95 protein-coding genes and 10 pseudogenes (1 of these 105 running past the window's edge) are annotated in these 115,343 nt (G+C 45.9%); 51 read left to right on the top strand and 54 right to left on the bottom strand.

Going from position 1 to position 115,343, the window contains the following annotated elements; all coding sequences use genetic code 11:
• Positions 1–781 carry the 3' portion of a DUF819 family protein gene (locus tag SO_RS17830; RefSeq protein ID WP_011073592.1) on the top strand. 467 nt of this gene lie to the left of the window's left edge, so the window shows 781 of its 1,248 coding nt (coding positions 468–1,248); its start codon lies off the left edge, out of view; it ends in the stop codon at positions 779–781.
• Between the two features lie 63 nt (positions 782–844).
• The gene (kdsA, locus tag SO_RS17825; protein WP_011073591.1) at positions 845–1,693 is read left to right on the top strand and encodes a 3-deoxy-8-phosphooctulonate synthase; all 849 of its coding nucleotides are present in this window, start codon (positions 845–847) and stop codon (positions 1,691–1,693) included.
• Between the two features lie 259 nt (positions 1,694–1,952).
• Here the strand turns inward: kdsA and SO_RS17820 are convergent.
• From SO_RS17820 to SO_RS17805, 4 genes and pseudogenes are all read right to left on the bottom strand, one after another.
• Positions 1,953–2,219: pseudogene (locus SO_RS17820) on the bottom strand (FAD-binding protein); the annotation flags it as partial.
• A 29-nt stretch (positions 2,220–2,248) separates the two neighbouring features.
• Positions 2,249–2,401, bottom strand: a pseudogene (locus tag SO_RS17815) (IS256 family transposase); the annotation flags it as partial.
• A 33-nt stretch (positions 2,402–2,434) separates the two neighbouring features.
• Positions 2,435–3,637 (bottom strand): IS256-like element ISSod4 family transposase, encoded by a 1,203-nt coding sequence (locus SO_RS17810; RefSeq protein ID WP_005054087.1) that lies wholly within the window; start codon positions 3,635–3,637, stop codon positions 2,435–2,437.
• Positions 3,638–3,651: 14 nt separating this feature from the next.
• A pseudogene (locus SO_RS17805) lies at positions 3,652–4,755 on the bottom strand (IS256 family transposase); the annotation flags it as partial.
• Positions 4,756–5,033: 278 nt separating this feature from the next.
• On the opposite strand from SO_RS17805, the gene SO_RS23570 reads away from it, so the two are divergent.
• The 3 genes from SO_RS23570 (at position 5,034) to SO_RS17790 (ending at position 8,037) form a co-directional block, all read left to right on the top strand.
• The gene (locus tag SO_RS23570) at positions 5,034–5,363 is read left to right on the top strand and encodes a DUF819 family protein (RefSeq protein WP_367303095.1); all 330 of its coding nucleotides are present in this window, start codon (positions 5,034–5,036) and stop codon (positions 5,361–5,363) included.
• Between the two features lie 165 nt (positions 5,364–5,528).
• Positions 5,529–6,401, top strand: a complete 873-nt coding sequence (locus tag SO_RS17795) for a DMT family transporter (RefSeq protein WP_011073590.1) — start codon at positions 5,529–5,531, stop codon at positions 6,399–6,401.
• 88 nt (positions 6,402–6,489) lie between these two features.
• Entirely contained in the window at positions 6,490–8,037 is a 1,548-nt protein-coding gene (locus SO_RS17790) for an EAL domain-containing protein (RefSeq protein WP_011073589.1), read from the top strand.
• 56 nt (positions 8,038–8,093) lie between these two features.
• Here SO_RS17790 and SO_RS23565 read toward each other — a convergent pair.
• A pseudogene (locus tag SO_RS23565) lies at positions 8,094–8,534 on the bottom strand (ammonium transporter).
• Positions 8,535–8,600: 66 nt separating this feature from the next.
• On the opposite strand from SO_RS23565, the gene SO_RS23605 reads away from it, so the two are divergent.
• Entirely contained in the window at positions 8,601–8,876 is a 276-nt protein-coding gene (locus SO_RS23605) for a hypothetical protein (RefSeq protein WP_436976879.1), read from the top strand.
• Here SO_RS23605 and SO_RS23555 read toward each other — a convergent pair.
• The 5 genes and pseudogenes from SO_RS23555 to SO_RS17770 form a co-directional block, all read right to left on the bottom strand.
• Positions 8,793–9,019: pseudogene (locus SO_RS23555) on the bottom strand (hypothetical protein). The gene SO_RS23605 and the pseudogene SO_RS23555 overlap by 84 nt on opposite strands.
• Positions 8,970–9,266 carry a hypothetical protein gene (locus tag SO_RS23550; protein WP_367303093.1) on the bottom strand — a complete coding sequence of 99 codons (297 nt, stop codon included), beginning with the start codon at positions 9,264–9,266 and terminating at the stop codon, positions 8,970–8,972. The pseudogene SO_RS23555 and the gene SO_RS23550 overlap by 50 nt, the downstream one beginning before the upstream one ends.
• A gap of 139 nt (positions 9,267–9,405) precedes the next feature.
• Complete coding sequence (locus SO_RS17780; protein WP_011073588.1) at positions 9,406–9,744, bottom strand: P-II family nitrogen regulator; 339 nt, start codon at positions 9,742–9,744, stop codon at positions 9,406–9,408.
• Between the two features lie 294 nt (positions 9,745–10,038).
• Positions 10,039–11,022: a ketopantoate reductase family protein gene (locus SO_RS17775; protein WP_011073587.1), complete on the bottom strand. Its 984-nt coding sequence runs from the start codon at positions 11,020–11,022 to the stop codon at positions 10,039–10,041.
• Positions 11,022–11,384 (bottom strand): VanZ family protein, encoded by a 363-nt coding sequence (locus SO_RS17770; RefSeq protein ID WP_011073586.1) that lies wholly within the window; start codon positions 11,382–11,384, stop codon positions 11,022–11,024. Before SO_RS17770 ends, SO_RS17775 begins: the two co-directional genes overlap by 1 nt.
• A gap of 162 nt (positions 11,385–11,546) precedes the next feature.
• Between SO_RS17770 and SO_RS17765 the strand changes: the two genes are divergently transcribed.
• Positions 11,547–12,032 carry a YajQ family cyclic di-GMP-binding protein gene (locus SO_RS17765; RefSeq protein ID WP_011073585.1) on the top strand — a complete coding sequence of 162 codons (486 nt, stop codon included), beginning with the start codon at positions 11,547–11,549 and terminating at the stop codon, positions 12,030–12,032.
• Between the two features lie 106 nt (positions 12,033–12,138).
• Here SO_RS17765 and SO_RS17760 read toward each other — a convergent pair whose 3' ends face one another.
• The 4 genes from SO_RS17760 to SO_RS17745 form a co-directional block, all read right to left on the bottom strand.
• Positions 12,139–13,524 carry an AmpG family muropeptide MFS transporter gene (locus tag SO_RS17760; RefSeq protein WP_011073584.1) on the bottom strand — a complete coding sequence of 462 codons (1,386 nt, stop codon included), beginning with the start codon at positions 13,522–13,524 and terminating at the stop codon, positions 12,139–12,141.
• Positions 13,525–13,680: 156 nt separating this feature from the next.
• Positions 13,681–14,001, bottom strand: a complete 321-nt coding sequence (locus SO_RS17755; protein WP_011073583.1) for a hypothetical protein — start codon at positions 13,999–14,001, stop codon at positions 13,681–13,683.
• Positions 14,002–14,067: 66 nt separating this feature from the next.
• Positions 14,068–14,655 (bottom strand): peptidylprolyl isomerase, encoded by a 588-nt coding sequence (locus SO_RS17750; protein WP_011073582.1) that lies wholly within the window; start codon positions 14,653–14,655, stop codon positions 14,068–14,070.
• A 33-nt stretch (positions 14,656–14,688) separates the two neighbouring features.
• Positions 14,689–15,255, bottom strand: a complete 567-nt coding sequence (locus SO_RS17745; protein WP_011073581.1) for a YajG family lipoprotein — start codon at positions 15,253–15,255, stop codon at positions 14,689–14,691.
• Between the two features lie 136 nt (positions 15,256–15,391).
• On the opposite strand from SO_RS17745, the gene SO_RS17740 reads away from it, so the two are divergent.
• The 8 genes from SO_RS17740 to SO_RS17705 all read left to right on the top strand — a co-directional run bounded on the left by SO_RS17740 (position 15,392) and on the right by SO_RS17705 (position 23,004).
• Positions 15,392–15,955, top strand: coding sequence for a porin family protein (locus SO_RS17740; RefSeq protein WP_011073580.1), 564 nt, complete (start codon positions 15,392–15,394; stop codon positions 15,953–15,955).
• 242 nt (positions 15,956–16,197) lie between these two features.
• Positions 16,198–17,229, top strand: coding sequence for a DUF2804 domain-containing protein (locus SO_RS17735; RefSeq protein ID WP_011073579.1), 1,032 nt, complete (start codon positions 16,198–16,200; stop codon positions 17,227–17,229).
• Between the two features lie 54 nt (positions 17,230–17,283).
• Entirely contained in the window at positions 17,284–18,147 is an 864-nt protein-coding gene (locus SO_RS17730; protein ID WP_011073578.1) for a sterol desaturase family protein, read from the top strand.
• 311 nt (positions 18,148–18,458) lie between these two features.
• Entirely contained in the window at positions 18,459–19,856 is a 1,398-nt protein-coding gene (gene mpl, locus SO_RS17725) for a UDP-N-acetylmuramate:L-alanyl-gamma-D-glutamyl-meso-diaminopimelate ligase (RefSeq protein WP_011073577.1), read from the top strand.
• Between the two features lies 1 nt (position 19,857).
• Entirely contained in the window at positions 19,858–20,517 is a 660-nt protein-coding gene (locus tag SO_RS17720) for a flavin prenyltransferase UbiX (RefSeq protein ID WP_011073576.1), read from the top strand.
• A gap of 7 nt (positions 20,518–20,524) precedes the next feature.
• Positions 20,525–21,055: a hypoxanthine phosphoribosyltransferase gene (gene hpt / locus SO_RS17715; protein WP_011073575.1), complete on the top strand. Its 531-nt coding sequence runs from the start codon at positions 20,525–20,527 to the stop codon at positions 21,053–21,055.
• A 243-nt stretch (positions 21,056–21,298) separates the two neighbouring features.
• Entirely contained in the window at positions 21,299–22,237 is a 939-nt protein-coding gene (locus SO_RS17710; RefSeq protein ID WP_011073574.1) for an ABC transporter ATP-binding protein, read from the top strand.
• On the top strand, positions 22,234–23,004 hold the full coding sequence (locus SO_RS17705) for an ABC transporter permease (RefSeq protein WP_011073573.1): 771 nt from the start codon (positions 22,234–22,236) through the stop codon (positions 23,002–23,004). Before SO_RS17710 ends, SO_RS17705 begins: the two co-directional genes overlap by 4 nt.
• Positions 23,005–23,108: 104 nt before the next feature.
• On the opposite strand, the gene SO_RS17700 is transcribed toward SO_RS17705, so the two are convergent.
• The 3 genes from SO_RS17700 to rluA form a co-directional block, all read right to left on the bottom strand.
• Entirely contained in the window at positions 23,109–26,756 is a 3,648-nt protein-coding gene (locus SO_RS17700; protein ID WP_011073572.1) for a S8 family serine peptidase, read from the bottom strand.
• A 207-nt stretch (positions 26,757–26,963) separates the two neighbouring features.
• Positions 26,964–27,425 (bottom strand): transcriptional regulator AsnC, encoded by a 462-nt coding sequence (asnC, locus tag SO_RS17695; protein ID WP_011073571.1) that lies wholly within the window; start codon positions 27,423–27,425, stop codon positions 26,964–26,966.
• A gap of 95 nt (positions 27,426–27,520) precedes the next feature.
• Positions 27,521–28,198: a bifunctional tRNA pseudouridine(32) synthase/23S rRNA pseudouridine(746) synthase RluA gene (gene rluA, locus SO_RS17690; RefSeq protein ID WP_011073570.1), complete on the bottom strand. Its 678-nt coding sequence runs from the start codon at positions 28,196–28,198 to the stop codon at positions 27,521–27,523.
• 187 nt (positions 28,199–28,385) lie between these two features.
• Here rluA and SO_RS17685 point away from each other — a divergent pair, with 187 nt between their 5' ends.
• The 3 genes from SO_RS17685 (at position 28,386) to SO_RS17675 (ending at position 31,596) form a co-directional block, all read left to right on the top strand.
• Positions 28,386–30,302 (top strand): peptidase U32 family protein, encoded by a 1,917-nt coding sequence (locus SO_RS17685; RefSeq protein WP_011073569.1) that lies wholly within the window; start codon positions 28,386–28,388, stop codon positions 30,300–30,302.
• A 141-nt stretch (positions 30,303–30,443) separates the two neighbouring features.
• Positions 30,444–30,818, top strand: a complete 375-nt coding sequence (locus tag SO_RS17680) for a PH domain-containing protein (RefSeq protein WP_011073568.1) — start codon at positions 30,444–30,446, stop codon at positions 30,816–30,818.
• A 25-nt stretch (positions 30,819–30,843) separates the two neighbouring features.
• Complete coding sequence (locus SO_RS17675) at positions 30,844–31,596, top strand: CPBP family intramembrane glutamic endopeptidase (protein WP_011073567.1); 753 nt, start codon at positions 30,844–30,846, stop codon at positions 31,594–31,596.
• Positions 31,597–31,602: 6 nt separating this feature from the next.
• Here the strand turns inward: SO_RS17675 and SO_RS17670 are convergent, their stop codons facing one another.
• Positions 31,603–33,882, bottom strand: coding sequence for a toxin-antitoxin system YwqK family antitoxin (locus tag SO_RS17670; RefSeq protein WP_011073566.1), 2,280 nt, complete (start codon positions 33,880–33,882; stop codon positions 31,603–31,605).
• A 147-nt stretch (positions 33,883–34,029) separates the two neighbouring features.
• Here SO_RS17670 and SO_RS17665 point away from each other — a divergent pair, with 147 nt between their 5' ends.
• Positions 34,030–34,350, top strand: a complete 321-nt coding sequence (locus SO_RS17665; RefSeq protein ID WP_011073565.1) for a cupin domain-containing protein — start codon at positions 34,030–34,032, stop codon at positions 34,348–34,350.
• A 3-nt stretch (positions 34,351–34,353) separates the two neighbouring features.
• Here the strand turns inward: SO_RS17665 and SO_RS17660 are convergent, their stop codons facing one another.
• The 4 genes from SO_RS17660 to SO_RS17645 all read right to left on the bottom strand — a co-directional run bounded on the left by SO_RS17660 (position 34,354) and on the right by SO_RS17645 (position 38,776).
• Positions 34,354–35,526: an AAA family ATPase gene (locus SO_RS17660; protein ID WP_011073564.1), complete on the bottom strand. Its 1,173-nt coding sequence runs from the start codon at positions 35,524–35,526 to the stop codon at positions 34,354–34,356.
• Between the two features lie 84 nt (positions 35,527–35,610).
• Positions 35,611–36,801 (bottom strand): dipeptidase, encoded by a 1,191-nt coding sequence (locus tag SO_RS17655; protein WP_011073563.1) that lies wholly within the window; start codon positions 36,799–36,801, stop codon positions 35,611–35,613.
• A gap of 109 nt (positions 36,802–36,910) precedes the next feature.
• Positions 36,911–37,354: a SufE family protein gene (locus tag SO_RS17650; protein ID WP_011073562.1), complete on the bottom strand. Its 444-nt coding sequence runs from the start codon at positions 37,352–37,354 to the stop codon at positions 36,911–36,913.
• Positions 37,355–37,405: 51 nt separating this feature from the next.
• The gene (locus SO_RS17645) at positions 37,406–38,776 is read right to left on the bottom strand and encodes a cysteine desulfurase (RefSeq protein ID WP_011073561.1); all 1,371 of its coding nucleotides are present in this window, start codon (positions 38,774–38,776) and stop codon (positions 37,406–37,408) included.
• Between the two features lie 848 nt (positions 38,777–39,624).
• Here SO_RS17645 and SO_RS17640 point away from each other — a divergent pair.
• Together SO_RS17640 and SO_RS17635 are read left to right on the top strand one after the other, a co-directional pair.
• Entirely contained in the window at positions 39,625–40,311 is a 687-nt protein-coding gene (locus SO_RS17640; protein WP_011073560.1) for a DUF6088 family protein, read from the top strand.
• A 2-nt stretch (positions 40,312–40,313) separates the two neighbouring features.
• Positions 40,314–41,369, top strand: a complete 1,056-nt coding sequence (locus SO_RS17635; RefSeq protein ID WP_011073559.1) for a nucleotidyl transferase AbiEii/AbiGii toxin family protein — start codon at positions 40,314–40,316, stop codon at positions 41,367–41,369.
• A gap of 626 nt (positions 41,370–41,995) precedes the next feature.
• Here SO_RS17635 and SO_RS17630 read toward each other — a convergent pair.
• Positions 41,996–43,603 carry a DEAD/DEAH box helicase gene (locus SO_RS17630; RefSeq protein ID WP_011073558.1) on the bottom strand — a complete coding sequence of 536 codons (1,608 nt, stop codon included), beginning with the start codon at positions 43,601–43,603 and terminating at the stop codon, positions 41,996–41,998.
• A gap of 407 nt (positions 43,604–44,010) precedes the next feature.
• Here SO_RS17630 and SO_RS17625 point away from each other — a divergent pair, with 407 nt between their 5' ends.
• Positions 44,011–45,060, top strand: a complete 1,050-nt coding sequence (locus SO_RS17625; protein ID WP_011073557.1) for a DUF3626 domain-containing protein — start codon at positions 44,011–44,013, stop codon at positions 45,058–45,060.
• An 83-nt stretch (positions 45,061–45,143) separates the two neighbouring features.
• Here SO_RS17625 and SO_RS17620 read toward each other — a convergent pair whose 3' ends face one another.
• Entirely contained in the window at positions 45,144–45,662 is a 519-nt protein-coding gene (locus SO_RS17620; RefSeq protein ID WP_011073556.1) for a type II secretion system protein, read from the bottom strand.
• 391 nt (positions 45,663–46,053) lie between these two features.
• Here SO_RS17620 and cydD point away from each other — a divergent pair, with 391 nt between their 5' ends.
• From cydD to cyaB, 3 genes are read left to right on the top strand one after another with little or no spacing between them, the layout of a single operon-like run.
• The gene (cydD, locus tag SO_RS17615) at positions 46,054–47,994 is read left to right on the top strand and encodes a heme ABC transporter permease/ATP-binding protein CydD (protein WP_011073555.1); all 1,941 of its coding nucleotides are present in this window, start codon (positions 46,054–46,056) and stop codon (positions 47,992–47,994) included.
• Positions 47,991–49,742 carry a heme ABC transporter ATP-binding protein/permease CydC gene (gene cydC, locus SO_RS17610; protein WP_011073554.1) on the top strand — a complete coding sequence of 584 codons (1,752 nt, stop codon included), beginning with the start codon at positions 47,991–47,993 and terminating at the stop codon, positions 49,740–49,742. Before cydD ends, cydC begins: the two co-directional genes overlap by 4 nt.
• Before the next feature lie 27 nt (positions 49,743–49,769).
• On the top strand, positions 49,770–50,354 hold the full coding sequence (cyaB, locus tag SO_RS17605) for a class IV adenylate cyclase (protein WP_011073553.1): 585 nt from the start codon (positions 49,770–49,772) through the stop codon (positions 50,352–50,354).
• Positions 50,355–50,420: 66 nt separating this feature from the next.
• Here the strand turns inward: cyaB and SO_RS17600 are convergent, their stop codons facing one another.
• From SO_RS17600 to SO_RS17570, 7 genes are all read right to left on the bottom strand, one after another.
• Entirely contained in the window at positions 50,421–50,600 is a 180-nt protein-coding gene (locus SO_RS17600) for a helix-turn-helix domain-containing protein (protein ID WP_011073552.1), read from the bottom strand.
• A 90-nt stretch (positions 50,601–50,690) separates the two neighbouring features.
• Positions 50,691–51,425, bottom strand: coding sequence for a DUF599 domain-containing protein (locus tag SO_RS17595; protein ID WP_011073551.1), 735 nt, complete (start codon positions 51,423–51,425; stop codon positions 50,691–50,693).
• 754 nt (positions 51,426–52,179) lie between these two features.
• Positions 52,180–52,941, bottom strand: a complete 762-nt coding sequence (locus SO_RS17590) for a DUF2971 domain-containing protein (RefSeq protein ID WP_011073550.1) — start codon at positions 52,939–52,941, stop codon at positions 52,180–52,182.
• 647 nt (positions 52,942–53,588) lie between these two features.
• A complete protein-coding gene (gene putA, locus SO_RS17585; RefSeq protein WP_193378418.1) occupies positions 53,589–56,783 on the bottom strand; it encodes a bifunctional proline dehydrogenase/L-glutamate gamma-semialdehyde dehydrogenase PutA in 3,195 nt (1,064 codons plus the stop codon).
• Between the two features lie 257 nt (positions 56,784–57,040).
• Entirely contained in the window at positions 57,041–57,589 is a 549-nt protein-coding gene (locus tag SO_RS17580; protein ID WP_164925911.1) for a TIGR04211 family SH3 domain-containing protein, read from the bottom strand.
• A 196-nt stretch (positions 57,590–57,785) separates the two neighbouring features.
• Complete coding sequence (locus tag SO_RS17575; protein ID WP_011073547.1) at positions 57,786–59,075, bottom strand: inorganic phosphate transporter; 1,290 nt, start codon at positions 59,073–59,075, stop codon at positions 57,786–57,788.
• A gap of 25 nt (positions 59,076–59,100) precedes the next feature.
• Entirely contained in the window at positions 59,101–59,781 is a 681-nt protein-coding gene (locus SO_RS17570; RefSeq protein ID WP_011073546.1) for a TIGR00153 family protein, read from the bottom strand.
• Positions 59,782–60,012: 231 nt separating this feature from the next.
• Here SO_RS17570 and SO_RS17565 point away from each other — a divergent pair, with 231 nt between their 5' ends.
• Positions 60,013–61,524 carry a CYTH domain-containing protein gene (locus SO_RS17565; protein ID WP_011073545.1) on the top strand — a complete coding sequence of 504 codons (1,512 nt, stop codon included), beginning with the start codon at positions 60,013–60,015 and terminating at the stop codon, positions 61,522–61,524.
• 37 nt (positions 61,525–61,561) lie between these two features.
• Here SO_RS17565 and SO_RS17560 read toward each other — a convergent pair whose 3' ends face one another.
• The 8 genes from SO_RS17560 to SO_RS17525 all read right to left on the bottom strand — a co-directional run bounded on the left by SO_RS17560 (position 61,562) and on the right by SO_RS17525 (position 68,598).
• Positions 61,562–62,386: an ion transporter gene (locus tag SO_RS17560; protein WP_011073544.1), complete on the bottom strand. Its 825-nt coding sequence runs from the start codon at positions 62,384–62,386 to the stop codon at positions 61,562–61,564.
• A gap of 147 nt (positions 62,387–62,533) precedes the next feature.
• Entirely contained in the window at positions 62,534–62,863 is a 330-nt protein-coding gene (locus SO_RS17555) for a hypothetical protein (RefSeq protein ID WP_011073543.1), read from the bottom strand.
• A 107-nt stretch (positions 62,864–62,970) separates the two neighbouring features.
• Positions 62,971–63,624 carry a hypothetical protein gene (locus tag SO_RS17550; RefSeq protein WP_011073542.1) on the bottom strand — a complete coding sequence of 218 codons (654 nt, stop codon included), beginning with the start codon at positions 63,622–63,624 and terminating at the stop codon, positions 62,971–62,973.
• Between the two features lie 147 nt (positions 63,625–63,771).
• Positions 63,772–64,461 (bottom strand): PspA/IM30 family protein, encoded by a 690-nt coding sequence (locus SO_RS17545; RefSeq protein WP_011073541.1) that lies wholly within the window; start codon positions 64,459–64,461, stop codon positions 63,772–63,774.
• 11 nt (positions 64,462–64,472) lie between these two features.
• Complete coding sequence (locus SO_RS17540) at positions 64,473–64,886, bottom strand: YjfI family protein (protein WP_007645549.1); 414 nt, start codon at positions 64,884–64,886, stop codon at positions 64,473–64,475.
• 78 nt (positions 64,887–64,964) lie between these two features.
• Complete coding sequence (locus SO_RS17535; protein ID WP_011073540.1) at positions 64,965–66,689, bottom strand: polyamine aminopropyltransferase; 1,725 nt, start codon at positions 66,687–66,689, stop codon at positions 64,965–64,967.
• Positions 66,690–66,693: 4 nt separating this feature from the next.
• Positions 66,694–67,593, bottom strand: coding sequence for a DUF350 domain-containing protein (locus SO_RS17530; protein ID WP_011073539.1), 900 nt, complete (start codon positions 67,591–67,593; stop codon positions 66,694–66,696).
• Positions 67,594–67,608: 15 nt separating this feature from the next.
• Complete coding sequence (locus SO_RS17525) at positions 67,609–68,598, bottom strand: hypothetical protein (RefSeq protein WP_011073538.1); 990 nt, start codon at positions 68,596–68,598, stop codon at positions 67,609–67,611.
• Between the two features lie 255 nt (positions 68,599–68,853).
• Here SO_RS17525 and glnE point away from each other — a divergent pair, with 255 nt between their 5' ends.
• A complete protein-coding gene (gene glnE / locus SO_RS17520; protein ID WP_011073537.1) occupies positions 68,854–71,718 on the top strand; it encodes a bifunctional [glutamate--ammonia ligase]-adenylyl-L-tyrosine phosphorylase/[glutamate--ammonia-ligase] adenylyltransferase in 2,865 nt (954 codons plus the stop codon).
• A gap of 60 nt (positions 71,719–71,778) precedes the next feature.
• Entirely contained in the window at positions 71,779–72,753 is a 975-nt protein-coding gene (locus SO_RS17515) for a GGDEF domain-containing protein (RefSeq protein ID WP_011073536.1), read from the top strand.
• Between the two features lie 44 nt (positions 72,754–72,797).
• On the opposite strand, the gene SO_RS17510 is transcribed toward SO_RS17515, so the two are convergent.
• Positions 72,798–73,757 (bottom strand): sodium-dependent bicarbonate transport family permease, encoded by a 960-nt coding sequence (locus SO_RS17510; RefSeq protein WP_011073535.1) that lies wholly within the window; start codon positions 73,755–73,757, stop codon positions 72,798–72,800.
• A 124-nt stretch (positions 73,758–73,881) separates the two neighbouring features.
• On the opposite strand from SO_RS17510, the gene SO_RS17505 reads away from it, so the two are divergent.
• The gene (locus tag SO_RS17505; protein ID WP_011073534.1) at positions 73,882–74,874 is read left to right on the top strand and encodes a LysR family transcriptional regulator; all 993 of its coding nucleotides are present in this window, start codon (positions 73,882–73,884) and stop codon (positions 74,872–74,874) included.
• Between the two features lie 138 nt (positions 74,875–75,012).
• Here SO_RS17505 and zapE read toward each other — a convergent pair whose 3' ends face one another.
• Complete coding sequence (gene zapE / locus SO_RS17500; RefSeq protein ID WP_164925763.1) at positions 75,013–76,215, bottom strand: cell division protein ZapE; 1,203 nt, start codon at positions 76,213–76,215, stop codon at positions 75,013–75,015.
• A gap of 152 nt (positions 76,216–76,367) precedes the next feature.
• On the opposite strand from zapE, the gene SO_RS17495 reads away from it, so the two are divergent.
• Positions 76,368–76,544 carry a hypothetical protein gene (locus SO_RS17495; RefSeq protein WP_164925762.1) on the top strand — a complete coding sequence of 59 codons (177 nt, stop codon included), beginning with the start codon at positions 76,368–76,370 and terminating at the stop codon, positions 76,542–76,544.
• A gap of 5 nt (positions 76,545–76,549) precedes the next feature.
• Here the strand turns inward: SO_RS17495 and SO_RS17490 are convergent.
• Positions 76,550–77,146: pseudogene (locus tag SO_RS17490) on the bottom strand (M16 family metallopeptidase); the annotation flags it as partial.
• A 41-nt stretch (positions 77,147–77,187) separates the two neighbouring features.
• Between SO_RS17490 and SO_RS17485 the strand changes: the two are divergent.
• The 3 genes and pseudogenes from SO_RS17485 to SO_RS17475 form a co-directional block, all read left to right on the top strand.
• Positions 77,188–77,910: pseudogene (locus SO_RS17485) on the top strand (IS1595-like element ISSod11 family transposase); the annotation flags it as partial.
• Between the two features lie 50 nt (positions 77,911–77,960).
• On the top strand, positions 77,961–79,163 hold the full coding sequence (locus tag SO_RS17480; protein WP_011070721.1) for an IS256-like element ISSod4 family transposase: 1,203 nt from the start codon (positions 77,961–77,963) through the stop codon (positions 79,161–79,163).
• A gap of 33 nt (positions 79,164–79,196) precedes the next feature.
• A pseudogene (locus tag SO_RS17475) lies at positions 79,197–79,445 on the top strand (transposase); the annotation flags it as partial.
• Here the strand turns inward: SO_RS17475 and SO_RS17470 are convergent.
• Positions 79,379–80,422 carry a hypothetical protein gene (locus SO_RS17470; RefSeq protein ID WP_164925760.1) on the bottom strand — a complete coding sequence of 348 codons (1,044 nt, stop codon included), beginning with the start codon at positions 80,420–80,422 and terminating at the stop codon, positions 79,379–79,381. The pseudogene SO_RS17475 and the gene SO_RS17470 sit on opposite strands and share 67 nt — an antisense overlap.
• Positions 80,419–81,834, bottom strand: a complete 1,416-nt coding sequence (locus SO_RS17465; protein ID WP_011073532.1) for a M16 family metallopeptidase — start codon at positions 81,832–81,834, stop codon at positions 80,419–80,421. Before SO_RS17465 ends, SO_RS17470 begins: the two co-directional genes overlap by 4 nt.
• Before the next feature lie 191 nt (positions 81,835–82,025).
• Here SO_RS17465 and SO_RS17460 point away from each other — a divergent pair, with 191 nt between their 5' ends.
• Positions 82,026–82,853, top strand: coding sequence for an N-acetyl-ornithine deacetylase (locus tag SO_RS17460; RefSeq protein ID WP_011073531.1), 828 nt, complete (start codon positions 82,026–82,028; stop codon positions 82,851–82,853).
• A gap of 92 nt (positions 82,854–82,945) precedes the next feature.
• On the opposite strand, the gene SO_RS17455 is transcribed toward SO_RS17460, so the two are convergent.
• Positions 82,946–83,860 (bottom strand): L,D-transpeptidase family protein, encoded by a 915-nt coding sequence (locus SO_RS17455; protein ID WP_011073530.1) that lies wholly within the window; start codon positions 83,858–83,860, stop codon positions 82,946–82,948.
• Between the two features lie 771 nt (positions 83,861–84,631).
• On the opposite strand from SO_RS17455, the gene SO_RS17450 reads away from it, so the two are divergent.
• Entirely contained in the window at positions 84,632–86,356 is a 1,725-nt protein-coding gene (locus tag SO_RS17450) for a potassium/proton antiporter (RefSeq protein WP_011073529.1), read from the top strand.
• A 233-nt stretch (positions 86,357–86,589) separates the two neighbouring features.
• On the opposite strand, the gene SO_RS17445 is transcribed toward SO_RS17450, so the two are convergent.
• On the bottom strand, positions 86,590–87,516 hold the full coding sequence (locus tag SO_RS17445; protein ID WP_011073528.1) for an LpxL/LpxP family Kdo(2)-lipid IV(A) lauroyl/palmitoleoyl acyltransferase: 927 nt from the start codon (positions 87,514–87,516) through the stop codon (positions 86,590–86,592).
• Positions 87,517–87,618: 102 nt separating this feature from the next.
• Here SO_RS17445 and hldE point away from each other — a divergent pair, with 102 nt between their 5' ends.
• From hldE to SO_RS17430, 3 genes are all read left to right on the top strand, one after another.
• Positions 87,619–89,049: a bifunctional D-glycero-beta-D-manno-heptose-7-phosphate kinase/D-glycero-beta-D-manno-heptose 1-phosphate adenylyltransferase HldE gene (hldE, locus tag SO_RS17440; RefSeq protein WP_011073527.1), complete on the top strand. Its 1,431-nt coding sequence runs from the start codon at positions 87,619–87,621 to the stop codon at positions 89,047–89,049.
• Entirely contained in the window at positions 89,046–89,873 is an 828-nt protein-coding gene (locus tag SO_RS17435; protein ID WP_011073526.1) for a hypothetical protein, read from the top strand. Before hldE ends, SO_RS17435 begins: the two co-directional genes overlap by 4 nt.
• Before the next feature lie 153 nt (positions 89,874–90,026).
• Positions 90,027–90,506, top strand: coding sequence for a TetR family transcriptional regulator (locus SO_RS17430; protein WP_011073525.1), 480 nt, complete (start codon positions 90,027–90,029; stop codon positions 90,504–90,506).
• A 78-nt stretch (positions 90,507–90,584) separates the two neighbouring features.
• Here the strand turns inward: SO_RS17430 and SO_RS17425 are convergent, their stop codons facing one another.
• The 3 genes from SO_RS17425 to SO_RS17415 form a co-directional block, all read right to left on the bottom strand.
• The gene (locus SO_RS17425; protein ID WP_011073524.1) at positions 90,585–90,974 is read right to left on the bottom strand and encodes a hypothetical protein; all 390 of its coding nucleotides are present in this window, start codon (positions 90,972–90,974) and stop codon (positions 90,585–90,587) included.
• A gap of 171 nt (positions 90,975–91,145) precedes the next feature.
• Positions 91,146–92,555, bottom strand: a complete 1,410-nt coding sequence (gene pntB, locus SO_RS17420) for a Re/Si-specific NAD(P)(+) transhydrogenase subunit beta (RefSeq protein ID WP_011073523.1) — start codon at positions 92,553–92,555, stop codon at positions 91,146–91,148.
• An 11-nt stretch (positions 92,556–92,566) separates the two neighbouring features.
• Positions 92,567–94,093: a Re/Si-specific NAD(P)(+) transhydrogenase subunit alpha gene (locus tag SO_RS17415; RefSeq protein ID WP_011073522.1), complete on the bottom strand. Its 1,527-nt coding sequence runs from the start codon at positions 94,091–94,093 to the stop codon at positions 92,567–92,569.
• Between the two features lie 416 nt (positions 94,094–94,509).
• On the opposite strand from SO_RS17415, the gene SO_RS17410 reads away from it, so the two are divergent.
• The 6 genes from SO_RS17410 to SO_RS17385 all read left to right on the top strand — a co-directional run bounded on the left by SO_RS17410 (position 94,510) and on the right by SO_RS17385 (position 103,152).
• Positions 94,510–96,333 (top strand): assimilatory sulfite reductase (NADPH) flavoprotein subunit, encoded by a 1,824-nt coding sequence (locus tag SO_RS17410; RefSeq protein ID WP_011073521.1) that lies wholly within the window; start codon positions 94,510–94,512, stop codon positions 96,331–96,333.
• Positions 96,334–96,408: 75 nt separating this feature from the next.
• Positions 96,409–98,106: an assimilatory sulfite reductase (NADPH) hemoprotein subunit gene (cysI, locus tag SO_RS17405; protein WP_011073520.1), complete on the top strand. Its 1,698-nt coding sequence runs from the start codon at positions 96,409–96,411 to the stop codon at positions 98,104–98,106.
• Positions 98,099–98,896 carry a phosphoadenylyl-sulfate reductase gene (locus SO_RS17400; RefSeq protein WP_011073519.1) on the top strand — a complete coding sequence of 266 codons (798 nt, stop codon included), beginning with the start codon at positions 98,099–98,101 and terminating at the stop codon, positions 98,894–98,896. Before cysI ends, SO_RS17400 begins: the two co-directional genes overlap by 8 nt.
• 675 nt (positions 98,897–99,571) lie before the next feature.
• Positions 99,572–100,348 (top strand): monofunctional biosynthetic peptidoglycan transglycosylase, encoded by a 777-nt coding sequence (gene mtgA / locus SO_RS17395; RefSeq protein ID WP_011073518.1) that lies wholly within the window; start codon positions 99,572–99,574, stop codon positions 100,346–100,348.
• A gap of 93 nt (positions 100,349–100,441) precedes the next feature.
• A complete protein-coding gene (locus SO_RS17390) occupies positions 100,442–101,158 on the top strand; it encodes a 2OG-Fe(II) oxygenase family protein (protein WP_011073517.1) in 717 nt (238 codons plus the stop codon).
• A gap of 257 nt (positions 101,159–101,415) precedes the next feature.
• Positions 101,416–103,152 (top strand): hypothetical protein, encoded by a 1,737-nt coding sequence (locus SO_RS17385; protein ID WP_011073516.1) that lies wholly within the window; start codon positions 101,416–101,418, stop codon positions 103,150–103,152.
• Positions 103,153–103,327: 175 nt separating this feature from the next.
• Here the strand turns inward: SO_RS17385 and SO_RS17380 are convergent, their stop codons facing one another.
• On the bottom strand, positions 103,328–104,875 hold the full coding sequence (locus SO_RS17380; RefSeq protein WP_011073515.1) for a S41 family peptidase: 1,548 nt from the start codon (positions 104,873–104,875) through the stop codon (positions 103,328–103,330).
• Between the two features lie 174 nt (positions 104,876–105,049).
• Positions 105,050–106,006, bottom strand: a pseudogene (locus SO_RS17375) (phospholipase A).
• Positions 106,007–106,432: 426 nt separating this feature from the next.
• On the opposite strand from SO_RS17375, the gene cobA reads away from it, so the two are divergent.
• The 5 genes and pseudogenes from cobA to cysC all read left to right on the top strand — a co-directional run bounded on the left by cobA (position 106,433) and on the right by cysC (position 111,019).
• Positions 106,433–107,263 carry a uroporphyrinogen-III C-methyltransferase gene (cobA, locus tag SO_RS17370; RefSeq protein ID WP_011073514.1) on the top strand — a complete coding sequence of 277 codons (831 nt, stop codon included), beginning with the start codon at positions 106,433–106,435 and terminating at the stop codon, positions 107,261–107,263.
• An 80-nt stretch (positions 107,264–107,343) separates the two neighbouring features.
• Positions 107,344–108,252: a sulfate adenylyltransferase subunit CysD gene (gene cysD, locus SO_RS17365; RefSeq protein WP_011073513.1), complete on the top strand. Its 909-nt coding sequence runs from the start codon at positions 107,344–107,346 to the stop codon at positions 108,250–108,252.
• Positions 108,253–108,409: 157 nt separating this feature from the next.
• A complete protein-coding gene (cysN, locus tag SO_RS17360) occupies positions 108,410–109,867 on the top strand; it encodes a sulfate adenylyltransferase subunit CysN (RefSeq protein ID WP_011073512.1) in 1,458 nt (485 codons plus the stop codon).
• 38 nt (positions 109,868–109,905) lie between these two features.
• Positions 109,906–110,315: pseudogene (locus SO_RS17355) on the top strand (SLC13 family permease); the annotation flags it as partial.
• 86 nt (positions 110,316–110,401) lie between these two features.
• The gene (cysC, locus tag SO_RS17350; protein WP_011073511.1) at positions 110,402–111,019 is read left to right on the top strand and encodes an adenylyl-sulfate kinase; all 618 of its coding nucleotides are present in this window, start codon (positions 110,402–110,404) and stop codon (positions 111,017–111,019) included.
• Positions 111,020–111,040: 21 nt separating this feature from the next.
• Here the strand turns inward: cysC and SO_RS17345 are convergent, their stop codons facing one another.
• A complete protein-coding gene (locus tag SO_RS17345; protein ID WP_011073510.1) occupies positions 111,041–111,880 on the bottom strand; it encodes a TIGR03899 family protein in 840 nt (279 codons plus the stop codon).
• 515 nt (positions 111,881–112,395) lie between these two features.
• On the opposite strand from SO_RS17345, the gene hemG reads away from it, so the two are divergent.
• Both hemG and SO_RS17335 read left to right on the top strand, forming a co-directional pair.
• Positions 112,396–112,917, top strand: coding sequence for a menaquinone-dependent protoporphyrinogen IX dehydrogenase (hemG, locus tag SO_RS17340; protein WP_011073509.1), 522 nt, complete (start codon positions 112,396–112,398; stop codon positions 112,915–112,917).
• A 43-nt stretch (positions 112,918–112,960) separates the two neighbouring features.
• Entirely contained in the window at positions 112,961–113,488 is a 528-nt protein-coding gene (locus SO_RS17335) for a cytochrome b/b6 domain-containing protein (protein ID WP_011073508.1), read from the top strand.
• Positions 113,489–113,648: 160 nt separating this feature from the next.
• Here SO_RS17335 and SO_RS17330 read toward each other — a convergent pair whose 3' ends face one another.
• Together SO_RS17330 and SO_RS17325 are read right to left on the bottom strand one after the other, a co-directional pair.
• Positions 113,649–114,401, bottom strand: coding sequence for a thiol:disulfide interchange protein DsbA/DsbL (locus tag SO_RS17330; protein WP_011073507.1), 753 nt, complete (start codon positions 114,399–114,401; stop codon positions 113,649–113,651).
• A 251-nt stretch (positions 114,402–114,652) separates the two neighbouring features.
• A complete protein-coding gene (locus SO_RS17325) occupies positions 114,653–115,297 on the bottom strand; it encodes a DNA-J related domain-containing protein (protein ID WP_011073506.1) in 645 nt (214 codons plus the stop codon).
• Positions 115,298–115,343 lie beyond the last annotated feature (46 nt).

Here is a 115,343-nt window from a genome sequence, read left to right as displayed (position 1 = left end):
AGCGGCGATGAAAGAAATTTATGAAGTCGGTGGCAATATCTTCTCCGTCATGGTGACAGTCGATGTGATTGTGGCCAATATTTGGATGGCGGTGTTGTTGTTTTTGGCGTCTAAAGCCAAAGAAATTGATGCAAAAACAGGTGCAGATACAACAGCTATCGATACCTTAAAGAATAAAGTGGAGCAGTATCACGCTGAAAATGCACGCATTCCGAGTTTACGTGACCTGATGTTGATCGTGGCTGTTGGCTTTGGTATCACAGGCGTAGCTCATATTGCTGCCGATTTTCTCGGCCCGTATTTTGAAGCCAACTATCCTTGGACTGAAGATTACAGTTTTACCTCGAAGTTCTTCTGGTTAGTGGTAATAGTGACAACCATAGGCTTAGCGATGTCGTTCAGTCCTATGCGTCATTTAGAGGCCGCGGGCGCATCTAAGGTTGCATCGGCGTTCTTATACATTCTAGTGGCAACCATAGGTTTACATATGGATGTAAGTAAAGTCCTTGATACCCCAATATATTTTTTAGTGGGTATTATTTGGATGATAGTACACGCTAGCTTTATGTTCTTGATTGCTAAGTTAATTAAAGCACCATTGTTTTATATGGCAGTAGGCAGTCAGGCCAACGTTGGCGGCGCGGCATCGGCGCCCGTTGTGGCTGCCGCGTTCCACCCTGCTTTGGCTCCGGTTGGGGTATTGTTAGCTGTATTTGGTTATGTGTTAGGAACGTATATGGCTTGGATTTGTGGCCAAATTTTACAGCTAGTTGCGGTATAGCCGCTCTAGTGCCAATATCAGTTTACCGCTAGACAGAGTCTAGCATTTGAGAGAGATGTTGCGATGAGTAATAAAATCATAAAGTTAGGGTCAATCGAAATTGCAAACGATAAACCTTTTGTGCTATTTGGTGGCATGAATGTGCTTGAATCTCGCGATCTGGCGATGTCGATTGCTGAAACCTATGCTGAAGTGACCCAGAAACTAGGCATCCCCTATGTTTTCAAGGCATCATTCGATAAGGCGAATCGCTCTTCTGTTAACTCTTACCGTGGCCCAGGTATGGAAGAAGGCTTAAAGATTTTTGAAGAAATCAAAAAGACCTTTAACCTGCCATTGATCACCGATGTGCATGAGACTTACCAATGTGCACCTGTAGCTGAAGTGGTTGATATTATCCAGTTGCCAGCTTTTTTAGCCCGTCAAACAGACTTAGTTGTCGCTATGGCGAAAACTGGCGCTATCATCAATGTGAAAAAACCACAGTTTTTAGCACCCCACGAAATGCGTCATATCATCACGAAATTTAACGAAGCGGGTAATGATGAGATTATCCTCTGTGAACGTGGTTCATGCTTTGGTTACAATAACTTAGTCGTGGATATGCTGGGTATGGATGAGATGAAACAATCGGGTTACCCAGTGATTTTCGACGCAACCCACGCATTGCAACGTCCTGGTGGCCGTGCCGATTCTGCGGGCGGTCGTCGTGCTCAAGCGACTGAACTAGCCCGTAGTGGTATGGCGTTAGGTTTAGCGGGTCTGTTTATTGAGGCTCACCCCGATCCTGATAATGCTAAGTGTGATGGCCCCTGTGCGTTACCACTTCACCAATTAGAGAATTATCTCAAGCAGATGAAGGCAATTGATGATTTAGTCAAATCCTTCGAGCCAATTGATACCAGCAAATAAAAAAGGGAGGTTAAATTAACCTCTCAAAAATAGCAGGGGAGCTTTTGAAGTCAGGTAATAAATTTATCGCCAATATATGGTGAATAAAGCTTGATATACCGTGAGAGGCCATATCATAGCCTCTCACTGGTCTTACATTACTTAATCTCTATTCGGGTTAAGTGATGGATACATGCAATCAACACAGCAAAATTTAAGTCATATCTCTCACACTTTTGCTTTGTGCTGTTGGATATGCATTGATTATCCCGAACTGAGCCTACTTAGTTTCCAAAGCATGTTTCGCAGCATTAGTGCCTGCAATTTTTCCAAAAATCACGGTGTCTGCGACGGCATTTCCACCTAAGCGATTATACCCATGCACACCACCTGTGACTTCTCCTGCTGCAAACAAGCCGACCAACGGTTCACTTTGAATATCGAGCACTTCTGCTTTAGTATCAATTGCGACACCACCCATAGTATGGTGAATACTTGGAGCCACTTTTACGGCATAAAAAGGAGCCTTTTCTAGTGGCAATGGGAGGCTGTTCATAATTCTGTGTCAGGTTAATTTCACAGGTCGATATGGTTTTCTAAGCGCCCCTCAAAATGGATTGAGAGCTGTGATAGCGTCAAATTCCAGTTTTGGATAGGATGAGTCCAGCGCTCAGAGGCCTTCAATATACCCGCGTAAAGCAGTTTGAGTAAACTGTTCTCGTTAGCAAAGAGGGCGTTCAAAATTCTGTGTCAGGCTAATTTTTAAATTTCTAGCACGCTATCTAAACGTCCTTCAAAATAAATCGCTAACTGAGATAAACAAAGGCTCCAATTGTGGATTGGCATGGTCCATTTATCTGAGGCGTTTAATATGCCTGCGTAAAGTAGCTTCAACAAGCTATTTTCATTAGGAAATGCACCTTTGGTTTTGGTGAGCTTTCTAAATTGGCGATGTACAGCCTCAACCGCATTGGTCGTGTAAATCACTTTCCTGATATGTTCTGGGTACTTAAAATAATGGGACAAATTATGCCATTTGCGACGCCAAGAGTTGATTACCAACGGATAAGCATCACCCCATTTGGCCTCCAGTTCGTCCAATGCCATCTCTGCGGCTTCTTTACTCACGGCTCGATACACAGGCTTTAAATCAGCCATAAACGCTTTCTGATTTTTTGAGGCGACATACTTCATTGAGTTGCGGATCTGGTGGATAACGCATAGCTGTGTTTCCGTATGAGGGAAGATACTGGCTATGGCCTCAGGGAAACCGGTCAAGCCGTCAACACAGGCGATAAGAATATCTTTTACACCACGATTATTAAGATCGGTCAGTACGGATAGCCAGTAATTAGCGCCTTCATTTTCGGACAAGTGAAGCCCCAAAATTTCCTTTTTTCCTTTCATATTAAGCGCTAACAATGTGTAAACGGCTTTACTGACGTAACGCCCATCCTCTTTGACTTTATAATGTATCGCATCAAGCCAAACGATAGGATAATGGCTATCTAATGGGCGCTGTTGCCACGCTTTAAGTTCGGGGATGAGTTTGTCAGTGATAGCACTGACTGTTGCGTTAGACACATTGAGCCCATACATATCTTCAACATGTTGATTAATATCGCGATAGCTCATACCTATACTGAACATCGATAACACTTTACGTTCGATTTCATCGGTTAGTGTAGTTTGATTTTTCTTAATCAACTGAGGCTCAAAGGTGCCATTGCGGTCTCTAGGCGCGTCTAACTCAAAGTTACCGGACGGATGCTTAATGGTCTTAGGGGTTTTGCCATTTTTACGATTAGGCTGAGGATCATGCGCTAAATGCTGCTCAAGCTCAGCCTGGAGAGCCGCTTCAGTGAGTTGCTTGATCAGTGGGCCAAGAATGCTGTCTTTACCTGTGAGGCTTTTACCTGACTGCAGATCTTTAAGGGCTTGTTCGAAGTTAAAAGGTTGGGTCATGTGTCATTCCTGTTTTTGAATATTTTACTGAAATGACACAGAATTATGAACACTACCTTAGCAAAACCACCTTTGGTTTTAGTTAACTTCCTGAATTGCCTATGTACCGCTTCAACGGCATTGGTGGTGTAGATAGCGGTGCGGACATAGTCAGGGTATTTGAAATACACCGATAGCAGTGCCCATTTGTTGCGCCATGATTTAATCACCACGGGGTATTTATCGCCCCATTTCGTCTCCAGCTCATCCAGTGCCATCTCGGCCGCATTCAAGGTGGCGGCCTTATAAACACACTTTAAATCCGCCATAAAGGCCTTTTGATGCTTAGAGGCAACATACTTCATCGAGTTGCGAATTTGGTGGATGATACACAACTGTACTTCCGTCTGTGGGTAAATGGTTGCAATCGCTTCAGGAAAGCCTTTAAGGCCATCAACGCAGGCGATGAGGATGTCTTTAACGCCGCGATTATACAGGTCGGTTAGCACGCTTAACCAATGGTGAGCCCCTTCATTATCCGACAGATATAAGCCTAATAGCTCTTTTTTACCTTCGACGTTAAGCGCCAAAATGGTGTAAACCGCTTTGCTAATAAAGCGGCCGTTCTCTTTGATTTTATAGTGGATCGCATCGAGCCATATGACGGGGTAAAGCGGCTCTAGTTCGCGTTCGCGCCATGCTTGAAGCTCAGGGAGTAACTTGTCAGTAATGGCGTTCACCGTGCCGTTGGACACCGACATGCCGTACATGTCTTCGATATGCGCGCGAATATCTTGATAGCTGGAGCCTAATGAAAATAAGCCAATGATTTTACGCTCCATTTCATCGGTAAGTTGGGTTTGGTGCTTTTTGACTAATTGAGGTTCGAAGGTGCCCGCTCTGTCTCTGGGCGTGTTTAGCTCGAAGTTGCCAAGGGGGCTTTTAACTGTTTTAGTGGTTTTGCCATTCTTACGATTGGCGCCTTCAGTGCTTGCCAAGTGGCCATCCAGCTCAGCCGCCAAGGCCGCTTCAGTGAGTTGCTTAATCAAAGGGGTTAAGATGCCATCCTTGCCGGTGAGGTCTTTTCCTTCACGTAGTGCTTGAATGGCAGCATTGATATCAAAAGTAGGTGTGGTCATAAATCATCTCTTTTTGGTATAGCTTAAAGAAATGACACAGAAATTTGAACACTACTTATTTTGCTCATTATTTCGTCATTGTTTATTTTTTTGTTTTGTCATTCGTTCTCAGAGTTTTTATCCCTAACAGTGATCAAGCATTTTCCTTCTTTATTGTATTATAACCTAGGGTCAGGTTTCTTTTTGTCTATGATTTTGTCAACACTTTTAGGTATTTTACTATCCATGACCTATGCAAGACATGTGTTTGTTAAACAAGTAAAGTTTGTTTCATTTTTTTGCTGTACTTTATGATTATGAATATTGGGTTAAATGTTGAGTTCGCTTCATTTCAATCCATTTTCTACTATTTTATTATAGGGTTAATTTGGTTTGTTATTCATATAAGTATTCTACTATTATTTTCTTTATATTTTAAACTTCCCATATTGTATTTTGCTATTGCTAGTCAGTGTAATATTGGCGGCGCCGCTTCAACGACTGTTGTCTCGAGTGCTTTCCATCCGAAATTAGCGTCTATAGCGGTTTTAATGGCAGTGTTAGGTTATACATGGGCATCATTAATCGCATCAATTATTGGTTCTTTCATGCAATTTATACATCCATAATTATTATTCACATTATTGTGGTGTACATTATTTAATCACTAGCGTATGCATCTCAAAGGCATTTATCAGTCTTTGTGTCGTGTCTAATGTTTCCATGTGGGGTATGATGCTTGTCTTATCTTTTGTGTCTAAAGCAAGAGAGCATGCTTTGGTGGAAATAGGTTTATGTGGATTTTATTTACCATATTAGCTGCATTTATGCAGGCATGGCGTAATGCCTTTCAAAGCCAACTGAGCAAAGAGGTAAAGGTTGCCGGGGTGACTTTGGCTCGGTTTATTTGGGCAGGCCCTATAGCTGCATTGTATCTTGCGATCTTGTATCTATGGGACGATGTTGGATGGCCGCAATTTACCGGGGAGTTTATCGGCTTTATTGTGGGCGCTTCTATGATGCAGATCCTTGCTACTGGCTTGATGGTGAAGCTGTTCCAGCAGCAAAATTTTGCGATTGGTGCAGGGCTTGCTAAGAGTGAAGCAATCGTAGCGGCAATCTTAGGCACATTATTCTTTGGTACCCATCTATCGGTACTTGGTTGGGTGGGGGTTATCTTAGGTGGTGTGGCGGTATTTTTGCTGAGTGCTAAGCAGGGGCTGCGGCATTTATCCCTCAGCACCGTCATACTTGGGATTGCCAGTGGCAGTGCCTTTGCGCTGACCTCGCTTTGGGTGCGAGAAGCTAGCTTGAGGTTAGATGTCGGTTTTCCCCATAGTGCGGCTTGGGTATTGTTGTTGGTGATTAGTCTGCAAACTATCGTGTTAGTCAGTTATTTGGTTTTAAAGGATAAAGCAACGTTAATCGACTTGTTACAACGGCCTAAGTTAACCTTACTAACCAGTACTGCGAGCTGCTTTGGCTCTATCGGTTGGTTTAGTGCGATGTCGCTACAGGCAGTGCCCTATGTTAAAACCTTAGGCCAAGTGGAAATCTTCTTTATGATGCTTATTTCTGCATTCTGGCTAAAAGAACAAGTCAAAATTAAAGAAATGTTTGGTCTAGTGTTGATTGCGGTCGCTGCAATACTGGTGATGTGGGAGTGAGTACTTACGCGGTTTGTATTTGATATGCGTAGTACTAGATATATCCACTAAGATTAATGGCTATCACGCCATCGAATATGGATTAAGAATGCCAAAACGCTTAAATAGCCTTTCGTCGCTTTTACGATTATTTATTTCCCAATATGATCTTTCTCGCAAGCATTTATTCATCATGCTGTTTATGCCTACCGTCTTGGCAATGGCATCAAGTTATGTGATAACAAATTACTTGGTTGATAAGAAGGCACAAGAGGTTGGGGAGTTTAATCTCAAGCGGCTTGAGCATTTGTTAAGCGAGTCTGAGACGATAGGGGAGTATGCTACTACCCTTAGTGAGGGCGACTGCGGCGCCCTGAATGAATATATGCAGTTTAAGCCCTATTATCGCGGTGTGTTACTTTTTAACGCCCATGGTTTTCACTGTTCATCTACAATGGGGGTGATTGATTATCCGCTTAATTCACTCTTGCCCGAAGATACTCTCAAAAAACCGGCTTATTTTATTGTTCCTGAAACACCTGCGCGCTCAGGTGTTCCTGCCATTTTAGTTATCTCTACTCAGGCTAATTTAACGCGTGGTGCAGTAGTTATCATTGAAGGGCAATATTTAATCGACAGTTTTATTCAACCTGAGGTATTTCCTCGTCCTGTTAGCCATGTGGTGTTGGGATTAAAGGGGGCGACCTTACCTACTGTCCCACAATTTGGTGATGGGAAAGTGGTTGCAGTAAAAGCTGAGCACTCCGAGGTGGTGATCCTGCTTGAGGTTTCACAGGCGTTTTTTTGGCATTTTTTCTGGATATGTTTTGGCATACTACTGCCGTTTTTACTGGCTTTTGTTTGGTTGGTCGGTCTACATCTTTGGCGTAAAAAAAGCCGGTCTTCATTAGCCGATGACATTAAAAGCGGTATCGAGAATCAAGAGTTTTTTTTGGTATATCAACCTATTGTTAGTAGTGATGATGGTAAGGCTAAAGGCGTTGAAGCATTAGTGCGTTGGCAGCATCCCCAAATGGGCTTAGTGCGCCCCGATTTATTTATACCCATTGCCGAACAGAGCCAATTAATCGTCCCGTTAACCAATTATATTTTTGAACGAGCCTTGGCCGATTTTAGCAAATTGTCCGTGGATTCGGGGTTTAGGATTGGTTTTAACGTAGCACCAGAGCATTTTATTCAAAGTGATATAGAGGCTAAATTTCGCTATCTAAAAGATGCTTTTGCGCGTATTGGCGTGCAACCTTTAATTGAAATCACCGAGCGGCAGTTATTAACCGCGGATATGTGTGAACGAATTACGGCATTGCGTGAGCTTGATATTTTAGTGGCGATTGATGATTTTGGTACAGGGCAGACGACCTTGTCGCTGCTGCAAACCTTCACCTTAGACTATCTTAAAATTGATAAATGTTTTATCGATACCATAGGCCAAGATTCGGTCACTTCCCATGTGTTGGATACCATTATCGAGCTCTGCCATAAAATGAATTATGTAGCGGTGGCAGAAGGTGTTGAAACCCAACAACAAGCAGATTATTTAATCAGTCGTGATGTGCATTTTTTGCAAGGATATTTATTTGCTAAACCGATGAAATTAGATGAACTTTCCCATTGGCTTGAGGCGCATAGCGAATAAAAAGGCCATCAGGATAGCTATCCTGACAGCCATGTTGGCAGAGCAGACTGAAGTGCTTACAGGCTGTACCCTGTTTCTTCATGCTCTGAAAGATCGAGTCCATTGACTTCTTGCTCTGTGCTAACGCGCAGCCCTCCTAGGAGTTTGCTAATGATGACAAACAATAGCCAAGTCACCACCGCGGTATAGGTGAAGGTGGCAACGACGCCAATAATTTGTACGCCGAGCTGATCAATCATAGTGGGGTTGACAGCGGCAAACCCATAGCCGCTGAAGATCCCAAGCTGAGTTGAACTAAACACGCCTGCCAGTAAAGTGCCGAGAATACCGCCGACACCGTGGACGGGAAACACATCGAGGGAATTGTCTATCTTCAGTTTTTGTTTAATATAAACGGCTGAAAAGAAACAAACCATGCCACCAAGAAAACCAATCACTCAGGCACCCGCTGGACCTACATAACCCGATGTTGGCGTGATTGCCCCTAAGCCTGCCACTATTCCAGTGACGATACCTAGCGCACTGACTTTACCGAATTTATACCATTTGATAGCTGCCAAGTGATGGCGCACATTGACGCTGCCAAATGGGGGGCGAGTATGGCCATTGCCGCCGTGCCATTGGCACCTAAGGCACTACCACCATTAAAGCCAAATCAGCCAACCCAAAGCATGCCCGCACCTGTCACTGTCATGGTCAAGTTATGGGGCATCATCGCCGAGTTTAAAGATCTCCTACGCGGTGGGCTGAGCACCTTAGCGACAACCAATGCGGTCAAGTCCAGCGGTTATGCGCGCCACGGTAACGCCCGCAAAGTCATAGAGTCCAAGGTTGGCTAACCAGCTGCCACCCCACATCCAATGGGTAATGGGGCATAAACTAAGAGCAGCCATGCGCTTGAAAATATCAGGACTGCGGAAAATTTCATCTGCTCAGCAAAGCCGCAGATGATCAGCGCGGGCGTGATAATCGCAAACGTCATTTGGAACAGCATAAATAAAGGTTCGGGAATATCTCCGCTGACACTCTCGCGGCCAATACTGGCTAAAAAATGCTTTATTGATGCCGCCGATAAAACCATTGCCAGTATCAAAGGCGATGGAGTAATCCATCACAAACCAAAGTATCGAGGCGATAGCTGCGATCGAAAAACACTGCATTAACATGGGAAGTACGTTTTTGCTTCGCATCAGTCCGCCGTTAAACAATGCAAGGCCTAGAAGTGTCATCAGTAAGACTAAGGCGGATGAGCTTAAAATCTAAGCGGTATTAGCACCATTTAACTGCGTTGCATCGGCCCATGCTGTGCTTGTCTGCTCGCTGCGAGGACAGGTAATGCTTGATAACTGAGCTTGGATTTTTGATAGCTCATATGGCATCAACCCCTTCTTCTGCGGTGCGGACGCGGATCACTTGTTCGAGTGGGGTGACAAAAATCTTCCCGTCACCGACTTTACCTGTGTGGGCGGCTTGGATGATGGCTTCGATGACTGCTTCTTCAAGTTCGGAGTGGATCGCGATTTCAAGCTTCATTTTGGGGAGAAAGTCGACAGCATATTCGGCGCCGCGATAGAGCTCTGTGTGGCCCTTTTGACGACCAAAGCCACGAACTTCTGTGACTGTCATGCCGTGGATCCCCAGTTGAGTTAGCGCTTCACGAACATCATCAATTTTGAAGGGTTTAATAATTGCAGTGATGAGTTTCAACTTTATTCTCCAACGAATCTCTGGCTTAAGTACACGGAATAAAGCAGGAATCAGGCCATAACAACAATGTTTTTATTATCATTACCTTAACAATGTGACGCACTTAAATGAACCTTGTTTTTGCTGCAAAACAGTGCAAAACAGATGATTGTGCCCTGATTTGGTGCGCGATTTTGGTGCAGTTTGCATAAACATGACAATTAGGGAGCATTTAAGAGATGATCATTATCGCTGAGTATGTTTGTGCTCGACTGATTGATACTAAATCAATTGAAAATCAATTAAATAGATTGTTTATTGCACAGGCGGTATCGCCGAGAGCTGTTTAATGCTTTGGACCATTTGTGCATTAGTTGCTGCACTTAAACCGTGCGCGTTGGCGCGATCACCAATATAGCCATTAATTTGGTCTATCTCAGTGGGTCTATGATGTGCAACATCTTGGTGCATCGATGAGAAGTTCGCGGCCGTGAGTTCAATAACCCGATACACGCGTTCTTCTAAACGCTGCCTATCGAGCTCAACGCCATCATGGGCGGCAACCTCGACCAGTTCATCTAAGATAGTGGCAATAGTCTTTGAAAATTGTGCTTGAGCCAGTGTGCCATTGGGGCATTGATGCAGGGCTGTAAGAGGGTTGATCGCGGCATTGACCGCCAGTTTTTGCCAAAGGCTGGGGATAATCGCTTCAACCCACTCGCTGTTCGGGATGGCATGCAATAGCCTTTCCCGCAGAGCTTGGGGTAACTCTGGGCCGGTAAAATGGCCAAACTGAGTTAAGCCTTGCCCGGTTTGCTTAACTTGCCAACATGACTGACGTAATACGCCCTGTGAAGTGGTGCCTAGGCTTAGGCCGCGACCATTGAGCCGTGGCGCAAGTGTAAGGTGTGGCCCCATACCATTATGCAATAACAGAATATGGCATTGTGGCGATAATTTATCGAGTAAAGGGCTAATTGCATCAAGTACTTGATACGCTTTTACGCACACGATCAAAAGTTTGATTTGCTGCGCACTTTTACTTTCTATATCAAGTTTGGGTACGCGGTAGGAGACTGATTCGGTATTGGTGTTATTTAGCAGCAGAGGGCTAAATACTAAATCTTGCCAATGAGTCGCTTCAATATTTGATGCAAAGGATTCCCGCGCTATCAAGCCTACCGCTAACCCTGCCGAATGCAGTTGATGGCAAATCAATTGCCCCACGGCACCAGCGCCTAAAATAGCGATTTCGCTAGCTGGTGGTGCTATGGCGGCGGTTTTACTCTGGCCAGGCATTATTCTTCCTTGAGATGGGCGGCACTAAAATATTTTCGATAGGCCCAAAGACAAAAATAAAACAAGGCAATACCGGCAAAATCTGCCAACACATCACCTATGGAGGCGCTGCGGTAGGGCAAGCGTGACTGCACAAGCTCAATCAACATTGCGTAAGTCGCGAGAACCAGTGAGAGCCAATACCACTTAGGGCGAAAGGCGAGATAGGTAAGATACGAGAGACAGAAAAAGCTCCCAAGATGGCCTACCTTGTCGATATGAGGAATACCTTGCGAATAGGTTGGTCTGGAAAACACCAGATAACTGATCACGACAAAGGCTACGGCTAAAGCCAGTTTGAATAGGGTGTGTTTAGTTATCACAAATACAATTTGATTATCTTAGCGTGCCGCCATAATAGGAAAATGCGCAACCAAAGTCATCCCTAAGGCGAGTTTTATCTTGCTTGGGCAAAGTTAACCTTCAACTCGATGGAGTGAGTCGGTAAACTATGGGCATTTACAATCACCTAAGGGGCGGCAATTATGCCTTCATTTGATATTGTGTCTGAAGTTGACGAAGTTGAGTTACGTAACGCGGTTGAAAACTCCCGCCGTGAACTCAGTGGGCGATTTGATTTTCGTGGTAAAGATGCCAGCATCGACTACAAAGATCATGTGGTGACGCTCACCGCAGAAGATGATTTCCAGTGCAAACAGTTAGTGGATATTTTGCGTACGCAATTGAGCAAGCGTAATGTCGAGCCATCAACGATGGATGTCGACGAAAAGTCGGTTCATAGCGGCAAAACCTTTTCCCTTAAAGTGCGCTTTAAGCAGGGGATTGAAACGGATATCGCGAAGAAAATCGTTAAGATGGTGAAAGATAGCAAGATTAAAGTGCAATCGCAGATCCAAGGCGATACAGTGCGAGTCACTGGCAAAGCGCGTGACGACTTACAAGCCGTGATGGCGTTAGTGCGTCAAGCGGACCTTGGTCAGCCTTTCCAGTTCAATAACTTCCGCGATTAATCGTTAAAACTTACATAGCTTGCGCTCGCATTAGACGAACCTAAGCATGAATCGCTAATACAATAAGCCCCAAAGGATTACCGATTTGGGGCTTTTTTATATCTGATTATTCTTGGTCTGGTTTAGCGCTGACGTGGGGCGCGTATTTATTCACTAAATGAATGAGTAACAGCACAGGAAAGCCAATCACGCTGGCCGCGACAAAGAAATTCACATAACCAAATGCGTCGACATAGGCGCCCGAGAAACCCGCAATAAACTTAGGAAACAGCAACATAATCGAGGAAAGCAGGGCGTATTGTGTTGCGCTATAGCCGCTGCTGGTGAGGCTTGAGAGGTAAGCGATAAAGGCCGCGGTGGCAATCCCTGCGCTAAAATTATCGACCGAAATGGCAAAAGTTAAAAAGCTGACGTTATAACCAATGACCGCTTGCCAGGCAAAGAGCAAATTGGTGACAGCAACCAACAGCGCACCAAGAAATAATATCTTCATAGTACCGAAGCGAGCTAACAGTACACCGCCAAAGGCTGCTCCAACTAAGGTCATGATAAGGCCATAGATTTTGCTTAAATAGGCAATTTCTTCCTTAGTGAATCCCATGTCCACATAAAACACGTTGGCCATAATGCCCATTACAATATCCGAGATGCGATAGCAGGAAATCAGCAATAAAATCAAAATTGCGCTGCGGCCATAACGTTTAAAAAAGTCGATAAAGGGCAGTACACTGGCGGTATAAATCCATGAAAGACTCGCCGCAATAGGTTTGGGATAACGCGCGCTTAAACGCTGTTTTACGGCCAGTTCGGTTTTATCGGCAGAGCGGGTATCGACCATAGGCTCGCGGCTAAAAAGCGTAGTTAGTACGCCAATAAACATCAGTCCAGCCATCACTAAATAAGAGGTTTGCCAAGCAATTAAGTTATATTCGGTATTGCCGGGCTCTACCCAAGCAGCGATAGTAAGCGCGCCAGCTGTGGCCACAATCATGGCGCTGCGATACCCCACTTGATAGGCGGCTGCAAGCGCAGCTTGCATTTTTTCGGGAGCAGATTCGATGCGAAAGGCATCAATGACAATATCTTGGGTTGCGGACGCAAAGGCAACCATTAATGCAAACAAAGCCAAGCGTTCGAGATTTTTAACGGGATCGCTAAAAGACATCCCTAAAATGGCGCCGACCAACAGCAATTGTGCGAACAGCATCCAGCTGCGTCGCCGTCCTAAAAAGCGCGTCAGTATGGGGATAGATAATCTATCGACCAACGGTGACCAGGCCCATTTGAAGGCATAGGCGAGGGCTATCCAACTGAAATAACCGATAGAGGTGCGATCCACTCCCGCTTCCCGTAACCAAAAAGACAGGGTTGAAAAGACCAACATTAATGGTAAGCCGGCAGAAAAGCCGAGTAATAGCAGGATCAAAACGCGCTTATGGTAATAAACGCTCAAGGAGTCTAAGGTGCGACGAGTAAAACCGGTTACGAACATAAGCTTTTGCCGAGGAGTCGAATCCGCCTAGCTTACGGGTAAGATACGGTTAGGTTCAAGGACTAATACTTATCCTTTTGATGACTGATGAGTTTGAGTACGCAGAAGCTAAAAATAAAAAGACCCAGCGAGCTGGGTCTTTAGCGCATGTGTTGCTCAAGGTCGAATACCGATACAACCCGAGGGCATTTGTCCTCCCAAACTGAGGAAATCACAGCAAGCATGTAACTGCTGATACAGATACTGATTGCCGCGTATCATCCAGTCTGGCCACTTGTTAAAGCTATGGAGCAAGTGCCAAAACACGGTTTCCGTTTCTGTTTGCGCTTCACTTGTCGGAATGAGTTGCTGCCATTCCTCAAGTGTGTCCCATAAATAGAGCTGAACTTCTTGGAAATCGAGTTCATCACTCAAAAACGCTTTTCCATATACAGCAAGTTGGGGCGCTTTATTATCGATAAATTCTTCAATTGTCACCCTTGCCTCCTTTCGTTTTGCTTTTACAGTATAGAGGCAGGATTAGAACTTTTGCTAAATTTTTAATTATTTTTTCGGGAGTAATTTAGCTGTTTTCAATATGATAGGAGTGACAGGTACATCGGGCCAATTCAGTTTGGCATTAGTGGTTGTCTCTACTACGGCCATGGCTTCGAGTACTTGCTTACCTTCAATCACTTCACCAAATACCGCATAACCCCAACGACGTTTTGAGGGGTCAAGCTTAGTGTTGTCTGCAACGTTAAAGTAAAACTGGCGGGTGGCCGAATGGGGTTCATTGTCGCGCGCCATGGCAATGGTGCCCATGCTATTGGATAAACCATTGCCCGACTCGTTGACTATGGGCTTGCCCGCTGGCAACTCTTCTAATTGCGGATTCAGTCCACCGCCTTGCACTACAAAGTCACTGATCACGCGATGGAAAATCGTGTTGTTGTACTCACCTTTGACCACATAGGTGAGGAAGTTATCGACTGTAATGGGGGCGCGGGTTCTATCGAGTTCGACAACAATCTTACCTAAACTCGTATCAAACTCGACTTGGGGATACAAGCTATCGGGTTGAATGTCGATTGCCGCCCAGCTGCTATAACTAGCACAGAGAACTAAGAGTGCAGATATCCAACGAAACATTATGATTTCCTTATTAATTATCGATTGGTATTTTTATTTTTGTAGGAACTGGTTTAACTCTGGGTCATTTAATATTTCCCCAGTGAGCTGGCCGAGGAGCTTATTCATATCCATTTCTAAGGTCGCAAAGTCTGGGGTTAATGGGCCTTTTAATACGCCCTTTGCTTTATAACGTTTGACTAATTCTTGGCTTGAATTACGCGCTTGGACAGCAATACGTACACTGTGTTTAGCCTCGTAACCAAAGGTTTTTTTGGTGACATCCATCTGCAACTCTTCTAATTGAACTTGAATAGAGTTAGTTGCACTAGGATCAATTTGGTATCCCGCTTGGGTGAAGCCATTACGAAATACTTCATCGAGTAATAACTTAGGTGGCTCGCTTGGACCGACTAAACGGGTCTTGGTGCCTTCTTCCATAAAGCGCGCAACATATTCAGCGTTACGCGAATCGATAGTATCCAATGAGATCTGCACGGGTCTTGAAGTCTGTTGGCTGATATCGGGAACCTGAGGGCTAAATGCCATGTGAGTCGGATTTTGGCTCGCACAGCCCACAAAGAATAGGGGGAAAGTCAGCGTCAATAGTAACCGTTTCATGGAGAATCTCATGCTAGTAAAAAGTGGCTACAGCATACCAGAAATCCCCCTTGTTGCCACAAGGTACTCGGGTTCAGTTTTTGTACAGGTGTAAAGGTTATCATGTGCCTACATATCATTACCGAATTTAAACAATATGAAATACTTAACAATTAGAACTTGGCTTTTATCGTTATCAGTTTGTGCTTTTTTCGTCGGGGCTAATGCTAATGCCGCTGATCCATCGCATGTGTTAGGTGGCAGCTTAGGCTATGGGACCCAAGAATTTGAAACTAAGAGCGGTAAATATGATGCGGGTGATACATTCACTGGCGATTTATATTATCGCTATATGTTCAACGAGCATTTTGGGCTTGAAGCGGGTTATTTAGCGGGTTCTGGTGGCGTGGCGAGCGCCCTTGTTAGTGCAATCAGTGATATAAAAGACTTACGTTACCAAGGTGTTAGAACCACTGCCTACGGTGAGTATGCATTGTCTCGCGGGAATAGTCTGTATGCCAAACTCGGTGCTGCTTATACCAAAGTGAGTTATGAGTTTGAAAAGCAGGAGATGGATTCAGACGATGTGGGCTTTTACGGCGCAGTTGGTTGGCAATATCGTTTTCGCTCTGGCTTTGGTCTTAATCTTGAGTACCAATATGTGCCGATGAAAGAGCTTGAGTTGCAAGGAGTCAACTTTGGCATGAGTTATCGTTTCTAACGACTAAGGTGTGCCATTGCATTCGTCAATATTTGATGGATGATTTTGTCTCAATTAAGCGCCCTAGGCGCTTTTTTAATGGCTTTTTGGGAAAGTAAAACCGAACTCCTCTCGGCAACAAAATCACAACAATTTGTGCTTGCACTCTTTTAATGCAATGAATGACAGGTTAGAGTAAAAATTCAATATTTAATAAGAGAGCATAAATGCTCCTTCGACCGCAAAAATGCAAAGGCGAGTTTATGTTTAGGATCAACACTCAAATTGCCCCCGAAAGCTTGATTAACGCTAAAGGCCAGCCACAGTTTGGCCATTTCGACGGTATTGTTAGTCGCTTAGGTTTAGCCGATTTCACCTATTTCAATACCATGGATAAGCCCGCATCGGCTTGGGCAAAACGTGTTGATTATAAGCAGTTTCAATTTGTTTCTATTATCACGCCCCGCTATATCATTGGTGTTGCGCTTGCGGATATCGCCTATCTTGGCAGTGCATTTTGTTATTTATATGACATTAAAAACAATAGGTTAATTCAGCAGGATTGGTTAAAGCCCTTTAGGCTTGGCTATCGGATGTCGCCATCCCCCGCGAATGGCACTGCGACGATTGGCGGCAAAGACAAGCGCATAACCTTTGAGATTCATGATGGTAATTGGCATTTGCTGATTGATACCAAAAACATTCAAGCCGATTTAACCCTGCATTGTTTACCTTTAAGTTTACCTATGGCTATGTGTAGCCCTACGGGATATAACGGCTGGACTTATACCCAAAAACACAATGGTTTATCGGTTAAAGGACAACTCACCATAGATCATGAACCGCAGCCGTTAAATTTCGCCCTCGCGGGTTATGATTTTTCAGCGGGATTTATGCGCCGAGATACCAGTTGGCGTTGGGCATCCTTGAGTGCGCAAATTGACGAAGGGGTTATCGGATTAAATCTTGCTGCTGGCGTCAATGAAACCGGCAGTAATGAAAACGTGTTTTGGATTAATGGCGAGCGGCATTTGCTCGGACCGATGCAATTTGAATTTGATCGCCATGGACAGCAGGGCACTCAAATATGGCGCATTTATAGTCACGATGGCCGAGTTGATTTAGAGTTTACTGCGCGAAATTGCCGCAGTGAAAAACGTAATTTTATCTTGCTGAAGAGTAACTTCCGCCAGTATCTAGGCTTCTTTAGCGGCTCAATTATCGATAATCAGGGGCGCAGCTATCAACTCAATAACGTATTGGGATTGACCGAAGATCATTACGCCCGTTGGTAAGCTTGGGGCGGTTTAGGCTTAAATAAAACAATAATAACAATAGGATAAAGGTATATGGATATCGCTGAATTAATCAATCACCCCGAATTGCTGCTATTGGTACTTGCCCCGTTATTTTTTGTGTGCATTTTGCTCGAGTGGTACTTAGGCGACAGAAGGCAAAAACTCCCTGTCAGCGCCCGTTACCATGCTAAGGAAGTGCTGTGTAATTTTAGCCTCGCGGCCATGCATCAGGGCACAGATATCTTGGCCGGCTTACTCATCGCTAAGCTGTATCTGGCGATATTTGGTTGGAAATTATTCGATATCCAAATGGGGCCGTTCACCTTTGTGCTACTCATGGTGGCACAGGATTTTTGCTATTACTGGTTTCACCGTGCGAGTCACAGAATACGTTGGATGTGGGCGGCCCATGTGGTACACCACAGCTCTGAGAATATGAACTTTAGCACCGCGTTTCGGCAGAGCTTGATGTATCCCTTTGCGGGAATGTGGGTGTTTTGGTTACCGTTGGTGATCTTGGGTTTTGATCCTAATTGGGTGGTATTTGTGGTACTGCTGAGTTTGGGATTACAGTTTTTTGTGCATACTCAAGCAGTAAGAAAGCTCGGCCCATTAGAATGGCTGTTTAATACACCATCCCATCACAGAGTACATCATGGACGTAATCCTCAATATATCGATAAAAATTATGCAGGCATTTTAATCATTTGGGACAAACTCTTCGGTACCTTTGTGCCCGAAGAGGAAACCGTGATTTACGGGATCACTAAACCCGTCAACAGTTTTAATCCGTTAAAAGTCACCTTTAGTGAATGGCACGATATGTTCAGAGAGGTCACAACCAAGGGGTTGAGTTTATCGAAACGACTGGGGATCTTATTTGCACCTCCCGCCAGCTATCAAAAAGATGATTGATTTACTTCAATATTTGAGTCTGTCACCTTCTAATAGTGCAAACGGCGAAAATTCACTATCGCCAGACCTTAGCCTTGCGCCAGTTTCTCTTCAATCGCCACAGAGGGCAACACGCTAAGCTTTAAGCCAACTTGTATGGATAAAACAGAGTTGTGACACAATTTTGTTAATTAAATTTCGGTAAATTGTAAAAATCCCTTTGTCTATCAGGATCTTTGTCGAGTAAGTGGCTTTTCCGAGATCCTAACCTGCCAATCTGTGGTGCGATGGATTAGAATAGCCTTGAATTCAAAAACATCAGAGCGAGCGGTATGCACGTACATATTTTAGGAATTTGTGGAACCTTCATGGGTGGTCTTGCACTCTTGGCTAGGGCAAAAGGGCACAGAGTGACAGGCTCGGATGCCAACGTCTATCCACCTATGAGTACGCAGCTTGAAGAGCAAGGTATTGAACTTATTCAAGGTTTTGACCCGAGCCAATTAGGTGACGCAGGTAGTTATCCCGATATCGTGGTGATTGGTAATGCCATGAGCCGTGGTAATCCTTGTGTTGAGGCCGTATTAAATCTTGGGATACCTTACACCTCTGGCCCCCAATTTTTAGTCGATCATATTCTGCCTGAACGTTGGGTATTAGCCGTTTCTGGCACCCATGGAAAAACCTCCACCTCCAGTATGCTCGCTTGGATTTTAGAGGATTGTGGTTATCAGCCCGGTTTCTTGATTGGCGGCGTACCGCAAAACTTTGGCGTGTCGGCCCGTTTAGGTGAGTCGGCATTTTTTGTGGTTGAAGCCGATGAATACGACAGCGCCTTCTTCGATAAGCGTTCTAAATTTGTGCATTATCATCCACGTACCTTGGTAATTAACAACCTCGAGTTTGACCATGCCGATATTTTTGCTGATTTAGCAGCGATTCAAAAACAGTTCCACCACCAGATCCGTACAGTCCCTGGTCAAGGCAAAGTGATTTGGCCCGCCGACTCCCACGCGGTAAAGCAAACCATTGACATGGGCTGCTGGAGCGAGCAGGAGACTTACCACTCATCAGAGGTGACCAAGGGCTGGCATGCTAAGGCGCTAAGTGACGATTGCCACGAGTTTGAAGTGTTTTTCGATGGCCAATCCCAAGGTGTGCTCGATTGGGCGCTGATTGGTCAGCACAATATCGAAAACGCTGTGATGGCGATCGCGGCGGCGCGCCATGTTGGGGTTGCGCCGAGTGCGGCGATCGATGCATTGGCGCGATTTGTACCACCGAAACGTCGCCTAGAGTTATTGGACACAGTGAATGGCGTTAGCGTTTACGATGACTTTGCCCATCACCCCACCGCGATTGCAACGACCATTAAAGGTATGCGTGCTAAAGTCGGGCAGACCAAAATCACTATCGTATTAGAGCCGCGCTCAAACACCATGAAGAGTGGTGTACACAAGGACACGCTAGCTCATTCAATGTTGCAAGCAGACGAAGCCTTTTTATATCAAGCCGATACTATCGATTGGAATATGAAAGAGGCGATGGAAGCAGCGGTTATCCCTGTGACTGTATTGCATCAAATTGATGATGTTGTGGCTAAGGTAGCCGCTTCGGCAAAGCCGGGTGACACTATCGTGGTGATGAGTAACGGTGGCTTTGGCGGGTTACATAAAAAACTGTTGGCGGCATTAGCAGTCAGCCCACAGCTTGTAGAGCAGGCACACTGATATGGCCTATGCCAAATCATCGAAGGCGATTAGCCTCGCGTGGACAGGCGCTTCGGGCGCGCCCTATGGTTTGAAGTTATTAGAATGCTTATTGGCTTCGGGCTACCAAGTGTTTTTAATGATCTCCAGTGCCGCTCGGGTGGTACTGGCCACTGAACATGGCCTACAGCTTAGTGCTAATAGCGATAAAGCCAAGGCACAATTACTCGATGTACTGGCACAGAAGAATATCCCCTTATCTGGTGAGCTAGTGGTATTAGGCAAGGATGAGTGGTTTTCACCGCCAGCCTCTGGCAGTGCTGCACCTAAACAAATGGTGATTTGCCCTTGCTCGACGGGGACGCTTGCTGCGGTCGCGACGGGAATGAGCAATAATTTGCTCGAGCGCGCGGCAGATGTGGTGCTAAAAGAGCGCGGTCAGCTTATCTTGGTTCCGCGGGAAACGCCATTTAACGCCATACACTTAGAGCATATGCTCAACCTATCGCGCCTAGGCGCCACTATTATGCCGGCGGCGCCAGGCTTTTATCACAATCCCAAATCGGTTGAAGATCTGATAGACTTCATGGTCGCTCGAATCCTCGATCATTTGGGCGTTGACCATGCATTAACGAGTCGTTGGGGTTATGACAAACACTCCCCCAATGACATCGACAATTGAGACTGATATGAAACACACCACCGAAGTGATGATCTCCGCCGAAGAGATCAGCAAAAAATTGGATCAAATGGCCGAGCAAATCAATGCCCACTATGCCAACAGCGAGCGTTTGCTGATGGTGGGATTATTAAAAGGCTCTGTCGTATTTATGGCTGATCTATGCCGCCGCATTAAAGGCCATGTTGAAATCGATTTTATGTCGGTTTCAAGCTATGGCAATGCTATGACCAGCTCACGGGATGTGAAAGTGCTGAAAGATGTGCAATCGGATATCGCGGACCGCGATGTGCTGATTGTGGAAGACTTAATTGACTCTGGTAACACCTTAAACAAAGTACGCGAAATGCTACTATTACGTGAGCCTAAGAGTTTAGCTTTATGTACTCTGCTGGATAAACCTGAGCGCCGTGAAGTGGATGTTAAAGTTGATTTTATCGGCTTTACCATTCCAGACGAGTTTATTGTGGGTTACGGCATCGATTATGCTGAGCAATATCGCAACTTGCCTTATATCGCCAAAGTTGTACCACTCGAATAATTCAGTTGTTTTTGATGATTCAAACTCCCGCCAAGGCGGGAGTTTTGTTTTGTGCGTTATCTTTAATGCTACACCGTTTTGTTGATAACTCGATTGTTGTTTATTAGCCATTTTTAATAAATTAATCATCATAGATTCAATCGATTAGTGATGGATTTTGTATTGATATAACCTGGCGTATTGCATTTATTGTTTTCGGCACCATCTTATTAGTTATTCATTCTTTAAGGAGCAGATAGCACTATGGCCAATCATGCCCATGCTTTAGTACTCGAGGGGCTTAAAAAAACCTATAAAGGCGGTGTCGAAGCGGTAAAGGGTATTAGCCTTACCGTTGAGCAGGGAGACTTTTTCGCCCTATTAGGTCCTAACGGCGCAGGTAAATCGACCACTATCGGTATTATCAGCTCCTTGGTGCAGAAAACCGCTGGCTCAGTCAAAGTGTTTGATTTTGATATTGATAAGCAGCTCGAAGAAGCCAAGCTGTGTATTGGCTTAGTGCCGCAGGAGTTTAACTTCAACCAGTTTGAAACTGTGCTGCAAATTGTGGTGAATCAGGCGGGCTATTATGGCGTCCCCAAAGCTGTAGCCCTTGAGCGTGCGCAAAAATACTTAACTCAGTTGGATTTGTGGGAGAAACGTAATAGTCAGTCTCGCACCTTGTCGGGTGGGATGAAGCGGCGGTTAATGATCGCTCGTGCCCTAATGCATGAACCTAAATTATTGATTTTAGATGAGCCAACTGCGGGGGTCGATATTGAGCTGCGCCGCTCAATGTGGGAATTTCTCAAGCAGATCAATCAGCAGGGTGTGACGATCATCCTGACCACCCATTACCTTGAAGAAGCTGAAATGCTGTGCCGCAATATCGGCATTATTGATAAAGGTGTGCTGGTGGAATGCACGAGCATGAAAGCATTGCTGAGTAAACTGAATCTTGAAACCTTTATTCTTGACCTGCGCCGCGATATTTATGTCGCGCCAACACTCGATGGCATGGTGTGCCGTTTAACTGACCCGCATACCTTAGAAGTCGATGTGGCGAAGGAGCATAATCTCAACGATGTGTTTACCCAATTAACCGCGGCGAATGTGGAAGTGTTGTCGATGCGAAATAAGTCGAATCGGTTAGAAGAATTGTTTGTCGAGTTAGTGAAGAAAACCCAAGGAGCTAAGGCATGAAACAGCTGTATTTTATTGCCTTCAAAAGCATATTAACCAAGGAAATTAATCGTTTTACACGGATTTGGGTCCAAACCTTGGTGCCGCCAGCAATCACTATGACCTTGTATTTCCTTATTTTTGGTAACTTGGTTGGCAGTCGTATTGGGGAAATGGGCGGTGTGTCCTATATGGAGTTTATTGCACCGGGTCTTATTATGATGTCGGTGATTACTAACTCCTATTCGAATGTGGCGAGCTCTTTTTATAGTGCCAAATTCCAGCGCAATCTTGAGGAGTTAATGGTCGCGCCCGTGCCTCACTATGTGATGATTGCAGGTTACGTGGGCGGTGGTGTCGCGCGGGGCTTGTGCGTTGGGTTAATCGTGACACTGGTGGCCATGTTCTTTGTCGATATTAGTTTGCACCATGCTGGTCTTGTCGTCATGACGGTATTTTTAACCTCAGTGTTATTCTCCTTAGGTGGATTAATTAACGCGGTATTTGCCAAGAGTTTCGATGATATCAGTATCATCCCGACGTTTGTGCTCACGCCATTAACCTACCTTGGCGGGGTATTTTATTCTCTGTCTTTATTGCCGGCTTTTTGGCAAGGCGTATCGGCGCTGAATCCCGTGGTCTATATGATCAACGTGTTCCGCTACGGCTTTTTAGGCTTCGCCGATATCAGTGTGCCCCTTTCAATCGGAATTATGGTGGGTTTTTGTGCTGCACTCTGGGGCGTTGCTTACTATCTTATTTCCAGAGGGATAGGACTGCGTTCGTAGTTTATAAAACAGGACTTAAGAGCATGGCTAGTTTTACTGTGTGATAAAATTCCTATCATAAAAAAGGGAGTCATTTAGACTCCCTTTTTTATGAAATCAAATTATTACTTCATACGACGACGTAATGCTGCCAGAGGTAATAACAATGCAGTTAACCAGCCAAGAGCACCACCAGATGTGCCGCCACCGTTGTTAGACTTCGCTGTTTTTACCGTGACAGTAGATGTGCCAACATTACTATTATCAACCCCATCAGAGGCGACAACGGTAAAGGTGTAAACGTTTTCACCAGCGGGTGCGGTAAACCCGATTCTATCTTTGCCGTTGACGAAACTTACTGAAGGACCGGATGTTTGAGTCCATGTGTAAGTGAGTTCATCACCATCAACATCTTTACCATTTGCAAGTAATGCGACATATGAATTTTCGGTAGCATTTGCATTAGTTGGTGTAACAGATGGCTTAGTATTATTAATCAACACAGTGACTTTCGCAGGAGTCGATGCGTTGCCCATGGTGTCGAGTGCAATCACTTCAACTTCTATTGTTTTGCTTTGTTGATTGATTACCGCATTATCACTTAAGCGGACAGTTCCATCTTTAGCGATAACGACCATACTGCTGTTAGAGCTGAGTGTCACAAACTCAGAGAATGGGCTCGTTAACATATCTGGGTCTGTCGCCTTGAGTTGACCTAGTACGCTTCCTGCAGCCGTTCCTTTATTCACTGACAGTGTTAAATTTTCTACCGTTGGTGCAGAGTTGCCTTCATCTGTTGTGTTTGCTACGACAGACATAGAGCCTGAGTCAGACAAGAACATAAAGCCTTTGGCATTACTACCAACTTTAGTTTCTAAAATGGCGCTTTCACCAGGTTTGAGTTCAGTGACTTCATTACCTTTCGCATCCAGCAACATTGCAGACGTTCCTGATCCATCAAGTACGAGTGAAGCTACAACACTGTCTTCATCACCTGAGGGGATCGGTGCCCAATCACTATCTTCAACACGGTAACGAACTTTAATGGTTTTACCTAAGTCAGCTTCAGCCAAACCAATATCTTCTAAACACACTTTACTGGTAAGGAAGTTATTACCTGTGACGTGGAACACCGGCTCTAAGGTGCCTGATGAAGTGCCGTATTTAGCCACTAAACCATAGATAGATCTTGGTAAAGGATTGTCACGTGTGCTAAACCAGTCTAAGTTTACTGTTGCTGCTGTGTAGTCCCAGACACCGTCATTGTTGAGGTCATAATCTACATCATAACTTGCCACTAATGCATGAATGATAGGGTCACGCATTTGCAAGGTGTTATAGATTGCAATGCCAGTATCACATGAGCTGCTAAGTAATAGCTCACTAGAAGCATTTAACAGGTCGTGACGTTTAGATTGATCTACAGGGCTTGTCGCGATTAATGGGGCTGTAAATGGATCGGTAATTGACGTCGCGCCAACGTTAGTGAGCGTTCGTACCAAGCCGTCTTCGGTGACTTCAGTTTCGACTGAAATTGCCGCAGCCGCTTTAGGTAGTACGTGATACACCAAATGGAGCGCTTTTACGTCACCCTCCATAAATTGGATGGCACCATCATATTCAGAAAGTGTCAGCGCCGCAGATGCATCCGCTGCCGTTCCATCGAGTTCATAGGATGATGTTAGCGACCACTCTGGTAATTTTGTCGGGTCAATCGTTGCCGTTACATCAAAATTGATCGTTTGTCCTGCAGGAATAGTGACACTGGCGGGTAATGCAAAACTTAAGGCGCCTGAATCAAGATCGTTTTGGAAACGTTGATCGACTTTTAAGGTGTAAGTTTTTTCAGTTGCAGAGAAGTTTTTAACGGTGACAGTTTTGGTGATTGATGTGGTTTTGTTGAGCGCTAATAAGCCAAAGGCTAACGCAGCTTGTTTGGTGTCTTTATTCCAAGCGGCAACTGGCAGATTAATGGCTTTTTCTACGTCGACTAAACCAGAACCGATATAGCTAATCGGTGCTAGCTCTGTATCTGGGTTAATCTCTTTTGGCTCAAGCGTCACATCAAGGTTTGCAGCGTTCATGATGGTCGCTTTTACCTCAAATGCATTGCGATGAGGTAATGCTTCACGAATGATACTTACCGCACCAGCCGTAATTGGGCTTGAGAAGGATGTTCCGCTGATCGGAGTTAAGCCTTCACCTAATCCTGGGTGTGCGGTGAGGATATCAGTACCAGGAGCGGTAATCTCTGGTTTTAAGGTTCCGCCAATCGATGGGCCTCTTGAGGTAAAGGTCGCAATGGCTCCAGCAGTACCTAATTCAGTCGATGCAATACTAAATGCGACATCACCCGAGGCGAGTGCGGTTTTGATTGCATCGCCATCTTCCTTAGAAACCATTACCGAAGGAATGGTGATCTTGTCGTCGGTTCCGCCCATCACAAACGCGCCAGCATTGGCTGCGTTGTTGGCTACGATAACAAATGAAGCTCCTTTTAACTGAGCATTCAGAACTTTAACTACGAATCCACAAGTTCCACGATCGATTAAAACGGTTTTACCCGTTAAATCTTCTGTGTAGGCAGTGCAGCCATTTTTATTGGCTGCGGGGTAAACAATCGGCGCAACGGTATTAGTGAAGCTATATGCATTGGATTTATTAAATCCAGCGCCAACTGCTGTGACTGTATTACCCGCAATAGACGCTTCAATTTTGCCAACTTTTGTGGTTGGGTGCGTCATTGCGCCAACGGAAAGGGCACTATTAGTCGTACTTGGGCCACCGACCACAAAAGGTGTTGGACCATCGTTACCTGCGGAGATGACAAGGTTGACGCCCAGTTGCACCATTTCGTTGATCATCACTTGCACGGCGCCATCTTCAACATCACCAAAGTCGCCACCTAATGACATGTTAACAGTGTCGACGCGATCGCTGATGTCTCCATCACCGTTTGGATCCATAGAGGCTTCAAGTGCGTTTAATTGAGCGATACCAGAACAGCCTGAGTTACATACTGAATATACAAGTAGTTCTACATCAGGCGCCGTCCCAACTACTGAGTGGCTCACATGGGTGCCGTGGTTTGTGGTAACGTCAATTGGGTTAGGATCATTATTGACAAAGTCCCAGCCACCAATGACTTTACCTTGGGGCCAGTTTGGCATTTCGCTTTTTGCGGCGACGGCAGCTTTATAGTCAGCGACTAATCCTGAGCCACCTAAGGCTTTGTGGGTATAGTCAACGCCTGTGTCGAGTACGGCAACTCGTTGGCCTTTACCTGAGGCAATACCCGCATCAATAACCGCTTTTGCTTTGATATATTCAGCACTGGCTGCTACATCAAGCTTGTAGTCATAGATAGGCAGAATATCCGCTACTTCAGCATTGTTCAGTAATGAAACCAGTTGTTTATGATTGCCTTCAACAATGATTGAGTTGACTAATTTTGAAGTAGTGGCAACGATTTTTAAATCAGCATCCATGCTGGTAATGGCGTTTTTTACCTTGGTTTGAGAGCTTTCTATTTGGCTCATTACTGATTGTTTATTAAATCCTTTTAGCTGGCTTTGCTGCGCAAGAGAAGGTGCTTTTAGTTTTACCATCCAAGCTACAGCCTGTTTTTGCTCGTTACTATCATTTTTAGTAACGCTTAAGCCTGCATACTTGTCAGTTGTTTGATTGGTTGTATTGTACTGAGCTGTTGTACCTGCAACAGCAGCACTCGTTAACAGTGCTGCGGAGATAGCGAGAGATAGTTTTGTCTTCACAACTTCATTCCTTGTCAATTAATGCTTGTAGTACAAAATCAATTGCACTTGCAGCTGAATTGTTATTTTTATGCTAGCAATTTACTGCTAGCAATGGAGTTGTAACACAAAAGTATCGAGCTGGTAACACTTTTGATGGAAAAAAGACTTAAGTCATACTTTTGCAATATAACGTTCTGTTTGTTTGGTTTTTAGTCAGTTGATGACTTAAGGCTTTACCGCCCTTGTTATTGGGTTTTGTAAGCTGATTAGGGTTTCAGTCGATTGAATTTCATCAATAGATTGAATGCGGTTAATGAGGACATGTTGCAGGCCATCAATGGATTGGCACATGACTTTGACAAAAATGCTGTAGTTGCCAGTGGTGTAGTAGGCTTCAACCACTTCTTCGAGGGCGTTAAGTTTGGCGATGGCCGCGGGGTAGTCGCCGGCACTTTTTAAGTTGATACCGATAAAGCAGCACACATCGTAACCCAGCGCCTTGGGGTTGATGGTGATTTGGGCACCGGTGATAATCCCTGCCTGCTTCATTTTTTCGACACGCACATGAATGGTACCCGCACTCACGCCGAAACGTTTGGCAAGTTCGGCAAAGGGTGTGCGCGCATCTTGCATTAAAGCTTCGAGGATATGGTTATCTAGCTGATCACGCTGAAATGCGGTTTCCATAAATAAACTCTCTATAACATAATGAATTGTCATAAAGTTACGTTTTTTTATGGAGAATGGCTACTGCTTTCGCGCTTTTTAATTATTGTTAGTGATCATTGCTCACCTTCTGGTTCGCAAAAAGGGGCGTCAGCGCTGAATGTCATAGGCTCTCCTGTATAAGGGTGCTTAATGGTAAGCTCGGCGGCGTGCAGTAATAATCGTGGCGCTAAGGATTTTGCCAGTGGATCGGCGTAAAAGCCATCGCCTAGGATAGGATGGCCGAGTGCCATCATATGTACTCTGAGTTGGTGTGAGCGTCCAGTAATCGGCTTTAGCTTAACCAGAGTCGAGCGTTTGGCGCGACTTAACACTTCATAGTGAGTTAAAGATGGTTTACCAATGTCGTGGTCAACCTTCTGTTTTGGGCGATTGGGCCAGTCACAAATCAGCGGATAATCTACGCTACCTGTATCGTTTTTGATGTGGCCAGCAACTCTGGCAAGATAGGTTTTACTGGTTTCTCTATCGTGAAATTGGCGTTTTAATTCACGCTCGGCGCTGCGGATTAGCGCAACTACCATTACGCCAGAGGTTGCCATATCGAGGCGATGCACGATTTGACAATGGGGATGTTCAGCTTTTACGCGGGCATAAACACTGTCGAAATGGGCGGGATCGCGACCTGGCACGGACAATAATCCTGAAGGCTTGTTGACGACGATAATGTCTTTATCTTGGTAAAGCACATCGAGCCAGGGAGTTGTCGGTGGTTGGTAAATAAAATCAGTCATAATCGTGCCTATTCAATAATGCGCGGCAAAGATACTCCGCTCGGCTCTGGGGTGCAAGTTTGTTGTCTCTTCTTCCTGTAGCAGCACGGGTTAATCGGTTGATGAGTGATTTGCAGATAGAGCTAGATTTGAGTTTTTGTTATACTCGTCACCTTTTTCGTTATTGTTCATTTTGAGCCAGTGAAGTATGAGCCAGCCAGAGATTTACACACCTGAGAAACTTTCTCACGTTAATAACCGTTTAGAGTTATTGGCGCCCGCTAAAAATGCCGATTATGGTATTGAAGCCATTCGCCATGGTGCCGATGCGGTTTATATCGGTGGTCCTGCATTTGGGGCGCGTGCGACGGCGGGTAACAGTGTGGAGGATATCGCGCGCCTGTGTACTTTTGCGCATAAGTACCATGCTCAGGTGTTTGTCGCCCTTAATACCATTTTGATGGACGATGAACTGGCAGTGGCTGAAAAACTGATTTGGGACGTGTATAACGCTGGCGCCGATGCGCTGATTGTGCAGGATATGGGGGTTTTACAGCTCAACCTGCCGCCGATTGCACTGCACGCCAGTACCCAAATGGATAACCGTAATCCCGAGAAAGTCGCCTTTTTGGAGCAAGTGGGATTCTCCCAAGTGGTGTTAGCTCGCGAGCTTGGTTTAAGCCAAATTCGTGAGGTTGCGGCTCACACCAATATGCAGATTGAGTTCTTTATCCATGGCGCGCTTTGCGTTGCTTATAGTGGCCTATGTAACTTAAGTCATGCCTTTAGTAATCGCAGTGCTAACCGCGGTGAATGTTCGCAAATGTGCCGCTTACCGGGTAATCTTAAGACTCGTCAAGGGGATGTGTTAGCGAAAAATGAGCACTTACTTTCATTAAAAGACAATAATCAAACCGATAACCTTGAAGCCCTGATCGATGCTGGCGTACGTTCGTTCAAAATCGAAGGCCGTTTAAAAGATTTAAGTTACGTGAAGAACGTGACTGCTCATTATCGCCAAAAACTCGATGCTATTATGGCGCGTCGCCCAGAGTTTGTGGCTTCATCCCATGGCCGTACTGAGCATACTTTTACCCCAGATCCAGAAAAAACCTTTAACCGTGGCAGTACCGACTACTTTGTCCATGAGCGTAGCCAAGGGATTAAAGATTTCCGCTCGCCTAAATATATTGGCCAAGATGTCGGTAAAGTGGTCGCTATTGGTAAGGACTTTATTCAAGTCAGTTCAACCCACGAATTTAATAACGGTGATGGTTTAGCTTATTTTCCACCCAATTATGCGATGGCAAAGCAGTCCGACGATAAGTTGCAAGGTTTACGGGTAAACCGCGCTGAAGGCCATAAGCTGCATGTGTTACAAGTCCCGCGGGATTTACGTGTTGGTATGACCTTATACCGTAACCATAATCAGGCATTCGAAGCCTTGTTAGCTAAAGAGTCGGCCAAGCGTATTATTGCTGTGGACATGCGCTTAATCGATACGACGGCGGGTGTGGCACTGACCTTAACGGATATGTATGGCTTGAGCGCCTCGGTTGAGTTAGCGGTAGAAAAAACGCCGGCAACCGATGCTGAAAAAACCTTACAGACTATTCGTACACAACTGTCAAAATTGGGTAGCACCGACTTTGTTGCTCGTCAAATCAGCATTGAAACTGCCGAGCCTTGGTTCCTGCCTGCATCAACGCTCAATGGTCTTCGCCGTGATGCGGTTGCTGCACTTGAACTTGCCCGCATAGAAGGCTACCAACGGCCAAAACCTTGGAAATATAACCAAGATGCCGTCTATCCATTCAAACACTTAAGTTACTTAGGTAACGTGGCAAACGAAAAGGCCAAAGATTTTTATCAACGCCATGGCGTGATTGAAATTCAAGATACCTATGAGAAAAACGGCGTCACTGAAGACGTGCCTTTGATGGTGACTAAGCACTGTCTGAGATTTAACTTTAATCTTTGCCCTAAGGAAGTACCAGGTATCAAGGCTGACCCTATGGTGCTCGAAATTGGTAACGATGTACTTAAGTTAGTATTTGATTGTCCTAAGTGCGAAATGCTTGTTGTCGGTGAAAACCGCCAGGTTCGCGGCCAAAAAGCACTTTAATTAAGGCCTTGATATAAAGGGATCATTGAGTATTCAATGCTCCCTTTTTTTTATTGTTTAGCTGTTTTGCTTTCTCATTATTGCCTATGGGTTACCGAAAGGATATTTTATTGAAAAACTTCAATAATAAAGGATATCAACATGGGACTATTAGATGGGCTGCTCGGGAATGCTTCTGAGGTGAATTTACAGGAGCTGGCAGAAGAGTTACGCCCAATAATGGGCATTCAGGAAGAATTAAAACTGGCCTATAAAGTGATCCGTGATCTGTTTGTATTTACCAATAAGCGATTGATCTTAATTGATAAGCAAGGGCTGACTGGCAAGAAAACCACCTATCACTCTGTACCCTATAAATCCATTACCCATTTTGCCGTGGAAACCACAGGTCATTTCGATATGGATGCCGAACTTAAAATTTGGATTTCAGGCCAAAGCGAACCGCTGGTAAAAGAACTCAAGCGCGGCACCGATGTGGTAGGGATCCAAAAGACTATCGCCACTTTCGCTCTGTAGCTTGAAAAATATAGGAAATAAACACATGGACGTAAAAGCATTTCAGTTGGGTAAAATATTATTTTGCACCGGTTTCTTAGGTGTTATTTCTATTATTCCTTTTGTTTCGACATTACTAGGCCCTCATTCTGTTCAGCTAGATATTCCGATATATCTGTTGACTTTGCTAATGGTAATACAGTCATCATTTATGCTGGTATTGATGGTATTTATTGGGGTTATATTCTCTCGGAAAGTGGGTTTATTTGCGCCTGTCTTTGCGGCTTATGCTGAGGGCGGAAATATTTACCATGCGTTGAAACCTCAATTTATTCCAGCTTTAATTGGTGGTGTTTTAGGGGGATTATTTCTTTTATGCTTTATGGAGATTGTGGTTGGCAACCTGCCTCAAGATTTTATTCAAGCGGGGGAGAAGTTAACCCCGCCGTGGTATGCGAAGGTTGTTTATGGCGGCATTACTGAAGAAATTCTGATCCGATGGGGATTAATGTCTTTTATTACTTGGTGTTGCTATCGATTAACACAAGCCAAAGAGACTGTAATTCAACCATATAATTATATATTCGCCATTGTGATATCTGCTTTTCTCTTTGGTATTGGGCACCTTCCGGTTGCTTTTGCGCTTACTTCAGAGGTGAATTCTGCCTTAATTTTTTATATTATTTTCGGCAATGCAGGATTTGGATTTGTCGCAGGCTATTTGTACTGGAAGCGAGGTTTAGAGTGTGCGATGTTGGCTCATATTATCGCACATTTAATTATTACCAGTTTTCTATAAAACAAATTAATTCAATCTAATCGCACTCGACTCGGTATTGTGCTCTATCGCCTCTCCACTCATAGTGTAAGTTTCTGATAGTGTGATTCGGCCTTGCTCATCATATTGGTTATGAATGCCTACCCAAAATTGATCTTCTCCTTTGAAGTGTAAGTTGCCCTCCTCGGCGATTTGGCGGTTGGGGTGATAGCGCTTCATGGCGTAAAGTTGGCTATCTGGGTCAAATTTTAAATGATAGGAGAGGATGGGTTGCTCTGTTTGCTGCACGCTTGCGGTGCTTGCTCCAGTTGAAGTCACCTCTGTAAGATTCAAGTGAGTTTCATCAGCACCAGCTTGAACTGTCGCAGTTTGTTCCTGTGTATCCTCTGCGCCATCAAAATAGTGACGGCTTTCATTGAGTTTGCCATCGTCGCTGAGCCACGCTTCGCGATACAGTTTGCCTTGAGGCGTAAAGCGTTGCCAATGGCCGACATCAAGGTAATTACCATCGAGATAGATGATAAAACCCGTTTCGATGAGTTTGCCTTGTTCAGAGAAGGATTTTGAGCTGTATCGTTCCCCTTCCAGGCGAGTCAGCAACCAACGAATTGTTCCATCTTGATAGTATTCTATCCGCGTATCTGGAGTGCCCTCCTGATAGTATTGTCTTTGATTATTTTCAAGATTATAGCCGCAGCGGGTATTTGAATGGCTCTCAAAGGATTCGAGGATACCTTGCTTATTGTAGGTGCTGCTTTGTTTGAGATAACCCAGTCCCTCTCGAACGACATATTCTGTAATAGTGCGGATAGTGCCGTCTTCATAAAACCAGCGCGCAGTGCCATCACGGTTGCCTTGGGTGTGGGGCAAATACATTTGAACTTGTTGGTTTTCATAGTATTCAATAAAGGGCGCGATCGAGAGATTATGTTGATATTGGCCTTCGGCAGATAGGACACCGCTTTCATAATAACGGCGAAATAATCCTTCTCTTAAGCCCTTTTCAAGGTAGATTTCAAGGGCGAGTTGGCCATTTTCATGGTACCAAGTGGCAAGGCCCTGCTCATGGCCATTTTCAAAGGGAATGCACTGTTCTAACTGCCCATTGGGATACCATTGTTCACTGTTACCATGGGCTATGCCGTTACTAAAATTGAGCTGCTTGGCGAGCACGCCATTGGGGTGCCATTCTTGGCGTAGGCCTTCATTTACCCCTTGTGAATTGAGTTGTACTCGCCACGCGAGTTGGCCATCTTCATAGTAAGTTTCAATGCGTTTGCCCACCTGATTGAAGTGGACTTCTTGCTTCAGATTGCCATTGGGATGATACCAAAGTTCGTTAACAGGCTTACCCGTATCATGGGTTAATTCGGCTTGCAGCTTGCCATCCTCATAGTACATATACTCAATTCCGTGGATGTGATTCGCCACCATTGGGCGCGTCAGCCACAGATTTCCAGATTCATAATAGCGTTTTAACTGATTGATATAATTGCCTTCGATATCCTTTTCCGCGGTTTCCCTTATCTGACCATTACTATGGTAGTAGGTGAGTAACATACCATCGAGCTGACGTTCTTCGACTTGATTGATTTTTCCTTCATGGTCATACCAAGTTTGATGGCCAAGTTGTTGATCATTAATAAAATTACCCTCAAACTGCAGTACACCTAAGGCATTGAGCTGGCGTGTGATCCCATTGCGCTCACCAAAGTAATTGCAATCTACCGCCTGAGTGATGTTAGGGGATAGGGTAATTATCCTCAGCAGCGAGCGCCCTTGCTCGGTATGAATTTGATGTAAAGTACGCTGTAGCTTGCCCGTGAGGCTGGAGAAATCTTGCATATCGCCTTGAACGGTATGGGCAGCGTCGATACTAAAATTGCAAATCACTAAATCTTGCAGATTATGAAGTTCCACTTGCCAGCGTGGTTGCTCTGCAGCATCGTGCTGGCGGAGTAGGCTACAGGTTTTATCTTTGCCTAGATAAAAATATTGCTCAGGGCCATTGACCTCAATGCTGTCAAATAGAGTCTCGTGAAAAATGCAGGACTCATGCTTAAGTTCCCAGCCAAGGAGTTCAATGGTTTGCGGGTTATCAAAATAATATCGATTTATCGCTCCCTGATTATCCACTCGATTGGCTTGCGCCGGAGTCGCTTGGATGCCAAGGCTAAAATAAGGTTTGAACGGAGAGGCGGCGAGAGAAGCTTGCGGCCGAGGTGTTTGGGGTGGAATGTCTTGCTGGACGCCGCGATTTTCTTTGGCATTAAACAACTTCGCTTTAAATACGTTCAACAACGACATAGGCCAACATCTCCAAATCCATATGATACAACGGTCTTATCTGGTAAATTGCTTAAGGTTACTGGCCTTAAATGGGGTTATGATAACGGTTTATGCTGAGTTTTTTCAATAGATTATCTTGCCCATAAGCCGAGTTAGGGACCCATGATGCTGCAAAATTTTTATCAGTCACTCCCAAAGGATCTTTCACAAGAAGTGTTTGAAACCCTTGCCGGAAATGGCAATGTGAAGATCGAACGTATTGTCTCCAAAGGCCATTCGACCCCAGAGGGCGATTGGTACGATCAAACCCAATATGAATGGGTGATGTTGCTCAAAGGGGAGGCACAACTCGAATTTGAGCAAGGTAGGTTGTTAACGCTTAAACCTGGGGATTATCTCACCATAGCGCCCCATGAAAAACATCGCGTTGCTTCGACTTGTTTAGAGGGTGAAACCCTGTGGCTCGCCGTCTTTTACGATGCGTAAGCGCTAGCGGTTTTGCCATAGCCAACTGGGTGTGTTGAGCAAATCCTGACCTAAGATTTGGGTTTGTCCTAAGGTTTTATCCAAAGCCAAGGTATTACATTCTTCAAACTGATTTAAGGCATTGATTAATCGATTGGCGTGTGACACTACCCATAATTGGCATACCTCGGACGCCTTAGCGATAAGTCTCGCCAATGCGGGTAATAAATCGGGATGCAGGCTCGTTTCGGGTTCATTTAACACCATGAGTTCTGGTGGTCTTGGTGTCAGCAGGGCAGCAATTAACAGTAAATATCTCAGTGTGCCATCGGATAGCTCGCTCGCATACAGGGGTCTTAATAAACCTTGCTGCTGAAATTCAAGTTGTAGGATCCCGCCCGCTTGAGGCGTGATACGAACCTTGGCTCCCGGAAAGGCATCACTCACCGCATGGTCAAAAGCGCTCTTATCGCCAATTTCAAAAATAGTTTGTATGGCAGAGGGAAGATCCCGACCATCATGGTGTAGCACGGGTGTTGCAGTGCCAAGTTGAGGGCGGCGGGCCGGAGCATCGGTATCGGTTCTAAAATGATCATAAAAACGCCAAGCACGAATGCTATCCCTTAGTTTTAACACTTCAGGGCTGCGTTCTGGATCGGCAAGTTCGGTAAAAATACTGTCACTGCTTTGCAGGTGTGCGCTTAGGGTTATCCAGCCTTGGCCATCTTGACTGCGACTTTTCACCATAGGGCCACGGCGCTCGACTAAGACGCTTGCTGGACGGTATTTCGCACCATTCCAAATTGCCTCTCGTTTGATTTGGGGATCTAAGCCAAAGAGGGTGGTTGAATCGGGTTTTGGTAGGCCGAGTTCAATCAGATAACTAAAATCTTCCCCTGCAAACCCTAGCTTTAGGCGTTTTGGCGCTTGCCTTACCGTCGCTTCGATGGGTGTATCACCTGCTAACATGCCCTTGGTCAGATTCTCAGGCCCTGCCCAAAAACAGGAATCTAGGCCGCCCTCCAGTGCCAACGCATTCACCACTCCACCCTGCGCCGTTTGCGCTAATAGACGTAATGCTTTGTATAAATTAGATTTGCCACTACCGTTAGCACCAGTGACGACATTAAGCCGGCCCAGAGGTAAGACGATTTCCCTTAAGGTGCGGTAGTTAGAGATGGCAAGTGTGGTTAGCATGGCTGTCCAGTTAGGTTTCCCACCATCCTCGAATAAGCCGTCTTGGGATTAGTCATCCAAGCATCTGTTATTCGGTGATGGGGTTTAGATTAATACTTGATTTAACACTCGGTGCCAGTTTCCACCCATAAAGCGATCACGGTCGGTCGATTTAAATCGAGCCTTGGCTAAGGCGTCGTCAATTCGACTCATGCGTTCTATATGGTTTAACTCTGGGATCACCACATGCCTTGGCTCGGCATCAAAGCCTAATACTTTTTTGGCCCTTAGGCTGTACCACCAATCCTGATATTCCTTAACACCTTGAGTGTTGTCGTTATTGAGAGCTAATAAGTTCTCTTGGCCTCGCAGCGGAAAATCGTTGGCGATGGCAACGCAATCGACCCCGCCAATGCGTGCAACATATTCTAACTGGCGAATATAGTCATTGACCGTTGGGATGGCCTTATTGGTGAGCCAAAAGCTCATCATAAAGACACCAAAAACACCGCCTGAATTAGCAATGGCACGGATCACTTCATCTGGGCTACAACGGGCATGCTTGACGATCCCGCGTGCCGCGCCATGGCTTTGAACTATGGGTGCGCGGCTCAGTTTCGCCACATCTAAAGCGGTCTGGGCGCTTGAGTGGCTAACATCAATTAATATATTGGCTTGGTTGAGTTTTGCGATAAGCGCTCGACCATGATTAGTCAGCGGTTTATTGAGCCCGCCATTGGCATCGTTATCTAGCGCGCCGCCCGCAAAGGTATTGCCATAATGGTGGGTGAGCTGCAGTGCGCATAGGCCTTGGCGATGAAACGCATCAACGCGCGCCCATTGGTTAGCATCGCTATCTTCTTCAACGCAATCAGCACCTTGAATTTGAAAGAAAACCGCAGTGCGATTGTTCTCCCTTGCAAGCTGTATATCGCGTCCTGTTAAGCCTTGTAAAAGGATATCCGGATGCTCACTCACCCGTTTGGCGGCTTGTTGGATGCTTTCCATGCAGGCTTTGTAGGTGCGCTTGTAGTTTACAGTGCCATCGGCTTGTTCAATGGTCTCAATGGCTGATATATCGCACAAAAAGGCATCAAGACCTGAGGCGCGAACATCGGCTAAATCATCGGGCAAAAAGGATAATCCATCGATATATAAGCGCCGGGCACGTGGCGGGAGCGGCGCGGCAAGACTAGAGAAACTGGCAAAAGGGCTTAATGCACTGGCGGCGCTCAATCCAGTAACTGCACTGAGTCCTTTGAGCAGAGTTCGGCGACGGTGATTGATAGCCTTCATGGGCGTGCACTCTCCTTTAGATTAAGCTCATTTTTACCTCTTTATACCCTGTTAAGGTGTAGAAGTCTTTGATTAAATCCCTCTTTTACGGTTTGTTAAGCCGCTTACTTTAAGGTTTTACAGCTTCAATCATCGCCTTGGCTAAGGCATGTAAGCCGTTGGTGCGCGAAGGACTTAATTGTCCTTCAAGCCCCAAGTGTTTGAAGTACGTCGTAGGCTCAAAGGCGAGTATCTGGTCTTGTGTTTTACCATGGCAGGCGCTGAGCAGTAAGCCGATTAAGCCTTTAACAATGCGTGTATCGCTGTCGGCCAGATAATAATGTTTACCGCCTTGCTCAATATGGTACAGCCAGGCATCACTCTCGCAGCCTTTCACTTGAGCAGACTCAAGGCGAAACGCATCCGCTAAAGTCGGTAAGGTTTTACCTAGTAACATGATTTGGCGATATCTTTCCTGCCAGTTTGGTGCCTGCTCAAACCGTGCTAGTAATGTCGCTGCATCCTCAACCTGATAAGCAAACTCGGCTGCGGGGGGCATGATTGGCAATGTCATGGGGAACTATCCTCTTTTTATTTGTTTTGCTGATGGCTTTAAGGATAAACCTTAGAGTAGCAATTCTTTAACTGAGGCCAAGGCGGCAATAAAGCGGTCGATGTCGGTTTTATTGGTGTAGATACCAATCGAGGCGCGACAGCAGCCTTTAAGGTTAAGGGTTTGCATTAAGGGCATGGCGCAGTGATGGCCGCAGCGAACTGCAACGCCTTGTTGATCTAATAAAATGCCCACATCCTGATGATGTTCATCGGCAAGGTTAAAAGCGATTGCGCCGATATTATCGCTATGGGCACCATACAGATGCACATCGCCAAGGGCGCGCAGTTGGTTTTGCAAATACTGAAGCAGCTCTGCTTCATGGGCCTTAACCTCGAGGGTAAGGCTTAGTTGTAAAAAGCGGATAGCGGCGCCAAGGCCGATCACTGCACTAATCGGCGGTGTGCCAGCCTCTAAGCGATTAGGCAAACTGCCAAATTCGGTGCCATCAAAACTGACGCGTTTGATCATTTCGCCGCCCGTAAGCAGCGGGGTGAGGGTATCGAGTATCTCGAAACGGCCATAAAGCACGCCAATACCGGTTGGGCCGTACATCTTGTGGCCTGAAAACACATAAAAATCACAATCGATGGCGGCCATATCAACGCTTAAGTGCGCCACGGCCTGCGCGCCATCGACTAAGGTGAGCGCCCCTTGGGCTTTTGCTTGGCGAACTAACTCCACTACCGGATTTACTGTACCTAAGGCGTTGGATACATGGCACAGGGCGACAACCTTGGGTTTCAGTTCGAGCAAGGCTTGGTAGGCATTAAGATCAAGTCGGCAATCTTGAGTCAGCGGAATAGGTTTAATGATAGCGCCCGTGCGTTTGGCCAATTCCTGCCACGGAACAATGTTGGCGTGGTGGGCGGCGCTGTCGATCAAAATCAGATCGCCAGATTTGAGTTGGGGTGTTAAGCCAAACGCGACTAAGTTGATGGACTCAGTGGTACCGTGGGTGAAAATGATTTCTTCACGGCGTTTGGCATTGATAAATAACTGTAATTGATCGCGCACATTCTCGTAACTTGAGGTGGCTCGCGCCGACAACTGGTGCGCCGCGCGGTGCACATTGGCATTGTCGTGTAGGTAATACTGCGCCATTGCATCCAACACGCACTGCGGCTTTTGGCTGGTGGCCGCGGTATCAAGATAACACAGGGGATAATCGCCCAACATTTGCGTTAATGTCGGAAATTGCGAACGTATTTGACTATTGAGATCAAACGCCTGCCTTGGCAATGTGCTCGATTCAGGCACAACCCTCTCCGATGCAAAATAGTTTGATGCAATGCTCTCTGGTGCAGTGCTCTGTGAGCCAATATCCTGTGGCGCAAGTTCGGCGTTGGGCAATGTGGTGTTGGTTGAGGCTGTGTGTGTCATCTACGGGCTTAACGCAATAAAAAGGCTGTTGGATCTTCTGTTATCTCTTCGGTGAATGCAAGTTTTCGCAGGGGATGAGTCGCAGTTACCACGCCACGTTGTGAGTCTGAGTGCGTTGGTGCTCAATCGCGCCTTTGAAACGGCAAAGCCAGTGAGTTGTTGTTATACAATAATGATTGAAACGCACTTTTGGACAGAAGAGCGTTAAATATTGAAAGGCTAATATCACTGCTTGGTTATTAAATGCAGTCCATATTTAAGGGCGATCCATGATATTTGCTCAACGACACGGTGAATAGAAACCTAGGGTTTCTGAGTTTACGAACGAGAGCCATGGATGGCGAAATGGCCGTTAAACACTGATGTTGTTCAAGTCCTTCCTTGGATGCAGGGCCGCCCCGTCTGATGTGAATGGATTCACAAATGCCGCGATGGCATGGATGCCAAAGAGCGGCCGTGGGGCGGACTGTCGTCTCGCTAATCACCATGGCTCACCTGTTTAGCATTGTCGTAGCCTGTAGACTTAATAACCTTACTCAGCACGCTTTGGGACAAAAGTTTGTTAGAATCGATGCTCAAATCCATCCATTTTGGATAATCTGAATTTATGAAAAACAAAAAAGTCAGCTTTGTTGTTTAAGATAATTGACTACAGGCGTAGCAAAAGTGGGAAACTTTGAGAGCAGGTCTGAACTAGTAGGTCTTTAAAGTGTTTTGCCTAAATCTGGCAGTCAACTTTGGATAAAGACCTCGGGGAAAATAGCCTAATATCAACTGGCGCAATTGGACAAAACATGGCATATTTATACTATGATCTACGAATTTTCCTGTAGCAGTAAGGTGACTCCATGAACATCAAAACTGTAGCATCTAAGGTATCAGAGACCCCAAAAATATCGGAGTTGGTAAAGCACTATGTTAATCATCTCCATTTGGGTAAGCCATTCACTTTAGAGCAAGTTGCCTCTAAATATTCCCTGTCCAACGCTGATCGACAAGTCGCTAGTAAAGCCCTCCAACGTATGGCTACAGACAAGAAAGTCGCGCGTCTGGCGAATGGCACTTATTATCGACCAAAAGTGTCAAGGTTTGGGCCTCTGCCTCTGGAAACGTCCGAGATTGTTAAGGTAGTAACCAAGACCAAAAAGGCGACTGTAGTTCCTGCCGGTGCTGCGGCTGTCAACCAATTAGGCTTAGATACCCAATTGCCTATGGTATCTAGTTACTACGTGTCTGTCAGAACTCGTGCTCAATTGACTCAAAAATCAGTGAAATTTGAGTACAAAGAGACTTTGCAGCACTTTATTAATAATTTTACAGTGGCAGATAAAGAGGTAAAACACACAGCATTGCTGATGTGGAGTGCGCTAACGTACTTGGATAAATCAGCCACGTCACTGTATGCCAACAAATTAATCCACAAGTTCCAACAGGAATTCGATTTAGCATCGCAAGCGAAATTCATTTCCGCATTACCACCGTCTATGAATTGGGCAAAGGAATTCTTTCAAACCAAAGCTATTCACAAGGACTAAAAGTGAATCCTTTTTTTCTAGAAGACGATACTGGGCGACGAGAAGCTCTCTTGGCGGCCCAGCAAGCTCATCCTCAACAATTACCTGCGTACATCATAGAAAAAGACTTCTATGTCACCTGTATCCTCTACATTCTTTATGTAGACATAGCGCCTAAACTTACGGCGCGAAGCCAGATCCCGTTTGTGTTTAAAGGCGGTACCTCTCTGTCAAAGTGCCATAAACTGATAAACCGAATGTCGGAAGACATTGACCTTTCATTTTCAATGGACTTGCTAGGATGCCAAGAAGTCGTCCGTGAACCCATCCGATCTCGAAAAATAATGAGGGCGGAAGCAACGGCTATTGACACCGTGGCAAGACAGTTTGTTTTAGACGAGCTAATTCAACCGCTAACAAAGTCACTCAAAGCTCTTGACTCAAGGATTGAGGTCGAAATAGAACAGAATGAGCCACTCCATCTCGGTGTCCATTACCCTACGGTGTTGGAGGAAGGGAATGCAGTGCAGCGGAGGGTGTTGCTTGAAACGGGTAGTCTTTCACAGAATAATCCGGTCGGAAATATCGACATCACACATATATTAGGCGAATACATCTCTGACTTTGAAGAGCAGAAATTTTCTGTACTAGCTCTCAACCCTGAACGCACCTTGGTAGAAAAAATGTTTGGTGTCCACTGCAACCTATTAAATGGCACACCAAGGCCTAAATATGCCCGACACCTCTACGATATTTTGACGCTGCATCAGCGTGACAACACTTGGTGCAAGAATAAGCAGTTGCTGCTTGACCACGTTGAGTTTTGCGATATTCACTATCGTACCAATCTAGAACAATGCAATTCGGCACGTATTGGTCCTTTGCAACTCTGCCCAACGTCTTCTGATATGCTCGATCATTATCGAACAGATTGGGAAACTATGGCCGACATGTTCCCCAATAGCCAGTTGCCCTACACCTTTAATAGTCTGCTGGAAGAAATACGAAATTTCGAGACATATATCAACACCTTTTACTATCTGGAGTCGCATGCCGATTCGGGAAGTATTGACCAATAACCTCTTATCTACGAGATTATATTTATCTTTAAATATGTATACAGAAAACCCGCTCTTGTAGCGGGTTCATAGTTGTAACAACTCCATGTCTTACCGAAAATCATGAGAAAATTTAGGGCATCTTCAACCTTGCTGAAGATGCCAGGTGATGAGCTAACAACAAGTTTTGGGGCAATATCTTTTTAGCTGAACGAACCGCTAGAGGATAGTTAGAATTGCCATTGTTGCAACAGTGACCGTTGGCGGTACGGCCGCTTTTTCACATCTGACTCATAGGGATATGGGAAATGCCACTATGATGCTAGGAACATCATCGGCCATGTGATCGCGACATTCGATTCTTGTAATCAAGAGCCATATGCAGCAGATGCCGCAAGCCTCTGTGGACAACTCTTGTTAAATAAATAGGTGGCATGTCACTGGGGAAACAATGACCAATTCATCCAGCACATCTGACGACTAAGTCATTTTGCTTTTGGGTATAAGATTCCCTGTCTAGGGATTTAGTACTATCGCTATCAATTTGTTTAGCAAAATAAAAATGCCCAGCGCTTAGGCTCTGGGCATTTTTATTGTGCATTTTAGGATAACTGGCTAAAGCTTAACGCGACTATGACTTAACGCGATTAAGGCTTGACACTATTCGGGCGGTTATCGGCGCGATGTGAGTGCTGTTTCGGCTGATTCGAAGCAGGTTTTGCACTTTGCGGATTGCGGCCTTTGGGTTGCTCTTGGCGGCGTCCATCATTGTTTGATTTTTCGCTTCGTTCTGCATGGCTACGTTGCTGTGCACCTGAATGCGGTTTCGCTTTAGCATTGTTCCCCGCCGTTGCACTGTTAGCGGTGCCGCCATCGCGCTGAGGATGCTTACTTTTTGGTTTTGGCGAGCGCGCAACTGCTGCCTCGGTATTATTATGTTCATTGCTGTTGCGAGATGATGCGCTGTTCTGCCTCTGGCTGTTTTCTCGATTGCCTTGCGTATCACGGCCAGAACCAGACCGTGGTGCAGGTTTTCCTGCGCTGCGGTGCTTACGATGATTTGCCACGGCTTTAACTTTGGTATCTTTGCCTTGGGGATTGAGTGTTGTCTCTGGCAATGCATGTACAGGGCTAAAACCTTCAACTTCTTGGCGCTCGAGCACGCGATTAATTAATCGCTCAATATCTTTAAGCAGTTTAATTTCTTCGCTGCTGACTAAGGAAACGGCTTGGCCTGTGGCGCCAGCACGCCCTGTACGGCCAATGCGATGCACATAATCTTCAGGCACGTTAGGTAAATCGAAGTTTACGACCTGTGGTAATTGATCGATATCTAAACCGCGAGCGGCAATATCGGTCGCAACCAATACGCGAACTTCACCGCTTTTAAAGTCGGCGAGGGCTTTAGTACGGGCACCTTGGCTTTTATTACCGTGGATTGCAGCAGCACTGATCTCGGCTTGGATAAGGCTCTTAGCGAGCCGATTCGCGCCATGTTTGGTGCGTGAAAACACTAACACTTGCTGCCAGTTTTCCTGCTTGATGAGTTGGATCAGCAAGGCTGATTTTTGCGTTTTATCGACGGGACAAATCCATTGCTTAACCGTGGTTGCAGCTGCATTGCGCGGCGTGACGGAAATCTCAACCGGATGATTAACTAATCCTTTTGCAAGCTCACGGATCTCATCGGAGAAGGTGGCAGAAAACATCAGGTTTTGTCGCTTTGCGGGCAAGAGTGCAAGGATCTTTTTGATATCGCGGATAAAGCCCATATCCAACATACGGTCCGCTTCGTCGAGCACTAAGATTTCGAGTTGATTAAACTTCACCGCATTTTGCTGCACAAGATCTAATAGTCGCCCAGGTGTGGCAACTAGCACATCAACACCATGGCGTAATTTATTGATTTGTGGGTTGATGGGTACACCACCAAATACTACAGCGGAACGCAGCGGTAGATATTTACCATAGGTTTCAACACTTTCGCCAACTTGTGCCGCCAGTTCCCTCGTAGGTGTTAAGACTAAGGCGCGGGTTTGTCCTGACTTGGCTTTGTGGCCTTTAGCGAGTAATTCCAGTAATGGCAGCGTAAAACCTGCAGTTTTTCCTGTCCCAGTTTGGGCCGCTGCCATGACGTCTTTGCCCGTTAGCACAGCTGGAATAGCCTGAGCTTGGATTGGAGATGGCGTGTCATAGCCCTGTTCGGACACAGCTTTTTGAAGTGGTGCGGATAAACCTAAGGCGGAAAAACTCATTAATGGATCTCTTGTGGCAACATCGCATCGTTGCTTTGGTATAGCCTGATTGGCGGGCGTGCAGCTTACAGTAACAGGGGCCTCAGTGCTACGACTGAAAGCATTTTGTTGTATAAAGGCTTAAAAAACCTATGCCACTGTGGCTAATTTATCGACCTATCAGTATCTTGTTCAGTATTTGGCGAAAGATCACGCTTATGTTAATTTGATTGCTTCTAAGTAACTTCACTTGGGGTAAAATTAACAAGTCTCCTCAATAGGTTGCTAAAGTGTTGGCGAGACATGCGCATAAACAGAATAAGTGAAGACATCGCGGGATGTTTTCCCGTTTGCAGGTTGAATTCTGCACCATTGAATTCTTAGGCTGGTTCTTCTTAGGAATATTAACGCCTCATGACAGGTGGATTATGACAGCAATACAGCATATTGAACGCCTAGCTCGTGGGCGAAGTGAGCAGGCCGTGGCTGTGATTAAAAACGTGCAACAGATGTCGAATATCCCTATGCAGGAGATGCAGTTAGCACTCAGGCAATTATTTCAGTGTGGCCGTGTAGCGCTGCATTTTCATCCCGATAGAATCGACAGCAGAGGCCTAACGGTGGCCGAAGGGTTGCTGCGTGATGGCCAATACCGTAGTCAATTTGAGACCCATATTTCCAATGGGCAGTTATCACCAGAGCTGGGTGGACCAAGGGATCATTGGGAAAATCAGCTATTTGGTGATGTATATAAGGGAACCAGATCCCGTCCTAAGTATGGCGCCTTAGATTTAGGCATGTGGCAGGATGGCCCAGCTCCCCGTTTTGGCAGTTGTTATTTGTTGACCCACTCACAATTGCTCACGCGTTCGACCTTTACTTACCTTGATTCGTACCGCAATCCCAAGGAAAGGGGTACATTATCCTGTTTTGATGATGTATTAGCGGCACTGCTTACTGAGAGTTTTGAGCGCCACTATGCCTTGGGTAAAGCGGACTTTAAGCCTCTCAATGTGATCCATTATTTGGCGCATCAGCTTAATTCGTCATTGCTTACCCGCTTTGAACGCCCGATGTCGGCCAATCTTGATCATTATATCGAAGCGCAAATTCACGGTGACGTGTCACTCGATGAAGATATTGCCATGCTGGTGGCCGATCCGAGTTTTAAAGGGACTGAAATCGGTGCGACCTTAAGTAAGCTCTGTGATCGTTACGATATTGAGCTGCAATACCATAATGGTTTTAGCTTGCACACGGCGCAGATCCCCAGTGATTTCCGCGGGCCGACCATGCCCTCGCTGGCCGAGCGTATTGCCATCGATGACAGTGTTGATGCCTATGCCATTGGGGTTGCTGCACGGGATTTATATCATTCACCACAGCATTGGCGGGATCGAGGTAATCGTGCTCAAGTGGCCCATGAACTCAAGCTACTTTGGCATGTATTGGTAAAGTATGGTGGGCTCCAGCCTTAGAGCGAAAGATTTTATTGCGAATTACATCCGCTTGATTACAAGGCTGACGTTTTGACCTTTGTGCAAAACATCAGCCTTTCTTTTTAGCAGCCTGTATCAACCTTTGTATAGGTAGGTACGCCAGCCGTTTCCCATTTATAATCAATATAACAGTTGGTTGCAGCAACTTCGGCTTGCGTGGGCGTAGCAAGATTTAATTTTTTCTTGGGGGTTGCAATGACTTCATAAGTACCGCTTGAAGTGTAGATACGGTAGGCCCAGTCGTTAACATTAAGCCCAGCGGCATTAAAAATTTCAGGGGGTGTTGTGTAACCGGCACTTGGCAAAGTACCGTTACTGCTCGCGGCCCATGGCTGGTAATTCTCCCCCCGAATACCATCAAAAACCACACGATTTGAGGGGCCCGTATTGGCGATTTCTGATTTTGCTTTGAATAAGGTGACCGCAGATTTCATTGAGGCAAAGGCGCCTGATAACTGACTTTTATAGGCATCTGATTGTAAATTAATAAATTTGGGTGCAGCAACGACAGCTAAAATCCCTAAAATAATAATTACCACAACAAGTTCAATTAAGGTAAAACCCGCATTTTTATTTGTCATTATTATCTAACTCCTTGAAAAATATTTCTATGCTATCTAAGTCAGCGCCAAATGGCTAGGGCGGTTATGTTCTGGGTTAACTAAGGGGTGAAAGTCCTATAACGATCCGAATATTGATTGCCAGCGTATAAGCTACAAAACAGGCTTACCGTTAAGCGGCACTCAGTGGTAGCGGTTTTTACTGACGAGCTAAATCAGAATTTATTGATCAGCATCGCATTTTTGTGAATCTTTTGGCAAAAGATACGTCCAAGGTTTCATCTGCTTGGGATGCCTGCGATACTGCGTCCCTATCGAACCTTTTCGTTTGTTGCAAGTCTTTCACATAGGATTTGTTTGCGTTAAGCCTATTTCTACAATCTACTGCTTTGCTGGTTTTTGTTGGAGCACCATGGATAAGTCGTTAGAAAAGTCCCTTCTCGTTTGGCTCAAGTCTCAAAAAAAGGCCTGTGGCTGGTTTCTTAAACTCTCGGTCTGGTGTGGAATATTAAGTGCTATTGCATTGATCGTGCAGGCTTATTTAATTGCCACTCTTCTCGATGGTGTGATTATTGGTAATGGATTGCTCGGATTCGGCGCCGATAGCGCTCAGTCGACTATCGGCGCAAGTGATTATCTGCCACATCTTATGGCTCTGATTGGCTTAATGTTGCTGCGAGCAGGGCTAGCCTATGCCCGTGAGCGCACCAGTTTTGAAGCGGGTAGGCGTTTGCGTCAACATATTCGCAGTGCAGTAATGGATAAGTTAACTCGGCTTGGTCCTGCGTTTATTAAAGGCAAACCCGCTGGCAGTTGGGCAAGCATAGTGTTAGAGCAAGTTGAAGATTTACAAGACTTTTATGCTCGTTATCTTCCGCAAATGACGCTGGCGGGCGTGATCCCATTGCTGATTTTGATCGCTGTTTTTCCTATCAACTGGGCGGCGGGGTTAATTTTACTGTTAACGGCCCCATTAATTCCGCTGTTTATGATTTTAGTTGGTATGGGCGCCGCCGATGCCAATCGCAAAAACTTCAATGCCTTAGCTCGATTAAGTGGCCGTTTTATGGACAGATTAAAAGGGCTTGCGACCTTAAAGCTATTCAATCGAGGCGATGCTGAGCTGAAGGTGATCGAAAAGGCATCGGAGGAGTTTCGTAGCCGAACCATGTCGGTGCTGCGTATGGCCTTTTTAAGCTCGGCGGTGCTGGAGTTTTTTGCGGCGGTGTCGATTGCGGTATTAGCGGTTTACTTTGGTTTTAGTTACTTAGGTCACCTCGATTTTGGCTACTATGGCATGCACGCCCATGTTGGGCCAAATGCTAATGAAGGATTACCTTTTAGCCTGTTTGTCGGTTTGTTTATCCTCATTTTAGCGCCTGAGTTTTATCAGCCGTTAAGGGATATGGGCACCCATTATCACGCTAAAGCGCAGGCGATTGGGGCAGCGCAGGCCCTAATGACGCTGCTTGAGCATCCCGATCCTCAGCCAACAGACTCAGTTGCGAGTGATACCAGGCTTGATAAGATTGAAAGCATGCTCGCTCAAGAACTTGAGGTCTTTAGCGTCGATGGCAGCCGCTTATTAGGACCCATCAGTTTTGAGCTAAAACAGGGGGAACATTTAGCCTTAGTCGGCCCAAGTGGCGCAGGTAAAACCAGTTTACTCAACGCGCTATTAGGATTTTTACCCTATCAAGGCAAGTTACTCATTAATGGTGTTGAACTCTCAAGCATCGATCTTGCCCATTGGCGGCGCCAGTTAGCGTGGCTTGGACAGGAGCCACAGTTATTCCATGGCACAGTGCGGGAAAACGTAGCCCTAGCCAATCCTAATATCACAGACGAGCAAGTGTGGCACTTGCTAGAGCAAGCCAATATCCATGAATTTGTGCGCACGCAACCCCTTGGTTTAGCTACAGCTATCGGTGAACAATCATCAACCTTATCCGTCGGGCAGGCACAACGTATTGCACTGGCGCGGGCACTAGCACAGGCGTCGCAGGTGTTTATCCTTGATGAACCCTCCGCGAGTTTAGACAGTGTTAGTGAGCAGCTCCTCACACTCACCTTGAACCGTGCGATGGCGGGCAAGATGTGCATTATGGTGACCCACAGATTAGATCAGCTCGATCGCATGCAGTCGATCTTAGTCTTGGATAAGGGGTTGATTGTCCAGCGAGGTGATTTTGCGACTCTCTCTGTGCAGGCAGGATTATTCCAAACCATGTTGCATGAAAATACCGAATCGGTGGCAGATATTGAGTTAGCCGCTGTTGAGCCGCAGAGCCGTGTTGATATCCAGAGTGACTTAATACCAACATCCAATTCAACCGAAGGAGCGGCGCAATGAAAGTGTTAATTCCCTTTATTCGACTGTTCTCGCACCAATGGGTGATGATGGCCGTGGGGTTAATCCTCACGCTCACCACGCTTATGGCGGGGATTGGGCTGTTGTCACTTTCCGGCTGGTTTTTATCGGCCACGGCAGTGGCAGGTTTGACCCTCGTTAGCGCCCAAGTCTTCAACTTTTTTACGCCCGCGGGTGGGGTGCGATTTTTATCTATTGCCCGTACAGCCAGTCGTTACGGTGAGCGCCTAGCAACCCATGAGGCGACCTTTAAATTATTAACTGAACTGCGGGTATGGGCATGGCGAAAACTCTTTCCTTTAAGTGCTAAAAATCTGCAAGGGCTGCGCCGCGCCGATATGCTCAATCGTCTCGTGGCGGATATAGATACGCTCGACCATCTGTATTTAAGACTACTGACGCCGATGGCGGCATCTTTACTGATGACAGGGCTTTTGTATCTCTTTCTCGCTTGGTTTGATGCCAAGCTCGCCTTAAGTTTGTGCTTATTTTTGATCCTGGTTTGGTTGCTGTTACCACTGCTGTTTTATCGTCTCGGGCATGCGCCTAGCCGCAATATGCTTGAGACTAAACGCCAATATCGAGTGCAGTTACTCGATATATTACAAGGCCAAGCGGAGCTGAGTTTATTTGGCGCCAATGCTAGATATAGGCAAAAACTTGATGATGCCGAGCAAGCGTTATTTGCCAGCCAAACGGCCATGGCCAATATTACCGCCTTAAGCCAAGCGATGCTGATTATCGCAACGGGCTCTGCGCTTATCATGATGTTGTTTTTAGCCGCCAATGGCGTTGGAGATGCCGTGCCTCCCGGCCCGATGTTCGCTTTGATGGTATTTGCCACTATGGCCTGTGTGGAAATGATGATGCCGATTGCGGGCGCCTTCCAGCATTTATCCGGTTGTGTGCTGGCGGCGATGCGTATTAACGAAATCACTGAGCAAGAAAGTGATATTCGTTTTAGTACAGATACAGATCTTAAGGCGATCTCAGGCGGACTGCAGATCCACGATATCCACTTTGGCTATCTCGAAAACCAGCACGTGCTGCAGGGCTTATCCCTCGAGATTAAACCGGGCCAAAAGGTGGCGCTATTAGGTTCCACAGGCTGTGGTAAATCCAGTTTATTGTCCTTAATCACCCGAGATTGGCAGGCGCAAAGCGGACAGATTTACCTTGATGGTCATCTACTGAGTGACTACAGTGAATGCGCCTTAAGATCGGCGATGACAGTAGTGAGCCAACGTATTTATCTGTATGCGGGCACCCTGCGGGAAAATCTCGCCATTGCTTTGCCCGTGCCTGAAGGCCAAAAACGCACCGCCAATGATGCGCGTTTTATCGACGTCTTACAGCAAGTTGGCTTAGGTGATTTACTAAAAGGCGACAAACCGTTAGATATGTGGATTGGCGAAGGCGGACGGCAGTTATCGGGCGGCGAGCAGCGCCGTATCGGGGTGGCAAGAGCACTGCTGAGGGATGCGCCACTACTGTTGTTAGATGAACCTACTGAAGGCTTAGATAAACGTACCGAGCGTGAAATTTTAAGCTTATTATTTGAATTTGCTAAAGATAAAACTCTACTCATGATTAGCCACCGTTTAACTGCGATGGCAAAGATGGATCAAATCCACCTTATGGCTGAGGGCAAAATCATGGCATCGGGAAATCATCAAAGTCTGCTCAAGGAGTGCGCCGCGTATCAGGCGCTCTATCGTCGGTTAGGTTGAGCTAGGCTGTAAAAATGGAGATTGTTGATGAATAACTTAATGCCTGCAGAGCTTGCACCGCAAATTAACGCCCATTTTAACGGTAAGTTTGAGGTGGAGCTTAAATATCGGCTCGCAGACCGTGAGGCTTTTTGGGCACGCCTAAGCGCTAAATCACCGGAGGTAATGCTGGAGGATAACCTTGAGCATGACTGCTATTTTGATTCGCCCTCGGCGTCGTTAGCGGCGCAGCATAAAAGCCTGTGCATTCGTGAGATGCAACCGTCAGGGATCCGACTTTGGATCGTAAAAGGACCCGAGAAAGATCGCTGTGAAGCGGTCAATATCACTGATGCCAATAAAGCTAAAAGTATGCTCCGTACTTTAGGTTATCAATGTGTGCTTGAGATTAAAAAGCGGCGCAGCGTGTATTTTTTAGGGCAATTTCACTTAACTTTAGACAGGCTTGAAGGATTGGGTGACTTTGCTGAACTGGCGATAATGACCGATGATGAGGCCATGCTGCCGGTGTATGAGGCACAGCTCGTCGCTTTAGCGGCGGAACTTGGCCTCAATGAGTCGCAGCGGGAGTTTTTATCCTACAGGCAATTACAGCAGGCTTTACAACAATAATCGCTTTGCTGGGGATGCATCCCAAGTCCATTTGGGGATGAATCATCAATAGGCATTTACGACGACTTATTTTCCTAAGCGCTGCGAAAAGGCTAAGTAGCGCTTGACCTCATCTTCGGGGAATCGTAATTCCTCACCCTCTTTGACACTGCTAAGCAAGTTTTCCCGCGCATAGCGTTTAATGGTTGCCGGACTCTTATCTAACAGTTTGCATACTTCATCCATCGTTAACAGATTATCACTCATGGCTCACTCCAATTATTGATTGGTCATAAACCCAATGAGTATAGAATAAGACGGCATTTTTAAAGGTTGAAGTCTTATTTTTGATAAAAATTAACGGGATTGGCGCTTTGTCTCGCGGGCTTGATACTCTGATCCTAGATGTGCCTTAGCTGCGGTAATGGCCAATACTGCGCGGGATTTAAATTCGCGGCGATAGAGCGTGACCACCACAAATAAACTCGCCAAAATAAACAGTATTGGGTGCACAAACCAGCAGAGCACGGCCATCGAAAAGTAGTAAGCCCGCAGGCCATAGTTATATGAGTGGGCGGCTTGGTCTTGCACCGTGGCCATTTGTCTTGCGTAGGCTTTGAGGTTGTCATTGGCGCCTTCGCTATCCATCGGGCCCGCGCCTATCATTACGTTTACAAAGCCGTATTGGCGCATCGACCAGGTAAATTGAAAAAATGCCATCACAAAAATGACCACCAATAATGCTAATTTTACCTGTACCAGCGAGTGATTCGGCGGCGTGGCATAGGGAATGGTGGCGATTACGGCTTCGAGGCGTTCGACCTGTGCAAATAAGGTTAATACCCCCGCGAGTACAAATAGGGTTGTTGAGGCAAAAAAGGCAATATTGCGTTCAAGGTTTGCCAGCAACGCCGCATCGCCCACACGCACACCCCGGGTCATCAACTCAAGCATCCAGTAGATCCTGTGCTTATGCAGACCTCGAGCAATACAGTCAGTGTCCTTCGCTTTGCGCCGAGCAAAGGCGGTATAGCCAGCCCAAGAAACGATAAACCATGTCAATGCAGAAATATCCAATAGCGAAAATGTCATAGCAACCTTGAGAAAGTGACCTTGGGAACGTGAAAAATTGATTGAATGGCGATTATGAAGGTTTTTATCTTCTAGGCGCAATCCCCTCATATCGCTTTCAAATCTCGGCTATTCACATTTTGAAGCCGCTCACATTGGCTTTAAAACCGCTTGCTTGGTGAGACTCAGTTTTGAGGAAATTCTTGTGAGGTAAGTGAGTTAGAAAATGAGTTAAGGTCATATCTCGGAGCGGGGCACTTGGGCATTAAGTGTCCTTAATGCTATTGCGTTAAATGGCGGCCTTTCGGCCGAGGTGAATCAACGTCGTGGGGCTTCACCCCACACCCGACCAAAAGGGGAAAAACGCCTGTTCCCCTTTTGGAAATCCCCCGGCGTCCCTAGCGAAGTTACATGCATTAATGAGTGGCTTCGTGCTTATTCGAAAATCGCTAACGCTTCCGATGGTACATCCTGTACCCCGAAAGCTAACTCGGCATCCATGCCTCGCTCACGCGATTTTCTTCAACGCCCTTCAGCAACTTCGCAGGGGAAGGTGAACTCCTGACGCAACTGTGCGAGCTATTAATCCCCGAAGATCTGCGCCTGTCCTGTCTTTTCTGCCATCCAAAACTGGAATTTGACGCTATCACAGCTCTCAATCCATTTTGAGGGGCGCTTAGAAAACCATATCGATCTGTGAAATTAACCTGACACAGAATTATGAACAGCCTCTCGTTCCGGATTAAAACACCAATCCCAAAGAACTCATGAACTATTATTTGATTGGTGCTTTATATAAATCTGATTGCTTAACGTGTGCGTCAATGCCAAAGGTTTTTGACACCGTATCAGTTAGATCGACTAACCATTTAGGTGCTGTCGGTGAAACATGAATTGATTTGATTAACTGATTCAAATCGATATCTAGTGATATGCCATGTTTATCATTTACAGCTTCCCTATCGAAACCAACTCCACTTTTTGCCCTCGGTATCTCCTGTACTATGATTCGAACCTCTTTCTCATGTTCGAAAGATTTTCTCTTATGTAAGTAGGGGTAAGTTGCATTATTTTCCGGCATCCACTCAGTATCAAAATCGATATATTCAACAAAACCTAATTGAGCTTCAGAAGGTAGCACTGCTGCTAATGAGTTATAATCAGTTTCAATAGCAATTGCTTCTTCTGTCTTGGCGTATAAATCCCACATAGCTGCTGATTCATACTTGTTTGCATGCCAGCAATTCACATAAGTCCATTGTCTGGAGAAACTATTAAAGTCGAATATTGCACTAGCAACTTTATGGGGATCAATCTCAGAACCCGCATATTTGGCTTCATAAATGCTATTTCTGAGTCGGTTATTTAGACTCGAAAAATGACCTTCATAAGGATCCGTAAATCTATCAACTCGATTCAAGAAAAGTGATTTTGATGATATTAGCGCGACAAATTTTGAAAAATCCATATAGCGCCAAAGTCTAATATTGCCATCTTCTGGTTGTCTCATTATTGTTCCTGTTGTATTCGCTGCCATATAACCTCCGAGTTAAATAAATTCACCATTACAAAAAATGAAAAACAAGTTTCAAAATTTAATAGATTAGAGCATAACTTCTTAGTATTTATGCGCTGCGTTGTTTGCAGAGCATAAATCGCTTGTTGGACTTGGCCGCTGCCACATCCATGTCAATTGGTATAAATGATGCTATAGGAATTTGCTTTTTTGCGGTAGCGGTTTTTTATACCGTTTGGTTGGTAATTACTTGATATCACTTTAGCTTTTTCATTTTTTACGCTCACGTCTTAATGATGGGATAGGCATAACTCTCTTGGGATTAACAGTTAACTCCGAAGTAACAGAATACGCCTCCCCTCGGAGTTGCCGCAGGGCGAATAGACAAATTGCGTGAGTCTTGCTATGGATGGCGAGCTAGCTTTCGCAGGTGCAGGGACGCATCCTTCGGAAGCGATAGCAAATTTGGCTATGAGCACAAGGGGCTTTCAACTCCGTTAGGGGCGTCTTGGAGCATCCAAGGAGGATAGGACGAGCAGTCCTCCTTGGTCGGGTGTGGGGTGAAGCCCCACGACTTTGATTTTGATTAATGAAATAAAAAGGCCAGACAGTGTCTGGCCTTAACTTTATGTAATGGTCTTAGCTTAAAGCTGAAGATGTGAGCAAGCTTAGGCGTCGCTATCACCGAGTGACAGCAGGGTCGCATTACCACCGATAGCGGTGATGTTGTTAGTGCGGGTTTTTTCAGTCACGAAACGGGTTAAGTAGTGTGGACCACCGGCTTTTGGACCTGTGCCAGATAGACCTTGACCGCCGAAAGGCTGTACTCCAACCACCGCGCCGATTTGGTTACGGTTAATGTACACGTTGCCGACATTCACTTTATCCGCCACTTCGAGGGCATGGCCTTCGTTACGGCTGTGGATACCTAAGGTTAAACCAAAGCCTGTGCTGTTGATTTCATCGATCACATGGGCAAGTTCTGATGCTTTGTAACGGATCACGTGCAGGATTGGGCCAAAGTGTTCTTTTTCAAGCACTTTGATTGAATCAATTTCAACGGCTGTTGGCGCTACAAAGTGACCATTCTCAGTGCCCGCTGGCAGAGACATTTGCTTGATCAGCTTGCCAACTTGCTTAATGTGGTCGATATGGGCATCAAGGTTGGCTTTGGCTGTTGCATCAATCACTGGACCTACGTCAGTTTTGATTGAACTTGGATTGCCAATCACTAGCTCATCCATCGCACCTTGCAGAACATCAATAACGCGGTCAGCAATATCTTCCTGCAGGAAGAGTACGCGCAGCGCCGAGCAGCGTTGACCCGCGCTGGTGAAGGATGAAGACACTACATCGTTAACCACTTGTTCTGGTTGAGAAGTAGAATCAACCACCATGGCGTTTTGGCCACCGGTTTCGGCGATTAACGGAATGATCGCGCCTTCACGGTTTGCCAGCGTGCGGTTAATCAGTTTGGCTGTGCCCGTTGAACCGGTAAAGCATACGCCGCCAATGCGCTCATCAGCCGTCAGTGCGTTACCAACGGTGGCGCCTGTACCTGGCAGATATTGCAGCACGTCCGTTGGAATACCCGCTTGGTGTGCTAACTGCACTGCGCGGTAACCAATGATTGACGTCTGTTCCGCAGGTTTTGCGACCACAGTGTTACCCGCTGCTAGGGCCGCTGAGACTTGGCCTAAGAAGATCGCTAATGGGAAGTTCCATGGGCTGATACACACAAATACACCGCGACCTTGGAGGAAGAGTTCGTTTAACTCGCCTGTTGGGCCTGGGAGCAGTTCAGGTTTTGACATCAGCTTCTTGGCTTGTACTGCGTAGTAACGGCAGAAGTCGACGGCTTCACGCACTTCGTCGATACCGTCTTGAATGCTCTTACCTGCTTCACGGGTACAGAGGGCAATCAGTTCTTCGCGGTTTTCTTCTAACAGATCCGCTAGCTTTTGCAGTGCCGAGGCGCGCACTTCAACAGGTGTACGGGTCCAAGAGCCGAAAGCCGCATGAGCAGAAGACACGGCTTGTTCGATAGCTGCTTTGTCGGCAAAGGCCACTTGACCCACAGTTTGAGTGGTATCGAATGGGCTAACAATGGTTTTGTGCTCGCCAGTTAAGGGTTGACCATTAACCAGAGGACCCGCTTGCCACTGTGTTGATTTGAATTTGTCTAAGGCCGCGAAGAATGGCTCTGCTTCTGAAATAATGTTCATATTGAGTCCCTTGGAATTTTTGCGATCGCTACCGAAAATATCGATAGGTAAAACGATTTTGTTGTTAGCCAGGGTTTTGTAGCTGGTCAATGTCTTTAACGGATGAACCACTAAAGACTCAATAGGCGTTTTCGGATCGACCAGTTTGTGCACGAACGAGGTGTTCGCACCGTTTTCCAGTAGGCGACGTACTAAGTAGGGCAGCAGATCCTTATGGGCACCGATGGGGGCGTAGATACGTACTGCTTTCGCGCCCGCTTCCGACAGAATGGTGTCGTACAGCTCTTGTCCCATACCGTGTAGACGTTGGAATTCGTGGTTACGATCGCCCGCCATATCGGAAATTGCCGCAACGGTTTGCGCGTTGTGGCTGGCAAATTGAGGGTAAATCGCGCCGCGGGTGGCGTCGGATAACAGGTAACGCGCACAGGCTAAGTAAGATACGTCTGTCCCTGCTTTGCGGGTGTAAAGTGGGTAAGCGGCTTCGCCTGCCTGCTGCGCCCATTTAAGCTCGCTATCCCAGTAAGCGCCTTTGACTAAGCGAACCGGGATTTCATCGCCTTGCTCTTTCGCTAGGCGGGTTAACCATACCAGTACAGGTAGCGCGCGCTTAGAGTAAGCTTGAACAACGATACCCAGTAATCCCCAGCCTTTAGTGGCTTCAGAATTAAACAGTTTTTGGAACAGCTTTAATGACAGTTCGAGACGGTCAACTTCTTCGGCGTCGATAGAAATACCGATATTTAACCCGCGCGCGAGTTTAATTAGGCGAATGACGGTGTCATACAGCTCGGTTAGTACACGGTCTTCGTTAGCGACTTCGTAACGTGGGTGCAATGCCGACAACTTAATTGAAATCGTTGGGCGTGGAGATTCACTTTCGTTATAGCTTTGCGCGCCTAACTCGGTAATCGCATTGGCATAATCGGTAAAGTATTTTTCGGCATCTTTACGCGTCAGCGCGGCTTCGCCCAGCATATCGTAGGAGTGGGTGTAACCTAATTTACGCTTGTCTTCGCTGTTCTTAAGCGCTTCTTTCATGGTGCGGCCAAGAACGAACTGTTTACCCATGATTTTCATCGCGGCCATCATGGCTTGGCGGATCACGGGTTCACCTAAACGATTGACTAAACGGCCTAATAGGTTACTTGAGCTGCCGTCGATTTTTTTATCTAAGCTGACAATTTTACCGGTGAGCATCAGGCCCCAAGTGGAGGCGTTAACCAGTACCGAATCGCTCTTGCTTAAGTGTTCATCCCATTTTGCACCTGAAAGTTTATCTTCAATCAAGGCGTCAGCGGTGGCCGCATCGGGAATACGCAGTAGGGCTTCGGCTAAACACATCAGGATGATACCTTCCTGAGTCTCTAAGCTGTATTGCTGTAGGAAGGCATCGATGCCAACCATTAAGCCTTTTTTCTCAAATTGACGAACTTTGTTCACCAGTTCGTGGGCACGACGAGTGACGCGCTCAATCGCTTCATCACTGGAGGGGACTAGTTTGATTAGCTCTGACAAGTATTGTTCTTCATCGACAATGTAGTTGTCGGTGACAGCTTTGAACAGTTCGTCGAGATTGGCAGAATCGTAGCGGCCTGCCAGCACTTCACTCGCTTTGAACATAGTAATCGCTTCCATCTTGGCCAGTTGTTTTGGGCTCTATTGTTGAAACAAAAATGGGGGGCGCGAAACGCATTTGATATTTTGTATACAATATGAAGCTTTGCGCGCGCAGATTATACAACCAAAATGTGACGGACAACACTATAGCGCGAAAGAATGTGAAGATTGTTTGATTAGCTTGTTAATGGCTAGATGTAACGCTTGATTGACAAAAAAGCCAGTGTTTGAAAACACTGGCTTTTGCGTTTATTTAGAGGCCGTTAGTGTAAAAATTACATCCAACGCTTCTTGTTGCGGCGCTGTGGTCTTGGCAGATAAACCAAGATTACCCCGACGACTAAACCAGCAGCGGCAATAATCCCACCTTCACGCCATAGGGCAAATTGTGTTTCTTGGGCGCTATGATCAACCGCCATTTTGAGGTTTTCACGCTCTTGATTGGCTTTAGCAAGCATGGTTTGTGCTTCTGCTAACTGAGCTTTAAGTTCAGCAACCTCATCGGTTTGGTTACCCGTCGAATTTAACACTTCAGCCAGTTTTGCTTTCGCTTCGTTTAGCTCATTTGTCAATGTTGACACTTGCTCACGAAAACTCGGGGTTGAACTGATTAAATTGGTCTGCACCCAACCTTCGCGACCTTTATGATCGACTATTTTTGAATAATCGCCTTGGGTTTCACCCTGAAGCGTAATGGGTTGCCCTGCCTCAATCGAACCCAAAATACGGTAATCAGTACCTGGGCCATTAAGAAGATAAAGAAACACGTTATCCGAGATATAGCGGGATTGGCCTTCGGCCAGCAGGTTGGGGGAGAGTAACATTATTCCCAACAGAGTCAGCATTCTTAACACTTTTGTATTCTCATCAACGAAATAGTGACCACATGCTATGGATTTGAGGCTTGCAATGCAAGAGGGAAGTCATAGACTTCCCTCAACTTTGCTGCATCCATGCTAGCGATTCCTCTGGGTTTAGCGCGTTTCTACAGCAAGCTTGCCATAGCAGTTTTGTGCTTCTTTAGTTAAAGATTCCTTTAATCGTAAAGAAGAAGATGATTGATAGACCCGCACCGGCAGGTAAAGTCACCACCCAAGATACAACAATATTACGCACAACACCGATATTGATTGCTGCAATACCACGGGCCATACCCACACCTAATACCGCGCCCACTAAGGTTTGGGTAGTAGAGATAGGTAAACCTGTACTTGATGCAATCACAACGGTTGTTGCCGCTGCTAATTCGGCAGCAAAGCCACGACTTGGGGTTAAGTGAGTGATGTTTTTACCAATGGTTTGCATCACGCGCTGACCAAAAATCGCTAGACCCATGACGATACCGATGGCACCTAAAGGCAGGATCCACCAAACTAACGGTGATTTTGAGGCAATTTCACCACCACTATTCACCACAGATACTACTGCCGCTAATGGGCCTATCGCGTTAGCAACATCGTTTGAACCATGGGCGAAAGCCATACAACAGGCGGTCAATACCATTAAAATTGCAAACACTTTCTCAACGTTAGCAAACATAGTTTGGCGGTTAGCCTTGTCGCTCATTTTTAAACGTGAAATTGCAATTTTACCTGCTATACCAACAACGGCAGCAATAACAGCAGCAAGCAAATAGGACTCAGTAATAGAGAAATGTAGGCCCACATGGGAAAGGCCTTTAAGTATGGTCATCAACGCCATAATGAATCCGGCAAATGCCATGTAGAAAGGCACATAGCGTTTGGCGTTAGCAAGAGGATCATCAGTGTTGAAAATCAACTTTTGAGTACTTTGGAACAGAATAAAAGCCATAAAGCCAGAAATTGCTGGGGTGATGACCCAAGAGCCAACAATACCGCCAACCTTTTCCCAAGCAACAGCCTCTGTACCCACTCCAACAGCAGCAAAACCAATAATCGCGCCCACAATAGAATGTGTCGTTGATACTGGCCAGCCTAATGCTGATGCCACTACTAACCAAATACCTGCGGCTAACAGTGAACCAATCATGCCATACACTAGCAATTCAGGCGTTTCAGTAAAATAGTTTGAGTCAACAATACCGCTTCGAATGGTATTGGTAACTTCTCCCCCTGCTAAAAACGCACCTGAGAATTCAAAGATCATCGCGATAATAATCGCTTGCTTAATCGTAATAGCGTTAGAACCTACTGAGGTTCCCATCGCATTGGCGACGTCATTAGCGCCAATACCCCACGCCATAAGAAAACCAAACGCGGCCGCAATGGCAATAAGCAATTGCCCATTAGTGGCTAAAACGTTAGCCACCTCCATACCTGCATCAACCATATTGATACCTTGATAACCTTATTTATTAAACGCGAGCCAGCATAAGCTCAAGACGCGAACCGACTCGTTCGGCAAGATCTGCAAGACCACCGACCCATTCAATCGTTTTATAGAGGAACATCACATCGACAGGATTCAATTCTGATTCCAACGCAAATAATTGACGACGCAGCTGAATTTGTAAGTCGTCAGTATCTTCTTCGATGATATCGAGCTCGTTGATCATTTTGGCCACAAAATCGACTTCACGACCACGGAAACCTGCTTCGAGCAAATCATCGAGCTCGTTAATGACTTGTTGTGCAAGACCTACAGCGTCGATACAACGTTGTAAATATGCAATAAAGGGGACTTGTAAAGCCTGAGGGATTAGCAGTTGACGGCCAATAACGCGGCCAGAAATATCTTTAGCTTTGTTAGCAATTTTGTCTTGTTGTGTTAAAAGTTCCAATAGATCAGTACGTTCAACAGGCATAAATAAACCGCTTGGCAGCGTGAGGCGAATTTCACGTTTGAGTGAGTCACCTTGCTTTTCCGCTAAGCTGATTTGCTTACGAATTTGAACTGCGTCATCCCAGTTACCTGTGATGGTGGCTTCGAAAAAGGGGACCAGTAACGATGCGCAATCGTAGACTTTGTCCATGTGCTCTTGCAGGGGCTTGATTGGCGATTTTGCAAACACGCCCAAAATAGAGTTTACTGGCATTGCCGTTTACCTATTTAGATTGTTCCATGATTGGAAAAAGCGGGCGCATGTTAACCCATGCGTCCGCATATTGAAACTGTGTTTTTTCAGAAAAAACGACAGGTTTATTCTAACGGGTTATATACCAACTTCAAAACCAAATCCTACGGGTTTTTTATGACAAATTTGTGACATTATGAATTAAAGATGACACATAGATGAATGTTTGATGACAAAATGAGCGGTGTAGTAATGAATGCTGAGATTGAATTAAAACTGTTTTTCTTACCTAAATTTCAAGAATCCCTGATAAATAAGTTAGATAGCTTAGATGGCGCCACACCGCAAGGGAAACGTCGTTTAACCAATGGTTATTTTGACACGCCCACATTGCAATTACGTCAATGGGACATGGGATTACGCGTTCGTGGCTTCGATGGACATAAAGAACAAACCATCAAAACGGCGGGGCAAGTCGTTGGAGGGATCCATTCTCGCCCCGAATATAATGTCACCATTCAAGCCGATAGCCCTGATTTAAGCCTATTCCCCACGAGCATTTGGCCCTTAAATGCCGATTTAACAGCCGTACAAGCCGAGCTTGGCTGCGTGTTTCATACTGATTTTTATCGCCGTGCTTGGCATGTGACAGTAGGAGACAGTGTCGTTGAGGTTGCCTTAGACATTGGCGAAATAAGTGCAAATGGCCAACATGAGGCGCTCTGTGAACTGGAATTTGAACTGTTAAGTGGTGATGCCAGTGCGCTATTAGCGCTAGCAACTCAAGTTGTGAGCACGATTCCGGTACGTTTAGGTAAAGCCAGTAAGGCGCAGCGGGGCTATCGACTCGCGGGGCAATCTACGCCATTAACCTTAAGTGCCCTCGAGTTTTTGCCTCTTCCTGTGCCGGTAGATCTCAATCTGCATCAACCCCATCAACAGGATTTAACCGTTACCTGCCAAGTCTTGCTCGAAACTGCACTGGAACGTTGGCAATTGCTTGAGGCGATGATTGCAGAAGAACAAGATAATGAAGCTAAGATTGCCCTTTGGTGGCGGATGCGTACTTGTATTCGTTTATTACGCATGACCTTAAGTCAATTTGGTCTTGCTAACGCTGGGCTGATTCAGCAATTTAGCCTGATTGAATCGCAACTTGAGTTTATCGAAGATGCCCAAGCGCTAGCCGCGTTACTAGGAAGTCAAAAAGGCTTGTTAAGTCGACTCGATTCCCGTCAAGCCTTGATGCAACGATTGCAGCAACAGTTTGATGCGCTGGGTGTGGCGGCGCGGTTAACTTCGCTCTGGCAACAAGTGGAATATGGTCAATTGCAGTTGGCTATTGTTGCAATCTTATTGGATATTGGCGCTGGGAAAATAGCATTAGCCGTGGAGCTTGGGTTGTTGACACATGCTGATAATGCGCAGGAAGCATCATGGCAAGCAATACTTGCAGCTATGCCCGCTGAAAAAGCGATGACTGCTGAGGATTATTTACTGTGTGCGGTTTTACTCGATGAAAGCATTCAAGTCGGGCAGGCTTACGGGCTTTTATATGAGACGAAATCTCGCGATGCCTTTAGGGCTCCATGGCATGATCTTGTGTTAGGCATTAGAACCTTGGCCTGTTATCAACAATTAACACTTACGGCCAAATCGCTTGGGATTGATTTAGCCGACTGGCTGGAGGATAAGCAGCAAAGCTTGTTATTTGCGATGGAAGCCTCAAGACAAAACGCCATTCAACAAATCACTTATTGGTAATCATCGAGCGGAATTAGGTTAGGAGTTCGGTGAGCTCCTAACCTTTTTTATCTTCGAGTGCTTGTTTTAATTCAGCTATTTTGGTCAGCATCTGTGCCTGATTGAGCTCCATTTGCCGCTGGTTTTCTTCCATTCTGGCAAGGGCAAGCTCGAGTTCTGACTTGATTTCGGCCTTATGGGCATCTTGGCGCTCTTGGCGTTCGCTTTCGTCTGGTGCGACAAACACGGAAGCCATATACCCCGAAATCACCCCGAAAAAGCTCACACCGCTCACAATCACGATTCCACCTACAATATGCCCCGCAGTGCTGACTGGGTAGAAATCGCCATAACCTACGGTTGAAATGGTGACTAATGCCCACCAAATGGCCTGCTCCGCGGTTTGGATATTGGCCCCTTCAGTGCCGCTTTCAATAATCAAAATGATGATAGAAGCGAAGGTTAAAATCGTCACCATCGCCACCAATAAGCTGGCGAGCGTCGCTTGTTTGCGCTGTTTTATCAAGGGAATAAGGAAAGAGCGGCTCATGCGGATTAAACGAATTACCCGCAGAATTTGAAATACCCTAGCGATTCGTAGCGCCTCAATGGCAGGAATACTGGCGATGAAGTCGATCCAATGGTGGCGCAGGTAAAAGAGTTTGTCCCGGGCTCGGAATAGGCCAGCAAAAAAATTGACCATAAAAATCATGCAAATCGTGGTATCGATAAAAAACAGCAAACGGTAGGTTTCTTTATCTAGGCGTCCAAAGGTCATTACTAGCACTATGATGACCGAGAGCAGCGATAGCAACATCATAGCGATTTCAATGGGAGAGGGGTTACCTACAGAGCGAAGTGACCAAGGGGTTTTATCTGTCATGCCTAACATGATCCCTGTGTTTTAAGGCGAATGTATAAGGTAAAAGAGTTTACGCTATGAGTAAATTAACTTTGTGATTAATCGCCCGACTTAAAATACTCGAACCATTGAATACTGATTTCAATGCTGAATGACACCAATAAAAAATTAATCCTCAGCAACAAAACGCACGAGGTCTTCAAGGACTCGACGCTTAATTTCAAGCTGGGCGTCGGCATTTAAGTCATATTTTTCAGCAAGTTGCACATAGTCATCGGCGTTAAGTGACACTGTTAAGCGGGGGCGTGTGGGACGTCTTGAAACACTCAATCCCAAAATGGTACGGATCTGATCTGAGGGGCTTACACCCGCATCAAGCGCGGCTTTACGAATAGAATATTGAAACTTTTCATCGAGATCGAAGGCCACTTGAGTTGCCTTTGCGGCTTCTTGGTTCTTCTGCCATTGCTCTGGGAGAGGGTGTTTCGTTTTACTCATTAGGTTTTACCTGTTGCTATCAACCGCATAATTCGAGCGAATTCTATTGGGATTGTAATGGCTTAAAAGATAAAGTGCGAGTCGCGCACTTTATCTTATGTCAAACTTTATTGACCAGGCCAGTAATCGCGAATATCCGTAAGTGGGCGGTATAAGGTGAGTACTACATCCGTATCGCCCCCTTCATATACTTCAACTTCCACAGCGCGACTTTCGTCCTCATCGAGCAGTAAATAATATTCGAAGGGCTCACCGGTTGCACCATTAGCATCCTGCGGTGGTTTTAGTCCTCGATAATCTTCACGGTGGAAGTATCCAAAGAGCGCAAAACTCACTTGGTGGTATTGCTTGCCCAACCATTGCTCGAGTTGTTCCGCTAACGCTGGCGATAACTCTTGCGTGGTAAGTTCGGCGTGGCCAGGTTCATCAAATAGAGTGCTAAATTGCTCTAGGTCGAATATCTGCTCAACCTGGGCGCGGGTAATTTTAAGGGAAAAGGCGAGATAGGTTTCATCGTCTTCTTCAATGCTCAAAAACAAGGTGTCGTTACCGTGTCCTTTGAGCACCCATTCACTCTGCTGGTTGCGTTCAAACTCATAGGTATTGACGGCTTCAACTTTTAGTTGCTGCCCGCGCAACTGTGGCGGTAATGCAAAGCTATTGTCGATGGAGATCATATCGCCCACTTTGAGCGCAGAGGGATGGTTGAGTTCACGCGCTGGCGGCGTTTTTTTGCCAAAAATACTGTTAAAAAATCCCATATTCGCTCCTAAGCAGTGCGCCATTGTCCTGAACTAACCCATGAGTTAGTTTGGATTGATGTGAATGTTGGTGTACCTAAAATAAAAAAGCCGAGCACAATAGGGGGTGATGGTCCCATTGGTACTCGGCGTTTGGTCAATCATAAATTAGCTTTTACGTGCCTTGATACGCTCAAGCACAGCGTTAGCATTCGATTTTTGCTCACCGATACCCGCTTCGGCTAACTTAGCCTGCAATGATTTATCACTGCCTTCTTCGGCTAAGGTTTCAGCGGCTTTCAGTCTGTCGTCAAACTGTTGCTGACGAGCCTTGATACGCTCTAATGAATCTTTCGCATTCAGCAGTTTAGAGTTGCTTGACGCAAAAGAATCGGTAATCGTTGCTGTAGCTTTTTGCACGCTTTCGGTGGTTTTAACCATGCTTAACTGACGTTGATAATCAGACAGTTGACGCTCGGTTTTCTTCACCAAATCTTTCAAGCGCAGAGCATGGGCGCTGAAGCTATCATTTGCGGTTTGTTGCTCTGCCAGTTCTTGCTCTAATTGAGCAATTTTTTCCGCAACTTCAATCGCTAAAGCTTCATTGCCTTTATCTAAAGCTTGGGTTACATAACCTTCGTGCTCTGCAATTGAACGCTTTAAGCGGTCAACTTCGCGACTGGCTTGCATTTCTTTGGCCATCACATCAGTCAGTTCGCGCTTGGCGTTGGTTAAATGTTTCTCAGCGTCACGGATTTCCTGTTCGAAAATTCGGGTTGAGTTTGCGTCTACGATGCTTTGGCCAACTTCGGTGGCACCACCGCGAAACGCTGTTAAAATTTTATTCAGAATGCCCATGTTGTGGCTCCTTATTTCAGATAGTCGACCATTTCATCGATAACTTCTAAGCAGTTATCAGATAATACTGCTAGCTCTTGCTCGATTTCGAGCATGCTAGATTGCAAAGACAGCGCGCCGTAAACCACATATTTGTCATCAATCTTGGCAAAGGCTGACAGCGGCATTGGAATGTTTAATTCGAGCATGGTTTCAAACATTTCACTGCGACGTTCTTGGTTTACTTCGTTTTCGCCCCAGAGGTAGCTGATGCAGAGAATTTGGTTGTCCGTAACCGATACAAATACCGGGATTTCTTCACGGCCGACCACATTCACTTGCAACACTTCGACTTCACCATCAATTGGATAACAATCGAATTGGAAGCCAGTTTGGCTGTTATTGCCAAGGCTGTTGAGGTGATTAGCAAGAGTATGGATATTCATATTTGTCCTTATTGACATATTATGTCTGTGTTCAAAGATAGCACTGAGACATAATATGTCAAGCACTATCTTTATCCGTTAAAAAAGATCCAGTCCTTGGGTTTCGGACCAAGCCTGTTGATGATAATGGTACAACTGTAATGACCCCAGCTCATTAGGCTTAATATTGGTCGCATCCTGATAAAAATTGGCAGGAAATTCAAACGCGCCTTTAACTAAACCTAAGGTTAGCCAGTCATCCGCAATAGGCAGCTTTGTCAGCTGTGCCAAACGATGTTGAGCATCCTTGCCATCTAAGGTGGCGATACTCCAACCCCATTCGCCAAAACTAGGGACATTATGGTGATATTGTTTTACATCAAATCCCGCCAATGCCAAGGTTTTTGCTACTGAAATAAAAGCTTTTTGCGCATGATAGGGTGACGTTGACTGTACTGTCAGAGCGCCATCATTACTGATTAGTTCCTTCAGTTTGCGATAGAAATAATCCGAGTAGAGCTTATTCAGATCCGGATGGCTGGGATCGGGTAAATCCACAATAATGGCATCATATTTATCCCCTTTAGCAATCAGCTTATCGACTCCATTAAAGGCATCATCATGGATTACCGTTACACGAGGATCGTTAAACGCATTGCCATTAAGTGATAGCAGGGCCTGGCTTAAACGCTCAGGCATATCAGGATCGGGGGATTTAAACAGTTGCACCAGCGCCGCATCAAGGTCGAGTAGGGTCACTTGCTCAGGCTCCCAGCGTAATACTTGTTTTAGGCCCAGTCCATCACCGCCGCCAATGATTAATACCTTGTTATGACGAGCGCTAGCCGCAAGTGTTGGGTGAACTAAAAACGCATGGTAAATATGTTCATCGCTACTTGAAAATTGTAAACGACCATTGATATACAAGGCGTATACGGGGGATAGGCCATTGCCGCGTAGGCGCTCAGTAAAGGTCAGCTGTTGAAAACGTGTTGCCTTGGCATAAACCACCTTATCTTTATAAAGCAGATTGTTGAACTGTTGCTCCCAGCTTGGCCCTTGAATGGCGAGTAGCAGCAATACACCAGTGACGACTAAGTGGGCCGCTAACAGTAATTTAGGTCTTTGGATCTTCTGCCAAAAGCGCCAGATAAACACAAACCCTGCTAGCAAGTTAAAGCTGGCGGTGAGCGCTGCTGCTAGTTGAATATCAATAGCCAGCATAAAGCCGACCCAAATAGCTGCGCCAATGCCTGCGCCTATATAGTCTGCGCCGTAAATTGTGCCCGCATTGTGGAGTAAGTGTTCATCTGAAAGGGATTGTCTTACCCTGGCGATCAGTGGAATTTCCATGCCGATCATCAAGCCCAATAGCACGCCCCAAAAATAAGGTAGATATTCGCTAAGCTTTTGTAGCGTGCCAATCATCCCACCTTCGGGCAGTTGATCCGGTGGCAAGCCCAAGGTGCTGGCGATGAGCATCGGCAATTGTTGGCCAAAACCTATCACTGCTGCGGTGATCAAAATCGCGAGTGAGCCACACAGCGCGACGGTGAGTTCGAGCACCACAAAGCCGGTAAACGCATCCTTAATTTTACGCGCGGCAAAGGCACCAAGCCCCATGGAGACGATCATCAGACCGATCATGGTATAGATGGCAGCCTCAAGTGCGCCTAAGATCCGGCCTGCATAGTGGGATAATAGATATTCGTAGATAAGACCGCACCCGGCGAGTACGGCCATTATGCCCAGTAATAGGACATCATCGAACCAGCCTAGGCGGCTAGGTTTAGCCGCCGAAGTGGTTAATTGTGACTCGTGCATTCGTTTACGCCATTAGGGCCGTGAGGATAAGTGCGATTGCAATACTGATGGCCATTTCCACGGCAGCAATACCAATATTGTGCTGTCTTTCGACTTCATCCGCTAAATTGATCCGTGCTAAAACCAGCTTTTTAATCACAAACAGTAACAGTGTCAGCACGACTAGCATAATGATTGAAAACACCAACCAACCAATGATGTTAGTGACATAGGCCGTTGGATTGAAAAGGATAAAATGGCTCGCGGCATTAAAGCTGAGTGCCATGGCGATCATAAATCCGGCGTGGCGAATAGCAACAGCCGTATGACCTTGAGCGAGTGCCTGCTGCATTGATGAGTCTTGGTTACGACTTGCGAAACGTTTTTCACGTAAGCGGGTGAGTAGCACCAGCATGAGTTGTGAAATCGCAAAGGCACTAAAGATAGCAATAAAGGTATCGATTGTTAAATCTTCAGCCCATAACAGCACTGCGCGAATAATGATTGCGGTGGCGATAGCAACACTTGCATCCACAATGGCGACGGACACGTTCCCTTTAATAATTTGCTGGTTTTTATCGAGTTCATTTAACGCGATTTTATCGTGTAGAAAACGTCCGAGTTTGATCAGTATTAAACCAAATAACCCATAGGCGCTCATGCCTATCGCTTCGGTTAAATAGGAGGGCGCTGCAGCGCCTGTGATGGCGCCTGTGAGCACAATGCCTAACGCGGCAACAGCGCCAGCAGTACTGATCCCAAAGGCAAAGTTATCGCGTTCAGCCAGTTCTTTGCTGCTGTTGACCCTAATGCTCCATCCTTGTAAATAACGCATTAATGTCAATAAGATAACCGCAATCGTGAGGTCGATTGCGAGTATAGTGATTAACTCTGGTGTGATACCGAAATCCTGAAATAGTGTCATGGGAGATCCTTTACGTTACTTGCCTCGGCGCACACTGCGGGTAGTGCGATTGCTGGAATTACGGAAACTGCTGTCTTTAGAATAGTTTGAGCGGAATTTATTGTCAGATTGTGCTCCCGACTTATTCGCTGAGCTCGAACCTGCAGTATTCGCTTTTGGAGCACTAGTGCTCTCGCGGGAGAGAGAGGTTGAGCCTGTGCGCGATTTTGAATAGGGGCTATCGAAGCGTTTTCCTTGCGAATCGAAACGTTTTTTGGTCTGTTCGAAGGTTTTTTCCTGCGCCTGCGCTTGTTTTGGCGAGGTATAGCGGTAGCGGCCAACGTCGTTGTAATAGCTATAGCCACGGTTACCGGACCAGCGGTCGTAATAAATGGGGCGCTGGAATATATTGGAAAACATCGAATACATGCCGTACCAAGCCCAGAATGACATGCCGCTGGAGTCTGTCTGCCAACTTCCATAGGCTGGGTTACCCACCAGTTGGCTACCTGGACCAAAATCCTCGGCGTTATTGGCTAGGGCAGCAGCCTCACGGCTGATTGCATTGACGCGGGCGAGTTTGCCTTCTGACATATCCGCTATCACGTTCACGGGATCGGATAGCATGTCGTTATACAGGCTAGGATCGGTCGCTTGATAGAGATTCTCTACCTCGGCTAATTGTTGGTCGAGATCGGTAAAGTTAGCCGAATTTTTGGCATCACCTAAGCGGCGTTTGAGCGAAGAAAACATAGGCCCTTCGGCGGTTGCATCCTTGGCTAATTCATCCACTAATGGTGCTAAATCGGGCTTTTGCTGTTTTAGCAAGCTGCTGTATTGCTTGAGCAGATTGGCATTACGGATTTGACCATCATCGAGCATCGTATTGAGTGTTGTGAGACGCTGCTCCGTGAGTTGTTGATACTTCTCAATTTTCTCCGGCCGATCATCGCCACAACCCGTCAGCGATAAGACCGCGGCCAAAATGAGCATCGACGTGAGAACACGCATTAGCATTCCTGCCATGTTTTCTCCAAAAGTGCTGAAATAAAACCCAAATATTGGCGGACAATAATAATCAACTTGCCCAATATGTTTGCCTCACAGGTTATAGTACCCTAAATAGCCAAGAAAGAGGGGTTGCTTTCTTGTGGGTGAGCTCAGTTTTGCCATTTGCAGACACACGCATTAAGGCATGGCAATTATGTTAAACCTGATGCGATTTCATTCTATATCATTTGCGACATAATATGTCGATATTTAAATTTGTTAGGGATTATTATGGCCGTGCAAAAAGACAGTAATAAGTCATTGTCTCCCCTCATTACTCAAGCCTCTGAGCGTCATTGGGCACGCCTTACTGAAGTATGGTCAGAAGGACTGGCAAATTTAACCGCTGCCCAGCAGCAAGAATTGAAAACGGTTTTGGGACTAAGCGATTATATCGCAAACCAATTAACACGCTCTCCAGAGTGGATTAACGCCTTGTTTGCCGATGATTTGCAGCAAGTTGAACGAAAACTGTTTGATGCACAGTTACGTGAGCAATTAGCCAGTGCCACTACTGAAGATATGGCAAAACGCCTACTGCGCCGATTTCGCAATTATCAAATGGTGCGTTTCGCGTGGCGAGACTTTTTAGATTACGCCAGCTTAGAGGAATCTTTGCTCGATCTTTCTGCGCTCGCTGAGGCGCTAGTGATCGGCGCAAGAGATTGGCTCTACAAGGAGATGTGTGTTCAATACGGTACGCCAATGGATAAGGCCGGCAATCCCCAACCGCTGCTAATTTTGGGCATGGGGAAACTCGGTGGACGTGAGCTGAACTTTTCCTCCGATATCGACCTGATTTTTACTTTCCCAGAACATGGTGAAACCGTTGGCGGTCGCCGTAGCCTTGATAATCAACAGTTTTTTATCCGCATGGGGCAGAGGCTCGTCAATTTACTCGACCAGATTACCGTTGATGGTTTTGTATTCCGTGTTGATATGCGCCTGCGTCCTTATGGTGAAAGCGGTCCTTTAGTGGTGAGTTTTAGTGGCCTGGAGGACTATTACCAAGAGCAGGGGCGTGATTGGGAGCGTTATGCGATGGTGAAAGCCCGTTCGCTCGGGCCTTGGAACCATTTCTCCGACGAGTTACACAGTCTGTTGCGTCCCTTTGTCTATCGCCGGTATATCGACTTTTCGGCCATTGAATCCCTGCGCAAAATGAAGCAACTCATCGCCCAAGAAGTACGTCGCCGTCAGTTGACCGATAATATTAAACTTGGTGCGGGCGGCATACGTGAGGTGGAGTTCGTGGTGCAAAGCTTCCAGTTGATCCGTGGTGGTCGTGAGCCCTCGCTGCGCCAGCAAAGCCTGTTTGGTGCCATGGATACCCTTTATAGCCTAGGGCAGTTTGAATACCTCGCAGTCGATGAGCTTAAGCACAGTTATTTATTGCTGCGCCGCGTCGAGAACCTCTTGCAAGCGATTGATGATAAACAGACGCAAACCTTGCCGAATAATGCGCTCGATTGGGCGAGGCTCTGCTACGTACTCGATATGACCAATGAAATTGACCTTCGTACCCATATCGAGGCGGCGATGGCGAAAATTCATCGTCACTTTAAGGCTACGGTCGGTGGCGAAGAAGGGGAGGAAAAAGCCGAGCATTGGACAGCGCAGCTGTGGAACGTGCAGCAAGATGATCACGCAATTAACTTGTTAGCTGAGCAGCAGATTGATGACGATAAACTCTGGCCTTTACTGAGTCGTTGGCGTGAAACCGTCACTAAACGCTCGATTGGCCCACGTGGACGTGAAACCCTCGATAAATTAATGCCAAGGTTGCTCGACGAGCTGCTCAATCAACCAAGCCCGTCGGCGGCTTTTGAGCCCGTATCTAAAGTGCTAGAGCAAATTTTAACACGCACCACTTATCTTGAGTTGCTATGCGAAAATCCCGGCGCCCGCCAGCAACTGGTGAGCCTGTGCTGCGCAAGTCCGTGGATTGCGGTGCAACTCGCTAAGTTTCCTATGCTGCTCGACGAGCTTATCGATCCGGCGCATCTGTACGATACAACTTCGCTGGATGATTATCCCAGTGAACTGCGCCAGTATCTGCTGCGGGTGCCTGAGGATGATATGGAGCAGCAAATGGAGGCGCTGCGCCAGTTTAAGCTGTCGCAACAACTTAAAATTGCCGCTGCCGATGTCACCGGAGTATTGCCTGTGATGCAGGTGAGTGACCATTTGACCTTTTTAGCCGAAGCCATTATTGAACAAGTGGTAATGCAGGCGTGGCAGCAGGTTGCTGTGCGCCACGGCGTGCCGAGTTATCTAGCGGAAAGTAGTGACACTGGTTTTGCGGTGATTGGTTACGGCAAGTTAGGCGGTATTGAGTTGGGCTATGGTTCGGATCTGGATTTGGTCTTTCTGTATGAAGCGCCGGAGAATATGGCCAATAGCTTGACCAATGGTGATAGACCCATCGAAGTGGGCCATTTTTACCTCAAACTTGCCCAACGTATTTTGCATTTATTCTCGACGCGAACCACCTCGGGTGAGTTGTACGAAGTGGATATGCGCCTGCGTCCTTCAGGGGCTTCAGGTCTGATGGTGAGCGAGATTGCGCGTTTTGGCGAATATCAAGCCCAAGAGGCGTGGACATGGGAGCATCAAGCCTTAGTTCGGTCACGTTTTGTTTTTGGTGATAATAGTTTGGCTGTCAAATTTAGCCAAATCCGCGCTTGTGTTTTAGAGCAATCACGGGATAAAGACGAGCTTAAAAAAGCGGTACGTGAGATGCGTCAGAAGATGCGTGACCATTTACTTAAAGTCAGTGAAGGCGAGTTTGACTTAAAACAAAGCCCCGGTGGGATCACTGATATTGAGTTTATTGCTCAATACTTGGTGCTCGCTAATGCTCATGAATACCCTGAGTTATCAATTTGGTCTGATAATGTGCGTATTTTTGGCGTGCTGGCCGAGCTTGAACTTCTGCCTTTGATGAGCGCGCAACATCTTACCCAAAGTTATTGCTGGTTAAGGGATGAAAATCACCGCTTAACGCTGCAGCAAAAATCTGGGAAGTTGGCCTACGCCGACGTTGCTGCCCATGCGGAGCGGATACTTGCCATTTATCAGGCCATACTTGAGTAAGTAACACATGAGTCAAGTAGTTGGTCTACGCTTGATAGTAAGCCATTTGCGGAGCGAACTATGCAATTACCTCCCATCCCTGATAATGAGTTGCAACGTTTATCCACCTTAAAGGCATTGAATATACTCGATACCAATGCCGAAGAAAGGTTTGACCGTATAACGCGGCTAACTCGGCGTATTTTTGCGCTACCTATTTGTGTGGTGACGTTGGTGGATGCCAGTCGGCAATGGTTTAAATCCTGTCAAGGATTGGAGGTGACTGAGACATCAAGGGATATTTCCTTTTGTGGCCATGCTATTAATCATGATGGTATTTTTATTGTTAACGATGCCCAAATGGATCCCCGTTTTCACGATAACCCTTTAGTCACTCAGTCTCCCCATATTCGTTTTTATGCTGGTTATCCTTTGACGATTCGTGGTGAATATCGGGTCGGAACTTTGTGCTTAATCGGTAATGAGCCGAGGGAATTTAGCGCTGATGATATCGAAACTCTCACTGATCTTGGGCAGATGGTTGAGGCGGAGTTGTTGTCTATATCGCTAAACACCTTAGATCCCTTAACGATGATTTCTAATCGGCGTGGATTTGAACAGCTTGCGTTTCAATCCCTTGCTAGTTGTCGACGAACAAATTCTCAGGCTGCGTTAGTGTTTTTTGACCTCGACTTTTTTAAGGAACTCAATGATTCTTTTGGTCACCGTAAAGGCGATCAAGTGCTCTATGATTTTGCCCATCTCTTGATGGCGGCGTTTCGGGAATCCGATGTGATTGCAAGACTGGGGGGCGATGAATTTGTGGTACTACTAAGTTTTGTGAAGATAGATGCAGTGCATGTTGCGATTGAGCGTTTTCAGTCATTACTAGAGCAATATAATCAACAGCATCCACAGCAACCTACCTTAGTGAGCAGTATAGGTGTAGCTCATTGGTCGCCTGAATTGGATATCAATCTTGAGGATTTACTCGATGCTGCCGACAGGGCAATGTATCAAGATAAAGCCGAGCATCACTTAAATAAACCTGAATGATGGGATATACAAAGGGAGACCTCGGTCTCCCTCGTGCAATAGCATTATCCCGTAATTTGCATTACCCAGTGTTGGTACAAGGGTAAGCCGATTAACACGTTCACCGGAAAGGTAATCCCAAGGGATGCCAGCATGGCGAGGCCAATATTAGCTTCGGGAATGGCGGCGCGTATGGCTGCAGGTGCTGCAATATAAGAGGCACTGGCACTCAAGCCTGCAAGCACCAAGATGCTTCCCGGCGGTAACTCGAGCCATAACCCGACACCAATACCGCACCATGCCAAAGCAAAAGGTGTGACGGCGGCAAACACTAATAAGCGCCATTGCTGCAGTGGTAGAGGTAAACAGACTTTTGCCGTGACTAATCCCATCTCCAGTAAAAACAGGGCCAGTAGGGTTTTAAATCCACCCAATAGTACAGGGCTAATGGCCGCAAGTCCTGTCGGACCATAAAGCCAACCAATGACCACTCCACCGACTAAGAGCACCACACCGCGGCTAGTTAAAGCTTCATGCAGTATGCTCGATTGCTGAGTATTAGGCACTGTAGCTTGTAGCGGCTGTTTGGCGCTTAAATATCTGTGTAACCAGAGCATGACCACAATCGCTGGTAGTTCGAGTAGCACCAAATATAAAGTTGTTTCGGGTCTTAATGTCATCCCTGATTTTTCCACCATGGCGATAACAACGGCAAAAGTCCCCGCGCTGACCGATCCATAATGGGCGGCGATGCTAATAGCATCAGTGCGCCCAAGCCGAACTAAGCGGGTGAGCACAGGGTAAAGTGCCAATGGGATGAGCAAACCTAATGCAACAACGGCAACGAGTTCAGTGAACACTAGGTTTTGAGTATGGCCGTGCAGTGCCATGCCGCCCTTTAACCCTAAGGTAAGCATTAACAAAATCGACAGGGTTTCATAAATAGCGGGTGGCACTTTAAGGTCGGATTTGACTAAGCCTGCGAGCAAACCTAAGGCGAAAAATGCAATGACAATATCTGGCATAAGTCTCTCATTAATACTGTTTTAGTCCTCGTTTATTTAAGGACCATTGATGACTGGTGATTCTGGACTCAATTCGTTATATTGAAAAATAAATTGTTTACTAATTAGGTATAGATAATTATCTATGGATAAGTCTTCTCAAGGTCAACTGAAACTACGGCATTTGAGTTTTCGGCTACTTGAGGTTTATGTACAGGTGGTTCGGCTGGGCAATATTTCGGCGGCGGCTCGCGCCCTACACCTTACTCAGCCTACCGTGTCACTGCAACTTAAAAAGTTAGCGGATATTTTGGGCGAACCCTTGCTAAACAGCACTGATGGCCGTATGTCGCCCACCTTAGTTGGACAAGAGCTGTACCGAGCCGCCTGCGATACCCTAAGTCGCTTTGAAGATGTCAATGCCTTTATCCAGCAGGCCAGAGGCGGCAGTGTTGGCCATATCAATATCGGTTTGGTAACTACGGCAAAATATGTGGTACCACGGATTTTAGGGGCGTTTTATCGGCAATTTCCGCAGGTAAAAGTGACCTTAAATATCGGCAACCGCGCGCATATTTTGGGGCGATTCGAGCGTCAAGAAGATGATTTATATCTCTTTAGTCATCCTCCCAGTGGTGAGCAAGTGTTATCGGCAAGGATCATCAAAAATCCGCTGCAGCTTATTGCGCCTAAGGATCATTGGGCGGTTAACCGTCAGCAGATACGCTTTAGCGAGTTGAAGCAAGAGCGCTTTATTATGCGCGAACCTGGTTCTGCAACCCGCTTGATGTTTGAATCTTGGTGCAGCGCCCAAGGAATAGCCCTGAGCGATACCATGCAAATTGAGAGTAACGAAGCGATACGCTTGAGCGTGGCATCGGGCTTAGGCTTATCAGTGATTTCGGCCCACACGCTACAGGAAGGGCGCGAGAAACCGGCGGTATTGTCCGTAAGCGGATTTCCACTGGAGAGTAATTGGTATCTTGTTGGCCGTCGGGACCGACGTTTACCCTATGCCGCCATGCAGCTAGTGGAATTTATGGCGACTCATCTTGCCGAATGTATTGAGCCAGAGTGGGTTGCCGCAGATATTCAGCACTTAAGTACTATCTTTGCGCCTGCGAGTTTGTCTCGGTAGAAGCGGTTACGGTACAAGTTAACAACTGTCGCTACTTAAACACTGGTCGCTGCTCGTTGCTTAAAAAACTGCTGTTATCTTAAGCGAAACTTTTGAATCATAAATGATGAATTAATGCTCAATCTAATTTTTTGTTTTTCAATATGTTAATTTCATCGCGGCGCTGTGACTCATTTCTATTAGCCGACTATAGGTGCGGCGAAATTCAAAACTAAGGGCGCCACCTTGATAGAGTTCTGTGAGTGGAACGTCGCAGCTTAAATATAAGCTGACGTCTTGATCGTATAACTCATCGATAAGGCTGATAAAACGCCGCGCAGGATCATCGTTGACGGCATAGGAGAGTTGCCGCTCACCAGTGGTCGCAGCTTGGTTGTCGCCAGTGCCATCTTCCGTGCCACGGGCGCGGATCCAGCCTTTTACTTCGCCCCCGAGTCTTGGCACATTGCTTAGCATTAACACCTTAAATCGGCTCGCTATTTCAATGTAATCTAGCTGTGAGCGCGGGCCATCACACAGGGCATTAAAATCAAACCAAGCGACTGAGGGGAGTTGATTTTCGGTTGTCGCGCGTATAACTGAGATCTCACGCTGGCAGACTCGCAGTTTGCCATCTTTAATGCTGGGCGAATTTTGCGTGAGTGCAGCGAAAATCCCATCGAAATCCAGTGTGCCTGTCAACCCAATATTATGTGACGTCGCCGCGAGCGCCTCTGCCGATGGTTTTGCACTCAATGCATGCAGTCTATGATCCTGCTTCCCATTAAGATGCAGCATTTGGGTATGGGCTTGAAGCAGAGCGATGCAGGGTAAAAATCTGTGCCTTGCAAGGCCATTTTCATATAAGCGTTCGATGGGAATGTTGGACGTGGCGACCAGCACGACTCCTTGGGCAAACAAGGTTTCAAATAAACCTGCGAGGATCATGGCATCGCCAATATCCGAGACAAAAAACTCATCGAAACAGAGTACCTTACACTCCTTTGCTAAATTTTTTGCAATCAATTTTAGGGGATCGCGCTGCCCCGCATGTACCTTTAAGGCCTGGTGCACTCGCGCCATAAAGCGGTGAAAGTGCAATCTAAGCTTACCTCGCTGTGGCAGGGCATCGTAAAACAAATCCATCAGAAAGGTTTTGCCGCGCCCAACATCGCCCCACAGATACAAGCCTTTAGGGGACGTGGAGCCTGAATGGGTGCAGAGCTGCTGATGCAATGTATCCAAGGCGAGCACCGCCTGTCGCTGAGCGGGGTCCTCAATCAGTTCGACGCCAATTTTGGCCTGATAAATAGCCTGTAGTGATAGGCTGTGAGTCGCGGGTAACAAGGGATTAAAGGCCATGGGATTTGTTATAAATTAAGTCAGTTTTAGGGGCGTTTGGGATGCCATATTAGTTTTATCATTGCTTAAATCGTTATTGAGAACAAGAAGCTATCGGTGTGTTGGTACACATGCCATTGATGACACGACCTCATTACGCTTGATGAAACCACTTGAACGTTAGCAAATATTGGGATTATGCCGTCATCGGCAGTAGCGGATTAGGCTCTAGCACTCATACTTGTATCGGCTCAGGCGCGGCTATGCAAGAGTTAGCACAAATGGCACAAAGCCATGCCCCTGTGCTTAAACTTGGCATGGCGAATGACATTACTACGGGAAAGCTATAATTATATTAATCAGTTACCTTAACCACCTCGAGTTTCCATTCAGGCAGCTTAGCGGTGAGATCGGCTGATATCTTATTAACATCGCCCCGTAAAATAATGAGAGGTTCACCATGAAACGCTTGTTGTGCTAATAGCATCAACTGACTGGGCGATAGCGCCTGCAGTTTAGCGTTTATGGCTTGCATTGATTGCGGATCTAATCCAAGTACCTGTTGATGAATAAATTGGGCTTCGCTCTGGCTAGGATGATCTTTTGTTAACAATACTTCACCAATCAGATAGGTTTTTAGGGTATTGAGTTCTCCCTCGCTGACAGGCGCTGACGTCAGCCATTTTAGATGATCCAAAATCCCCACCACAAAGGCGCCAGAGTGTTCTATGGCCGTGCTACCGTAAAACTTGATACTGCTAGAAAGCGGCGCATTGGTACACTGGCCGTAAATCCCGTAGGTTAACCCGCGTTTTTCCCGCAAGTCGTAATAGAGTCGCCCCGAAAAACTGCGCCCGAGGAGAGCGGCTAAACTGCGACAACTGAGAGTGATATCCTGTGGTGTTAATTGGTTTGAGTCGAGGGCATAACCTATTCGCACCTGTGTTTGTATAAGGGCTATCCATTTAGCGCCACCAGTGTCAATATGTAGTAATGAAAACTTCATCGTATTTATTAAAAGCTGGCGTCGATTACCCTACAAATTGGGACGAATTTGTTGATTGGTTTCATGATGAACAATCTTGCACTAGCTACCTTTACGCACTTCGTTGGCCAAACGGATTCATTTGCCCAAGCTGTTCGAGCCATCAATCACCTTATCAGTTAAGTAATGGCAAGTTAAAATGTCATGCTTGCCGTTTTCAGTGTTCAGTAACATCAAGTACACTTTTTGACAAAACAAGAACCCCCATGAAAAGTTGGTTTGCAGCTGTCTGGTTTATTACAAATCAAAAGAATGGGGTCAGCGCTCTTGGAGTCCAAAGGCTATTAGGTCTTGGGAGTTATCAAACTGCTTGGTCTTTAATGCACAAGTTAAGATATGCCATGGTTGATCCTGAAAGAGATAAACTGTCCGGCATCGTAGAGGTTGACGAAACATTAATAGGTGGGGTCATTCCAAAATCATCTATTAAAAATCAACAGGGTAAGCGTAAAGCTATAGTTTTGGTGGCTGTTGAGCTGCTATCACCCTCTGGATTTGGGCGGATACGTTTAAGGCAAGTAGAAAGTGCAACTAAAGAACATATCCATCAATTCATTCAAGATGTAATAGAGCCTGGTAGCACAATTTGTAGTGATGGTTCTCAAGCATACAAGCAAATAGACAAAAAAGGATATAAGCATAATCGGATGGTGCATTTAGGTTCGGTAGTGTTCATAATTCTGTGTCATTTCAGTAAAATATTCAAAAACAGGAATGACACATGACCCAACCTTTTAACTTCGAACAAGCCCTTAAAGATCTGCAATCAGGTAAAAGCCTCACAGGTAAAGACAGCATTCTTGGCCCACTGATCAAGCAACTCACTGAAGCGGCTCTCCAGGCTGAGCTTGAGCAGCATTTAGCGCATGATCCTCAGCCTAATCGTAAAAATGGCAAAACCCCTAAGACCATTAAGCATCCGTCCGGTAACTTTGAGTTAGACGCGCCTAGAGACCGCAATGGCACCTTTGAGCCTCAGTTGATTAAGAAAAATCAAACTACACTAACCGATGAAATCGAACGTAAAGTGTTATCGATGTTCAGTATAGGTATGAGCTATCGCGATATTAATCAACATGTTGAAGATATGTATGGGCTCAATGTGTCTAACGCAACAGTAAGCGCCATCACCGACAAACTCATCCCCGAACTTAAAGCGTGGCAACAGCGCCCATTAGATAGCCATTATCCTATCGTTTGGCTTGATGCGATACATTATAAAGTCAAAGAGGATGGGCGTTACGTCAGTAAAGCCGTTTACACATTGTTAGCGCTTAATATGAAAGGAAAAAAGGAAATTTTAGGGCTTCACTTATCCGAAAATGAAGGCGCTAATTACTGGCTATCCGTACTGGCCGATCTTAATAATCGTGGTGTAAAAGATATTCTTATCGCCTGTGTTGACGGCTTGACCGGTTTCCCTGAGGCCATAGCCAGTATCTTCCCTCATACGGAAACACAGCTATGCGTTATCCACCAGATCCGCAACTCAATGAAGTATGTCGCCTCAAAAAATCAGAAAGCGTTTATGGCTGATTTAAAGCCTGTGTATCGAGCCGTGAGTAAAGAAGCCGCAGAGATGGCATTGGACGAACTGGAGGCCAAATGGGGTGATGCTTATCCGTTGGTAATCAACTCTTGGCGTCGCAAATGGCATAATTTGTCCCATTATTTTAAGTACCCAGAACATATCAGGAAAGTGATTTACACGACCAATGCGGTTGAGGCTGTGCATCGCCAATTTAGAAAGCTCACCAAAACCAAAGGTGCATTTCCTAATGAAAATAGCTTGTTGAAGCTACTTTACGCAGGCATATTAAACGCCTCAGATAAATGGACTATGCCAATCCACAATTGGAGCCTTTGTTTATCTCAGTTAGCGATTTATTTTGAAGGACGTTTAGATAGCGTGCTAGAAATTTAAAAATTAGCCTGACACAGAATTTTGAACGCCCTCTTAGGTTCATCTGTACCTGCACATGAAACAATGGCTGGGGTGCATCGAGTCTCATCATTATGTAAAAGATGGCTTTTAGGTACGTATCAAGGTGCGGTAAAGGCTAAGCAACTTGATTATTATTTAGATGAGTTTACATTTCGCTTCAACAGAAGAAAGTCAGATTCTCGGGGATTATTATTCTACAGGTTGCTTGAGCAAGCAATGCGTTCTAAGCCGATAACGTACCAATCAATTAAAAATCGATAACCACAATATATAGTGGTTGGTCGTGCTAAGTGGATAGCCCTTGTTTGTACACTGCCAGGCGCATCAATCACATAAAGTGTGCGAGATTGCGGCGGCTTTTGCGCTAATACGGTGTTGATGAGCGCAGAGGGTGATGGTGAGTCTTTATTTACATAGGTTGGCCACAGAGTAAGGCTCTGCTTGAGATCAAACTCGGCTTGCGCATTATTGGGTAAAAATAACTGCCAGTTTGCTTGAGCAAAGGTGCGCTGCTGTAGCCGCGACAGTTCGTTTAAGCTTAGGGAGTCGAACAAGGCCTCATTGTTGACGCTCTTGTTGTAGGGATGTGTTGTACCAAGGAGTTTGTCCCGCCAGGCTTTATCGATTTCGGCGCCACTAAAGGCATTTAAGTGCTTATTAAGCTTCAATTGACGGCGGATATTATCGATATCGACCGCTGTTGGCTTGCTAAACGCCTCGTGCTGCCAAAATTGTACCAGTAACTGGTAGAGATGATTAACTGATGCGGGGCACGTTAGACTCAGGTTAATGCTGTGCAGCGTGACGCGAGTTTCAAAAGTTTCAAGGCAAGCATCGGCTTGGGTTAGCGCTAGGCTGCGGGCTTTTTCCTGAAAGGCGACTTGTAAAATATCAGGATTATCAAAGGGCAGATTGGGGCTAATTGCCACTAGGCTCACTCTGTTACTGAGGTTTTGAGTCGTGCTAGCTGTACGCTGTAACTGGTAAGGGATCGCTATTCCATCAGGGGTGACATCAATAAAAGGTTGTTCATTGGGAAGATAAATATTCTCGACTTGAGGTAGATTGGGTTGGGTATCAAAGTTTGCCAAAGTGGGCGCTTGCGTAGGGGTAAAGCTAAGCTGCGTCTGCTGACAGGCGCCCAGTATGACACCAATAAGGCCGATGCTAATGGTTTGCAGTGCCTTAGAGAATCTTAATGATAGAACTAAGTTTATGTATTTGAATGTTTTCATCATAGCGCTGCATCCTCTAAATCGTCGCTAACACCTGCCGGTAACCATTCGAGCAAGGTTTTTCCTAAGCGGATATACCAAGGTGGCAACAGATCAACCCTGACCATATTGGGCGTAAAGTAGTGCTTAGCCACCCGTTGAAAATCGTCGGCTGTAACGGCATTAATCCTTTCCCATTGTGCGGTTAACGGATGGGCGTGATCTTGTTTACTGGTGGCGGAAAGCAAGGTGGCAAGGGACTGAGTGCTGTCGAGCTCTGCCAAGTGCTGGTTTAGCCAAGTTTGCTTGAGTTGACAAAGCGCTGCATCACTCATGCGAGTCTGTTGCGCCTGCTTTACCAACGCTAAGATCATTTCGGTTAGGTCATTAAGGGAGATTTTTGCCCTTGGCACTAAAATCAGATTCGTTATCCCATGATTCTCAAGCTCAAAGGGCAAAGAGTAACTCAGCATTTGCGCAGGATCATGCTGGCTGATTTTTGCTAAGGCGCTTTGAGTATTTTGGAATAGGTCTGCTTCGAGCAATCTAATCGCGGCGGCATCGGGATGATTTTTACCTACCGTATGCCACGCAAGTAGTAAACCGGGCCAAGGGCCACGTTCATCGGTAACCTGCACCATTACGGGCTGGGGCGTTATCTTTAGTTGGTTAAATTCGATTATTGGCTGATTGGGGGCTGTCCATTTGGCAAAGTGCTGCTCAATCAGTGTTTTTACCTCAGGGGAAAGCTTGCCGACGAGGGATAACTGCATGGCATCGGGACGATAATAGGCGCGGTGGAAGGCAGTTAGGCTTTCAGGGCTTGCCTGAGTGATATCCTCATGCGTGCCGATAATGCCATGGCCGTAGGGGGTATCTTTGACCTGTGCAAGCAGGAACTCCATTGTACTGCGCACGTAGGGTTGGTTATCTATGGTTTGCGCCATTTCTTGGAGCACGGTTTCCTGTTGATTCTTAACTGTGGTTGCGGTCAATTGGGGACGAATAAAACGGTCCGCCTCAAGAAAAAGCCCTAAACTGAGGGCTTGGCTCGGCAGAGTGACAAAATAATTAGTGTAATCAAAGTGGGTGCTGGCATTAAAGCGGGCTCCTAAAGCGCTTAGCTGCTGTGCATAGGTGTCGCCGGGTGCCTGTTCACTGCCCTTGAATAACATATGTTCGAATAAATGCGCGTATCCACTTTGTCCCTTAGCCTCGTTGCGCGCCCCCACATTAAATTGGCTGGCAATGGTGAGGGTGTGTTTATCCTCAAGGGGCAATAAGTGTACGGTAAGGCCATTGGCGAGAGAGTAAGTCTCGATACGTGATTCTAATTGATAAAGCGCCGCTGTTCCTTCGATTTGACATTGTGCCTGGAGTGCTGGGCTGAGTAGCGTCATCAGCAGAGTAAGGCAAAGGCGGGTGTATGTTCTCATTTTTAGCTTCCCTCTCCATGATTTGGCGTCCACTTCCATTACCAACCGGTGGCTCAACGTCGAAGTTGTGCTGCCATTGTGCTGATACGTCAGACACTCGTCGGATTTCATCTAAATCATTTGAATAGCATTCAGTTTTTAAAAAGAACTGCTATGATGGCACAGTTCTTTTTCTGGCATAAGTACAAGATATGGTAAGCAGATCTCCGTTCGAATCCTTTCAGTGGAAAAGCGATATTTTTAACTGTGAAAGCACTGATATCGATAATTTTTATCTACAGCTTGAGCAGGAAATGTCCCGTTTGGGGATGGTTGAGAAAAAACTGGGTGAAGTGGGTAAATACAGTGTCAGTCTGTATCAGTCTCCCGCGGCGAAGTCAGGCTTACCTTCGTTATTAATCTGCGCCGGATTTCACGGTGAAGAGTCAGCAGGCCCATGGGGATTACTGCACTTTTTAAGTGAAGCATCAGTCGAATTATTTGAACGGGTAAACCTAAGTATTTTGCCCTTGGTGAATCCAACTGGGTTTAAACGTGGCCATCGATTTAATAAATTTGGCGAAAACCCAAATCGAGGCTTCGAATTCGAAAACGGTAAACCTAAGGCGAATGAGGGCACCTCAGTTGAAGGTAAACTACTGTTAGAACATGCACAATTACTGATTGCGGCGAGTCGAGATGGTATTTTAACCTGCCATGAAGACGTATTAAGTCATGATGCTTATGTGTATTCTTTCGAGCCAAGCCAAGTGCCAGGTCGTTTTAGTCTTGATTTACGCGATACGTTGGCAGGATATTTCCCCATTGCTGTCGATGGTGAGATTGACGGTTGCCCCGTTAAAGATGGTTTGATTTTCAATCACTTTGATACCTCATTTGAGGCATGTTTGGTGCGTAGTGGCGCGCGTGTTGGCGCTTGTACCGAAACGCCTGCATTGCAAAACTTCGATCAACGTGTGTTGGCAAATAGCGCGGCGATGACGCACTTTTTGGCGCTGTGTGCACCGTTATGTGATTGATCGTAAAGCTTGATTACAATCAATATAAAAATACCCGCCTAAGCGGGTATTTTTATTGGGCTAGCGGGGTCAACCGCTGGCTTACAAGGCGATTACTGATTAATAATCGCTGGTACGCCAGTGCGCTCATCCAGTAGCTTTTTAATCATGCTGGAGTCGGTGTCAGCTTTTGCAATAAACTTTGCGATATCTTTCGGTAAAGAAAGTGCAACTGGCTCATTAGACTCAAACTCAGCAATGGTGCGTGATAGCGGCTGATGTACGGCTAGGTAACGCTTGCCATCTGGCTCTTCGGTCGCCTTAATCGGTTGGTTTACAAATTGTACTCGGGTCCCTATAGGCACAGTTTTGAACAAGTGTTCAATATCATCGTGACGTAAACGGACACAGCCTTGGCTTACTCGTAAACCAATACCGAAGCTGGCATTGGTGCCATGGATGGCATACAAGTTACCAATGTAGAGTGCATAGAGTCCCATTGGGTTATCAGGACCTGCTGGCCATACCGCAGGTAGAATTTCTCCCCTTGCCGCATATTCTTTGCGAATACGTGGTGTAGGAGTCCAAGTGGGGTTTGCACGCTTACGTTGAACGCTGGTTACCCAGTTTTCTGGCGTATCTTTACCGATTTGGCCAATACCAATGGGTAGCACTTCAACCGTCTTTTTTCCCTTTGGATAGTAATACAGACGCATTTCGGCAACGTTGATCACTATGCCTTCGCGAGGTGCATTTGGTAGGATTAATTGTTTTGGAATTAATAGCTTACTGCCAGGCTTAGGTAGAAACGGATCGACGCCTGGATTGGCTTCCAGCAAGTTGCTTAGACCGAGTTGGAACTGAGCAGCAATATCTTCGAGGGTATGTTTACCCTCTGGCACTGTGTAATACAGGTTCTCGCCAACTAACCGACTCTTCGGAGACGGTAAAGGGTATTCCGTTGCTAAAGCGGAGAGACTTGGGAAAACCAAAGTCAATAATAAAGCTGTGGTGCGGAGCATACTCATAAGCGGATACTACGATTCCTGTTAATAAAATAACCTGTTTAACGCGGCTCTTTCTCCCCCCCAAATAGGGCGGCAACTTATCGGGCAAAGTACCCTTGCGCGCGAAGCTCGCATCCTTCCTTATTTTGGCCATTATTTCAACTGAAATATGGTTCATAAGGCGTATTTATTACTTATTTTTGCTTTATGTCTTTTAGTTGTCGAGCTGCTGGGCGAGCTTTCTGACGATTAGTAGCCTTTTACTCTGGGGATGCTCGTCTTATTGAGTTGCATGCAGAGAAGGAATCTTAGCTCGAAACTCTCAGTCTTCTGTTGGATTTCCCCTTAAACGAAGGCACAAGGTTTTGGCATGTTAAAGGGGGACTCCTGCTTAAGTTGAGCGCTCTCTTTGGTTTTTATTCGAATTATCAATGTTTTTGCTTGATGTTAGTTAATTGGTCATGGCTTATTGGACGATTTAATCTAAAAGAAGATTAGTTATAGTATTGTATTGTTTTTTAATTTGTTGATATTTAATAATTTATTTTTATTAAATCAGACCGGAAGTGGTTTCGAGTTGATTTAATGATTGGCTCTAAATTTAGTCGGTATTTGGTTGTTAATAGCTGTTTGACGTTAATTTATGTAGATGATTGAAAGTTAATATTTAAAACTCCAATTTTTTGCGTTTTTTATGCTAAAATAAGAAACGAAAATTTTAAACTGAGTCATTTTTAATCTAGGTGATTTCGCTATCGTTTGGCTGAACAAGCAGTATTTAAGGAGGCATGTGTGGATGCAGATTCCATCAATAGTTTTTTTCTGATCGGTGCCTTACTTACTGCTGTGAGTGTTTTATTAAGTCCTATGTCATCCCGTCTTGGGATTCCTATCTTATTAATTTTCCTCGCGGTAGGTATTCTTGCTGGTGAAGATGGTCCCGGCGGAATTCTGTTTGATGACTACTCAACCGCGTATCTTGTTAGTAACTTTGCCTTAGCCATTATCTTGCTCGATGGCGGTATGCGCACGCGGGTCGCCAGTTTTAGAGTGGCCTTGTGGCCAGCCTTGTCATTGGCAACCTTTGGGGTGGCGATCACTACCAGTATTACCGGGGTTATGGCGGCGTGGTTATTTGACCTTCATTGGCTACAAGGCTTGCTCGTGGGGGCCATTGTGGGTTCGACTGATGCGGCAGCGGTATTCTCGCTATTAAAGGGGCGCAGCCTTAACGAGCGGGTTGGTGCAACGCTGGAAATCGAATCGGGTAGTAACGATCCTATGGCAGTGTTTTTAACCGTCACTTTAATTGCCATCCTTGCCAATGTCGGTGCTGAGTTATCCGCCAGTTTTATGTTGATTAGCTTTATTAAGCAGTTTGGTTTGGGGGTTTTATTAGGTCTAGGTGGTGGCTGGCTGCTTTGGAAATTGGTGAATGTAAGCAAGCTTGCAGAAGGTTTATATTCGATTCTCGTGCTTAGTGGTGGTCTAATGATCTATGCCACTTCGAATAAGTTAGGCGGTAGTGGCATTCTGTCGATTTACTTAGTTGGACTTTTTCTTGGCAATAAACCTACCCGTGGACGCCATGCGATATTAAACGTGTTGGATGGCATGACTTGGGTTAGTCAAATCGGTATGTTCCTCGTATTAGGGTTGTTACTGACACCGTCGGATTTATTGGATATTTGGCTACCAGGTTTAGCTTTGGCCTTTGGGATGATTCTGTTTGCTAGACCACTGGCGGTATGGTTAAGCTTATTACCCTTTAAGAGTTTTGGTAGCCGTGATCGCTGGTTTATCTCTTGGGTAGGACTTCGTGGGGCTGTGCCGATTATTTTAGCGGTATTCCCTATGATGGCAGGGCTTCCTGGGGCTCAGCTGTACTTTAACTTAGCCTTTTTCGTGGTGATCGTTTCACTCTTAGTGCAGGGGGCATCACTCACTACAGCCGCGCGGTTAGCTAAGGTGGAACTGCCCCCAAAGCCGTTACCTATTTCGCGTTCGGGAGTTGAAATTTACCCAAAAAGCGAATGGGAAGTTTTTGTCTACTGTTTGAGTGAAAGTAAGTGGTGTATAGGTGAACCGCTAAAACGCTTAGCGATGCCTGATGGAACTCGAATTGCGGCGGTATTTCGCAATAATACGCTATTACACCCCTCGGGCAGTACGTGCTTAGAAGCGGGTGATATTCTGTGTGTACTCGGTCAGGAAAAGAGCCTAGAGGCATTAAGTAACCTCTTTAGCCAAGCCCCTGAAACGGATGAAGTATCGCGATTCTTTGGCGACTTCTTTATCGATACCGAAGTCAAACTGGCTGATCTTGCGCCTATCTATGGCTTAACCTTAGATGATGAAACGGGTGCCATGACAGTGGCTGATTTAGTCGCGTTAGAGCTTGGGGCACACCCTGTACTCGGGGACCAGTTCCTGTGGCAGTCACTCCATTGGGTGGTCGCTGGGCTCTATGAAGGCAAAGTCACCAATGTGGGGATTCGCTTACCCGCGGATGCTTAATAGCCTTGTCGTTAAATGTTTAGTCCTTTTGTCTAGGTCGCAATTATCTCTCTGCGTCCTACAAAATCAAAGATTAACAAAGACCTGTGAAACCAAAATGCCAAGCAATCGCTTGGCATTTTTAGTTGTCCCTTTTAGGTGCAGATGCTTAGTTAACCAATGCTTATAGTGCTATTGGTTACGGAAATAATACGGTAACTGACACAGTAACCCACCTTTAAATTAAGCCACATTTATTTATATAGCGACTTATCCGTTGGATCGGGACGAGTTTTAAAGCGGCGGTGTAACCACATATATTGGGCGCGATTTCTATTAATAATCTCTTCAATAATCTTGTTACCGCGAATGGCATCGGCGACTTCATCTTCACCGGGGAAGTTATCCAAAGGCGGCATGATTTCAATTCGGTAGCCTGTATCTCCTTCGGTACGCTCAACAAAGAAGGGTAATACCTTGGCCTTACCTAACTTCGCCAGTGTGGTTGCGCCAGTAATCGTGGCGGCATCGGGCACTGCATAAAAGGGAATAAACACTGCACTTGAACGGCCAAAGTCTTGGTCAGCCGTATACCAAATCACATCGGGGTTACGTAAACAGCGCACCATCTGGCGTAGATCTCGTTTAGGCACTAAGGCTTTATTCGAGCGTAGACGACCTTTTACCTGCAGGTATTCCATCACGGGGTTATTGTGGGGGCGGTACACACCGACACCGGGTTGAAACTGACCAAAAATACGTGCGCCCATTTCGAGCGGTAGGCAGTGTACTGCAAACAGGATGACGCCATGACCAGCATTTAACGTGTCTTGAACGTACTCTTTGCCTGTTATCTGCATGTGCTGCTGGATCTTTTCATCGGACCACCACCAAGCATTGATGGTATCGAAGATCGCTTTGCCGGTTTCTTCAAAGTTGCGGGTGAGGAGCGCTTCCCGCTCTGTCTCTGGCATATCGGGAAAACAAAGGGCTAAATTACAGCGGGCGGTATGGGTGCGACTTGCTGCAAGCGCCTTGACTAATCGGCCCATGCCTTTACCTAATTTCATCTGCCAAGATAAAGGCAACACTTGGGTGATTCGCATCATGAACACCCCAAACCACATGGGCCAATGCTTCGGATGATATAAAGATGATGAAAACTCAGCTTTCTCGACCACAAAAATACTCGCTACTTTTGAAAATTACTGCTTATTCTAACTCATATTTTGCTGAAAATTAGGTACAATCACGGTTTAATTTCTGCAACTGATAAGAGCGCTATGAAGGTTTCTCTGCCAGCATTTGAAAAAGCCAAAGTGTTAGTCGTCGGCGATGTGATGTTAGATCGCTATTGGGTTGGACCTACGGGACGTATTTCCCCCGAGGCGCCAGTGCCTGTCGTAAAGATTAACCAAGTCGAGGACAGACCGGGCGGGGCGGCTAACGTGGCGCTGAATATCGCGACCTTAGGTGGCCAAGTACAATTGGCGGGCTTAGTGGGCGAGGATGATACGGCTAAAGCGTTAACACTTGGCGTACAAGCACTTGGGGTTGAGCCACAATGGTTGAATATTGCTGACAAACCCACCATTACCAAGCTTAGGGTGTTATCGCGCAATCAACAGCTTATTCGCCTCGACTTTGAAGAGTCCTTCGATAAGCAGGATAGCGCCCGCTTGCTTAAGCAGTCTGAGGCCTTACTCGATTCGGTCGATGTGGTGGTGCTGTCGGATTATGCGAAAGGCGCCATTGATAATCCTCGTGATTTTATCGCGCTTGCTCGTTCCAAAGGCGTAAAAGTGCTGGTTGACCCTAAGGGCTCGGATTTTAGCCGTTACCATGGCGCCTCACTCATTACACCAAACATGAGTGAATTTGAGGCTGTGGTTGGTGCGGTAACCTCTGAAGCTGACTTGCTCGAAAAGGCCCGCGGATTACTGAACAAGTACCAGTTCGATGCTATCTTAGTCACCCGCTCTGAAAAAGGTATGACTTTAGTGACAGCTAACGCGCCAGAGCTTCATATCCCAACGGTGGCCCGTGAGGTTTATGATGTAACAGGGGCTGGGGATACTGTGATTTCGGCCTTAGCAACCTCTTTGGCTGCGGGCGCTGAATTGGCGCAGGCCTGTGCGATTGCCAATACTGCCGCTGGCGTTGTGGTGGGTAAATTAGGGACTTCTACGGTTTCTCGTATTGAGCTGATTGAAGCGCTTGCGCTGCACCATGGTGAATCTGGCTTTGGGGTGGTGAGTGAAGATCAACTTGCCTATGCCCTAGAGCAAGCCAAATTACGTGGTGAGCGAGTGGTAATGACTAACGGTTGCTTCGACATTTTGCATGCTGGACATGTCAGTTACCTTAAACAAGCTAAAGCGCTTGGCGATCGGCTTATCGTGGCGGTCAATGATGATGCCTCAGTTAAACGCTTAAAAGGGGAAGGACGTCCAGTCAATCAAGTTGATAGACGTATGGCTGTTTTAGCAGGGCTCGCCTCTGTCGATTGGGTAGTGCCTTTTAGTGAGGATACACCTCAGCGGATCATCGCTAGATTACTCCCTGATCTGTTAGTTAAAGGTGGCGATTATAAGGTTGAGGATATTGCTGGCGGCGCTGAAGTGATTTCTGCGGGCGGGCAAGTTCAAGTGTTAGGATTCGAAGACGGTATTTCTACCACGGCCATTATCCAAAATATTATGGCAAAACAGTGAGTTTAATTGCACTGACCCTGATCTCAAGCCTAACTTGGGTGCCTGTTGCCGACAAGCAGGCATTAATTTGTCCTTTAACCCAATTGAGTCAGTGTCTTGCAGTGCTACCATCTGCTGTGCGTCAGCAGCTTCCTCGCAACGAAGCCCTGTTTAAAGCAGCCATAGGGCTTCGAAGCGCCATGGTATTACCCGTCGAGGATAGTCATTTCTCCGGTCTAATACTCGTCAATGAGCAAGAAACACCAGAGATCCAACTGGCCAATATTGATGGCATTACCTATCAATTAGCACTTAAAGAACAGACGCAATTAACCCTTTGGCATGAGTTAGGGCACCTTGAAAACTTGGCGTTGCAGGGGAGTTTATTACCTCAAGAATTAACGCCTTATCAGCATGAATGGTTAGCGGATCTGTATCTCGTCTGGCGCATTGTCAACGCCAAAGGTAATCTTGATTTAGCGTGGCAGCAGTATCACAGACGTAATCTGGCCGCATTAACAAGTTCGCGATATATGTCTCACTGGACTAGTCCGATGATGATACAAGTGTTGAATAAGTATCAAGCTGCGCAGATTGCGCAATTTGCTCAATATAGTGATTTTTTAGCCGATTTTTACCCCGAAATGGTGCAAATCGATCCACTGGTGTTACGAGAATATTCGAGTTTAATGCAACGCACTTTCGGTGATACAGTGCTGCAACCCCTGCCAAAATACCTGTTTTGGCGTAAACCCGAACTCGGGCGTTATTTAATGCCAACCCTCATATTGTTAATGGGGGAGCCAAAAGCACACGACTGGTTAGCACAACATTCTATGTTGTAAAAATGTAAATAAAACCAGTAAAACCCTCTGTTTAAAACTGAACCTTAGCTGAACAAAAGCGAAATACACTTGTTTCGCGTTCCTAAGCAGCAGTAATCCCTGAAAGGCTTTGGTAAGCTCTCCCCCACAAAAAGAACATGGGGAGACTTTACTATGGCTAAGCGCTCGCGAGTACAGACTGAGCAGACCATCAATCAGATTATGGATGAAGCGTTAAGACAAATTTTGACTATTGGCTTTGAGACTATGTCTTATACCACGTTATCTGAAGCAACGGGGATTAGCCGCACTGGTATTAGTCATCACTTTCCGCGTAAGAACGACTTTTTAATTCGCTTAGATAGCCGTATTGGCAATCTTTTTGTTGCGGCACTCAATTTCTCTAGCCAAGAAGCGTTAGAAGCCTCTTGGATGCAAGCGATGCAAGAAGAGCAATACCGTGCAGTGTTGAGATTATTCTTTAGTCTTTGTGGCGGCACCAATAATGAAATCACCCTCTTTAGGGCGGTAAGCACTGCTCGTCAGCAAGCCATTGCTGAACTAGGATTGGTTGGCGATCGTACCATCAACCACTTACTTGGCCGGACTGCGGTTATGTTGCTGTCGAATTTTGATGTTGCTAAAGCAGCATAATCAAAAATGAATCGCCATCAAAAGGAGCCTTTGGGCTCCTTTTTGTTTTTAAAAGCCTTACTGTTGGCTTTTAAGGGTTTAGTTGAGGAGCGAAGGGGAAGCAGTATCCGCTAGCTTTAGCTTTTGCTGGGTAAGGTAAACACCAATCGCCATAAAGGTAAGGGCGGCTGCAATGAGTGCGCAGAGTGCATGATGGAATACCAAATGACTGATTAAAAAGGCCGGAATATCCTCTAGGCTATCGATCAGGAACAGTTTTACGATAAGGCCGAGATACAGCAGCAGATGCAATATCGCCCCACTGATAAAAAGCCGTCTAAACTTTTTGACCAGTAGGTCCGCAAGATTAATGTGGTAAAAACGGCAAAAAAGATAACCCCCAACGCCGATACCAATCGATATCCAACCCAGCCCTAATAACGACGTTTTGATTAATATTGCCGACAGAATAAATAATCCAAGCAGCATCAAAGTATCCTTTCGATTGATTCAATTTTACCAGAAGCGATAACTTGCGTAGAGACTAGCGGAGCAGGCTTAAAAGTATGTGAAAACATAGCGCAATCAAGCCGCTAAAAAACAAAGGGAGCCAATGGCTCCCTTTATGATTTGTATCGAGCGATTAAGCTCACAAGCGTATTACAGCGCCTTTAAAATCGCTTCTACGCTGGCCTTAGCATCGCCGAACAACATTTGGGTATTGTCTTTGAAGAACAGAGGGTTTTGTACACCCGCATAACCCGTATTCATTGAGCGTTTAAAGCCAATGACGTTTTGTGCTTTCCATACTTCGAGTACTGGCATACCCGCAATTGGACTGCCCGGATCTTCCATCGCCGCAGGGTTAACCGTGTCGTTCGCGCCAATCACCAGCACGACATCGGTATCGCTAAAGTCTTCGTTGATTTCGTCCATTTCGAGCACGATATCGTAGGGAACTTTGGCTTCGGCCAATAGTACGTTCATATGGCCGGGTAAACGCCCCGCGACAGGGTGAATCCCAAAGCGCACTTTCACACCGCGATCACGCAGTTTTTGGGTGATTTCAGCGACAGGATATTGTGCCTGTGCCACCGCCATGCCATAGCCAGGGGTGATGATGACAGACGTTGCGTTTTTCAGCATGTCCGCCACATCTTCGGCGTTAGTCTCACGGTATTCACCCATTTCTTGATCGCTAGATGAGGCCACTCCATCGGTACCAAATCCGCCTGCAATCACCGAAATAAACGAGCGGTTCATTGCTTTACACATAATGTAAGACAAAATCGCACCAGACGAGCCTACCAACGCACCTGTCACGATCAGTAGATCGTTTGACAGCATAAAGCCTGCTGCTGCAGCTGCCCAACCTGAGTAAGAGTTCAGCATAGACACCACAACGGGCATATCTGCGCCACCGATAGAAGCCACTAAATGCCAGCCAAAGGCGAAGGCAATTAAGGTCATCAGCAGCAGCGCTGGCATAGTGCCGCCTGTTTGCACGAAATACACCAACAGGCCAAGCGATACTAATACCGCAATGAGGTTGAGTTTATGGCGATGTGGCAACATCAGCGGTTTAGAGGAAATTAATCCGCGTAATTTACCAAAAGCGACGATAGAACCAGTAAAGGTTACCGCGCCGATAAAGATCCCGAGGAAGACTTCCACTAAGTGAATGTTGAGCATCGCGCCAGTCATATGCGCACCCACACCCACTTGTGATACTTGTTCTGGGTGTAAGTCGATAAAGCTGTTAAAGCCAACTAACACCGCGGCCATACCCACAAAGCTGTGGAGCACCGCGACGAGCTCAGGCATTTCCGTCATTTCGACTTTCAGTGCTAAACGCACGCCGATGGCACCACCAATCACCATGGCGACAATAATCCAGGCGACACCGCTGGTGTCTGGATTAAAAATGGTCGCCAGTAGGGCGATGGCCATACCTGTGATACCAAATAAATTGCCGTGTTTGGCCGTTTCTTGTTTCGACAATCCAGCGAGACTGAAGATAAAGAGCACGGCGGCAATGATGTAAGCTGCTGTTACCAGTCCTTGAGACACGTTATACCCCCTTAATCCTTACGGAACATCTTCAGCATGCGCTGAGTGACGGTAAAACCGCCGAAGATGTTAATACTGGCGATCAGCACGGCGATAAACGCCAGCACAGTGACCAAGGTCGAGCCTTGACCAATTTGCAGTAAAGCGCCGACCACAATAATGCCTGAAATTGCGTTAGTCACTGACATTAAAGGCGTATGCAGAGAGTGGGACACGTTCCACACCACGTAATAGCCCACCACGCAGGACAGGATAAATACCGTAAAGTGAGATAAAAACTCGGCTGGCGCGACTGAGGCAACGGCGGCAAAACCTGCAGCGCCTAGGGCGGCGAGAATATACTTGAGTTTTGAAGGCGCTTTGGCTTGAGCGGCTTTTGCTTCGATTTTGACTGTCGGTTTTACTGGCGCTGCCGATACCGAAATCGGTGGTGGTGGGAAGGTGACTTGACCTTCTTTCACCACAGTCATATTGCGCATCACCACATCATCGAAGTTGATGCTGGCAGTGCCGTCTTTCTCTTTACACATTAACTTCATCAGGTTGACTAAGTTCGTGCCGTAAAGCTGAGACGATTGTGCGGGCAAGCGGCCAGGAAGATCGGTAAAGCCGATGACTTTTACGCCGTTATCGGTGACAAAGAGTTCGCCAGGCTGAGTGTACTCACAGTTTCCGCCCGCTTGTGCTGCCATATCGACAATCACAGAGCCGCTCTTCATGCTATCGACCATTGCCTTGGTGATAAGTTTAGGTGCAGGACGACCCGGGATCAGCGCGGTGGTAATGATGATATCGACTTCTTTGGCTTGCTCGGCAAATAGCGCCATTTCAGCAGCGATAAACTCATCAGACATGGTTTTAGCGTAACCGTCCGATGAGCTGCCATCTTCATTGGTGAAATCCAGCTTAAGGAACTGGCCACCCATGGATTCGATTTGCTCGGCTACTTCTAAGCGCGTGTCGAAGGCGCGAACGATAGCCCCTAAAGAACCTGCGGTACCAATGGCTGCAAGGCCAGCCACACCGGCACCAATCACTAGCACTTTGGCGGGAGGGACTTTACCTGCTGCGGTAATTTGCCCAGTAAAGAAACGGCCAAAGTGGTGCGCGGCTTCAACAACGGCGCGATAACCGCCGATATTGGCCATAGAAGAGAGAGCATCGAGGGATTGGGCACGGGAAATACGTGGCACCATGTCCATCGCCATCACATTGATGTTGCGTTTAGACAGTTTCTCGACCAACTCTGCATTTTGAGCGGGCCAGATAAAGCTGATTAAGGTCGCGCCTTCTTTAATTAGCGCAATTTCAGCATCGGTCGGTGCATTGACTTTAAAAATCAGATCCGCTTGCCAAACCTCTGTCGTGATCTTCGCGCCTGCGGCTTCAAAAGCGGCATCGTCGAAGCTAGACAGTAAGCCAGCATTGGCCTCAACAACAACTTCAAAGCCGAGCTTTTTAAGCTGTTCGACGGTGGCAGGGGTCGCGGCGACCCGAGTCTCACCGACGAGACTCTCTCTCGGTATTCCAATCTGCATGATTACTCCCTGGTGGTTTATATAATCGTTCCGCCTGAGTGCTTCCTCTGAGCTAAACCTAGGTAGGGCTAGGTCGCGTAAGAATGAACTCGTGTATTCAATATTGGCAGTTAGCGCATTCAATCTTGGTATGAAATTTGTGCATTAAAACAAACTTCTTAGCGAGCAACAAAGGTCACTGTACAGCAGGCTCCTCACCATTGTGGCAATACTTTGGTTTGACACAAGCGCATATTGCTCAAGCTAGTGGTTTCTGCACTGGTCGTATCAAAAAGTTTTAACCAGTGCACACTTTTGTAGCTTAATTTTTGCACTTTGTATATTCCAAAATGGAATTAAAAATCAAATATTATTCTTTTTTGCTTTTCTAAAACCACGTTACTCTGCTGGGCATTACACTGTCATAGGGCCGTTTCATGTTGTTAAAAGAACTTTCATCACTGGCTTCACCCCTGTCGCAATCACAGGTCGATAAGCTGAAACAACTCACCGCTGAATTAAATTCCGTGCAACTTGCTTGGGTGAGCGGCTATTTAGCTGCAACGGCCAATACGAGTGGGAGTGCTATCCAAGTCGCCGCATCCGTGACCGAGGCACAAGCAGCGCAAACGGTGACCATTCTCTATGGCAGTCAAACGGGCAATGGCCGTGGTATCGCCAAAGCCTTAGCCGAAAAGGCAAAGACACAGGGTTATAGCGTAAATTTAGCCTCCATGGGTGAATACAACGTGCGCCAGCTTAAGCAAGAAACCTTATTGTTGCTGGTGGTGAGTACCCATGGTGAAGGTGAAGCGCCGGATGATGCGATTGAATTACATAAGTTTTTAGCAACAAAGCGTGCGCCTCAATTAAACAATTTGCACTACTCGGTGTTGGCACTGGGCGATTCGAGCTATGAGTTTTTCTGCCAAACCGGTAAAGACTTTGATGCGCGGCTTTCAGCATTAGGTGCTAAAGCCTTATTGCCGTTGGTTGAGTGTGATGTGGACTATGAGGCTGCGGCCGGACAGTGGCACGCCGATGTTCTAACGGCGGTTAAGCCACTGATCCAAACAACGGCTAACGTGGTGGCGTTGAATGAAATTAATTCAACTTCGGCGCAAGTTGCCAGCGAGAGCGAATTTACTAAGCAAAACCCTTACCGTGCCGAAGTGTTGGTGAGCCAAAAGATCACCGGGCGTGATTCAGACAGAGATGTGCGCCATGTTGAAATTGATTTAGGTGAGTCAGGCTTACACTATGAGGTCGGTGATGCTCTGGGTGTGTGGTTCAGCAATAGCGAAATCTTAGTCGGCGAAATTTTAGCGGGCCTAGGGTTAGCGGCCGATGCAAAAGTGACTGTCGGCAGTGAGTCAATCAGCCTCAAACAAGCCTTAATCGACAAGAAAGAGCTGACGCAGTTGTATCCTGGTTTAGTCAAAGCTTGGGCCGAGTTGTCAGCGAGCAGTGAGCTTCTCGCCCTGAGTGAGGATAAAGAACAGCTGCGCCAGTTTATTCTAAATCATCAATTTGTTGATTTAGTGACTAACTACAAGTTACCTGCTGAGGCAAATTTGGATGCGAATAAACTGCTTGAACTATTACGCCCGTTAACGCCCAGACTCTATTCTATTGCCTCTAGCCAGACCGAAGTCGATACCGAAGTGCATTTAACCGTGGCCTTGGTGGAAGATGAACATCAAGGGCAAACGCGTTTTGGCGGTGCTTCTCATTTCTTAGCCTCGGCGCAGGAAGGCGCTGAAGTAAAAGTGTATGTTGAACCGAACAAGCATTTCCGTTTACCTGAAAACCCTGATACGCCCGTCATCATGATTGGCCCTGGCACAGGGGTTGCCCCATTCCGCGCCTTTATGCAGGAGCGTGTGGCACAGGGTGCGAAGGGCGATAGTTGGTTATTCTTCGGCAACCCGCATTTTGAGCAGGACTTCCTGTATCAAACCGAGTGGCAACAGTATCTGAAAAACGGCGATTTAACCCGTATCGATGTGGCATTTTCGCGGGATCAAGCCCATAAGATTTACGTGCAGCACCGCATCAAAGAGCAGGGGCAAGCCCTGTGGCAATGGCTGCAAAACGGCGCGCATCTTTATATTTGTGGTGATGCCGAGCGTATGGCTAAAGACGTACACCAAGCCTTACTAGCGGTTGCGGTGGAGTTTGGCGGACTGTCGAGCGAGGCGGCAGAAGAATACTTCGAGACCTTACGCAGTCATAAACGTTACCAAAAAGACGTGTACTAATTAGTCAATCCCAAAGATTAGAGAGCAGTATCCACAGAGATACTGCCGCCGAACGAATTTGAAGAGGCAGTTGCCATGAGTGAGCAAAAGTTAGCATTAAACGAATACTTAAAGACCGACAGTGATTATCTGCGTGGCACCATTAAAGAGGGATTAGATTCCTCGGTAACGGGCAGTTTTAGCGATGGCGATCAGCAATTGATCAAATTCCATGGTTTTTATCAGCAGGATGACCGCGATTTACGTAACGAGCGTAAAGAGCAAAAACTCGAGCCTTTATATAGCTTTATGTTGCGTGCCCGCGTGCCTGGTGGCGTGTGTACCCCTAAGCAATGGTTAGGCGTAGATGAAATTGCCTCGACGCTCACCAGCTCTAACAGTATTCGTTTAACAACGCGTCAGACATTCCAATACCACGGCATTCCAAAGCGTAACCTCAAGACCATTATTCAAGGCTTGGACCGTGAGGCGCTCGATTCGATCGCCGCCTGTGGTGACGTTAACCGTAACGTGATGTGTAACCCCAATCCGGTGGAATCTAAGCTGCATGCACAGGCCTATGAAGTGGCGAAAAAGCTTTCTGATCATCTGCTGCCGCACACTCGTGCTTACGCCGAGATTTGGTTAGATGAGGAGAAGTTACTGACCACAGAAGATGAAACTGTAGAACCTGTATACGGCAAAACCTACTTACCACGTAAGTTTAAAATGGCCGTTGCCGTACCGCCGGATAACGATGTTGATGTATACACTAACGATTTAGGCTTTATTGCCGTGGCTGAAAATGGCGAATTAGTCGGTTTTAACCTAACCGCCGGTGGCGGTATGGGCTCGACCCACGGTGAGGTAGAAACCTTCCCGCGCTTGGCCGATGACTTTGGTTTTATCAAAACCGAAGATGTGATGAAGTTTGCCGAAGCTGTGATGACAGTGCAACGTGACTGGGGTAATCGCACTAACCGTAAGCGTTCACGCCTGAAATACACCATCGTTGACCATGGCTATGAGAAGTTTAAGGCCGAAGTGGAAGTCCGTGCCGGAGTTAAATTTGAACCTAAGCGCGATGTAGTGATTGGCGATCGCGGCGATCGTTACGGCTGGGTCGAAGGCGTAGATGGTAAATGGCATTTAACCCTGTTTATCGAAAGCGGCCGTATTAAAGATATGCCTGGCAAAAGTTTGCAAACCGGCATGCGTGAAATCGCTAAGATCCACAAGGGTGATTTCCGTATGACCTCAAACCAGAATATGATTATCGCGGGTGTGGCGCCTGAGGATAAAGCGACTATCGAAGGGCTTGCCCGTAAACGCGGTTTACTCGGCCAAGTGCTGACTCAAACCCGTGGTCATTCGATTGCCTGTGTGGCCTTACCAACCTGTCCATTGGCGATGGCAGAAGCTGAGCGTTATTTCCCTGAATTTATTGACCATATTGATGCGCTGCAGGCAAAGAATGGCATTAGCGATCAAGCCATTGTGGTGCGAATGACCGGTTGTCCAAATGGTTGCGCCCGCCCATTTGCCGCCGAAATCGGTCTTGTGGGTAAGGCGCCGGGTCGCTACAACCTGTACTTAGGCGCGAACTTTGAAGGCACTCGCCTGAATAAGATGTATAGAGAGAATATCCAAGAGGCTGAGATTCTAGCTGAATTGGATGCATTATTTGCCCGCTACGCGATTGAGCGAAATGCAGGTGAAACCTTTGGTAACTTCACTGTCCGCGTGGGCGTGGTGAAGGCGGTTATTGATGCCGCTAAGGATTTTCATGGTTGATCTTAACGCTGAACAGACTGGCTCTAGTGTCTCGAGCGTGTTGCCGAGTGTGGTGAGCAGTAGCGAACTTAAGGCGCTGCTAACGGCGCCTAAGAGCGTTCAGCAAGCAGAACTTGAACGCATTAATCGTTTCTTAGCCGGATTAACGGCTCAAGAGCGAGTGCTCTGGGGCTTGGCCTATTTGCCCGGTAATCACGCGCTGTCATCCAGTTTTGGGATCCAAGCGGCGGTGATGCTGCATATGGTGAGTCAGGTGCAATCGGATATTCCGGTGATCTTAACGGATACTGGCTATTTATTTCCCGAGACGTATCAGTTTATTGACCAGTTGACCGAGCGATTATCCTTAAATCTTAAGGTTTACCAAGCACCTATTACCTCGGCATGGCAGGAGGCGCGCTTTGGCCAATTGTGGGAACAAGGGGTAGAGGGTCTTGAACGTTATAATCGGCTGAATAAGGTGGAGCCAATGCAGCGCGCCTTGGCCGAGCTTGAAGTCGGAACTTGGTTTGCTGGACTACGCCGCAGCCAGTCGAGCACTCGCGAAGAGTTACCGATATTGGCTATCCATGGTTCTCGCTTCAAGTTGCTGCCGATTATCGAATGGTCGAACAAAGATGTGCATCTGTATCTGACGCAATTTGACTTGCCTTATCATCCTTTATGGGAGCAAGGTTATGTTTCTGTTGGGGATACTCATTCGAGCAAACCCTTAGAATTAGGTATGACAGAGGAAGAAACGCGCTTTAATGGCTTAAAACGTGAGTGCGGTTTGCATTACGAAATATAGCCAATTGTTTGATTCTATAGAAAAATGCCACAGTATTTCCTGTGGCATTTTTTATGTTATGTTCCGACTATTGCTTTTTGCTTATTTTTAAAGTGGTTTAGCCATTAGAATATTTTGCCTGTCATTGTGGCGTCATCAAAATGAGATAAAGTTTATTTTCATATGGTTAGCTAATGTGACTTTGTGATAGTCAAAAAAATTGTACATTTTTACTCACAGAGTTATGCACATTAGAATGTTCTGAGCTATATTTCAAAGTTCCCGTAGATGGTTTTGAGGGAGTTTACTGCGCAGATACGGATTAGTCGGTATTTTGCCAAGTTAAGTTGTTGAATATCGCTATTTATGGGCTTAGTTTGCTGTGTAGCGATATAACGAAACTGAAAACAGTAGATATTCCAAAAGACCTTGCTCGTAGCCGCGAGTATCCAGCAGTTTGATTGACTTGCTAGCGCTTGTTAATCAGTCATTTTCACCTCGGTCAGCTGTGGTCAAGGCTGCCGAGGTTGAGCCAAATTTGTGACATCATTAATTTATCTCCCTAAATCAATTCAGCTCGGTTTTTTGCGGTTTATGACTTACTATCATCGGCTTACACTTTGCTATTCTACTGTAAGCAAAAAATCTCTTAGACTAACAGTCAGTTTGGATGGCGTGATTGATGAGGATAATTAAATGACCGCCCCTTTGTATGCCATGCGCGATCATGTCAATCGTCCCCAAGTTAATCTTCCACCTCCAAAGCCTAAGATGCGTGGTGTAAAGCGTGTATTTACTTGGTTAGCCAAATTGGTTTTGGGCTTATTTTTCGCCTCTATTTTAAGTGTTGTGCTACTTCGCTTTATTGATCCTCCTATGTGGAGTTGGCGAATAGAGCGTGCGTTGTTTCCGCCTGCACCGATTACTGAGGTTAGGCATCAATGGCGCTCGCTTGAGCAAATCTCCCCTGAGCTGCAATTAGCCGTGATTGCCGCAGAAGATCAAAAGTTTGCTGGTCACAGTGGTTTTGATTTAGATGCGATTAGTTCGGCAATCGAATACAATCAAAAAGGTAAAAAGGTTCGTGGAGCCAGTACCTTAAGCCAGCAAGCAGCAAAAAACCTCTTTATGTGGTCGAGCCGTAGTTTTATCCGTAAGGGAATCGAAGCTTGGTTTACCCTGTTAATGGAATTGATTTGGGATAAGGCGCGCATTCTCGAGGTGTATCTCAACATCGTGGAATTTGGTCCGGGGATATATGGCGCTGAAGCTGCATCTAAACATTATTTTGGCAAGAGTGCAGCTAAATTAACCCGCTATGAAGCCTCATTACTTGCTGCAGCTTTACCTAATCCTTGGCGTTATAAAGTCTCACCCCCTTCTTCTTATGTTGAGCAACGCTCAGCATGGATCCGCAAGCAAATGCGTCAACTAGGTGAGGTGACGCTCAAAAAAGTCAACGAGGCACAATGAACTGACGATTGTGATTTTGTTGTTAAATTGTAATTATGGTCTTTCTGATTAGTTGGATGAGCTTAGGTGTTTGGATTAACCAAGGAATAAATGATGTTTGAGTTTAATTTTGAGCGAGATATGGCTTCACTGCGTGAAGAATATGCTAAAGATGCAAAAATCAATATTCAACACGTCTGGCAGAATGAAACCGCAGCTGTCATTGCTAAAGCACTTGCTACTGAAGTCAGTTTTGATAATGCAATGTTTGTTGAAAATAAACCAATGAGAATTTCGGACCAACAAATACGCCAATTACCTGTTGAAGCTCAGAAAGATTTACAACAAAAAATATTACAAAATGCTGCCAATGGAATTGGTTTTTTATATGGAAGTCATCTTGTGGGGGGCTTAGATGGAAAGCCGTCACCGGAGTTACTCACATCGCTACATCGTTTTATTAACAGCCCTGACATGTTTAAATTTATTCAATCCATTACAGGTATTGAAGGCATTTGTTATGCCTCGCTGCAGGCGAGTCGTTATATTCAGGGGAATTTCTTAACAAGACATAATGATGTTGTGGAAAGTGAGGGTCGTAAAGTTGCTTTTGTTTTTGGCTTTACACCAGAATGGCATCCTGATTGGGGTGGTCTGCTGCAGTTTTATACTCCTAAAGGCGTGCTGACTGATACTTGGGTGCCAACATTTAATAATTTGGCATTATTCGATGTTCACCATCCTCACTCTGTTTCATTTGTCGCGCCGTTTGCAAAGCGCCCACGCTTTTCCGTAACAGGATGGTTTCGAACGATTGCACCTAGTAAATAGGAAGCTTCTGACACATGCCACGATTAGCGTCTAAGACGTTTTAATGTTAGATTATCGCGGATTTTTGCAAATTAATGAGTTCTTATTCGCTATTAGTTATTTCTTAGCTGATCCATTCTCAAGATTAGTTGTAATAAGCTTTTGATTTTGCAATGTTGATGTAATAAGGAATGACAATAGGTCAGTATTTAAATGCCGAAGGTAAGTGCTTTCGGTATTATTTTTGTCACTTTGACGGTAATTAAATGGAGTTTTAAATGAAAAAGATAGTTATTGCTGCGGCAATTATTGCAGCGGGGGCGGGTGCTTATTGGTACACTCAACACGGAAGTAGCTCGAGTGCTTCAGCCAATCCTTTGCTAGATTATATTCCAGCCGATACCCCTGTGTTTACTGGCCAGTTAAAGCCGTTCCCACTGAAAAACTACCTGCAATCCATTTCTGGCAATTACCAGCAATACTCAACTGATTCCTTAGCTCAGTTAGGCGATTTAGATAGCCCAATGGCTAAGTTTTTTGTGAGTATTTACAAGCAATATATGGATGGAATGAAAGATCCTACCGCATTGCTTAAGACTTTCGGTTTACCGAATGAGATCAAGCCTTATTTCTATACATTAGGTGTAGTACCTGTATTTAAAACCGATATTAGTCAAATTGATGCATTTTGGGCCGTATTGGATAAAGCCGAGCAAGAAAGTGGTTATACCCACGAAAAGCGTACTTTAGCAGGGATTGACTACCGTGCTTATTCGTTTGCCGAAGAAGGCTCTACTGATAAAGCTGACCTTTTATTTGCCCATAAAGATGGCATTTTAACGGTCACATTCTCGGCTTCCTCTATCGAGCCTGAAGTATTGGAAATGGCTTTAGGATTGAAGAAACCAACCCAATCTTTAGCCGCTTCTGGCATGTTGCAAGAGATCATTAAAACCCATGGTTTTATGGAAGATAGCATCAGCTTTATCAACCACGTTGAGATTGTTAAAGCGATAACCTCTCCAGATGGCAATATGTTAGCTAAACAGCTCACTAAGTTCATGGCAGAAGAAAGCCAAGGTGAAGATCCGTTAGCGGAAATCCGCACTCCAGAATGTCGTACTGAGTTAACCGCGATTGCAGCTAACTGGCCGCGCACAGTGGGTGGCTTAACTGCATTTACGTCGACCGAAAAAGAAAGCCATATGGCAGCTTCTTTTGTGGTTGAAAGCAAAAACCAGGCAATCTTAACCGCGTTACAAAAAATGCGCGGCTACATTCCTACCCACTTAGCAGACATTAACAGCACTATCTTCTCTATGGGGTTGGGGATTGACGTTAATGAAGTTGCGCCTTCACTGACGGCGATTTGGGATGATCTGCAAAAGCCACAGTTAACCTGTGCGCCGCTTGCCGAGTTACAAGCTGAATTAAGCCAACAAAGCCCAGCGATGTTGGGTATGTTTACCGGCATGGCTAATGGCGTTAAAGGTGTGAGTCTGTCATTGCTCGATTATAAGATGAGCTCGCAGGATCAAGAGCCAAAGCTTGAAAGCTTAGATGCTTTGGTGAGTTTAAGCGCTGATAATCCTTCAATGTTATTGAATATGGTCAAACCGTTTGCGCCAATGCTGGCTGAGTTGCAAGTAGCGGATAATGGTGAGCCTACCGATTTATCGCCACTATTAATGTTGCCGCCAGAACTTAATATCAAACCGATGTTGGCGATTAAGGGACAACATTTAGTGGTTTACGCGGGTGAGAAAGGTTTAGCGTTAGCCAATAAACTGGCGAGCGAAAAACCATCGGCAAATGGTCTTTACAGCATGTCAGCGGACTACGGTAAGATGTTTACCCCAGTATTGACCTTGTTAGAAATGACTGGCGAGCCCGTCCCTGAAGAGCTGCAAGCGTTGAAAGACTATAACATGCGCGTGCAAATGAGCTTTGATGTAAACAAGCAAGGCTTAGTTTTGGGCTCGGTGATGAATTCAAAGGCAAGCGATAAAAAATAAGCTTTTAAATCCAACGCATTTCAAAGCCAGCAAATCGCTGGCTTTTTGCTAGGGTGTGTTGACGTTTCTGCTGCGTTATCGTCTTTTTATGTAGAATAACCACATTGTACAGACGTTGCTTTGCATAAATATCAGTCAAGTTGCTGTAAAAATAACCATAAAACGTCAGTGCGCCCTAATGAGATTGGGCTAATTTGGTTTGTGGACTAATAGATGGATCTAAGGCTTTGGGTTTAGCGGTTTTTACTAAGCTTACGAGTCCTTGCCATTCGAGATCATTATTTTGCGGCAGCCATATATCGGGTTCTGTGCCTTTTCCTGAAAGCAGTTCGCCTGTAGCATCATAGGCCAGTGAGCTGCTAAAACGAACCTCTAAGTCACTATTGGGCAAAGTGAATTGGTATTGTTTAGCAAAATCCCCTGAGGTTTTTTCGCCGATAAGATTCACTCTTGACCAAGTTTTAGTCCGGTAGGCGATCCACTCGCATTCTTGTTTACATAATGGGCTGACAAGTAACGCAAGGTGGTTATTGCCCTCGGCGATGACTTCAGGTTTGGTACGTACAAACCAAGGACTAAATCGGCTCTCATCGATAGTTGGCAGTCGCCGTGTTAAGGCGTTAAGTCGGGGCGAGCTGAGTTCGAGTACATCTAGAGGCTTAAAATTCAACGGTTTTAAATAATCATTCCTAAGCTCTGGTGAGCGTCGATAATGGGCAAATCCCATGATTTTTTCGACTGTTGAATGAGATCGTGTGCCTAGCTGTGGCATGTCCTGATAACGCGAAAGCATGGTCAATAATTTAGGGCTAAATCCCTTTGCTTGCCTCAGATCGACAATTAGTAATGGCTGCTCCATACCTTTACGTAAGGCTTCCTGCTGCATTTTATCGAGTTCAAAAACATAGAGATCATTTATTTTGAGTCGAGCCGTTGTTGGGTTTATCTGTTCCAATAAATAGCCTGGTTTTGTGGGCGCTGTAGGGGCCAATTCATCGAGTTGAGTTAGCAGGTTTTCGAGGCTGAGTTCTGTTTCGTCCTCAAGGGGTTGAACTATGGTTTTCGATGCTTGTGATAGGGCGATAGTGACTTGTGTTGTCTGTAAATTATCATTTATTAAACTGATGAGTACGTAAGGTTTGATATTTAAGCCTAAATCTTCCCGCAATAGATTGAGTCGCTTAAGCCAAATAAGCTGCATTTCTTGGCTATTTTTTGCGGGCTCAGAGAGATAAGCTTGGCTGGCAGAAATCCATTTACTTAAAGGAATGCCATCGATATGGGTAACAAAGGGATACTCCGAGCTAATGGGATTATTTTTGCTATCTAAGGCGAGCCATTGCTCATTAACGGGTCTGAGGCTGAAGGGGAGTTCCCCACGACTATTATCTACTTTAGCGACTTGAGTCCCAGGATCTTTTAGGGTATTGAGTAGTTTGGTAAGTTCAGCAGCGAATCGTTCTTTAGGAACAAGATCTTGATATTGCTCTGTCATCAGCCCAGCAAGTCTTTTTAGTTGTCTGTCATTGAGTTGTGGATTCAATGCATAAAATGCGGAGTGTTGCTCAATTTGGTTTAGCAGGATAAAGAGATCTTGACGAATATCCTTTGTCGTTAAAGTAGGCTGCTCTTTTTCAGGAATAGCGAAAAACGCGAGCTTGATAAGGCTCGCGCAAATAATGATGCTAAGCAATGTGACTACAGTACGATAGCTAAAACTCATATTCCTCCATGACGACCTTTACGGCTAAAAGGTGTGCGACTATCGATGTAAATGCCTCTGTTGGCAATCAAAATCATCATTAGGTCCCTTTTATTTGCTCGCTGCTGAGCAATTTACCAGCAGTTTTGCCGCGTCAGCATAGAATTATGGCTATTTTTTGTGCCGTGTCACGTCCTAGAGAATATCGTTAAGTGAAACCCCAATTCCAATTCGCTGATTATGGTGATTATGGTGATTATGGTGATTATGGTGATTATGGTGATTATGGTGATTATGGTGATTATGGTGATTATGGTGATTGTAGTCGATAAGACTTTCACCATATCCATTAATGTATTGAGTATAAAGGCGTAAATTACCTACGATGGGGTAGCTCCAAGTGAGTTCCGCCGAGCCGCAGTCAATATCTTTAAAGTTGGTTTTTACGTTCAGAGTGAATCTATGAGCATCAATCCCATAAACACCGACAGATTCGGCATGACCGATATAGTCATCAATATTAGGGTTATCATTGCCACGGGGCTGGTGAATATTGGTTTTTTCATCCTCAGGGATACGCCACCACGCTTTAGTTGAAAACGCCAATGGACCAGCATCAAAGATCATCGTGCCATAAAGGCGGTTCCAACTACGGGATAATAAACCCGCTTTACCATTGGACTGGTGGACAGCGCCAAATCCCCAAAAAGAGTTTGTTATCCCGCCGATTTTCCAATCGTTATTGAAGAGCATAAAGATTTCAGGTTCGTGATTGGTTTCGCGAAAGGGCGAGGAAATTTCTTGGTTGTATACCTGCCAATAGGATTGATTGGTATAGGCAAAAAAATAGGTGGTCATTATCGCCGACGATATTGTACCAAATATGAAACTTGAAGCTTATCTGAAAATTAGCCTCCATTTCATCTAGTGCATAATTACTTCCAGCAGCCTCCCCTGCATAGGGGCCATATTCGGGTTGGGGTTATAGGTGACGGGTAAAATCTAATTGACTTTATGCGGCGTAATCACAAATGGGTGTTCGGAAGTCGCCAGTTCATCCTTAACACGATCTTTGATTAAAGATCCCTCTGCCTGTAACCCAGTACAAGTTAGCAGTCCGATTAATGCAATACCTTGATAAAATGGGGACATCGACTCTCCTTGATGTGTCTGTTTGCTTTACGCTTTATATTTTTTGTATCCAGCTTAACATTCGTTTATGAATTCATGCAGAAGAAATCCCCCAATCGTTCTCGATAAAGACTGTGATTGCATGGTGATCTCTCGCTGATGACCCGCTTCAGTAGAATTTTTAGCAATAACTTAGTGTTGTTATGTGAGCTGACGGATGTTTGGATTGTCAGATTATTTGCCCTTGTTAATATATTTTCTTTAAATTTCATTATATTAAAAATTTTTTGCACTTGTAGTTTTTCTATCGTCCTCAATAATCATTCAGCAGTAGGTTGCAATCCTTTTTGATATTTCTTTTTGATATAACAATTAATGATTTTATATTTATTATGGAATATAACAGGCGCTATATTGCTACACATTGAACTCATTTCGGGGAATGTGATGGAAATTTTATCGTTACCGGGCCAAAGCGCGAAGGGTAAAGTCTGGCTGGTTGGCGCGGGTCCCGGAGATGTTGAGCTATTAACTCTCAAGGCATGGCGTATCCTAAAGTCTGCCGATGCGGTGTTGTATGATGCGCTCGTCAGTCAAGATATTCTCGATCTAATCCCCAAAGATGCTGAAAAAATTGCTGTCGGTAAGCGCGCTGGCAAGCATAGTGCGGCGCAAGACGACATAAATCAGTTACTGGTGACTAAAGCCTATACCCGTAAAAATGTCGTGCGCTTAAAGGGGGGCGATCCCTTTATTTTTGGTCGCGGCGGTGAAGAGCTACAAACCTTGGTTGATGCGGGCGTTGAATTTGAAGTGGTACCCGGTATCACCGCCGCCAGTGGCACAGCGGCTTATACAGGCATTCCATTAACGCATCGGGATTATGCTCAAGGAGTGACGTTTATTACTGGCCATTGTCAGTTAGAAAGCCGTCCAATGGATTGGCAGGGTTATGCTAATCCAAACAATACTTTGGTCGTATATATGGGAATTTTGAACGCGGGCGTGATCCGAGCTGGATTAATCAACGCAGGTCGTAGCCCACAAACACCAGTGGCAATTGTTTCGAAGGCGACTACTCAGTCGCAGCAACGTTTTATTGGGCAATTAGATTCACTCGAACAACTCGCGGCCGATCCCAAGTTGCAGATGCCCGCCTTAATGATCATTGGTGAAGTGGTGGGGTTGTCTGAAACCTTAAATTGGTTTCAACCTAAGGCCGAAGGCTCGCAGTCGCTTGAAGCGTTAAATGCTCCCAAAGTCGCAGTAAAAATTTAGTTACATTAGATAGTGTTATATAAATAGTTAAGCTAACCCCGCTGCCAGTCGCAGCACATATTAGGTAAACGGAGAAGAGTATGGCCGGGCGTGAATTAAGCCACTTACAACAATTGGAAGCCGAAAGCATTCAGATCATTCGCGAAGTCGCTGCCGAATTCGACAATCCAGTTATGTTGTATTCCATCGGAAAAGATTCTTCGGTGATGTTACACCTTGCGCGTAAAGCCTTTTATCCGGGCAAGATCCCTTTCCCCTTGTTGCATGTGGATACGGGCTGGAAATTCAAAGAGATGATCGCCTTTCGTGATGCGCAGGCCAAAAAATTCGGCTTTGAATTATTAACTCACACCAATCCTGAGGGTGTTGCGCAGGGGATAAATCCCTTTGATCACGGCAGTGCAAAACACACTGACATCATGAAAACTCAAGGCTTAAAGCAAGCATTAAACCAATATGGTTTCGATGCCGCTTTTGGTGGCGCTCGCCGCGATGAAGAAAAATCCCGCGCGAAGGAACGGGTGTATTCTTTCCGCGATCGCCACCACAGATGGGACCCTAAAAATCAACGTCCTGAATTATGGCGTACCTATAACGGGGCAGTGAATAAGGGGGAAAGCATTCGTGTCTTCCCGTTATCGAATTGGACCGAACTCGATATTTGGCAATATATCTATCAAGAAAACATTGAGTTAGTGCCCCTGTATTTTGCAGCTGAGCGCCCTGTGGTTGAACGTGCTGGTCAGTTAATTATGGCTGACGACGAGCGCATGAAGCTCGAGGAAGGCGAAGCGATTAAGTATGAGGTGGTGCGTTTTAGAACCTTAGGCTGTTATCCATTAACGGCGGCAATGCATTCCCAGGCGGATAATCTCGAAAAAATCATCGAAGAAATGCTGTTAACCCGTTCGAGTGAACGTCAAGGTCGGTTAATTGACTCGGACCAGAGTGCGTCGATGGAGCAAAAGAAACGCCAAGGTTATTTCTAAACGCCAAGGTAATTGCTTCAGATTAAGCCGAAAGCGTATTCCTACGACAGATAAAATCGATTTCGCGAATGCCTTTATGCAGGTTTTATATCAAGCAATAAAGCGCGTGATACCGCTAGTTTCGCGAATAGGTTAGCCAGATAAGAGTGAGATTAAGATGGATAAAGCAGTCAGTAAAACCAATCGCATGGCGGCTGAAATCAGCCAGCACGGAGTTAAAGAATATCTCGCCCAGCAGCAACATAAAGGTTTGCTGCGCTTTTTAACCTGCGGCAGCGTTGACGATGGTAAGAGCACCTTGATAGGTCGTTTGCTGCATGACAGCGCGCAGATCTATGAAGATCAATTAGCCAGCTTAAAAAATGATAGCGCTAAGATGGGGACAACGGGCGAAGCAATCGACTTAGCCTTGCTGGTGGATGGCTTGCAAGCTGAGCGTGAGCAGGGCATCACTATCGATGTGGCTTACCGTTATTTTTCAAGCGATAAGCGTAAGTTTATTATTGCCGACACCCCCGGCCATGAACAGTACACCCGTAATATGGCGACTGGCGCTTCGACCTGCGATCTTGCGGTGATTTTAGTTGATGCGCGTTATGGCGTACAAACGCAAACCAAGCGTCATGCTTTTATTGCTTCATTGCTGGGGATCCGTCACTTTGTTGTGGCGATCAACAAAATGGACTTACTTGGGTTTGATGAGCAGGTATTCAACCGTATCCGTAATGATTTTAGTGAGTTCGTTAAAGGCTTTGGTGAGCTAGATATTCATTTTGTACCCTTATCTGCGCTAAATGGCGACAACGTGGTCGAGCCAAGTTTACATACCCCTTGGTATCAGGGCGGTACGCTACTGGAATTGTTAGAAACCATTGATACCCAACGTGAACTCAGCGCCTTACCGGCTCGATTCCCTGTGCAATACGTGTCGCGTCCTAACCTCGATTTTCGCGGTTTTGCGGGTACTTTAGCTTCCGGTGTTATCAAGGTGGGTGACCAAGTAGTGGCACTGCCCTCGGGTAAACGCAGTAAAGTTGAACGTATCGTCACCTTCGATGGTGATTTACCTGAGGTCACGGCGGGGCAAGCCGTCACTATTACCTTGGAAGATGAAATCGATATTTCCCGTGGTGATTTACTGGCACTTCCTGACAGTGCGCCACAGGTTGCCAATCAAATCATTGCCGATTTGGTGTGGATGGATGAAAAGCCATTACAACTCGGTCAGTTATATGACATCAAGGTTGCGGGTAAAAAGACTCAAGCCTCGGTCACGGCTATCGACTATGTGGTTGATGTAAATACGCTTGCACGTAGCAGTGCCGCGAGTGTTGAGGGCGAAGGTTTAGGGCTAAATGCGATTGCTCGCGTCACCTTAGAGCTGACAGAAGACATTGTCTTCGATGCTTATTCATTAGTGCGTGATACCGGCGGTATGATCCTGATAGACCGTTTATCCAATGCAACAGTAGCAGCGGTAATGGTGGTGTCAGGTCAACATGTTAGCAAGCAAGTATCATCACCATTTAGTGCCTTTGAGCTGGAGTTTAATGCCCTAGTGCGTAAACACTTTCCGCACTGGCAAGCGATTGATATTTCAAAGCTTGGAGCCTAATTTGTGACTTGTGACTTGTGACTTGTGACTTGTGACTATTGGCGATAGTGTTGTTTGGGTTGTTGGCTGGCTTAATTGCTGGCCGCATAAACCCTGCGGTGTTGTTTTTATTTGCTTTTTTACTTTGTTACCTCTTAGGGATGGTAACGCTCGACACGGCACTCACTAGCTTTACCAATACCGGGCTAGTCACATTAGTGTTATTGGTGCTCGCGGCGACGGCACTGGAAAAGACCTCATTGCTGGGGAAGTTAAGCCAAGTGATTGGCAATAATTCCCTCGCGGTGACGATGGCAATACGGGGTTTTCTAGGGCGCTGCTGTCATCTTTTACCAATAACACTACGGTTGTGGCATCTTTGATTGGGGTTGTGCGCCGTAATCAGGCCCATGTGCCCGCTAAGTTATTACTGCCACTTAATTATGCGACGATTCTTGGGGGAACCCTTTGTGATTTTTATGGTGCCTATCATCTTTCCGTTTTAACGATATTTTTGCCTTTGGCCGCAAGTTTACAAAGGTTTGAGGAGTTTTTATGAGCAATATTGTGTGGCATCAACATAGTGTCGACCAAGCAGCCAGAGCCAGACTTAAAGGGCAGAATCCAGTTTTGCTGTGGTTTACTGGGCTTTCTGGCGCAGGTAAGTCGACCCTCGCAGGTGCGCTTGAGCGAGCATTATTTGAAGCGGGTTTTCACACCTATCTGCTTGATGGCGATAATGTCCGTCATGGTCTATGTAAGGATTTGGGTTTTAGCGTGGCCGATAGGGATGAGAACCTGCGCCGCGTTGGCGAGGTAGCAAAGCTTATGGTCGATGCAGGCCTAGTGGTGTTATCAGCCTTTATCTCCCCCACCCGTGAGGAGCGCGATAGCATACGGGCAAGATTCCCTGAGGGACAATTTATTGAAGTGCACGTATCAACACCACTCAGCGTGTGTGAACTGCGCGATCCTAAAGGGTTATATGTTAAAGCACGCAAGGGCGAAATTGCGCATTTTACAGGGATTTCATCGCCCTATGAGGCACCTCTCTCGGCTGAGTTAACTATTGATACCAGCAAAGGGGATTTAGCTTCTCAAGTACATGCTTTGATTGATTATTTAACCGCAATCGACGTTATTAGTTCAAATCGACTCGCATCACTGGCATAAAGTCTGTCCATAACAGCCTTGTTATTCAATCTTAAAATCCTTGGAAAACAAGGCTTGAAGGGCTTTAAGGTATTCTTCATCCTGTTTAGGAAGCACAAGTTGCGCCAGTTCATCCCCAATGGGTGTTAATCGATAGTAGCTAAAGAGCAGATTACCGCTTTTTGGGGTGAGCCTCATTTGAATCCCGGGCATAGTGAGTTGAATCGGGGTTTTATTATTGAGTAAGCCGGTTTCAAATTCGCTGCTGTGGAGGATCCCCGCATCGACTAGCGTGAGAATACTGGAGTAGGGTAGACCAAACTGAGAGAGGCCTAAGGTGATGCTGGTATGTTTGCGAAAATATTGACCAAGTCCGCCAGTGAGTCGATAGCCACTGATGAGTTTTAGGCGTTGTTCATTATTCACCTTGGCTGCCATGCCCAGTGCTTTCTCAAGGATTTGCGCTTCTCTGTGGGTTAATTGCTTAAGTAGCGCTAAGGTGCGCAGGCTAAAGTTACCCGGGTTGATGATTTCACTGGAGAGAATGCGTGCCCATAGGTCTTGCATTCTTCGATTATGGATTTGTTCTGCCATCAGAAAAAATTGATGGCTCCAGTCGGGATCGAGATCCACTCCCGTCATATCGGAAGAGGTATAACTCAAGGCGAGGGCGAATATGGTTTCGACATTGGCCTGATACTGGCTGGCAAGTTTACGTTCTCGGTGCTGGGCACGTTCGGCAATGGAGGCGTTGGCTGGACGATATTCTTCTTCACTGGCAAGCCCGAGTTGACGCCCGAGCAAAAGTGCCTTTTTACGGGCAGAGACCTCGGCTGCGGGAGCTGCTTCATCCGCAAGCATTAAAATATCTGAATCTTTCATGCCTTAACCCTGTATTGCTTGTCTGTCTATTTAGGTTGCGTAGCACTTTCGGAAGAAAGCTCGCTTCGCGAAGTGTGTCTAGCTTAGTCGATTGTTATCTTTAAGTCTCCGAATTGGTTTGCTTTTATTCGTTCCGCCTAGACTATGGCTGGAATTGCTGGTTTTGTAACATTTTGATCTCCACACTGTGGATTTTTATTTTTGTGAGCAAGCTAGAATTACCGTATATCGAGTTGATATTTGGCGCTAAGCCCGTGATCTATTTCATGTAAATAGATGACTAAATCACCTAGTATGCAATATCGTAATAGGCAGTTTGCTTTTTGCGTGATAAACCTTAATGCCGTTATCTGAGTTGTTCCTAATACAGGCGCATTGTGTATATCGTCGTTATCTTCTGTATTGCGAGGGATTAAGTCCCGCATTTAACGGTATGTTGAGGTCAACATAAAGCCGCCGTCTTGTCTTTTTTCTGGCCGCTTTTTCTTATTTTTATTGAGATAATCGAGGCTTAAGTGAAAAAAATTCTGATCATCTTTTCCAGTGTTCATGGCCACACTCGTAAAATCACCAATCAGTTAGCTCAGCAACTCAAAGAGTTGGGTAATTCGGTGGTGATTGCGGATATTAAGGCTGTCCCTGCGATGGAGTCTTTCGATAAGATCATTATTGGCGCGAGTATTCGTCACGGAAAACATAATCCTGCGTTGTACGAATTTATCCAAAAGCATCAACAGATCCTCACGCAAAAGGTCAGTGGCTTTTTCTCCGTCAGTTTAGTGGCTCGTAAACCCGAGAAAAATACTCCAGAAACCAACCCATACATGCAAGCATTTTTAAGCAAAACGACTTGGCGCCCTAAGTTGCTACAAGTGTTTGGCGGTAATCTGAATTACCAAGGTTATAATGCTTTCGATAGAAATATTATTCGTTTTATCATGTGGTTAACTAAGGGGCCAACGGATCCTGTCACCAATGTTGAATACACAGACTGGCAAAAAGTGCAAGAGTTTGGTTTACAAATCCATCAAGCCTAAGCGGGCGGGTGAGGCTAATGCCGATTATCGAGGGTAACCCTATATGTCGAACAAATTAACCCAGGTATTCGATTTTTTGTTGGCGCGTTTGCACGTCTGGATAGTGTTATTCTCTGGGATACTCGTCTGCACCAGTCCGTGGATTTTTATCGGTAGAAACCTACGCACTAATGCTGGCGTTTGGGATTATCTGCATGTTTACCTAGGATTGGTGTGTTCAGCGTTAGGGATTTTATTTTTGTTGCGTAATAGCCTCCAAGGCAAATGGCACCAGTATTTTGCTTGGTTGGTGGGGGATTGGGGGCAACTGGCGCAGGACATTAAAGGCCTTTTTAAAGGCAAACTCCCCGTAGCAGGTGGCAAAGGCTTGTTTAGTACTATCGAAGGGATTGGGATGATACTGCTAGTCGCGACAGGATTAACTGGCGTCGTATGGTTTATTTATCAAGGTAGCCCACTGGCGATGACTTGGCGTGGTTATCATCAAATTTGTGCCGATGCTTTTATTGGCTTTTTAGTCTTACATCTTGTGTTGGCAGCAACACATATCATTGAGTTTATTCGGCAATAACTTCCGTTACCGCTTGAGCTTTTAGGTTCAACTTGAGGGAGTTTATCTGGCGCTAAATAATGGCGTGGACTGACAAGTATCGATTTATTTTTGATTGAGACTTGTCAGTCCGCTAAAGCATCCATTTGCAAAAAAACAGAGGCTTATATTGGTTAAGCTGTTAGCTCAAACGTGTTTGACGGCTAAGGGCGAAGACGGCAGCAAAGGCTAAGAATAACCAGTTTAGGCTACCACCAGAACTTTTTGCTGGCTGTGGATCTTTTTCGACGGCAAGGTAGTTAATTAAACTAATCAGCTCATCTAGAGTTCTGATACTGCTTAGGTTAACCGCGTATTTGTCGTTAACAATAAAGGCTGGCACACTTTCAATACGAAATTGATTCTGCTGGGCACGCCACAGGGCTAACTTTTCCTCGGTGCTCTTGCTGTCGGCAAGTTTGTCGTATTTAGCTGCGTCGATACCAAACTTAGCAAAGACTTGTTTAATGTCGTCACGGCTGTTGATTTGTGACTCGTGCTTGTGCCCAGGTGCGCTGTGGTCATGGCCATTAGCGCCTTCTTCCCCTTGAATGGCTGCAAACATTGCATGGGTTAGTGCATCTTTATTATCGAGATCTTGGATGACTGCCAGCGAGCGCATGACTTCAGTCCCTAAAGCGCTGTTCATAAAGTCGACATGCTTGCTATCAAATGCAATGCTTTTGTTTAAGTTAGCTTTGATATCAGGCAGATAATTGGTTTCCATATTGAAGCAGTTATGGCAATAGAAGGAGAAAAACTCGGTGAGTTTGGGTTCGCTGCTCAGTGCTTTGTCAGAAATTTGAGTGTAGTGAGTGCCTTCAACAAAGTTTGCGGCAAAGGTGCTAAATGGTGCAACGATTAAGGCGACAGCCAAGGCGATTGGTTTGATCATAGAACCCTCAAAGTCGGTTAGATTGAATTCAGTGCATGGATATGCGTTGTGCCTTAGATAGTGGGCAAGCTGATCCAGTCTTGAAATTACGCTCGCTTTATACCAGCGTGAAGATGGTTTTAGGTTAGTTTGGGATGCTTAATTATCGCTGAATTAGGCGGCAGATATCAGACTAAATCTGTGATCCCGCGGGAGTTTAGGCATAGAAGTTTGCAAGACTGCAAAGGGGATCACAGATATATCAGTATTAGCTAAGCAATATCCCGCAGCGATTGCCAAGCCTCGCAGACTTCTCTAAATCGCGCAGCATCCCCCTCGGGTCTATCTGGATGCCATTTCAGCGCTAGGCGACGCCATTGTTTACGAATATCCCTTGGCGTTGCGCTTTCATCTAACTCAAATATCCTTAGGGCATGGCCTTTGTGCATTAAATTTACATTGAGGCCAATATAACTCTTATAGCTGCTCCAGAAGGCCTCTAATAACTCACGCACAACGTTTTCACTGGTGTCGTAGTTATTCCAGTCAAGATAGTATTCTCTCAGGGAAGTATCTTCCATTATCAATAAGTTAACGTTTGATGGCACGAGGCGGAAAATCTGGATTTCCATCGCTTTAACTTGCAGCCATTGCTTAGGTAGCAGAATTTCTTGCAACTCGAATAGGGCATTCATCAGTAAAAAATTACGCTTAAACAAATCATTACCCGGATTTTCATCTAACTGATGGATAAGCCCTCTGTTTTGCAATTCGGTGGCGAGGTGGTGGATTTTCCAACTTTGATTAGAGGCTTGTAACACTGATAGTACTGGCCAGGTTAACGGATTGTCTCCCTTAGTGGTCGAAAGCCTTGCCGATTGAGCTTCTGCACTGAGTGAAGGTTTAGCGAGTAGCATACTGACAGTCCCATCCTAAGTTGTTATCAAGCAAGTGTGGCGAAAA

This window comes from Shewanella oneidensis MR-1 (assembly GCF_000146165.2).
Taxonomy (GTDB): Bacteria; Pseudomonadota; Gammaproteobacteria; order Enterobacterales; family Shewanellaceae; genus Shewanella; species Shewanella oneidensis.
Note: the sequence above shows the minus strand (reverse complement) of the source record. Positions and strands in the feature narration are given on the sequence as shown.

What these genes read in the sequence shown, in the direction of transcription:
- SO_RS17620 (WP_011073556.1), bottom strand. Translation starts at nt 45,662, where the DNA reads ATGACAAATAAAAATGCGGGTTTTACCTTAATTGAACTTGTTGTGGTA.
- SO_RS17330 (WP_011073507.1), bottom strand. Translation starts at nt 114,401, where the DNA reads ATGATCAAACCAATCGCCTTGGCTGTCGCCTTAATCGTTGCACCATTT.
- SO_RS17705 (WP_011073573.1), top strand. Translation starts at nt 22,234, where the DNA reads ATGAAACAGCTGTATTTTATTGCCTTCAAAAGCATATTAACCAAGGAA.
- SO_RS17505 (WP_011073534.1), top strand. Translation starts at nt 73,882, where the DNA reads ATGGATAAGTCTTCTCAAGGTCAACTGAAACTACGGCATTTGAGTTTT.
- SO_RS17555 (WP_011073543.1), bottom strand. Translation starts at nt 62,863, where the DNA reads ATGAGTAAAACGAAACACCCTCTCCCAGAGCAATGGCAGAAGAACCAA.
- SO_RS17675 (WP_011073567.1), top strand. Translation starts at nt 30,844, where the DNA reads ATGGACGTAAAAGCATTTCAGTTGGGTAAAATATTATTTTGCACCGGT.
- SO_RS17335 (WP_011073508.1), top strand. Translation starts at nt 112,961, where the DNA reads ATGTCGAACAAATTAACCCAGGTATTCGATTTTTTGTTGGCGCGTTTG.
- SO_RS17460 (WP_011073531.1), top strand. Translation starts at nt 82,026, where the DNA reads ATGGTAAGCAGATCTCCGTTCGAATCCTTTCAGTGGAAAAGCGATATT.
- SO_RS17525 (WP_011073538.1), bottom strand. Translation starts at nt 68,598, where the DNA reads ATGGCAGGAATGCTAATGCGTGTTCTCACGTCGATGCTCATTTTGGCC.
- SO_RS17550 (WP_011073542.1), bottom strand. Translation starts at nt 63,624, where the DNA reads ATGGGATTTTTTAACAGTATTTTTGGCAAAAAAACGCCGCCAGCGCGT.
- SO_RS17650 (WP_011073562.1), bottom strand. Translation starts at nt 37,354, where the DNA reads ATGACATTGCCAATCATGCCCCCCGCAGCCGAGTTTGCTTATCAGGTT.
- cysI (WP_011073520.1), top strand. Translation starts at nt 96,409, where the DNA reads ATGAGTGAGCAAAAGTTAGCATTAAACGAATACTTAAAGACCGACAGT.
- SO_RS17730 (WP_011073578.1), top strand. Translation starts at nt 17,284, where the DNA reads ATGGATATCGCTGAATTAATCAATCACCCCGAATTGCTGCTATTGGTA.
- cysD (WP_011073513.1), top strand. Translation starts at nt 107,344, where the DNA reads ATGGCCGGGCGTGAATTAAGCCACTTACAACAATTGGAAGCCGAAAGC.
- SO_RS17795 (WP_011073590.1), top strand. Translation starts at nt 5,529, where the DNA reads ATGTGGATTTTATTTACCATATTAGCTGCATTTATGCAGGCATGGCGT.
- cydC (WP_011073554.1), top strand. Translation starts at nt 47,991, where the DNA reads ATGAAAGTGTTAATTCCCTTTATTCGACTGTTCTCGCACCAATGGGTG.
- putA (WP_193378418.1), bottom strand. Translation starts at nt 56,783, where the DNA reads ATGGAAGCGATTACTATGTTCAAAGCGAGTGAAGTGCTGGCAGGCCGC.
- cysC (WP_011073511.1), top strand. Translation starts at nt 110,402, where the DNA reads ATGAGCAATATTGTGTGGCATCAACATAGTGTCGACCAAGCAGCCAGA.
- SO_RS17630 (WP_011073558.1), bottom strand. Translation starts at nt 43,603, where the DNA reads ATGAGTTTTTCCGCCTTAGGTTTATCCGCACCACTTCAAAAAGCTGTG.
- SO_RS17325 (WP_011073506.1), bottom strand. Translation starts at nt 115,297, where the DNA reads ATGCTACTCGCTAAACCTTCACTCAGTGCAGAAGCTCAATCGGCAAGG.
- cysN (WP_011073512.1), top strand. Translation starts at nt 108,410, where the DNA reads ATGGATAAAGCAGTCAGTAAAACCAATCGCATGGCGGCTGAAATCAGC.
- SO_RS17680 (WP_011073568.1), top strand. Translation starts at nt 30,444, where the DNA reads ATGGGACTATTAGATGGGCTGCTCGGGAATGCTTCTGAGGTGAATTTA.
- mtgA (WP_011073518.1), top strand. Translation starts at nt 99,572, where the DNA reads ATGACCGCCCCTTTGTATGCCATGCGCGATCATGTCAATCGTCCCCAA.
- SO_RS17790 (WP_011073589.1), top strand. Translation starts at nt 6,490, where the DNA reads ATGCCAAAACGCTTAAATAGCCTTTCGTCGCTTTTACGATTATTTATT.
- SO_RS17760 (WP_011073584.1), bottom strand. Translation starts at nt 13,524, where the DNA reads ATGTTCGTAACCGGTTTTACTCGTCGCACCTTAGACTCCTTGAGCGTT.
- SO_RS17580 (WP_164925911.1), bottom strand. Translation starts at nt 57,589, where the DNA reads ATGTTACTCTCCCCCAACCTGCTGGCCGAAGGCCAATCCCGCTATATC.
- SO_RS17750 (WP_011073582.1), bottom strand. Translation starts at nt 14,655, where the DNA reads ATGTTTCGTTGGATATCTGCACTCTTAGTTCTCTGTGCTAGTTATAGC.
- SO_RS17665 (WP_011073565.1), top strand. Translation starts at nt 34,030, where the DNA reads ATGCTGCAAAATTTTTATCAGTCACTCCCAAAGGATCTTTCACAAGAA.
- SO_RS17545 (WP_011073541.1), bottom strand. Translation starts at nt 64,461, where the DNA reads ATGGGCATTCTGAATAAAATTTTAACAGCGTTTCGCGGTGGTGCCACC.
- SO_RS17660 (WP_011073564.1), bottom strand. Translation starts at nt 35,526, where the DNA reads ATGCTAACCACACTTGCCATCTCTAACTACCGCACCTTAAGGGAAATC.
- rluA (WP_011073570.1), bottom strand. Translation starts at nt 28,198, where the DNA reads ATGACTGATTTTATTTACCAACCACCGACAACTCCCTGGCTCGATGTG.
- SO_RS17735 (WP_011073579.1), top strand. Translation starts at nt 16,198, where the DNA reads ATGTTTAGGATCAACACTCAAATTGCCCCCGAAAGCTTGATTAACGCT.
- SO_RS17415 (WP_011073522.1), bottom strand. Translation starts at nt 94,093, where the DNA reads ATGCAGATTGGAATACCGAGAGAGAGTCTCGTCGGTGAGACTCGGGTC.
- SO_RS17560 (WP_011073544.1), bottom strand. Translation starts at nt 62,386, where the DNA reads ATGACAGATAAAACCCCTTGGTCACTTCGCTCTGTAGGTAACCCCTCT.
- SO_RS17455 (WP_011073530.1), bottom strand. Translation starts at nt 83,860, where the DNA reads ATGAGTATGCTCCGCACCACAGCTTTATTATTGACTTTGGTTTTCCCA.
- SO_RS17745 (WP_011073581.1), bottom strand. Translation starts at nt 15,255, where the DNA reads ATGAAACGGTTACTATTGACGCTGACTTTCCCCCTATTCTTTGTGGGC.
- SO_RS17480 (WP_011070721.1), top strand. Translation starts at nt 77,961, where the DNA reads ATGACCCAACCTTTTAACTTCGAACAAGCCCTTAAAGATCTGCAATCA.
- cobA (WP_011073514.1), top strand. Translation starts at nt 106,433, where the DNA reads ATGGAAATTTTATCGTTACCGGGCCAAAGCGCGAAGGGTAAAGTCTGG.
- SO_RS17515 (WP_011073536.1), top strand. Translation starts at nt 71,779, where the DNA reads ATGCAATTACCTCCCATCCCTGATAATGAGTTGCAACGTTTATCCACC.
- SO_RS17765 (WP_011073585.1), top strand. Translation starts at nt 11,547, where the DNA reads ATGCCTTCATTTGATATTGTGTCTGAAGTTGACGAAGTTGAGTTACGT.
- SO_RS17655 (WP_011073563.1), bottom strand. Translation starts at nt 36,801, where the DNA reads ATGAAGGCTATCAATCACCGTCGCCGAACTCTGCTCAAAGGACTCAGT.
- SO_RS17710 (WP_011073574.1), top strand. Translation starts at nt 21,299, where the DNA reads ATGGCCAATCATGCCCATGCTTTAGTACTCGAGGGGCTTAAAAAAACC.
- SO_RS17720 (WP_011073576.1), top strand. Translation starts at nt 19,858, where the DNA reads ATGGCCTATGCCAAATCATCGAAGGCGATTAGCCTCGCGTGGACAGGC.
- SO_RS17465 (WP_011073532.1), bottom strand. Translation starts at nt 81,834, where the DNA reads ATGAGAACATACACCCGCCTTTGCCTTACTCTGCTGATGACGCTACTC.
- SO_RS17535 (WP_011073540.1), bottom strand. Translation starts at nt 66,689, where the DNA reads ATGCACGAGTCACAATTAACCACTTCGGCGGCTAAACCTAGCCGCCTA.
- cydD (WP_011073555.1), top strand. Translation starts at nt 46,054, where the DNA reads ATGGATAAGTCGTTAGAAAAGTCCCTTCTCGTTTGGCTCAAGTCTCAA.
- SO_RS17540 (WP_007645549.1), bottom strand. Translation starts at nt 64,886, where the DNA reads ATGAATATCCATACTCTTGCTAATCACCTCAACAGCCTTGGCAATAAC.
- SO_RS17565 (WP_011073545.1), top strand. Translation starts at nt 60,013, where the DNA reads ATGAATGCTGAGATTGAATTAAAACTGTTTTTCTTACCTAAATTTCAA.
- SO_RS17670 (WP_011073566.1), bottom strand. Translation starts at nt 33,882, where the DNA reads ATGTCGTTGTTGAACGTATTTAAAGCGAAGTTGTTTAATGCCAAAGAA.
- hpt (WP_011073575.1), top strand. Translation starts at nt 20,525, where the DNA reads ATGAAACACACCACCGAAGTGATGATCTCCGCCGAAGAGATCAGCAAA.
- SO_RS17390 (WP_011073517.1), top strand. Translation starts at nt 100,442, where the DNA reads ATGTTTGAGTTTAATTTTGAGCGAGATATGGCTTCACTGCGTGAAGAA.
- SO_RS17385 (WP_011073516.1), top strand. Translation starts at nt 101,416, where the DNA reads ATGAAAAAGATAGTTATTGCTGCGGCAATTATTGCAGCGGGGGCGGGT.
- SO_RS17425 (WP_011073524.1), bottom strand. Translation starts at nt 90,974, where the DNA reads ATGCTGCTTGGATTATTTATTCTGTCGGCAATATTAATCAAAACGTCG.
- SO_RS17810 (WP_005054087.1), bottom strand. Translation starts at nt 3,637, where the DNA reads ATGACCCAACCTTTTAACTTCGAACAAGCCCTTAAAGATCTGCAGTCA.
- glnE (WP_011073537.1), top strand. Translation starts at nt 68,854, where the DNA reads ATGGCCGTGCAAAAAGACAGTAATAAGTCATTGTCTCCCCTCATTACT.
- SO_RS17600 (WP_011073552.1), bottom strand. Translation starts at nt 50,600, where the DNA reads ATGAGTGATAATCTGTTAACGATGGATGAAGTATGCAAACTGTTAGAT.
- SO_RS17740 (WP_011073580.1), top strand. Translation starts at nt 15,392, where the DNA reads ATGAAATACTTAACAATTAGAACTTGGCTTTTATCGTTATCAGTTTGT.
- SO_RS17590 (WP_011073550.1), bottom strand. Translation starts at nt 52,941, where the DNA reads ATGGCAGCGAATACAACAGGAACAATAATGAGACAACCAGAAGATGGC.
- SO_RS17685 (WP_011073569.1), top strand. Translation starts at nt 28,386, where the DNA reads ATGAGCCAGCCAGAGATTTACACACCTGAGAAACTTTCTCACGTTAAT.
- SO_RS23550 (WP_367303093.1), bottom strand. Translation starts at nt 9,266, where the DNA reads ATGACACTTCTAGGCCTTGCATTGTTTAACGGCGGACTGATGCGAAGC.
- asnC (WP_011073571.1), bottom strand. Translation starts at nt 27,425, where the DNA reads ATGGAAACCGCATTTCAGCGTGATCAGCTAGATAACCATATCCTCGAA.
- cyaB (WP_011073553.1), top strand. Translation starts at nt 49,770, where the DNA reads ATGAATAACTTAATGCCTGCAGAGCTTGCACCGCAAATTAACGCCCAT.
- SO_RS17640 (WP_011073560.1), top strand. Translation starts at nt 39,625, where the DNA reads ATGAACATCAAAACTGTAGCATCTAAGGTATCAGAGACCCCAAAAATA.
- SO_RS17625 (WP_011073557.1), top strand. Translation starts at nt 44,011, where the DNA reads ATGACAGCAATACAGCATATTGAACGCCTAGCTCGTGGGCGAAGTGAG.
- SO_RS17410 (WP_011073521.1), top strand. Translation starts at nt 94,510, where the DNA reads ATGTTGTTAAAAGAACTTTCATCACTGGCTTCACCCCTGTCGCAATCA.
- SO_RS17645 (WP_011073561.1), bottom strand. Translation starts at nt 38,776, where the DNA reads ATGACACACACAGCCTCAACCAACACCACATTGCCCAACGCCGAACTT.
- SO_RS17400 (WP_011073519.1), top strand. Translation starts at nt 98,099, where the DNA reads ATGGTTGATCTTAACGCTGAACAGACTGGCTCTAGTGTCTCGAGCGTG.
- zapE (WP_164925763.1), bottom strand. Translation starts at nt 76,215, where the DNA reads ATGGCCTTTAATCCCTTGTTACCCGCGACTCACAGCCTATCACTACAG.
- SO_RS17775 (WP_011073587.1), bottom strand. Translation starts at nt 11,022, where the DNA reads ATGCCTGGCCAGAGTAAAACCGCCGCCATAGCACCACCAGCTAGCGAA.
- mpl (WP_011073577.1), top strand. Translation starts at nt 18,459, where the DNA reads ATGCACGTACATATTTTAGGAATTTGTGGAACCTTCATGGGTGGTCTT.
- SO_RS17380 (WP_011073515.1), bottom strand. Translation starts at nt 104,875, where the DNA reads ATGAGTTTTAGCTATCGTACTGTAGTCACATTGCTTAGCATCATTATT.
- kdsA (WP_011073591.1), top strand. Translation starts at nt 845, where the DNA reads ATGAGTAATAAAATCATAAAGTTAGGGTCAATCGAAATTGCAAACGAT.
- SO_RS17345 (WP_011073510.1), bottom strand. Translation starts at nt 111,880, where the DNA reads ATGAAAGATTCAGATATTTTAATGCTTGCGGATGAAGCAGCTCCCGCA.
- SO_RS17575 (WP_011073547.1), bottom strand. Translation starts at nt 59,075, where the DNA reads ATGGTTGATGCAGGTATGGAGGTGGCTAACGTTTTAGCCACTAATGGG.
- SO_RS17595 (WP_011073551.1), bottom strand. Translation starts at nt 51,425, where the DNA reads ATGACATTTTCGCTATTGGATATTTCTGCATTGACATGGTTTATCGTT.
- SO_RS17470 (WP_164925760.1), bottom strand. Translation starts at nt 80,422, where the DNA reads ATGATGAAAACATTCAAATACATAAACTTAGTTCTATCATTAAGATTC.
- SO_RS17430 (WP_011073525.1), top strand. Translation starts at nt 90,027, where the DNA reads ATGGCTAAGCGCTCGCGAGTACAGACTGAGCAGACCATCAATCAGATT.
- SO_RS17530 (WP_011073539.1), bottom strand. Translation starts at nt 67,593, where the DNA reads ATGACACTATTTCAGGATTTCGGTATCACACCAGAGTTAATCACTATA.
- hldE (WP_011073527.1), top strand. Translation starts at nt 87,619, where the DNA reads ATGAAGGTTTCTCTGCCAGCATTTGAAAAAGCCAAAGTGTTAGTCGTC.
- SO_RS17510 (WP_011073535.1), bottom strand. Translation starts at nt 73,757, where the DNA reads ATGCCAGATATTGTCATTGCATTTTTCGCCTTAGGTTTGCTCGCAGGC.
- SO_RS17570 (WP_011073546.1), bottom strand. Translation starts at nt 59,781, where the DNA reads ATGCCAGTAAACTCTATTTTGGGCGTGTTTGCAAAATCGCCAATCAAG.
- SO_RS23605 (WP_436976879.1), top strand. Translation starts at nt 8,601, where the DNA reads ATGGCGCACATTGACGCTGCCAAATGGGGGGCGAGTATGGCCATTGCC.